Genomic DNA, 114,182 nt, shown 5'->3' with positions numbered 1-114,182 from the left:
GCTGCGGCCCCATGCCTTGCTGCCGAGCAAAGCGGACAGACCGAGCATGAAGGCGCAGAGGCCAACGACACCCAAAAGGAAAATGGCAAAGCCCCAGTTGTGGGCGATGAGTCCTGTCGAATCGGGCATGCTGAAAATCCTTATACAGAGACCTGTCTCTGCGGCTTGGAAAGTAGTAAAGCAGTGACGATATGTCGCAGCGGAATCTATCGTGCTGATTTTATGGGTAAACCCGGTGCAAGTAAAATTTCTGCAGCAAATTTATTCGTAAGATTAAGAACAAAAAACTTGCGTAACTCGCTGCAGGCCGCATGGGACGGGCATTGTCTCGGGTTTTGTTAATTATGTTTCTTGCATCGCGTAATGAACTCTCAACTTCGTAATGATAATTAATATCATTTGCAGAAATGCAATTCGTCCTACTGTTAAGGTCAACTACAAAGTTGTGCGGCATTGGCATCACCTGCAAGTTTTTACCCCCGGTGTTTTAACCGAATTTATCCTGGCGTGCCGGGGTCTGGATCAAGGTTTTTGTCCCCCGATTAGTGTAGACCGAAGCTGCGATCGCCCATTGTCCAAGCCAGTAGGCGAGGATGATCAGATAGGGGGCAGCTTCGAAATGCCCGACAAAGCGATCGATGCCTATCAAGCTATCGGAAAATACGAAGGCTATCGCTCCCAATGCCGCGATACCGCCGCAAGCCAGGGCGCGCCAGAGCATGGCGCTGATAGCCAGTGCGTAGACCGTTACCGGAGTCAGCAATTCTCCGAGCCCGTGGCTGATCAGAAGCGTCAGCAGCGCCGCACCGACAATCAGTGAAATGGCCAGTGCCCAGGTCGCCATTTGACGCGCTTCATTAAGGTAGGCGCGCAGGTAGGCCAGGTGGGCGAACAGAAAGGCTGCCAGGCCGAACACGAACAGATCGCCCGGTACGGCCAGGAGCACGTCGCCCAGCAGTGAGAATGCCAGGCCCACGGTTATCCAGCGACGGTAGCGGCCAGGTTCGGCAGCATACAGCCAGGCGATCAGGGCGAGGACGGGAATCGGTTTGACTGCCAGGCCGAGTAGCGCGTTGTCGCTGGCCAGTGCATATAGATAGAAGGCGGCGCCGAGCAGGGCCAGGCAGAGAAGCGTGAGAGGGCGGGGCATGACCGATCCTTGGTGTTGTCGTGCCCCTAGGATAGCCAATGCGGATTATTAAGGAAGTGCCGAATCGGCCGAATCAGCGGGCTTCGTGGAGCCTGTGTGACGTTGCTGAATAAGCAAAAACCCGGAGCCCCATCACAGGCTCCGGGTTTCATCTGCTACCCGAATTTCAGCAATTGCCCACTAATCAGTGGAACTGCTCTTCTTCGGTGGAGCCGGTCAGCGCGGTAACCGAAGACTTGCCACCTTGAATCACAGTGGTCATGTCGTCGAAGTAGCCGGTGCCGACTTCCTGCTGGTGGGCCACGAAGGTGTAGCCTTTGGAAGCGTCAGCGAACTCTTGTTCCTGCAGTTTCACGTAGGCGGTCATGTCGTTGCGGGCGTAGTCGTGCGCCAGGTTGAACATGCCGTGCCACATGTTGTGAATGCCGGCCAAAGTGATGAACTGGTGCTTGTAGCCCATGGCCGACAGTTCGCGTTGGAACTTGGCGATGGTCGCGTCGTCCAGGTTCTTCTTCCAGTTGAAAGAAGGCGAGCAGTTGTAGGACAGGATCTGGTCTGGGTATTCCTTCTTGATCGCTTCGGCGAAACGACGGGCTTCGTCCAGGTCTGGCTTGGCGGTTTCACACCAGATCAAGTCAGCGTAAGGCGCGTAGGCCAGGCCGCGGGCAATGGCTTGGTCGAGACCGGCACGTACCTTGTAGAAACCTTCCTGGGTACGCTCGCCAACTACGAATGGCTGATCGTAAGGGTCGCAGTCGCTGGTCAGCAGGTCAGCGGCGTTGGCGTCGGTACGGGCCAGAATGATGGTCGGTACGCCGGCAACGTCGGCAGCCAGACGCGCAGCGCTCAGCTTTTGTACGGCTTCCTGGGTTGGCACCAGAACCTTGCCGCCCATGTGACCGCATTTTTTAACCGATGCCAGTTGGTCTTCGAAGTGAACGCCGGCGGCGCCTGCTTCGATCATGTTCTTCATCAGCTCGTAGGCGTTCAGGACGCCGCCGAAACCGGCTTCGGCGTCAGCCACGATTGGAGCGAAGTAGTCGATGTAGCCGTCATCGCCTGGGTTCTTGCCTGCTTTCCACTGGATCTGGTCGGCGCGACGGAACGAGTTGTTGATGCGCTTGACTACAGTTGGAACCGAGTCTACTGGGTACAGCGACTGGTCTGGGTACATGGACTCGGCCGAGTTGTTGTCGGCAGCCACTTGCCAGCCGGACAGGTAGATAGCCTGGATGCCGGCCTTCACCTGTTGAACAGCCTGGCCACCGGTCAGGGCGCCCATGCAGTTGACGAAATCTTTTTCTGGACGGAAGGCCGGGTGTGCACCTTGAGTGACCAGCTTCCACAGCTTTTCAGCACCCATGCGGGCCAGGGTGTGCTCAGGTTGGACCGAGCCACGCAGACGTACGACATCAGCGGCGGTGTAGGTACGGGTCACGCCTTTCCAGCGCGGGTTTTCGGCCCAGTCTTTTTCGAGGGCTGCAATTTGCTGTTCGCGTGTCAGTGCCATGGAAATAAACCTCGTCGCATCGGTCTTGGAAAAAATTCTCGCTCACACAGCGCAGATCAGAAGCCTGGCGCAAGTCATGTTCAGCGAAATGTGCGACGGTCGAACGATGGTGCTCGAAGCGGGGAAGCGAGCAGGCTTGGGTCAGGTATTCGTTGCAGGGTGGCTCGTGGTTGCCGAACTGCATTGAACAGTACTGCCGGGTGCCTTTTGATGCGCTTCCGTCCCTCGGGACAACTTCGTTCCAGTCGCAATCTCGTCAAACTGCCTTGTGGGCTGTACAGACACGAGTCGGCTCAGGTGGGTAGGTTAGAGCGCGGCTCGAAGGCCTTTTGCAGGGCCTCTGATTAGCGGGAGCGGGGCCATCATGCCTATACCAAATGAGGTCGTCAAATGTTTTGTAGTGCTTTTTTATCACCACTACATCTTTTGTCTAATACGACCCATCAGTCAGTTCCGAGGCTGTTGGTCGAAGCCTTGATCTGCGCGGCCTCAGTCCAAAGCATCGACTTTTACCCGTAAAGTCATGTTTTCACCGCGCTGTGTGCTGTAGGAAATGGCTGAAGCACTACGTTCGGCCTGACTCTGCTGGTTGACCCCGGCCAGGGTTATCCATTCACCAAGCTTGCCACTGACCGTTGTGTCGGTACTTTGAACCTTCACTACATCGGGACGCTCCAGGCTCATGCGGTCATTGTTGGTGCTAATGCTCAGGCTGACGTTATTACCGTTGACGCTGGCCGTGACATAGAAACCCTGGGTAACGTTGCGATATTCAGTGTCGCTTTGAACCCGGCCGTAGCCGTCGGTGCTAGTGCTGGTAACGGGAATGCTCTGGCCAACCTGAATCAGTGCAGGGCTACCTTCGGTTGCCTGCACCTGCTGCAGGCCGCCTTCGCGGTTCGAGGTGCCGTAGCGGATAACGCGAGCATTGCCGCGATTGTCCTGATAGTTGCTGTCGTTGTTGTCGACGCTGATCATCAGGCGGCGCGGCGCAGTATCCAGTTGCGCAAGTAACGCGCGCAGGTCATCGATTCGTTCGGGGTCGGCGTTGACGATCAACTTGTTTTCGAAGGCGCTGACAGTGCCGTTTTTGCCAAGAAATGATTGTGCGGTGGGTAGCAGCTCGGCGCTGGTGCGGTGGCTCAGTGGCAGGACTTCCGTAGCGGCTAGCGCGCTGAGGCTGAACGACAGGAGAAGAGAGGCGAGAAGGGGGAGTAGCGGCATGTCCATGATCTCCGCGGGTGGAGTGGACATGATGGCAAATTTGTAGGGTTTTTGCTGGCTTCATCGTGGTGCAGGCCCGCCCCCATCATAGGGGGGCGAGCTTGCACCACGATAAGCTGTCAGGCCAGTTCGCGTGACTCGCGAACCATGTCCACGTGCGGAATGCCCGCCTCGAGGAACTCTTCGCTTACCACCTTGAAGCCAAGGCGTTCGTAGAACGGCGTAGCCTGTACTTGGGCGCTGAGCATCTGCTGCTTCAGATCGCGGTGCTGCGCTTCGACGATCACCGCCTGCATCAACGCATCGCCGACCTTCAGGCCGCGCCAGTCTTTGAGTACCGACACTCGGCCAATCTGGCCGTCGCCCAGCAGGCGTGCGGTGCCGATGGCGTAGTCGCCTTCCATTGCCAGGAAGTGTACGGCGCTGTCGTCGTCGGCATCCCATTCCAGTTCGGGCGGCACGCATTGCTCGGCAATGAATACGGCTTCACGGATACGGCGGATGTCAGCGTTGTCTTTGTGCCAATCGGCGAGGCGAACGCGGATTTTATTCATTGGCAAACCCCAAGCTTCCTTGTTTGACCAGCTCGCAGATCAATGTAAGGCCTTGATCGCTTTCAAGCCACTGCTCAAGGTTTTCAATATGCAACGCGTCGGCGGCGCAGATCAGCTTCAGCAGCTCGCGCAGGTCGCCCGGCAGCAGGCGGCTTTGGCCGCTGGCGAACAACAGCAGGTTGTCGTCGACTTCCGACCAGGCCAGGCGAGCACTCGGGTTGCGGATAAGGATTGCACCCTGGGCCAGGCTTTCGATCAGTTGTGCTTCGTCCAATGGCTCGCCGCTGACCAGTTCAGGGTAGCGCGGCTCGGTCATGAACTGGCCGAACCAGGTGAGCAGCAGACGCTCGTCGCTCATGTGCTCGGTCAGCAGGTTCTTCAAGCGGTCCAGGGCGTCGTGCTGGATCTGGTGCGGATCGCTGACGGGCTGCGCATCGGCGTCGCTGTAGCGTTCTTCGTCCGGCAGGAACTGGCTGAGGAAGTCGGTGAAGTGGGTCAGCACTTCGGCGGCGCTAGGGGCGCGGAAGCCTACCGAGTAAGTCAGGCAGTTGTCTTCGGCGATGCCGTAGTGAGCCAGGCGGGGTGGCAGGTAGAGCATGTCGCCCGGTTCCAGGGTCCATTCTTCGCTTTGCTCGAATTCAGCCAGAATGCGCAGGTCGGCGTGCTCCAGCAGCGGACTGTCGCTGTCGCACATCTGGCCTACTTTCCAGTTGCGCTTGCCTTCGCCTTGCAGCAGGAACACGTCGTAGTTATCGAAGTGTGGGCCGACGCTGCCACCGGGGGCGGCGAAACTGATCATCACATCGTCGATGCGCCAGCTTGGCAGGAAGCGGAAGTGCTCGAGCATCTCGTGCACTTCCGGCACGAACTGATCCACCGACTGCACCAGCAGGGTCCAGTCGCGCTCAGGCAAGGTGCTGAAGGTGTCTTCCTCGAATGGGCCGCGACGCAGTTCCCAGGGGCGCTCGCCGTGCTCGATAATCAGGCGCGATTCGACTTCTTCTTCGAGGGCCAGGCCGGCCAGTTCGTCGGCGTCGATCGGGCTTTCGAAGTCGGTAAAGGCCTGGCGCACCAGCAGGGGTTTCTTCTGCCAGTAGTCGCGCATGAATTCGCGGGCAGTGAGGCCGCCTAACAACTGCAGTGGAGTATCAGGATTCATGTGTAACCTATTGAAAAAAAGTAATTTTCTTTCGGTAATAAAAACGCCCGGCTGAGCCGGGCGTTTACGCGTTAGGCGTAGATCAGACGCGTTTGGCTTGAGCGACGGCGTTACCGATGTAGGACGCGGGTGTCAGCTTCTTCAGCTCGGCACGCGCTTCGGCTGGCATGTCCAGGCCATCGATGAAGGTCAATAGCGCTTCAGGGCTGATGCCTTTGCCACGAGTCAGCTCCTTGAGCTTCTCGTATGGGTTCTCGATGTCGTAGCGACGCATGACGGTCTGGATTGGCTCGGCCAGTACTTCCCAGCAGGCGTCCAGGTCTTCGGCGATACGCTGGGTGTTGATTTCCAGCTTGCTGATGCCCTTGAGGCTGGCTTCGTAGGCGATGACACTGTGGGCGAAACCAACACCCAGGTTGCGCAGCACGGTGGAGTCGGTCAGGTCACGCTGCCAGCGCGAAATCGGCAGCTTGCTGGCCAAATGCTGGAACAGGGCGTTGGCGATACCCAGGTTGCCTTCGGAGTTTTCGAAGTCGATCGGGTTGACCTTGTGCGGCATGGTCGAGGAACCGATTTCACCTGCAATAGTGCGCTGCTTGAAGTAACCCAGGGAAATGTAGCCCCAGATATCGCGGTCGAAGTCGATCAGGATGGTGTTGAAGCGAGCGATCGCATCGAACATCTCGGCGATGTAGTCGTGCGGCTCGATCTGGGTGGTGTACGGGTTGAACACCAGGCCCAGCTCGTCTTCGATGAAGGCGCGGGCGTTGGCTTCCCAATCGATCTGCGGATAGGCCGAGAGGTGGGCGTTGTAGTTGCCTACGGCGCCGTTGATCTTGCCCATCAGCGGTACGGCAGCGACTTGTGCGATCTGGCGCTCGAGGCGGTAGACAACGTTCGCCAGCTCTTTACCCAGGGTGGTCGGCGAGGCCGGTTGGCCGTGGGTGCGCGACAGCATCGGCACGTCGGCGAAGCGGTGGGCCAGTTCACGGATGGCCTGGGCGATCTGGCGCATCAACGGCAACAGCACGTCATCACGGCCGGCGCGCAGCATCAGGGCGTGGGACAGGTTGTTGATGTCTTCGCTGGTGCAGGCGAAGTGAATGAACTCGCTGACCTTGGCCAGTTCTGGCAGCTTGGCTGCCTGCTCTTTGAGCAGGTACTCAATGGCCTTGACGTCGTGGTTGGTGGTGCGCTCGATTTCTTTCACGCGCTCGGCGTGTTCGAGGGCGAACTCATCGGCCAGGCCATTGAGCAGGGCGTTGGCTTCGGCAGAAAACGCTGGAACTTCGGCGATTTGCGGATGAGCGGCGAGGCGTTGCAACCAGCGCACCTCAACCAGGGCGCGGAAACGGATCAGACCGTATTCGCTGAAAATAGGGCGCAGGGCCTGGGTTTTGCCGGCATAACGGCCGTCAACAGGGGAAACCGCAGTGAGCGAGGAAAGCTGCATGGGGTGTTCTCGGACAGTCAGGCTTTGAAGAGGGCGCATATCATACATGAAAAACGCGCCCGAGTCGGGTGGCTGACCAATGGTCTGCCAGTAAATCTTTCGTCGTATCGCAAGGCGGTGCGCTTCCACGGGTGAGGCTCGGTGAGAGCGGTCTTGCCCCGCGCAAGCGGTGTCAGCCACGTAGCATCGGGTAAAGCTCTTTAAGCAACTTGCGTCGGCTGATCACTAGCTGCCAGCGATGGCCGCCCAGTTGGCGCCATAGGCGTGCAGCACGAATGCCGGCCAGCAGTAGCGCGCGGATCTTCGAGGCATTGCTCGGTTGTTGCAGGTGGCGCATGTCGCCGTGCACCTGGATGCGTTGGCGCAGGGTGCTCAAGGTGTCTTGATACAGGGCGCCACTGGAAGCGATGACATTTTCATGCACCAGGCCGAAATGCTCGGCCTGGGACTGGATCTGTGGCAGTCGATTGCCGATTGCATCGAGCATATCGCCACGCTTGGCCAATTGCCGTTCCAGGCCCAGCATTGACAGGGCGTAGCGCAGGGGCTCGCGTTGCAGGCTGCCCGGGTCGCGTTCCAGCGCACTGGCGAGGGCGCGGTAGCCGTCGCGCAGGTTGAGATCGTCGCCGCCGAACACTTCCAGGGTGTTCTGTGGATCACGAACCAGTAGGCTGCCAAGCATGCAACCCAGGTGGGCCTCGCTGGCCTGGCCGGTGCGGGCAATGCGGTCAACCAGAACCGCGGCCTGGAATACGCCGCCCAAGGCGATCAACTGCTCCTGAATCGAGCTCATCAGTGGCTGCTCCACGGCTCGGCCGATTCGATCACGCCACCGCCCAGGCATATTTCGCCATCGTAGAACACCACGGACTGGCCGGGGGTGACGGCGCGTTGCGGTTCATCGAACACGGCGCGATAACCGCTCTCGCTGAGTTCCAGGGTGCAGTCCTGATCGCTCTGGCGGTAACGTACCTTGGCGGTGAGTCTGCGCGGGCTGGTCAGGTCTATCGGGTTTACCCAGAAAATTTCCGAAGCCATCAGGGCGCGGGAAAACAGCCACGGGTGTTCATTACCCTGACCCACCACCAGCACGTTGCGCTCGAGGTCTTTTTCCAGCACGTACCACGGCTCGTCACCGGCGTCCTTGAGGCCGCCAATGCCCAGGCCCTGGCGCTGGCCGATGGTGTGATACATCAGGCCGTGATGGCGACCGATCACTTCGCCCTCAGTGGTCTGGATCTCACCGGGCTGCGCAGGCAGGTACTGCTTGAGGAAGTCACTGAAGCGACGTTCGCCAATAAAGCAGATGCCGGTAGAGTCTTTCTTCTTTGCTGTGGCCAGGCCGTGTTTTTCGGCAATGGCGCGCACTTCGGGTTTTTCCAGCTCGCCAACCGGGAACAGTGTCCGGGCAATTTCCTTGCCGCCGACAGCGTGCAGGAAATAGCTCTGGTCCTTGTTCGGGTCCAGGCCCTTGAGCAGCTCGGTGCGGCCGTCAGTGTCGCGACGACGCACATAGTGACCCGTCGCAATCAGGTCGGCGCCCAACATCAGGGCATAATCGAGGAAGGCTTTGAACTTGATTTCACGGTTGCACAGGATGTCCGGATTCGGCGTGCGACCGGCCTTGTATTCGGCCAGAAAGTGCTCGAACACGTTGTCCCAGTACTCGGCGGCGAAGTTGGCGGTGTGCAGCTTGATACCAATGCGATCGCACACAGCCTGGGCGTCGGCCAGGTCTTCGCGGGCGGTACAGTATTCGGTGCCGTCGTCTTCCTCCCAGTTCTTCATGAACAGGCCTTCCACCTGGTAGCCCTGCTCCATCAGCAGGAGGGCGGAGACGGAAGAGTCCACGCCGCCGGACATGCCGACAATAACGCGTGACTTTTCGGGTTCGTAAAGTGCTGGACTGGTCATAGGTACCGGCTGTGTATCTGGAAAAAGACGGCGATTCTATCAGGCCGTGGCCTTCAAGGCATCGTCACTGTCAGTCGCGGATCAAGGTCAGGCTGTGCAGCGGTCCGGCCAGGTAGTCGTCGATGCAGCGTGGCACCAACTCGCTGCGCCAGCGCTCGGGCATTGCCAGCAGCTCGTCGCGGCTCAGCCAGACAGCACGAACAATGTCGCTGTCCAAAGGGCGCTGCGGATGGTGCTTGAGCGGCCGCGCGGCAAAACAGACGCGTTGGTAGGTTACGCCGTTGCTTGGGGCTGTATAGAGGTAGATGCCGACGATGCCGGTGAGTTCGACTTCCCATGCGCTCTCTTCGAGGGTTTCGCGGCGGGCGGCGTCGAGCAGGCTTTCGTTGGCTTCAAGATGGCCTGCGGGCTGGTTGAACACGTGCTTGCCAGCCTTGAACTCCTCGACCATGAGGAAGCGGCCCTGGTCTTCAACGATAGTGGCGACAGTGATATGGGGTCGCACGGTTGAATCTCTCCCTTGGTTGTAAGCTGCAAGCTGTAAGCCACACGTAGAGGTGGGGCAGGAGTGCTCGTTCTTGTGGCTTACAGCTTGCAGCTAAAGAAAACCCCGGTGCGTGGCCGGGGTTCTTTGTTACTGCATCAAGCTGCTTCGCTTACAGTGCGGCAATCGCGCTGTTGAGCGTCTGGCTTGGGCGCATCACTTTGCTGGTCAGCTCGGCGTCTGGGTAGTAGTAACCACCGATTTCGGCCGGCTTGCCCTGAACGGCGTTGAGTTCGGCGACGATGGTCGCTTCGTTCTCGGCCAGGGCTTTTGCCAGTGGGGCGAAGCGCGCTTGCAGTGCGGCGTCGTCGCTCTGTGCAGCCAGCGCCTGGGCCCAGTAAAGGGTCAGGTAGAAGTGGCTGCCACGGTTGTCGATGCCGCCGACCTTGCGAGCCGGGGACTTGTTGGTGTCCAGGAACTGGCCAGTGGCCTGATCCAGGGTCGCCGCCAGTACCTTGGCTTTCGGGTTCGCGTAGGCAGTGCCCAGGTGCTCCAGGGAGGCGGCCAGGGCCAGGAACTCACCCAGCGAATCCCAGCGCAGGAAGTTTTCTTCAACCAGTTGCTGTACGTGCTTCGGTGCCGAACCGCCGGCGCCGGTTTCGAACAGGCCGCCGTTGTTCATCAGCGGTACGATCGACAGCATCTTGGCGCTGGTGCCCAGTTCCATGATCGGGAACAGGTCGGTCAGATAGTCGCGCAACACGTTACCGGTTACCGAGATGGTGTCCTGGCCGGCGCGGATGCGCTCCAGGGAAACCTTCATGGCGTCGACAGGTGACAGGACGCGAATGTCCAGGCCGGCAGTGTCGTGGTCTTTCAGGTACTGCTGGACTTTCTCGATCAGAACGCCGTCGTGGGCGCGCTGCGGATCGAGCCAGAACAGTGCCGGAGTATTGCTGGCGCGGGCACGGTTTACAGCCAGTTTGACCCAGTCTTGAATCGGGGCGTCTTTGGTCTGGCACATGCGGAAGATGTCGCCAGCTTCGACGTCCTGGGACAGCAGCAGGTTGCCCTTACCGTCAACTACGCGGATTACGCCGTCGACCTTGGCCTGGAAAGTCTTGTCGTGCGAACCGTATTCTTCGGCTTTCTGCGCCATCAGGCCAACGTTCGGTACGCTGCCCATGGTGGTCGGATCGAAGGCGCCATGCTGCTTGCAGTCTTCGATAACGGCCTGGTAGATGGTCGCGTAGCAGCGATCCGGAATCACCGCCTTGGTGTCTTGCAACTGACCTTCGGTGTTCCACATCTTGCCCGAGTCACGGATCATCGCTGGCATCGATGCATCGACGATAACGTCGCTTGGCACGTGCAGGTTGGTGATGCCCTTGTCGGAGTTGACCATGGCCAGGGCAGGGCGTACGTCGTAGACGGCTTTGATGTCCGCTTCGATCTGCGCCTGCTGCTCAGCGGGCAGGTCTTTGATACGGGCGTACAGGTCGCCGATACCGTTGTTCAGGTTGAAACCGATCTGTTCCAGTACGGCGGCGTGCTTGCTCAGCGCGTCCTTGTAGTACTCGGCAACGATCTGGCCAAACATGATTGGGTCGGAGACCTTCATCATGGTGGCTTTCAGGTGTACCGACAGCAGTACGCCCTTGGCCTTGGCATCTTCGATTTCGGTGGCGATGAATGCGCGCAGTGCCTTGGTGCTCATGGTCGCGCAGTCGATGATTTCGCCGGCCTTGACCGCGGTTTTTTCTTTCAGAACGGTCGTGTTGCCGTTCTTGTCCAGTAGCTCGATGCGCAGGTTGTCATCGGCTTCGATCAGCGCGGCTTTCTCGCTGCCGTAGAAATCACCCTGGCTCATATGGGCCACGTGGGATTTGGAGTCTGCAGCCCAGGCGCCCATCTTGTGTGGGTGCTTGCGAGCGTAGTTCTTGACCGACAGTGGGGCGCGGCGATCGGAGTTGCCTTCACGCAGAACCGGGTTCACGGCGCTGCCCTTGATGCGGTCGTAGCGAGCCTTGGCTTCTTTTTCGGCGTCGCTGGTAGCAGCTTCAGGGTAGTCGGGAACGTTGAAGCCCTTGGCTTGTAGTTCCTTGATTGCGGCTTTGAGCTGCGGTACCGAGGCGCTGATGTTAGGCAGCTTGATGATGTTGGCTTCTGGCGTAGTAGCCAGTTGGCCCAGTTCTGCCAAATGGTCGGCCACTTGCTTGTCGGCGCCGAGCTGTTCGGGGAAGGCAGAAAGGATGCGGCCGGCCAGAGAGATGTCCCGGGTTTCTACGGCGATGTCGGCGCAAGCGGTAAAGGCTTCGACGATGGGGAGCAGTGAATAGGTGGCGAGGGCAGGGGCTTCGTCGGTGAAGGTGTAGATGATCTTGGATCGGGTGGGCATATTCGGGTTAACTCTCTGTTTTGCTGAGCGTGCGCAGAATCTCGAAGTGCGCAGGGTAGGCGCTTCGCTCAGACACATCTATGAGCAGAAGGTCGAGGGTTCTGTGCAGTGATGGTGGATTGCATCAGTCGAGTGTCAAACGGCTGGACTGCGGTAACAGTTCAGTCAGGTCGAACCAATCAAGTCGGGGTCGCGTTTCAGACGGTTTGCCCCAGTGACCCTTTGGTCACCGGCGGAGTATACCAAATCCTTGGTCGTAATCATCAAGATCAACGTGTAACAACGGCTTTTTTAGACCAAAGATGTAGGCGCATCAGCCCCAAAATGGTGCATTTGCCACCATGGTTCCCGTTGCCGTGCAACTGGGGTACGCTCTGGGGATCCAGATGACGTACCACACCAAAAAAAACGGAGTGCAGCATGGGATACCAGAAAATCAAGGTTCCGGCAGTCGGCGACAAAATCACCGTCAATGCGGACCATTCTCTCAATGTTCCTGATAATCCGATCATCCCGTTCATCGAAGGCGACGGCATTGGCGTAGACGTCAGTCCCGTCATGATCAAAGTGGTCGATGCTGCTGTAGAAAAAGCCTATGGGGGCAAGCGCAAGATTTCCTGGATGGAAGTCTATGCCGGTGAAAAGGCCACCCAGGTGTATGACCAGGATACCTGGCTGCCACAGGAAACCCTGGATGCGGTCAAGGATTACGTCGTCTCCATCAAGGGGCCGCTGACCACGCCGGTTGGCGGGGGTATTCGATCTCTCAACGTGGCCCTGCGCCAGCAACTGGACCTGTATGTCTGCCTGCGTCCTGTGGTCTGGTTCCAGGGTGTGCCAAGCCCGGTGAAAAAGCCGGGTGACGTCGACATGGTGATCTTTCGCGAAAACTCCGAAGACATTTATGCCGGCATCGAATGGAAAGCCGGTTCGCCCGAGGCGAATAAGGTCATCAAGTTCCTCAAGGAAGAAATGGGCGTCACCAAGATCCGTTTCGACCAGGACTGCGGTATCGGCATCAAGCCGGTGTCGAAGGAAGGTACCCAGCGCCTGGTGCGCAAGGCCCTGCAATACGTAGTGGACAACGACCGCGAGTCGCTGACCATCGTGCACAAGGGCAATATCATGAAGTTCACCGAAGGAGCCTTCAAAGACTGGGGCTATGAGGTTGCCAAGAACGAATTTGGCGCCGAGCTGCTGGATGGCGGCCCGTGGATGAAGTTCAAGAACCCGAAAACCGGTCGTGAGGTCATCGTCAAGGATGCGATTGCCGATGCCATGCTCCAGCAGATTCTGTTGCGTCCGGCTGAATACGATGTCATCGCCACCCTGAACCTCAACGGCGACTACCTCTCCGACGCCCTGGCTGCAGAAGTAGGCGGTATCGGCATTGCGCCGGGCGCCAACCTGTCCGACACCGTGGCAATGTTCGAAGCCACCCACGGTACCGCGCCCAAGTATGCCGGCAAGGACCAGGTCAACCCGGGTTCGGTGATTCTCTCGGCCGAGATGATGTTGCGTCACTTGGGTTGGACCGAAGCCGCCGATCTGATCATCAAGGGCACCAGCGGCGCCATTGCCGCCAAGACTGTGACGTATGACTTCGAGCGCCTGATGGATGGCGCCACGCTGGTCAGCAGCTCCGGTTTCGGTGAGGCAATGATCAAGCACATGTAAGCAAGGCAATAAAAAGCCGGCCCCTTCGCACGAACGGACCGGCTTTTTCTATGTGCTGTGACGGTCAGGCAGTTACGGTAGTGGTCGAGGCTGGCGCAGGGTCGGCGATGGCTGCCTTGATTCCGGTGATTTTCACCGCGTGCAACCCCTTTGGCCCCTGGATGATGTCAAAGCTGACAGCCTGTCCGGCTTTCAGGGTTTTGTAACCATCCATCTCGATAGCTGAGTAGTGAGCGAACAGATCGTCGCTTTTCCCCTCTTCGTTGATGAATCCATAGCCTTTGGCGTTGTTGAACCACTTGACTTTACCGCTTGCCATCCTCATATCCCTCTGCAAAGGACTCCATCACTGGAGTATCATCCACTCCATCCGCATATGAACCTGCGAAAATTCTGGTTGACTGCGCGGATCTTTATCGACCACGGTGGGTTCTTATTGGTTGTAACACCGTTTTGCCGATAGTCAAGGTGAGGTGACGGCAATCCCGCGTCATCTGTGCGGTCAATCCACAATCCAACTTGTCGAAATGATGAAATTCTTTCCATGCATGCACATAGCCAGATTCGACTAACATTCAATCAGGATCGCCCGCAATCGCATGAGGACGATGGTTCTGGCCTGGCGGTACAGGAAGCCAAGCCGGCCCTGCAGGCGCCACCAATGTACAAGGTGATTTTGTTCAACGATGACTACACGCCGATGGATTTCGTCGTCGAAGTGCTCGAGGTGTTTTTTAACCTGAATCGTGAGCTGGCGACCAAGGTCATGCTGGCCGTCCATACAGAAGGACGGGCAGTTTGCGGATTGTTTACCCGTGACATTGCCGAGACCAAGGCTATGCAGGTCAATCAATACGCTAGGGAAAGCCAGCATCCGCTACTCTGTGAAATCGAGAAGGACGGTTAATCGCCGACCACTTGGGTATGAGGTGAAGCTATGTTAAACCGCGAGCTCGAAGTCACCCTCAATCTGGCCTTCAAGGAGGCTCGCTCGAAACGTCATGAGTTCATGACTGTCGAGCACCTGTTGTTGGCGCTATTGGATAATGAGGCCGCCGCGACCGTTCTACGCGCCTGCGGCGCGAACCTCGACAAACTCAAACATGACCTGCAGGAGTTCATCGACTCCACCACGCCATTGATCCCCGTGCATGACGAGGACCGCGAAACCCAGCCAACCTTGGGCTTCCAGCGTGTGCTGCAGCGCGCAGTCTTCCATGTCCAGAGCTCGGGCAAACGTGAAGTCACCGGTGCCAACGTGCTGGTAGCGATCTTCAGTGAACAGGAAAGTCAGGCGGTGTTTCTGCTCAAGCAGCAGAGCGTCGCGCGTATCGATGTGGTCAACTTCATCGCCCATGGCATCTCCAAGGTGCCGGGGCATGGCGATCACTCCGAAGGCGAGCAGGACATGCAGGACGAAGATGGTGGTGAAACCTCGTCGTCAGGCAACCCTCTGGACGCCTATGCCAGCAACCTCAACGAGCAGGCTCGCCAAGGTCGTATCGACCCGCTGGTGGGACGCGAACTTGAAGTCGAGCGGGTAGCGCAGATCCTTGCACGTCGACGCAAGAACAACCCTCTGCTGGTCGGTGAGGCCGGCGTCGGCAAAACCGCCATTGCCGAAGGTCTGGCCAAGCGAATTGTCGATGGTCAAGTGCCTGATCTGCTGGCACAAAGCGTGGTCTATTCCCTTGATCTGGGCGCCTTGCTGGCCGGTACAAAATACCGGGGTGATTTCGAGAAGCGCTTCAAGGCGCTGTTGAATGAACTGCGCAAGCGGCCGCAGGCCATTCTCTTCATCGATGAGATCCACACCATCATTGGTGCCGGTGCGGCCTCCGGTGGTGTGATGGATGCTTCCAACCTGCTGAAGCCGTTGTTGTCTTCCGGTGATATCCGTTGCATTGGCTCGACCACCTTCCAGGAATTTCGTGGCATTTTCGAGAAGGACCGGGCGTTGGCGCGGCGCTTCCAGAAAGTCGATGTCAGCGAGCCGTCGGTGGAAGACACCGTAGGCATTCTGCGGGGTCTGAAGGGGCGCTTCGAGGCGCATCACAATATCGAATACAGTGATGAGGCATTGCGTGCCGCTGCCGAGCTTGCAGCACGTTACATCAACGATCGGCACATGCCCGACAAGGCAATCGACGTCATCGACGAGGCGGGTGCGTACCAGCGTCTGCAGCCGGTGGAGATGCGCGTCAAACGTATCGATGTGCCGCAAGTCGAGGACATCGTTGCGAAGATCGCGCGTATTCCACCAAAGCATGTCACCAGTTCCGACAAAGAGCTTCTGCGTAACCTTGAGCGGGACCTGAAGTTGACTGTGTTTGGTCAAGATGCAGCGATCGATTCGCTGGCGACCGCTATCAAGCTGTCGCGTGCCGGGTTGAAAGCACCTGACAAGCCAGTGGGCTCGTTCCTGTTCGCAGGGCCTACCGGTGTAGGTAAAACCGAGGCAGCGCGCCAGTTGGCCAAGGCGCTGGGTGTCGAGTTGGTGCGTTTCGACATGTCCGAGTACATGGAGCGTCACACCGTGTCGCGTTTGATCGGTGCGCCTCCAGGCTATGTCGGTTTCGACCAGGGTGGCCTGCTTACCGAAGCCATTACCAAGCAGCCTCATTGCGTACTGTTGCTCGATGAAATCGAGAAAGCCCATCCGGAAGTCTTCAACCTGCTGTTGCAGGTAATGGACCACGGTACTCTGACCGACAACAACGGGCGCAAGGCGGACTTTCGCAATGTCATCGTGATCATGACCACTAACGCCGGTGCTGAAACGGCTGCACGAGCCTCGATTGGCTTTACGCAGCAGGATCACTCTTCTGACGCGATGGAAGTAATCAAGAAGAGTTTCACGCCTGAGTTCCGTAACCGCCTGGATACCATTATCCAGTTTGGTCGCCTGAGCCACGAAGTGATCAAGAGTGTGGTGGACAAGTTCCTTACCGAACTGCAGGCGCAGCTTGAAGACAAGCGTGTTCTGTTGGAGGTAAGTGATGCGGCGCGCAGTTGGCTGGCTGCGGGTGGCTACGATGCGCAGATGGGCGCGCGGCCAATGGCGCGGCTGATTCAGGACAAGATCAAACGGCCATTGGCCGAAGAGATCCTGTTCGGAGAACTGGCCGAGCATGGCGGTGTGGTGCACATCGACATTCGCGAGGGTGAGCTGGTATTCGACTTCGAAACCACGGCGGAGATGGCATAACGGCTTAGGTGAGGCGGGCCTGGTCTGCGATTGCGGTGTGTAAGCACATGGCTATCGCGGAACAGGCTCGATCCCATCGTAAGCCCGTTCCCAGTGGTTTTCTGGGGCGAACAAAAACGCCCGGCATATAGCCGGGCGTTTTTGTTGGTGTCGCTTAGCGGGCGCGGTAGGTGATGCGCCCTTTGCTCAGGTCATAAGGCGTCAGTTCAACGCGGACCTTGTCACCGGTCAGGATTCGAATGTAGTTCTTGCGCATTTTTCCGGAGATATGCGCGGTAACGACGTGCCCGTTTTCCAACTCCACACGGAACATGGTGTTGGGCAGGGTGTCGACGACAGTGCCTTCCATTTCGAAGCTGTCTTCTTTCGACATGCAGTAAAGCCCTCGGTATCCAGTTATTGGCCCGGTGCACAACTGCGCCAGGCTAAAAAAGTGGCGTGCATTGTGCCCGAAAAATGGATTTCAAGCCAATGATTTCAGTTTAGGCTCACCCAGCGCTGATTGATCAGTAGCTCGATAGGGCGATACTGGGTCTTGTAGTTCATCTTTTTGCAGTTTTTGATCCAATATCCGAGGTAAACCGCTTCCAGGTCGAGGCGCAGCGCTTCGGTGATTTGCCAGAGGATGGCGAAGCGACCCAGGCTGCGGCGCTCTTCATCGGGTTCGTAGAAGGTGTAGACCGCCGAGAGGCCGTTGGGCAGCAAATCAGTGACTGCCACGGCGACCAGGCGACCATTCAGGCGGAATTCGTAAAAGCGTGAAAACGGCAGGTCGCGGACCAGGAAGGTCGCGAACTGATCGCGGCTGGGTGGGTACATGTCGCCATCGGCGTGACGTTGCTCGATGTAGCGCCGGTACAGCTCGAAGTACTCTTCCTTGAACGCTGGGCGAGCGGCGGTGACGATGATGTCGGCGTTGCGTTTGAGAATGCGCTTCTGTTGGCGGTTGGGTAAAAATCGCGCAGCCGGGATTCGCGCCGGCACGCAGGCGTTGCAGTTTTGGCAATGCGGGCGATACAGGTGATCGCCGCTACGCCGGAAACCCATTTCCGACAGGTCTGCGTAGACATTCACATCCATCGGCTGGCTCGGGTCGAGAAACAGCGTGGTGGCTTGTTCGTCAGGCAGGTAGCTGCAGGAATGGGGTTGAGTGGCATAAAACTTCAACCGCGCCAGCTCTGTCATGATCAACCCCTCGGGAGGTGCTTTAGATTTAAGTGTATGCCAGCTGGGAAAACTCGCCTAACAAACCCAGGTGGCGCTATTGGGTTGATCCAGGTAGCGCTCCAGATAATCGGCGAAAGTGGCTCGGGCAATGGCTCGGGCGCCCAGGCTCTGCAGGTGTGCGGTGGGCATCTGGCAATCGATCAGGATAAACCCTGCTTGCTGAAGGTGTTCCACCAGCGTCACGAAGCCAACTTTGGATGCATTGTCGGCGCGGCTGAACATCGATTCGCCGAAAAACAGGCGGCCCATGGCCAGTCCATACAGGCCGCCGACCAGTTCGCCGTTCTGGCGCACCTCCACCGAGTGGGCAAAACCCTGGTCGTGCAGTTTAAGGTAGGCCGCCTGCATGCTGTCGGTGATCCAGGTGCCGTCTGCGTAGTCGCGTGGCGCGGCGCAGGCGGCAATCACCGCCGCGAAGTCCTGATCGAAACTTACCTGGTAGTGGCCCTGGCGGATAAATTTGCGCAACGAGCGCGATACATGCAGTTCGTCGGGGAACAGCACTGTGCGCGGGTCCGGTGACCACCAGAGGATTGGCTGGCCGTCCTGATACCAGGGGAAGCAACCGTGACGATAGGCTTGCACCAGGCGCTCGGCGCTTAGATCCCCGCCAGCGGCGAGTAGGCCGTTAGGGTCGCGCATGGCTTTGTCCAGCGCGGGGAATGTCAGGGAGTCGCGGCTCAACCAGGTCAGCATCGTGGTCCAAAGATGGAGGAGGGGAGGGCATCCAGCATTGCCTGAAAGCACCTTGCGGGGCAAGTCGCGTCGTCACCAGCGGCTTTATGGCAACTTGCTTTGGTGTTTGTTGTCACACCTGTGCAAAAACAACGCATAAGCCTTTGTCACAAAAGAAAATGCGTGCTCAAATTGGGATATAGGAAATTGGCCACCGTTTACGCTTGTTTCTAGCGTGCCGCCATAGCGGTAGACGGGCAGTAATGTTAAAAGTAGTGGTTTATTGACTGTTCAAATAGGTCAATCACTGTTGGACGCGCGTTGAGCGCAGGAATAGAAGCGTTTTGAAGAAATCCACCGCAACATCGAAGCCCTTGCCTGTGCCGCTTTGGCGTCAGCAGCTGCATTACCGCCTCAAGGAAGGTGCGCTGATCGCCTTTGGGGCGCTGTGCCTGTACTTGTTGATGGCGCTGCTGACCTACGATCAGGCCGATCCAGGTTTCAGTCATACCAGCAATGTCGATCAGGTGCAGAATGCCGCCGGGCGCGCGGGTGCCTATTTCGCCGACGTTCTGTTCATGGTGCTCGGCTATTTCGCCTATATCTTTCCGTTGCTGCTGGCCATCAAAACCTGGCAAATTTTCCGTGAGCGCCATCAGCCTTGGCAGTGGAGCGGCTGGCTGTTCTCCTGGCGCTTGATCGGCCTGGTGTTTCTGGTGCTTTCCGGCGCCGCCCTTGCGCACATTCACTTCCATTCTGCCGCCAGTTTGCCTGCCTCGGCCGGCGGTGCCTTGGGCGAAAGCCTGGGAGATCTGGCCAAGAACGCCTTGAACGTACAGGGCAGCACCCTGATGTTCATTGCCCTGTTCCTGTTTGGCCTGACCGTGTTTACCGACCTGTCCTGGTTCAAGGTCATGGACGTTACCGGCAAGATCACCCTCGATCTGTTCGAACTGTTCCAGGGCGCCGCCAATCGCTGGTGGGCGGCGCGTAACGAGCGCAAGCGTCTGGTTGCACAACTGCGTGAAGTCGACGATCAGGTTCATGATGTGGTCGCTCCAATGGTCCCGGACCGCCGCGAACAAGCCAAGGCCAAGGAACGTATCATCGAACGTGACCAGGCCCTGACCAAACATGTGGCCGAGCGTGCGCAGCAGCCAGCGCCGGTGATAATGCCCGCGCCAGCCAAGGTGCCTGAGCCGAGCAAGCGCGTGCAGAAGGAAAAGCAGGCGCCGCTGTTCGTCGACAGTGCCATTGAGGGCACATTGCCGCCGATTTCGATTCTTGATCCTGCCGAGAAAAAACAGGTCAATTATTCGCCTGAATCCCTGGCCGGCGTGGGGCACTTGCTGGAAATCAAGCTCAAGGAGTTCGGCGTGGAAGTCTCGGTGGACTCCATTCACCCAGGCCCCGTGATTACCCGCTACGAAATCCAGCCGGCCGCAGGCGTGAAAGTCAGCCGGATCGCCAACCTGGCAAAAGACCTGGCGCGGTCGCTGGCAGTGACCAGCGTGCGTGTGGTTGAAGTAATTCCCGGCAAGACCACCGTCGGTATCGAGATTCCCAACGAAGACCGACAGATCGTGCGTTTCTCCGAAGTGCTGTCGTCGCCGCAGTACGACGAAGCCAAGTCGCCGGTGACCATGGCCCTGGGCCACGACATTGGCGGTAAGCCGGTCATTACCGATCTTGCCAAGATGCCGCACCTGCTGGTAGCCGGTACGACAGGTTCTGGTAAGTCGGTGGGGGTTAACGCCATGATCCTGTCGATCCTGTTCAAGTCGGGGCCCGAAGACGCCAAGCTGATCATGATCGACCCGAAAATGCTCGAATTGTCGATCTACGAGGGCATTCCGCACCTGTTGTGCCCAGTGGTTACCGACATGAAGGACGCCGCCAATGCACTGCGCTGGAGCGTCGCCGAGATGGAACGACGCTACAAGCTGATGGCGGCGATGGGGGTGCGTAACCTGGCGGGCTTCAACCGCAAGATCAAAGACGCCGAGGAAGCGGGCGAGCCTATCTATGACCCGATGTTCAAGCGCGAGAGCATGGATGACGTGCCGCCGCTGCTGAAAACCCTGCCGACCATCGTTGTGGTGGTCGACGAGTTTGCCGACATGATGATGATCGTCGGCAAGAAGGTCGAAGAGCTGATCGCACGTATCGCCCAGAAGGCCCGAGCTGCCGGTATCCACCTGATCCTTGCGACGCAGCGGCCTTCGGTGGACGTGATCACCGGCCTGATCAAGGCCAACATCCCGACCCGTATGGCTTTCCAGGTATCGAGCAAGATCGACTCACGGACCATCATTGACCAGGGCGGTGCCGAGCAGTTGCTCGGTCATGGCGACATGCTTTATATGCCGCCAGGCACCAGCCTGCCGATTCGCGTGCATGGCGCCTTCGTTTCCGACGAAGAGGTTCACCGTGTGGTCGAGGCCTGGAAGTTGCGTGGCGCCCCAGACTACAACGACGACATTCTCAACGGTGTCGAAGAAGCCGGTAGCGGCTTTGACGGTGGCAGTAGCGGTGATGGCGATGATGCCGAGACCGATGCCCTGTACGATGAGGCCGTACAATTCGTTCTGGAAAGTCGCCGCGCTTCCATTTCCGCCGTGCAGCGCAAGCTGAAAATTGGCTACAACCGCGCCGCGCGCATGATCGAGTCGATGGAAATGGCTGGTGTCGTAACCGCCATGAACACCAACGGCTCGCGTGAAGTGATTGCCCCCGGGCCGTCTCGCGACTGATGACCTTTCAGTCTGTGGCCAGCGACGGCCACAGGCCCACTCATACTGCAACGAGGATTGCCATGCGCCTGATTCGCATGATGTTGGTTTCCGCTTTGGCCGTGTCCAGCGCTTCGGTATTTGCCGGCGAGCAGGATGTGGCGCGCTTGACCCAATTGCTGGAAAAATCCCGGACTATCGAGGCTCGATTCTCGCAGTTGACCCTGGATGCCAGCGGCACCAGCCTGCAGGAAACGGCGGGGCAAATGTCGGTTCAGCGCCCAGGACTGTTTTACTGGCACACTGACGCGCCACAGGAGCAAGTCGTAGTCTCCGACGGCAAGACGGTAACCTTGTGGGATCCGGACCTGGAGCAGGCGACGATCAAGAAGCTCGATCAGCGCCTGACCGAAACGCCTGCACTGCTGTTGTCCGGTGATGTATCGAAGATCAGCCAGAGCTTCGATATCACCTCCAAGGAGCAGGGTGATGTCATGGATTTCACCCTCAAGCCGAAAACCAAGGACACCCTGTTTGACTCCCTGCGCCTTTCGTTCCGCAAGGGGCTGGTCAATGATATGCAACTGATCGACAGCGTCGGCCAGCGCACCAACATCCTGTTCACCGGCGTCAAAGCCAACGAGGCGATTGCGGCAGGCAAGTTCAAGTTCGACATCCCGAAAGGCGCTGACGTCATTTCGGAATAAGAGGTAGTAGCGCCATCCATGGACCTGTTTCGTAGCGAACCCGTAGCCCAGCCTCTGGCAGCGCGCCTGCGCCCGGCCAACCTGGACGAGTACGTTGGCCAGGAGCACTTGCTGGCCCGCGGCAAGCCGCTGCGCGAAGCGCTGGAGCAGGGAGCGTTGCACTCAATGATTTTCTGGGGCCCGCCCGGGGTCGGCAAGACCACCCTGGCGCGGCTGCTGGCGCAGTTCTGCGATGCCCACTTCGAAACCGTTTCGGCGGTGCTGGCGGGGGTCAAGGAGATCCGCCATGCGGTGGAAATCGCCAAGCAGCAGGCAGGGCAATACGGGCGGCGCACCATACTGTTCGTTGACGAAGTGCACCGTTTCAACAAGTCCCAGCAAGATGCCTTCTTGCCGTATGTAGAAGACGGCACGCTGATTTTTATCGGTGCCACCACTGAGAACCCTTCGTTCGAGCTCAACAATGCGTTGTTGTCGCGGGCGCGGGTGTATGTGCTCAAGAGCCTCGACGAAGCGGCCCTGCGCAAATTGGTCAATCGCGCCCTGAGCGAGGAGCGTGGCCTCGGCAAACGCCAGTTGCGCGTCGGCGATGAAGCGTTTCAGATGCTCATGGCTGCTGCCGATGGTGATGGTCGGCGCATGCTCAACTTCCTCGAAAACGCCTCCGATCTGGCGGAGGATGGCGGCGAAATCGGTGTGGAGTTGCTGCAAAGCCTGCTGGGTGACAGTCGCCGTCGCTTCGACAAGGGCGGCGAAGCCTTCTACGACCAGATCTCGGCGCTGCACAAGTCGGTCCGCGGCTCCAACCCCGACGGCGCACTGTATTGGTTTGCCCGAATGCTCGACGGTGGCTGTGATCCGCTCTATATCGCGCGTCGTGTCGTGCGCATGGCCAGCGAAGATATTGGTAACGCCGACCCCCGAGCCCTGAGCCTGTGCCTGGCGGCCTGGGATGTACAAGAGCGTCTCGGTAGCCCTGAAGGTGAGCTGGCCGTGGCCCAGGCCATCACCTACCTTGCCTGTGCACCGAAGAGCAATGCCGTTTACATGGGCTTCAAAACTGCCCTGCGGGAAGCGGGCGAGCATGGTTCGCTGGAAGTACCGCTACACTTGCGCAATGCGCCGACCAAGTTGATGAAACAACTGGGCTATGGCGACGAGTACCGTTACGCCCATGACGAACCGGATGCCTATGCAGCCGGGGAAGATTACTTCCCGGATAACCTCGAGCCGCGCCATTACTATCAGCCTGTGCCGCGCGGCCTGGAGTTGAAGATCGGTGAGAAGCTCAAGCACCTCGCCGAGCTTGATCGCAAGAGCCCACGGCAACGGAGAAAGCCATGATTGCTGTGATCGCCGCCGTCAGCGCGGGGGGTATCGCCGGGACCTTGCTGCGGTTTGCCACGTCCAATTGGGTCAATGCCCACTGGCCACGCCACTTCTATCTCGGTACGCTGGCGGTCAATCTGATTGGCTGTCTGCTGATCGGCCTGCTATACGGGTTGTTTCTGCATCGCCCGATGGTGCCGGTCGAACTGCGTGCTGGCCTGATCGTCGGCTTTCTTGGCGGTTTGACTACATTTTCATCCTTTTCCCTGGATACCGTGCGTCTGCTCGAAAGCGGGCAGGCGCCGCTGGCCTTCGGTTATGCCGGGCTTAGCGTATTTGGCGGGCTGCTCGCGACCTGGGCCGGCCTGTCTTTAACCAAATTCTGAACCAACGAGAGAACGATATGCTCGATTCCAAACTGTTACGCGGCCAACTTCAGGAAGTGGCGGACCGCCTGGCCTCCCGTGGCTTCAGCCTGGATGTCGCGCGCATCGAAGCACTGGAAGAACGCCGCAAGGTGGTGCAGACCCGCACCGAACAACTGCAGGCCGAGCGTAACACCCGTTCCAAATCCATTGGCCAGGCCAAGGCTCGTGGCGAAGATATCGCGCCGCTGATGGCCGATGTGGAACGCATGGCCCAAGAGCTGGCCAGTGGCAAAACCGAACTGGACGGCATTCAGGCCGAGCTGGACGCGATTGTATTGGGCATTCCCAACCTGCCGGACGAAAGCGTGCCGGTCGGCGCCGATGAAGATCACAACGTTGAGGTGCGTCGCTGGGGCACCCCGCGCCAGTTCGATTTCGAAATCAAGGACCACGTCGCCCTGGGTGAACTGAGCGGTGGCCTGGACTTTGAAACCGCAGCCAAGCTCTCGGGTGCTCGATTCGCCTTGCTGCGCGGGCCAATTGCGCGCCTACACCGCGCCCTGGCGCAGTTCATGATCAACCTGCACACCAGCGAGCACGGCTACGAAGAAGCCTACACCCCGTACCTGGTACAGGCGCCGGCGCTGCAAGGCACCGGTCAACTGCCGAAGTTCGAAGAAGACCTGTTCAAGATCAGCCGTGAAGGCGAAGCCGACTTCTACCTGATTCCGACCGCTGAAGTATCGCTGACCAACATCGTCGCAGGCGAGATCCTCGACGCCAAGCAGTTGCCGGTCAAGTTTGTCGCCCACACGCCATGCTTTCGCAGTGAAGCCGGCGCTTCGGGTCGTGACACCCGCGGGATGATCCGCCAGCACCAGTTCGACAAGGTCGAGATGGTCCAGATCGTTGAGCCAGGTAAATCCATGGAAGCGCTGGAAGGCCTGACTGCCAACGCCGAGCGCGTGCTGCAGGCGCTGGAGCTGCCGTACCGCGTTCTGGCGCTGTGCACCGGCGACATGGGTTTCAGTGCGGTCAAGACTTACGACCTGGAAGTCTGGGTGCCGAGCCAGGACAAATACCGCGAGATCTCTTCGTGCTCCAACTGTGGTGACTTCCAGGCGCGCCGCATGCAGGCCCGCTGGCGCAACCCGGAAACCGGCAAGCCTGAGTTGGTCCATACCCTGAACGGTTCGGGTCTGGCGGTTGGGCGTACCCTGGTTGCGGTGCTGGAGAACTACCAGCAGGCCGATGGTTCGATCCGCGTGCCTGAAGTGCTCAAGCCGTACATGGGCGGCCTGGAGATCATTGCTTAAATGGAATTTCTGCCGCTGTTCCACAAACTGCGCGGCAGCCGTGTGCTGGTTGTCGGTGGAGGCGAGATTGCCCTGCGCAAGTCGCGTCTACTGGCCGATGCCGGGGCGGTACTGCGCGTGGTTGCGCCCCAGATCGAAGCGCAACTGAGCGAGCTTGTCCGGCACAGCGGTGGCGAAATCCTCAGCCGTGGCTATCAGTCGAGCGATCTTGACGGTTGTCAGTTGATCATTGCTGCAACAGATGACCAGGCGCTCAACGCTCAGGTTTCAGCCGATGCTCACCAGCGCTGTGTGCCGGTCAACGTGGTCGATGCACCTGCCTTGTGCTCGGTGATCTTTCCGGCGATTGTCGACCGTTCGCCCCTTGTGGTGGCGGTGTCCAGTGGCGGTGATGCACCGGTGTTGGCGCGGTTGATCCGCGCCAAGCTGGAAACCTGGATTCCAGCCGCTTATGGCGAGCTTGCTGGGTTGGGCGCGCGTTTTCGGCACAAGGTCAAGGCCCTGTATCCGGACGTCAATCAGCGTCGTGGTTTTTGGGAAGATGTTTTCCAGGGACCTATCGCCGAGCGGCAACTGGCCGGGCAGGGTGCTGAAGCCGAGCGGTTGCTGCAAGCCAAGATCGACGGCGCCAGCTATCAGGCGCCGGGTGAGGTGTATCTGGTCGGTGCAGGGCCGGGTGATCCCGATTTGCTTACCTTTCGTGCCTTGCGTTTGATGCAGCAGGCTGACGTGGTGCTCTACGATCGTTTGGTTGCTCCGGCGATCATCGAGCTGTGCCGCCGTGATGCCGAGCGCATCTACGTCGGTAAACGTCGCGCCGATCATGCTGTGCCTCAGGATCAGATCAACCAATTGCTGGTGACCCTGGCTCGTCAGGGCAAGCGGGTATTGCGTTTGAAGGGCGGTGATCCGTTCATCTTCGGTCGTGGTGGTGAAGAGATCGAAGAACTGGCAGAGCAGGGCATTCCTTTCCAGGTAGTGCCGGGTATCACTGCCGCCAGTGGTTGCTCAGCGTATGCTGGCATACCGCTCACTCATCGCGATTACGCCCAGTCGGTGCGGTTCGTTACCGGCCACCTCAAGGACGGTACCAGTAACCTGCCTTGGAATGATCTGGTGGCACCGGCTCAGACCCTGGTGTTTTACATGGGGCTGGTTGGTTTGCCGACCATCTGTGCCGAGTTGATTCGCCATGGTCGCGCTGCCGACACGCCCGCAGCGCTGGTACAGCAGGGCACTACGCCGAATCAGCGGGTGTTCACCGGCACACTGGCTGATTTGCCGGCGCTGGTCGCCGAGCATGAGGTTCATGCGCCGACCCTGGTGATCGTTGGTGAAGTGGTCCAGTTGCGTGAAAAGCTGGCCTGGTTCGAAGGCTCCCAGGGCTGAAATACATCGCGAGGCAAGCCCGCTTCTACAGACTCACCTCTGTAGACGCGGGATTACCCCGTGATCACCAATCACAGCATTAATCGTTGGTCCAGATACCTCGCCCCGCCAACCGTTGCCGATCATGCTGCTGGGTAAAGTCCTGCAATGGGCCTTTAGGCACAATTCCATTCGGGTTGATGGTCTTGTGACTCATGTAGTAATGCTTCTGGATATGCTCGAAGTTCACCGTCTGCGCCACCCCTGGCCACTGATACAACTCTCGTAGCCAATTCGACAAGTTTGGGTAGTCGGCAAGGCGCCGCAGGTTGCACTTGAAGTGCCCGTGGTACACCGCATCAAAGCGAATCAACGTGGTGAACAGTCGCCAATCGGCTTCAGTCAGGTACTCGCCGGTTAAATAACGGCGTTCGCCAAGGCGTTGATCCAGGCAGTCCAGTTCGGCGAACAATTGATCGAAAGCCTGTTCGTACGCCTCTTGCGAGGTGGCAAAGCCTGCTCGATACACACCATTGTTGACCGCCGGATAGATGCGCTCGTTGAGGGCATCTATCTCTGCTTGCAGCGGCTCGGGGTAGAGGTCCAGGCGATTGCCGGTCAGGCCATCGAAGGCATGGTTGAAAATGCGGATGATCTCTGCCGACTCATTGTTGACGATGCGCTGTTTCTGCTTGTCCCACAGCACCGGCACGGTAACCCGGCCGCTGTAATGTGGATCGTCGCGGGTATAACGCTGATGGAGATACTGCAGGTGCTCGAGTTTGTCGCCGGTAGAGCCCTTGCTCTGATCGAACGTCCAGCCGTTCTCGCCCATCAGCCAGCTGACTACTGACACATCAATGAGACTTTCCAGGCCTTTAAGCTTGCGAAAGATCAGGGTGCGGTGCGCCCAAGGGCAGGCCAGCGACACGTACAGATGATAGCGCCCGGCTTCGGCGGCCGGTAGTTGATTGCGGCGCTGCGCGCTTTCACGCTGGAAGGCGCCATCTTTGCTGCTTTCATACCACTGGTCATGCCAGCGTCCATCGATCAAAAGGCCCATGCTTGACTCCTTGGCGATTCATTCTGATATAGAGCCCAGTTTACGGAGCTGAGTTCGAACGAATAGCGCAAAGACCGGGCCGGTTTAATCGGTTTGTTCGATCAGTTGCGCTTGTCCCAGTAGCGTTGGGCTTGAGCGAAGGCGTCTTCACGCGACTGGCCAAGGCCACGCAAAGCCAGGGCCATGGTCGCTACTACAGCCAGTTCACCATAGCTGTCCTGCGTGTCGCCACGCCATACCGAGAGTAATTGCTCAGGCTCCAGGTTCGCTGGTTTTACATGCCGTTGGGCAGCCAGGGCAGGCCATTCCTCATCCCAATCCACGCCCGCTGCAGTGCCGTACAGATGGCTGGTGGTGTCGGGGTTGATCTCGATCTCGCCACCGTCACCCTTGACCACAATAGCGGTATCGCCAAGCAGACGACTGGCTTCGCGGTGTACCGCCTGATAGCCCGGATGGAAGATGCTCTGCAGGCCGCAGCGTGCGCCCAGAGGGTTGAGCACCCGGGCCAGGGAATGGATAGGCGAGCGCAGGCCCAGGGTGTTGCGCAGGTCGATCATGCGTTGCAGGCGTGGCGCCCAGTCCTGCAGCGGAATAAACGCCAATTGTTGGCTGTCGAGCGCCTTGGCCACCGCCTGCCAGTCGCGACACAGGGGGATCTGCAACACCTCCAGCACTTGTTCGGTGTAAAGACGTCCGGCGGTGTGTGCGCCACCTCCATGCAGGAGAATGCGCACACCATTGGCGGCCAGGCATTTGGCCGCCAGCAGGTACCAGGGCAGGTGGCGCTTTTTCCCGGCATAACTGGGCCAGTCCAGGTCTACCTGGATCGCTGGTGCATGCAGGCGCTGACGCAGCGCTTCAGTGAAGCCGGCCAACTCCTCAGGGCTTTCTTCCTTGTGCCGCAGCAGCATCAGAAAGGCGCCCAGTTGCGCTTCCTCGACCTTGCCGTCGAGCAGCATGCCCATGGCCTCACGGGCTTCCTCACGGGTCAGGCCGCGGGCGCCGCGCTTGCCCTTGCCAAGGATGCGTACAAACTGGGCAAAGGGATGTTCGGACGGGGTTTCGGTGATCAGCGGGCGAGGGTCGGTCATATGCAATTGGTCGGCTTTGGCAGGCCCGCAAGTTTTGCGGCGAGTTTGGCGGGAGTGCCTTTGAATAGGCGGTTCAGGTGCATGCTGTTGCCTTTCTCCGGCCCCAGCTTGAGTGCCGTGTACTTGATCAGCGGGCGCGTGGCCGGCGACAACTCGAACTCCTGGTAAAAGGCCCGCAGTACCGTCAGCACTTCCCAGTGCTCCTCGGTGAGCTCCAATTGCTCGCGGGCGGCGAGGGCGTTGGCAACCTCCTCAGACCAGTCGCTGAGCTCAAGCAGATAGCCGTCCTTGTCCAGGGCAATGTTGCGCGCGCCTACAGTGAGGGTGCTCATAGCCAGGTGTTGACCTTGTCGTAGTCCAGCGAAAGCGCAACGAACGCCGGGTAGTCGATGGCCTGAACGCCGTCGTCGGTGTTGATGGCGCGGGCTTGCAGGTCTTCCTCGAGGGCGAACAGGCGGCCTTGCAGATTGCTCGCGTGCAGGCTGGCCAGCGGCGCGCTTGCGGCTTGCAGGGCATACACGGCATCGCCGCACAGCAACAGGCCATCCTTGCTACCGAGCAGGCGCAAGCAACTGCTCAGGCGATTGTCGCCGAAGGGCGAATGGGAAATTACGTGCAAGGTGCTCATCAGAGGGTTACCACCTGGTCGAAACGGTCAATCAATGCAGCCAGTTCGGCGTCATCCAGCGCCTGTACCGGCAGGCTGAGGTTCTGCGTCGTCAAACCGCGCTCCTGCAGGCTGCTGCGGGCGACAAAAAGCTCGTCGACACCGAACATCGGCAAGGCCTGCAAGTTGGCAGCGAGGTTCTTCTGTTGCAGTTGAGCAGGCTGCTGGCCCGGCGCGAGTTGAAACACCCCGTCATCGAGAAACAGCATGCCCAGGGGCAGATCGAAGGCCCCACCAGCCAGGGCGATATCTAGTGTTTCGCGGGCGGACAGACCGGCCCAAGGTGCCTTGCGGCTTATCAGCAGTAACGACTTGGCCATCTCAGTCGCCTCCAAAACAGAGCAAGCGGTCAGCCAGTTGCGCACCTTCATGCAGTTGGCCAAGGCCAGACAGCTCCCAGGGTGCCGGCAGGTTCACCGCGGTGCGCTGGTAGCGTTGGGCTTCCTCGTCATTGAGTACGCCACGGCGCAACGCCGCGGCAATGCATACCACGGCATCAAGCTGGTGCTCGCTGATGAAGGATCGCCATTGGGCGGCGATATCCAGCTCATCCTGAGGGGCGACGATATTGCCCGAGGCGCAGTGCACGCCGTCTTGATAAAAAAACAGCCGGACAATTTCGTGGCCGCTGGCGAGTGCCGCCTGAGCAAAGCGCAGGGCGCGGCGTGAGGAGGGCGCATGGGCCGGGGAAAAAACCGCAATGGCGAACTTCATGGAAGGCTCATTCAGCAAAACTGCGCCAATCATAAAGCAAATCGAGGGAGCGGGCTTGCCCTGCGACGGCCCGCCCCCGTTCGCTCAAGCCTTCTCTTTATGCTCTGGCAGGAACCAGTTCAGTACCAGTGCACAAATCCCCCCGGTAGCGACCCCCGACTCCAGCACATTGCGCAGCGCCGACGGCATGTGCGCAAGAAACTCCGGCACCTGCGCCACGCCCAGGCCCAACGCCAGCGACACCGCAATAATCAGCAGTGCACGGCGGTCCAGGCTGATGCTTGCGAGAATGTTGATCCCTGATGCAGCCACTGCACCGAACATCACCATCGCAGCGCCACCCAGTACTGGCTCCGGCACTGCCTGAATCACCCCGGCAACACTTGGGAACAGGCCGAGGATGACCAGCATGGCCGCGATCCATACACCGATATGACGACTGGCAATGCCGGTCAGTTGGATAACGCCGTTGTTCTGGGCAAACACCGAACTTGGGAAGGTGTTGAACACCCCGGCCAGCAACGAGTTGGCACCATTGACCAGTACCCCGCCTTTGATCCGTTGCATCCACAGCGGCCCCTCGACCGGTTGGCGCGAAACCTTACTGGTCGCAGTCACGTCTCCAATGGCTTCCAGGGAGGTCACCAGGTAAATCACCAGCATCGGAATGAACAGCGCCCAAGAGAAACCCAGGCCAAAGTGCAGTGGCATGGGTACCTGGAACAGCTCGGCTTCATGCATGCCAGTGAAATCCAGGCGGCCGAGATAACCGGCCAGCGCATAGCCAACGGCCAGGGCAATGACAATGGCGCAACTGCGCATCCACACCACTGGAATACGGTTGAGCACCACGATAATCGCCAACACCACGCCCGACAGCAGCAGGTTTTCGCCGTTGGCGAAGGTGCCGTTGCCCATTGCCGCAAAGCCACCGCCCATGCTGATCAGGCCGACCTTGATCAAGGTCAGGCCGATCATCAGCACCACAATGCCGGTCACCAGCGGCGTGATCAGGCGTTTAACGAAAGGCAGGATGCGCGAAATGCCCATTTCAACGAACGAACCGGCAATCACCACACCGAAAATCGCCGCCATTACCGCTTCCACCGGCGTACCTTGCTTGACCATCAGAGCGCCACCGGCGATCAAGGGGCCGACAAAGTTGAAACTGGTGCCTTGCACAATCAGCAGACCCGCGCCGAATGGCCCGAAACGACGGCATTGCACAAAGGTGGCGATACCCGAGATCACCAGTGACATCGACACAATCAAATTGGTGTCGCGTGCCGAAACGCCCAGCGCCTGGCAAATCAGCAAGCCGGGGGTCACGATCGGCACGATGATCGCCAGCAAGTGCTGCAGTGCTGCCAGCATGGCAATCAGCGGCCGCGGCTTGTCCTCAAGGCCGAGGACCAGTTCATTGGCCTGCGCGGGTGCGCCGGGTCCTTGCTCGATTGAACTCATGGGAGTGCTGCCCCGGAAGAAAAAAGGAGCGCATTCTACGGGGCTATGGGCATTTGGGGTAGTAATAGCTGGCACAAAAAAGCCCGCCGAAGCGGGCTTTCCTACAAACTGCCTAGCTTATGATCAGTCGTCGCGACCCATCAGACCGAACAGTTGCAGCAGGCTGACGAACAGGTTGTAGATAGAAACATACAAGCTGATCGTGGCCATGATGTAGTTACGCTCGCCACCGTGAATGATCGCGCTGGTCTGGAACAGGATGCAGACCGACGAGAACAACACGAAGCCAGCGCTGATTGCCAGTTGCAGGCCACTGATCTGGAAGAACAGGCTAGCCAGCACAGCACCCATCAGCACGAAGAAACCTGCGGTGATGAAACCACCGAGGAAGCTCATGTCCTTACGGGTGATCAGTACATAGGCCGACAGACCACCGAACACCAACGCGGTCATGGCGAAGGCCGAACTGACAACCTCAGCGCCACCGGCCATGCCCAGGTAACGGTTGAGGATAGGGCCGAGGATAAAGCCCATGAAACCGGTAAGGGCGAAGGTCGACACCAGGCCCCACGCCGAGTCACGCAGCTTGTTGGTGAGGAAGAACAGGCCATAGAAGCCGATCAGCACCACGAAAATGTTCGGGTAGCCAACGCGCATCTGCTGCGCAATAAAGGCCATGAGACCACTGAAGGCGAGGGTGATAGCCAACAGCCCGTACGTATTGCGCAGGACTCGGCTGACCTCCTGCTGCTCGACCTGCTGGCCGTGATTGACGGCGTAATCCTGTTCGCGCATGGCGACACTCCTGTGGGTTTGAAACGTTAGATGCAAAGATCATAACAGAGCGATGGCAACCAGCTACACAGAGAGTTTGACAGCTTGTTTCATTTCGGTATTATGTCGCCCGCAATACGAGGAAGCGTGGCCGAGTGGTTTAAGGCAACGGTCTTGAAAACCGTCGATGGGCAACTATCCTAGAGTTCTTATCTTAGGTAATCCTCAGATGCATACTTCAAGGCGCCCTAGGTGATGCATCGGGGAATTGGCAGAGTGGTTGAATGCACCGGTCTTGAAAACCGGCGAACGTTAATAGCGTTCCCAGGGTTCGAATCCCTGGTTCCCCGCCAGAATCAGTAAAAACAAGGGCTTAGAGAAAATCTAAGCCCTTTTTTTGTGCGTGTGAAATTTGAATTTGCAAGGATGGTGGGGGCAATTTGCGCGCTATGCGAAAGCATGCATTTCACTAGATGCCTTCTGCTGCAAACTACTGCACGCTTCTCGGAGAAAGAAAGCCAACTGCATACTTGATGGGCGTCACTTAGCAGTGCGCCTTCGGCCTCCAGAAGACCTCCCAAGAACGGAAACTTGGGAGGCCTAGGAGGCATCCATTTGCCCTAGAGTTTCTGGTTAATCCCTAGGTGCTCCAGTCGTGCCGGATCCACGACACCCACAAGCGTGTCACCTTCGAGGCCTGAAGGCGGGCAGGCGTAAAGGTCATTTTTTGAAATCTCACGCCTCTTGCCAGTAACGCTGAACCGTAGATTTAGGCAGCCCTAGAGCACGTGCGGTTTCTGCTTGTGTCATGCCTTGGCGCTTTAGGTCAATCACGGCACTGACCCTCTGAGCATTCGCTCGTATGCCTCTTTCGCGTTTCTTCAATACTCCATCTTGAGTCTGGGCCTCCATGATTTGCAGGCCGCCTGATTCTATGAAGCTCTGAAGTTCAGCTTGTGCATCTTGCAGTTCACGCTCCGGAGTCTTTTGGTCGCGGATCGACAAGCACAATGCCATGATGGTCAGGAGGCTGACATCGAGCGTGTCAGCGATCTTTAGAAGGGTTGGCAGCGTCGCCTGGATTTTCCCTTGTTCAAGCAAGCTTAAGTTGCTCTGGCTAAGAGTCTCGGCGAGGGATTCGTAACCCTTTCCTTTCATTTGCCGAATGGCGCGCAGAGTGATAGCTAGCTCTTCCTTCACGGTCAGCTTTCCAAAAGGAAGGATAGAGCCACAGTCCTTGCAGCCCAATAAATATCATGTATTGTTATTAGTGAGTCGTTTTGCTTATGATGTCTCCTCAGAGATCGGCGTGCTGACTCATCAATTTTGCATGTGCCTAGGCTGTGTGACCTCCTGACTGCCAGAGACATGTGCAGCGTTGATCGTTTGCGCTTGGCCGATATAGAGCCGATCTAGGGCTGGGCTAGAGATGGAGTAGGGTTTACCACAGTGTTTGTGACCTATAGCAGCAATTTGCAGGGCCAGTTTAGGGCTCCAGAGAGTGTCCGTATGCTCTGGAATTCAGCTGACATCAGTCAGTGTGAATATTCTTTTCTGGTCGAGGGAGTGGGGTTAGAGGATGGGGCCATAGGCCCGGTTGCGCATGTTGTAAGTGACGTTGCCACTCTTCAGATGATGCGCGCTGGAGAGCAAGGTAATTTCCTGATCGTGAGCAATGTTCACATCATCCTATCTCCAGCCAAAAGCAAAAAAGGCTCTTACGCAATGGAGCTCCTCTCTGAGATTCGCATTCAGGGTGGAACCGAGAGCAGCCCGGTCTACGAGTTCATCACTAAAGCTGGTGAGGTCTACACGAGCACACCAAGTTAACACCGCAAGGTTGAGGGCAAATGGCCGCTGCTTTAGGAACGATCATGCCTCTCTACAATTTGGGCGTTCTGAGAGGGGATCATCTCCGTTCGACTCATGGTCGGTTGCGCGATCAATTTCATACAGAAGGGCAATGAACTCGAGAGCGGGGAGGCGATTGATGCAGCCACGTTTTCTCAGTGCTCCAGCAAAGTCTCCAAGTAATGTTCGATAGCCAGGCTTCCGCTCCTGTGGCGGCTTTGGCCAACGGAGGTTGAGGTATACATGGAAATTAACGAGATCGAGCGCGAACGCCGTCGTGAAGCTGTGGCAGCAGAAATCGCTTGTCTAGCGCTCGACGGAGGGCGGCTTGCAGCTGAGCGCCTGGCACAGTTGCAGCGCTACGTGGATGGTGAAGTTAGCCTCGAAGAGCTTCGAGCAGAGCTAATTGAACGTCTGCGATTAGATAATGAGGGAATCGTAGATGAAGATGAAATGTGTCGAGCCTGGGGTGACGTTGAGTGATTCGAATCTCTCGACCGTAGCCGGCTAAAGCCGAATGAGCGAAGTCTCGGTCTCTTTTTGATTTGCTGCCCCATTTGGACGCATCGGAGACACGATCAGCGTTCAACAGGAACCAACTGATCCGATGAAAATTTTGATCTACTCAGATCTGCACCTGGAGTTCGCGGACTTCCAGCCTCCTGCGACGGAATGCGATTTGGTCGTGCTGGCCGGCGACATCTCGGTAAAGAGTCGCGGGGTGGGGTGGGCCAATGAGACCTTCAGCTGTCCGGTGATCTATGCCTGCGGCAACCATGAGTTCTACAAAGGCCACATCGACCGCACGCTGACCAAGATGCGCGATGCGGCTGCAGAACATGTACACATCCTGGACAACCAGTCCCTGATCATTGGCGACACCAGGTTTTTGGTAGCAACGGCGTGGACAGATTTCACTGCGAGCGGGGACTACAGGGTAGCGATGAGGGTGTGCGCGGAATGGATGAACGACTTCAAGCGCATCCGCATCGGCGAGGGGTATAGCAAGCTTCGTCCTGTCGATCTAATCGCACGAAACATCACTACTCGTGAATTCTTAGCGACTGAGCTAGCTAAGCAATTCGACGGCAAGACGGTGGTGGTTACTCATCACTGCCCAATTCAAGAGGTCGCCGGTGATGGTCACGAAGGTCACCTGGGTGCTGCCTACTTCAATGATTGGCATGATTTGGTTGCCCAGACTGATGTTTGGATTTTCGGCCACACCCATCATGCCGTCGACACAGTCGTCTCGGGCTGCCGAGTCCTTTCGAATCCGAGAGGATATCCAGGTGAGCGTACTGGGTTCGTGCCGAATCTAGTGGTTGAAGTCTGATGAGATGAGTCCAAGCGTCCAGACTTCTGCGCACGCAACTTTCGGTCGATGGCGTCGACGTACTCGACTGCGAAAATGAATACGAGCTAGGCGAATACAAGAGGTTTCAAATGGTCAAACGCAGCGTACCGCTCTCCACACACAAACCCGTCGTTACACCTCCGTCTGCTATTCCCACGAGCGTTACCAAAGCGATGCAGGCCGAGGTAGGTCTCGAGATTACTGGTTACTTATCTTCCGTCGAGTATGGGCCAGGAGAGCGCTTTTTGAGAGGTGTAGTTTTTGGTGATCGAGAGAAACGCTTCGATGATGGTGAGCCGATTCGAACCTCCGTCATCATGACCTCCCAAAAGATTCAAGGATATCTGGTGGTGCAGACACTGAATAGCCTTTACGTGGTTTGTGACTGGGCAGGTGATGGCGCTCGTGGGTGCTCAAAGGCACTGCACTGATACAAAAAATAGTTTTCTAATCGTTGTGGAGTCTCGGCCAGATGCCAGAAGTAATTACTGTTGAGTTTCACGGTAAGGAGGTGAGCGACTTTCAACTGAGTCGTTTAGTGCAAGCAAGCTTTCTCAAATACACGGTGCCCGTCACGGCGTTCATCAGTGATGCACTGATCGCCGAAGACACATGTTTGGGGATTTCTTTCGACCACTCTGAGCGTGACGATGGGTACCACAAAGCGGATGGTTCGATCCTCCGCACAGGTAAAATCCAGGTAGCGAGGAAGGAAGGCCGGTTCTGGCTGCTCGAAACCCAAGACGGCAATTACGTCATAGCTAGCTTCAAGCGAGAACTCGGCAGAGCTAGCTTTCTCAAGCTTCTCAAGTCCGCTGATCGTTTGCAATTGACGGTATGAAAGCTCCACCAGCCTTCAAAAAACAATTGCGATAGCGTTCTTAGGGCCTCATTCGACGTTTTAAAGCGGTGAGGAGCATTACCGCTGCCTATCTCCTTTGATCTGCAGCTAATGGATGTGTTCAAAAGCCACAATTCGTGCAGTAGCCGTAATCGTTCAGCAATTTCTGCAGAAACTCACGCCGCCTTTGAACAATACTTAAAATGAGAAAATCCCGGTCGGTGTCTCTCGTCGATAGGTGTCCAGCATCTACTAAGCCATGGATGTAGCCTTCAGCTTTGCCCCTTGCTTCGACCAATGCTTCGATGGATGTGCTTTTATAGATGTCCTTAGCGAGCTGCCACCGCTTCAATTGACGACGACCTGTCGGCTCCTCCGAAAATTTTGGTGCGTTGATCAATGCGTGTAAATCTTTGGGTAAGCTGTTTGTGCTCAAGATGGATTCTCAGAACAGTGATGTCTGTGCCGAGGCTAGCATGAGCGTACTTAATGGCTTGTTGCTGGTTGGCTTGCTGTTTACCCACTGCTCTGACAGAACGGATACACGATGACAGGCTAGCCGCTTACCTCTAAGGTCACACACTTCGGTTTGCTGATAGCCTGGTGAGTTTGCTGCCGCCACGGAAGCCGCAGCGCTCAGCCGAATCGGTACCCGCTGCTTAGCAAAATAATCGCTAGGACATAATTATTGCTGAGCCATAATTTCAAATAATTCCCCACGTCCATGATCAGTCCCCTGCTATTTGAGTGGTGACCTGATTCTAAAAGGGTTCGCAGGCAATCAACGGAGGAGTGCGGTAGGCGGCGTCCCGCCGAACTTTCGAAGGGATGTTTGTAGACCTCGGGGCCACCTGTCTGTGCCAAAAAGGGAATTGATCTTCGGATTCAAACAGCATTGAGTCGAGCTTCCAGTCGCTTGTGGTCAGTGCTGTTCAAAAGCTCCGCAGGTGCGGCTACCTCATCAGGTGAAAGCCCTGGTATTACCTGGTAGGGCTCACGAGTTATTAGCGTAATCGCTTCTGAGCTGTCGCTCGTTTGGCCGAGGAAAGCACCGATTGCTACAAGCGGCTCTGTACAGTCGGCTAAAACCTAAAACTTGAGATCAGCAGAGGGCGGCTACCCTCCGCTGACTATTTTGCGTGTCACTTGCGAGGTTTGCCCGCATCGCTCCGCTTTTCACGAATTTGACCATCCTGATTGCGAGAGCGAGGCTGTTCACCACCGCCAGGCTTTGGCACGTTGACGTCTTTATTGATTGGGCGTCGATCTGTCATACGGAGTCTCCTTCGTGTAGTTGGGTATGTAACGAAAGGTGCATCAGTAGTCCGCTCCGCATCAGAATACTAAACCACATTATGTGGTGTGTTCCGAGTCGGTAAAGCACAACATAGTGTCATTTGCTTGCATTCGCAAGACTGTTGGATCCATTTTTTCACTGTTACATGATCAGGCGCGTCGTAATCCGTCGCGACAAACTCATAAGTAGTTGGGGGCGGTATTACACGCCTCCATCGCAAGCTGTGGACACCTGACTCGTTTAAGCAGCTAGTGACGACCAAAGGCTCATTACGACTGGCGCAGGAAACGCTATCATCCCGCCATCAGCTCAAGAGGGGCCCTCTGGCCGGCTAATTCCGGCACTCCCTTGGGCATCACGACAAGGAAGGTTGCGCATGGACGACATCGTTCAGCCCCTCACGCCACAAGAAGAAGCCCTGCCCAAAGAAGTGAAGATCCTGGCCACCCTGGTGGCGAAGCTCAACCTTGCGGACTTCCAGAACGCCATTCCTGTGATTCGAGAGCTTCGTATCTCAAACGAGACCGATGACCGCTTCGTCAACGCGACGCTGACGTTGAGCTCTGAGCCTGAGGTGTTCAAGTCCAAGGTCTGGCGGATCGATGAGATCGCGGCAGACAGCTTCCGGGTCATTCCAGGACTTGACCTGGTTTTGGACGGCCCATTGCTGAGTCGCTTAACCGAGGCTGAGCTGTCGACTTTCACTTTTGTCCTCGAGGTTGATGACAGGGAGGCGGAAAGCGGTCGGAAAACGGTTGCTCTTCTGGAACAGGTTGTAGATCTTCTACCGCGAAATCAGTGGGGCGGGTTGCGACATATCCCAGATATGACAGCTGCATTCGTTCAGCCCAATGATCCGGCAGTCGAACGTTTGTTGAAGCAGGCTGCTGAGCTGCTTCGTCTTAGTGATAAGTCCTCATCGCTTGACGGGTACGAGGGTGGTTCTAAGCGGGCCTGGCAGCTTGCTTCGGCAGTCTGGGGGGCCGTGGCGCGAATGAAGCTTGATTACGCGTTGCCGCCGGCAAGCTTCGAACAGTCAGGGCAAAAGGTGCGCAGCCCGAGCCAGATTGCCGATACTGGCTTGGCTACATGTATGGATCTCACCCTGCTGTTCTGTGCTGCCCTGGAGCAGATCGGACTCAACCCGGTGATTGTGTTCACTAGGGGTCATGCCTTCGCGGGGCTCTGGCTGAAGCCGGAAGAGTTCACTACTGCGCTGGTGGATGATGTGACCGCAGTGCGGAAGCGGGTAAAGCTGCAGGAGCTGGTACTTTTCGAAACCACGCTTATTACTCATAACCCGATTCCATCCTTCTCTTACGCTGTCGAGAGAGGGGCGAAGCAGGTTGCCGAAGACGCTGAGAGCGACTTTGAAATGCTGCTGGACATTCGCCGTGCCCGACTACAGCGGATCAAACCCCTCGCAAGTTCTGAGGCTCAGATCGCACGGGTTGCCGCAGAGGTAACAGACGACGCTCCACCGCTCCTAGTTGAGGAAGGTGCAGGCATCCCCGACGAGACGCATGAAGTGGCGGTCGAAGACCTTTCGAAGCTCGACCCTGCTGACCGACTGGGCCGTTGGCAGCGCAAGCTTCTCGACCTTTCGCTTCGCAACAATCTACTCAACTTCAAAATGGGCAAGCGCGCGCTGAAGCTCGAATCGCCAGATCCAGGTGCGCTCGAGGATATTCTGGCCAGTGGTCAGTCGTTGAAGCTGCTGACCCGGCCTGACCTCATGGATGGAGCTGATCCCCGGGAGCGCGCTCTGTATGAGCAGCGTGAACGTGAGGATGTACGTCGTCGCCATGCTGAAGATGCTCTCAAGCGCAGAGAGATCTTCGTTGCATTGACGTCTAACGAGATGGATGTCCGGCTCACCGAACTGTATCGGGGCGCTCGTACAGCTTTACAGGAAGGTGGCTCTAACACGCTGTTCCTGGCTATCGGTTTCCTTAGCTGGACGCGTGAGGACAGGGCAGGACAGAAATACAAAGCACCACTGGTATTGGTTCCGGTCACGCTGGAGCGTAAAAGTGCTCGCTCCGGATTCACCATGGTGTTGCACGATGATGAGCCGCGCTTTAACCCGACGCTGATCGAGATGCTGCGGCAAGACTTCGAACTCAGCCTCGGATCGCTGGAGCAAGAGCTGCCTCGAGACGACTCCGGCCTAGATATTGCGGGCATTTGGAACAAGGTCGGTCACGCCATTAAGGACATCCCTGGCTGGGAGTTGAACGAAGACGTCGTGCTGTCGATGTTTTCGTTTGCCAAGTACCTCATGTGGAAAGATCTGGCCGAAAACGCCGAGCATCTACGGCAGAGTCCAGTAGTTCAGCACCTTCTGGACACTCCACGTGACTCGTTCGTATCGGATACGCCGTTCCCAGAGGCGGGGTCGCTGGATCGTGACTACGGCCCGACAGAGGTCTTCTGCCCATTGCCCTCTGACTCCTCTCAGCTAGCAGCAGTGATGGCGGCAGCCAAAGGCAAAGACTTTGTGCTCATCGGCCCGCCCGGTACCGGTAAGAGCCAGACGATCTCCAACATGATCGCCCAGTCGATTGCCCAAGGGCGTCGAGTGCTGTTCGTGTCGGAGAAGATCGCTGCGCTGGATGTAGTGTATCGACGTCTACGTGAGATTGGCCTAGGCGAATTCTGTCTTGAACTTCACTCGAGCAAGGCCCGAAAAACTGATGTTCTCGCTCAGCTTCAGTCTGCCTGGGAGGCGAAAGGGCAGGTGGATACTGCAGCATGGGAGGTTGAGGCACAGCGCCTTGCCACGCTGCGCGACAGTCTTAACATCTACGTTGAGCGTCTTCACCGCCGGCACCGAAATGGTTACACCATTTACGATGCTATCGGCACAGTCACCTCTGGGGGAGATGAAGCTGTTGCTCCTGTTGCATGGGGATCTCCTGACACGCACGACCAGAAAGCCATGCTTGAGCTTCGTGAGTTGGGCGATCGCCTTGAAGTGAATGCTCAGGCCGTTGGATACATCCAGCTTGCCGGCAATGCGCTGTCCTCTGTTGGTCAGGCCGAATGGTCGCCCCATTGGCAACAACAGTTCGTACAGGCAGCTCGTGATGTGCTGCCGGCAGTGATGGATGTGCAACGTGCGGCTGATCGTTTCGTTGAGCTGTCGGGGCTTCCGGTAACAGAGTACACCCCAACGGCCCTTGAGGGCCTATCAATCCTTTCCCTGGCGCTTCCTGCGGCTGCCGGACAAGATTGGCGATTCGCGCTGCGCCCTGATGCTCGTTCGATTGCCCAGCGGCTGAATGATGGCTGTACATGGGTTGAACAGCACCGCGATCTCAACGCCAAGCTATCTGCCGTATGGTCTTCTCGAGTAGTGACTGATGCCAAGCAAGGTATCGAGCTACTGCAGAAACGTCGCGCCACGTGGGCTGAGCTTGGCCCAGCCTGGCCGGAAAGTGTCACGGTTGTCCTTGCTCAAGCAGTGGAGCTGCTGGGGCAAATTGCTGATCTCAAGCAGCGGCTCAGTACGACCTACAGTGATGCGATCGAGTCGCTCGACATTGATCTCTTGCTGAGTGAGTGGAAGGAGGCAGAAGAGTCGTTCTGGCCTAAGTCCTGGTTCGGTAAGCGCCGTATCTCAGCTCTGTTGGCCTCTGCTCAGATCACAGTGGGCGAAGTCGATCACGGTAAAGATCTGGCCACCTGGGCTGAGATTCGCTCTTTACGTCGCGCTATTGATGAGCTGGAGCCAGGGCACGAGTGCGTTGCGGTTTGGCAAGGCTCGAAATCTGAAGCCGAGCAGCTCTCGACGGCTATCAAGCTTCAAGAGGCTATTCGGCTTCAAAAAGCTGACTCGAACTGGGTCGATGAAGGATTGCATTTGGTCGAGCAGGGCCAGCTCGGAGAAGCGTTAAAGGAAGAGCTGCAGCGGCTTCGCACGTTGACCCGTCTTGATGCCGACATGGCCCTACTGTCCGACCTCAGCTCGAACACTGACCAGCTCTGGAGTGGCCTGCGCACTGACATCGAGCACCTGACTGCGGCGCTGCGTTTCCAGGCTGAGCGTCGGGACATCGAAGAGCGCGGTCGACTTGTGGACGAGCACTCTGAGGTGGAAGAAGGCCGTTGCGGAGCGTCCCTGAAGAGTGATTTTGAGCTGCTCAAGCAACGGACAGTGGTTGAGCGTGATCTGGCCGACCTGGCTGATTTGCGAGAGCTGGTACCTGTTTGGAGCGACCTGAAAACCAAGCTTGAGGTGGCTCGCCAGGCAGTTGCATTCCAAGGTCAGGTAGCGACGGCTGTGGCGAAACTAGCACTGAGCCCGGAGCAGATCGCCGCTTATAAAGCGCCCCTCCAAACGCTTTTGGGGGATGGCAACGCACTACTTGAGTCGGAAGGCGCAATAGCGCTTGCAGGCGTTGCTCTACGTGAAAAGCTTGGGCTGCTTCATGAGCGTTCGTCGCAACTGACTTCGATTGGCCATTTTACCGAAATGGGTATTGATGAAACTGCTCATTTGTCGCTGAATAACCTCAAGAAGAACTGTGAGACAGTGGTTTCTTTTGAATCGCGCCTCAAAGCTTGGTGTGCGTGGCGCAAGGTTCGTGATGAAGCGTTCGCAGTGGGCCTCGCCCCGATTGTCCAGGCTATGGAGACCGGAGCGATCACCTCTGGAAAAGTACGTCGCGTCCTTGAGGTGAATTACGCTCGCTGGTGGCTGAACACCACTGTCGACAACGAGGAAGTGATCCGGACATTCGTCAGTGTGGAGCACGAACAGCGTATTCGCGACTTCCGTGCGTTGGATGACAAATTCACCGAGCTGACGAAGGACTGGCTCCGTGCTCGGCTGTGCGCCGACTTGCCGAGTCAGGACAGCGTTAGTCGTTCATCTGAGTGGGGCCTACTGCGCCATGAAATGGGCAAGAAGACTAAGCACATTCCGTTGCGGGAACTGATGACGCGAGCACCGGAGGCACTCACAAAGCTGACGCCTTGCTTGCTGATGAGTCCGCTTTCCATCGCTCAATATCTGCCGCCAGCCTCGACCCCGTTCGACCTGGTGATCTTCGATGAGGCCTCTCAAATTCCCGTATGGGATGCAATTGGTGCAATGGCGCGAGGAAAGCAGGTGGTAATGGTGGGAGATCCGAAACAGCTTCCGCCAACCTCGTTCTTCGACCGTGCTGAATCCACTGCCGATGATGAGGATGTTGAAGCTGACCTCGAAAGCATTCTGGATGAGTGCATCAGCGCGAACTTGCCGATGCGTAATCTGAACTGGCACTACCGTAGCCGTCACGAGAGCCTGATCGCATTCTCGAATCAGCGTTACTACCAATCAAAGCTGGTGACCTTCCCATCCCCGTTCACTGCCGACAAGGCTGTGCGTTTGTGCCCGGTAGCGGGCGTCTACGATAAAGGCGGTTCTCGCACCAACCTGATCGAAGCGAGGGCTTTGGTCGCTGATCTCGTAACCCGTCTCCAGTCGCCGGCTTTCCGCGAGAGCAGACGCACTGTCGGTGTTGTCACCTTCAACGGTGAGCAGCAGAAGCTCATCATGGACATGCTGGATGAGGCATGTCGGAAAGATCCGTCGCTCGACTCCTATTTCGCGGAGTCTGAGCTTGAACCTGTGTTCGTAAAGAACTTGGAAAGTGTGCAAGGCGATGAACGAGACATCATCTATTTCTCGACTACCTATGGGAAAGATGCTGCTGGAGTGATGTCCATGAACTTCGGCCCGATGAACCGCCTTGGTGGTGAACGCCGTCTCAACGTGGCGATTACACGAGCGCGTCAGGAGCTGATTCTGTTCTCGACCTTGCGTCCAGAGCACATTGATCTGGCCAGAACGCAAGCCGTCGGGGTGCGTGATCTGAAGCATTTCCTGGAGTTTGCGGAGCGTGGGCCGAGGGCCTTGGCAGAAGCTAATTTTGGTAGCGTAGGTGGATTCGATAGCCCGTTCGAAGAAGCAGTAGCTGCTGCGTTGGCCAAGAAGGGCTGGCAGATCCATACGCAGATTGGCGTGTCTTCCTTCCGGGTTGACCTGGGGGTTGTTCACCCTGACGCTCCTGGGCGATTCCTTGCCGGCGTGGAATGTGATGGTGCTACCTATCACCGTAGTGCGACTGCGCGAGATCGTGACAAGCTTCGGGAGTTTGTACTGCGTGGGCTTGGCTGGGAGATTGTTAGAATCTGGTCAACTGATTGGTGGGTGGATGCGGTGGGAACTGCAGAGAAGGTACATCAGCGCCTGAATGAGATTCTCGTTGAATCTCGGGCCAAGCAGGCCATTCTCGATGCATCCCAAGAAGCAGAGCGACTTAAAATCGATGCCGCTATGGCCGAGTTCGTAGAGGTGGTGGATCAGGTAGCTGTGGTTTCCGCTGCGTCTGATTCCACCGAGGCTAATGACCCTGAAAGTGCGTTGCCAGAGATGAAGTACGCCAGGGCGGCATCTGCTGCTCAAGTCGACGATGTCGTGGCCTTCGTTACCCAGGTGGATCATCTGGTTTACAAGGAGGCTGATCCTAGCCAGGCGGTAGAGACTGTCAACCCAGATCAGTTCTTTGAGCCGAGCTACACCGCAACCTTGGAACAGATGATTGCGCATGTGGTGGCAGAGGAGGGGCCGGTACTAGACACCGCGCTCGCAAGGCGTATTGCCAGGGCGCATGGCTGGGTGCGAACTGGCTCAAGGATACGTGATCGTGTTGATCAAATTGCCCGTGCGCGATTTCGGTCGCATGAGGAAGAGCAGACTGGGGCCTTCTTCTGGCCATCTCACATCGAGACGGACAGCACGGTCGTTTTCCGTCGACCTGGTGATGACTCTGTCAGGGGACTTGCTGAGATCTGCCTGCCTGAGCTTCGTGCTCTCGTTGGAGAGATGATTCAGCGTGGTCACGAGGGGGAGAGTCTGATCTACGCAGTTGCTAAGGAAGCTGGTGTTAACAAGCTTGCACATGCAGGACGCCAGCGAATCGAACAAGCGATACGTCGAACAGCTGAGTAGTTTACGAGGGGGTACCATTTTGGGTACCCCTCTTTATTGCCCGCGACGAGTTTATTTTCGGGTTTCCTATCGCTTGAGCTCACAAGGAGGGATCAATAAATCTGGCGATCTGTCATCTACGGTGTCACCGCAGGGAATGCTCGAACCAGTTCCGTATGCCTTGGAGTCGCTTCGCAGTGATGCCCTCCTGAGTGACTACATCCCGAGCGGCCGTACCTTTCACCTACTGTATTGGCTTAAAAGCAATGCAAATCAACCATGTTTGCTTTGTAGAGAACGGTTTCCCTGCACTGCGCGGCTTGGAGTACAAGTGTTCTCTTTTCGTGCTTCCTAGCAATTGGATTCCAGATGCAGAGGTAATTCAGGCCGAGCTCACGGTTATGCTAATGTGCCACCACGTGAACGGTAGGGAGAATCGTGATGGGTTGGAAAGGGACTGTACGTTCGTTGCAAGCATCGGCGCGCCGAGCTGAGCGCAATGCTAATCGCCGGCAGCGTGAGCTCGAAAAGCGACAGAAAGAGTACTCAAAGATGGAAGCGCTGGAGCAAGCAGCGTACGAAGTCGAGGTTTACGAAAACCACATCGAAGTCCTTCTTTCGATGCACAAGGAGTGTGCCGAGCCTGTGAAATGGAAGCGCCTCCTTTCAAATCCGGAACCAAGGCAGCCTCAGAAAAGCGGAGCGCTTGAGCAGGCTGCGGTGCATACATCTGAAATGTATCGCCCGAGTTTCTGGGCTCGGCTGTTCAAGCTAGAAGCTCGTCAACGCGAAGCCCTAATTGTGAACATCTCCGCTGCTCAGGCAGAGGACGAAAGGGACTACCAGGCTCGACTTGATGATTGGAGGACTGCCCATTCTGAGTGGTCAGATGAGCGCGAAATTGCGATCCGCATCCTAGATGGCGATCGCCAGGCCAAGCTCGACGCAATCGAAGCTTTTGAGTCGTTCGCGGAAATCTCGCACCTTGGCTCAGCCATCCAGATGATCGTTCATGAAGGTGGCATCCTGGAAGCCAAGCTCGTTATTCATGGCTCCGATGTAATTCCCACCGAAATCAAATCGCTACTCAAAAGCGGCAAGCTGTCGACCAAGGCCATGCCTACTGGGCGGTTTAATGAGCTTCATCAAGACTATGTGTGCAGTTGCGCTTTGCGAGTAGGCCGAGAACTGTTGGCTATCCTGCCTGATGACCTGGTCATCGTCACCGCTCTGGACAATGTGCTCAACAGTTCGACAGGACATGTTGAAGAGCAGCCTATCCTCAGTGTCGCGCTCTCCAGATCAACTGTCGATGGACTTAACCTCGAGGCGATCGACCCATCTGACGCGATGAAGAATTTCGTCCATAACATGAACTTCAAGAAAGGAGTTGGATTTTCGGCTGTCGCAGCCCTGGATCCTCAGCGCTTCGCCGTAGTCGTTTAAGGCAGCAGTCATGATGAGGACTATGACTTTCACTCTAGTGTCCTGCTTGACCATGGTGGTGGTCGCTGGCGCTCACGCTGAGTGCTATGGGGAAGGTGAGTACATGGTCTGCTCAGACGTCGATACCGACTCTGATGGAGACTTCACGCGAAATCCTGGGACACTCAGGGGAACAGCTATCAATTGGATACTGAGACCCGCCCATACCGCAACGGTCAACTCTTCGAGTCCACGGACAGTGAAGGTAACAGCTACTCGATCAAATCCTGGACGGACAGCAATGGTTTTCATACCGAGGATAGTGAGGGCAACGTTTGCACCATCACTCCAACCGGCCAGATGATTGGCTGCGGGCAGTAGCGCGACTTGGACTACTTACACACACATCAGTGAATTTCGACCAAGTCTGAGTGCTAAGTCGGTGGACAGTAGCCTTTATTAGGCCGTCGCAGGCAACCCTTGTAGGCCTTCCGTACGGTAGGTGCATTCATTTCCTGGCGCTCATCTTTAAAGCCGGGGGAGGGCATTCTCCCCGGGCTATTCAAACCACTCACCTTCGGTAGCGTGCTGTGTTGCTCTGAAGTCGAAAGGATAGATGGCACCTTCGATTGCGGCGTTAGCTTTGGCGCTATTTGCAGTTTCCAGCCTTTCGATAACCTGCTGCCTGACCCTCCGATTCCGAGGCGAAGGAGACCTGATTTTTTGCAGAAACCTGTGCATAGCCAGGACAGCCGCTCGGAAGATGATAGACGTGGCTTTTCTGGTTCCCGATGATCACACCGACGGCAGTGGATGCGCTTGCCAGGGTGGGCTTTGGAGCTGGTTGTGGGGCTTGCGCAGCGACAGCGCTCACGACGCCATCCCCCACTGGCTTATACCCGCTCTTCCAGCTGCGTTGGCCGGTAACGAATGGGTTGGAGTGGCCCATGATTGCGGAGATGCGGCGATCGCGTTCTTTCTCCCAGGCGGTCACTGGATGCTGCTTGTCCCATGCCATGAGCAGCTGTTGCTGCTGTCGGGACATGTTGAGTTTGTACCGATCAAACATGTAAAACGTAGTCCGGGCAACGAGACCTTTGACCTCATCGCGTGGCTCAGCAGCGCGTTGGTTGAAGTCGACTTTGGTTTTGCACTGTCCGTACTGCGGGGCGACGCCGGATGCCATTCCGTAGTTGAAGTTACTTCGGTCGCCGTTCACTTCACCTACTGCAGGGTAGAGGTTAAAAAGGTTTGCTTCCATGGCCTTGAAGACAGGGTCGTCGTCAGCGCAATGCTCGCGTCCACCGCTCTGCCAGCACTGTCGCTGGTGACCTAATGTCCACGCGGGCACAATGTGCTCCCACTCGGTGCGTTCCGCTCGACTCTGCTGTTTGCGGGTTTCATAGCCACATGATTCTGGGTCAATGCGGCCTCCTGATTTACCTACCCATGTCCACTTACAGCCACAGTAGAGCTCACCCATGGAGCTGTTGGCTTGGTCGAGGTAGATCTTCTGTTTGGCAATGACCTTCGCTTCAGTAAAGGTCATGGGAGGGCTCGAGAAGGCAGGAGAGACAATAGCTAGGGATAGCGCTACGACGTACAGCAGCTTCTTCATGTGAAAGCATCATCGGTATTTTCAGGGAGTAGGATTATACGCCGCTGAAAAAAGTGGGCTTGGCCGCGGATGCCCAAGTTAGGCCAAAGCGTTCTTAAAAGGCTCTCTTTCACCCTTTCCGAACTCCAAGCGATCCCCCGTTGCTGGACGCCCGTATCCCAGAATTCAAGCGTGAGGCTGCCAGCTTGGTGCTCGATCAAGGCTACAGCCACATCAACGTAGCACATTCGCTAGGACTGGTTTTTATGCAGCGCGGCAACTGGCAACGACCGCCCGCTGTGGCCAAGGAAAATCTTAACGCAGTGCCCGGGATTAGTTGATCACTACAATCAGCGTTGATGCTCATGAAGGGGCGAGAGCCAGAACCTGTATCACATGCGGATGACAGGGGGGCTAGGAAGCTCGCAAAGAGCTAAAGTTCTGAGACGTCGCCCTATTTGCCGAATCCTCCGATCAGCTTGGATTTTGGGATGGTGTTTCGCCAGACTCCCGATCGTCCAAGCCTTTGATGCCATCATTCAGGTCAGGCACGCAGAATATGCATTCGTTTGGATCAATCTGCGTTCCTTCAACGTAGCGCATCCTCCTGTTAGCCGACGATCGGTTGATACCGAATCGAAAAGTTGCTCGATTGGGTAGGTTATCGTTTTTGTCCACGTGAATACTCCTCTCGAGCGCTAGAAAATGGATTTTTTGGGAGGGGATTTAAAAGGCTACTCAGTGGTAGGTTGTTTGTCAATTGGGGTTGTGATGCAGGTGAATTAACGTGACCGGGGCGAGTGCTAAGCTTTTGCGGTGGTGGGGTAAAGGCACTTATGGATTAAGAGTTAAGTTAAAAGCGCAACCTTGCGTTCAGGTTGCGCTTAAGATGTTTTGTGGACTTTACGACCTAAGCGAATTAAATTTGGCAAAACCTGACTCTAAGTCTTCAATGAGATCAGATGGGTTTTCAAGACCAATATGAAGTCGAACAAGGTGTCCTTCAATTTCCCAGGCGGTTGCGCTTCTTACAGGACTGGGGTTCGCTATCATCGCCAAGCTTTCATAGCCACCCCAAGAGTAGCCGATGCAAAACAACGAAAGATTATCTAAAAGCGCATCTGCCGCCGCTTGAGTAGAAGGTTTAAGTATGAATGAAAGCAAGCCTGAGGCGCCTTTGAAGTCCCTTTTCCACAGATGGTGTTGAGGGTGGGACTCTAAGGCTGGGTAATAGACTGCTTCGACGTCGGGGTGACTATCGAGCCACTTAGCCACGACAGTTGCGTTTTTGAAGTGACGTTCAAGCCGGACATCTAATGTTCGCAGTCCTCTGAGCGCAAGGGCCACGTCATCGGGGCTGGCAAATAGTCCCATGTTGAAGTGATAGCGCTTCAGTCTATCCCAAGCTCGCTTGGAAGCCGATACCGTTCCGATGACAGCGTCGGAATGGCCCACAATATACTTCGTCGCCGCCATGATGGACAAGTCAACGCCGAGATCTATTGACGGGAAGTAAAGTGGTGTCCCCCAAGTGTTGTCAGCAATTACGAGTATGTCATGTGCATGAGCGACCTTGGCAATCGCGGGAATGTCTTGGATTTCCAAGGTTAAAGAACCGGGAGACTCTGTATAGATGGCTTTAGTATTTGGTCTCAAGAAATCAATGATGCCTGACCCTACTGTGGGGTCATAAAATGAGACTTCGATTCCCAGGCGCCGACCTTCGGTTTCGCAGAATGTCCTTATAGGGGCATATACATTGTCGGCTACGAGCAAATGATCGCCAGCATCGACCACCGAAAGAATGGCCGTGGTACAGGCCGAGAGACCCGACGGGCATATTACTGTTCCTTCCGCTCCTTCAAGCTGCTGCAGTGCCTGGCTTAAGGCCTCCGTAGTGGGGTTGTTCCAGCGACCGTAGATGTATTTCTGACGTCCCTCGCGCATCGACTCGCAGGTTGGGAATGCCACCGTAGAGCCCCGATAAACCGGCGTGTTGACAAACCCATGGTGTTGCTCAGGTTGGACGGAGGCCTGAGCAAGTAACGTTTGTACGTTTTTGTATTTGTTCATATTACCTTCCAGAAGGTTGGTTTGGGGGGGGAGAGATTCGCAGGGAAGGTTGAAGGTAATTCATCTAAAGCATAAATGTCTACCATGTGGTTGGTATGGAATATTTTTTCTATGAAAAACAATAACTTAAAGTTAGGAATAATTTTTTGTTGAAAGCCAACCATTCGGATGGTAGGTTTTTGTTGTCTCGGCATGGTCGCTGCGGGCGTGGGGCGGAGGTTCATCCATCGCTCCGGTGTCGTGACATTAGAAAAATAATAACGCTCTATTACTGTGTTGGATGCTGCCGCAAGTTTAGGTTTGCAAGAAATAATACAAAAACTGCAAATTCATCGCTTAGGTGACACATGAGAAACCAATTAGAAACATCGCAGTCCGCGCATCAATCCAAAAGTGGCGATCTAAAAAGTCAATCTGAATGGCTAGAATCCCACGAAAGCGGATATTCAAAGCATTTAAAGAAACGGCACGTTCAGATGATGGCCCTGGGAGGGGCAATTGGTACTGGCTTGTTTTTGGGGGCGGGTGCCAGGTTGCAGATCGCAGGGCCCGCACTCGCTGTCGTGTACTTGGTGTGTGGGGTGTTCGCTTTCTTCATACTTAGGGCGCTTGGTGAGTTGGTAATGCACAGGCCGAGTAGTGGGAGCTTTGTTTCTTACACCCGTGAGTTTATGGGCGAGCGTGCTTCGTTCGTCGCAGGTTGGATGTATTTTCTGGTCTGGGCGCTGACAGGTGTTGTAGATATAACTGCGATTGCGATTTACATGAAGTACTGGGGTGTGTTTGCAGATGTTCCTCAGTGGGTATCTGCATTAAGCGCATTGGGTGTCGTCACATTAATGAATATGGTTGGTGTGAAGTGGTTCGGGGAAATGGAATTTTGGTTCGCCGTGATAAAGGTTGCCGCAATTAGCATCTTCTTGATTGTGGGGTCGTACTTTTTTGCTACGGGGAATGAGGTGGCTGGAACTATCCCAGGATTGCACCTGATTACGGACAACGGTGGTATATTCCCGCATGGTTTACTGCCTGCAGTCATAATTGTGCAGGGTGTGATATTTGCATATGCTAGTATAGAACTGGTTGGAACTGCGGCTGGGGAGACGGCTGATCCAAGGAGCGTTATTCCCAAAGCGATCAACGGTGTAATTTGGCGGATAAGCTTATTCTACGTGGGTTCTGTATTTTTGTTGGTTACTGTTCTTCCGTGGACTGCTTATAGTGCGAATGTTAGCCCTTTCGTCACTTTTTTTGAAGCGCTCGGAGTTCCAGGTATCGGCTCCATCATGAATATTGTTGTGATGACAGCTGCCCTGTCCAGCTTAAACTCAGGACTGTATGCAACGGGGCGGGTGTTGAGATCGCTCGCAATGGGTGGGTCTGCCCCGAAACTTTTCAAGCGTATGAACTCACAGGGAGTACCTTACATGGGAATCCTAGTGACCATGGGGATTAACGTTTTTGGTGTGTTTTTGAATTATTTGATTCCTTCGCAACTGTTTGAGTTGCTGTTGAATATGGTTTCTTTGGGTATTCTTTCCACATGGGCCTTCATTGTGTTATCGCAGTTACGATATCGTCGCGCGGTAAAAAGAGGAGAGGTTGCAATGGTGAATTTCAAAATGCCAGGCGCGCCATTTACCTCCTGGTTGACCCTTGGTTTCCTGCTTGCTGTGCTAGTACTCTTAGGCTTTGATTACCCTAACGGTACGTACACTGTCCTTTCAATACCTGTGATAGCAGTTGTCCTACTCATTGGTTGGTCAAGGGTCGTTCGAGCAAAAACAGGGTCTGTTGAAGAGGTAAAAGCCGTACAGGCCACATAAAAACATGGTTTCGGGCGATCAGGGGCGTGTTGTGGTATCCTCTCATCGCCCTATGAGTTGAATCACTGCCCTGATACAGTTAATATGGCTTTATCAGAAAATCAAGGTAAAGTCATGAGTACGCGTTCCGATCTCCTCATTACTGCTGAACTACTATTGCGTACCAAGGGTTACGCAGCATTTAGCTATGCAGATTTAGCGGATGAAATTGGTATTAAGAAAGCAAGTATTCATCACCACTTTCCGACGAAAGAAGGGCTCGGGGTCGCGGTGATAGAGAGCTATCTTTTTAGGTTTGAGAAAAATTTAGCATTAATTAATGAGCAAAGTCCTGATGCACTTGTTCGTTTGAATGCTTTTGCCTCATTGTTCGTTGATAGCTCGGAAAATGGAATGTTGCCTCTCTGTGGAGCGCTTGCAGCAGAGTTGTCCGCTTTGCCAGAAAGTCTCAAAGAACTGACTCGCAAGTTTTTCCAAATTCACCTCTTGTGGTTAGAAAGTAATTTAGCCAAGGGACAAGCTGAAAATCTGATACGCGGCGATCTAAATCCAAAAGAAATCTCAAGAGCGATATTAAATATTCTAGAGGGTGACAGTTTTGTCTCCTGGGCGCTGAGCGATAAAGTAGGCTCGCAATCCGGATTTAGCTTGATTTTGAAAAGCATCGTTGTGTCATAAACGCGATCTACATCCTTCAATGCATCGTAATCACACCTGACTGCCCACCTGCCAGGGTGGGCGTCACCTATGTAGGTCTTCCTAGGTAAACGCTTCTCCTTCCGCCTTCTTCTCCCTCCCAGCCTGACGGCCGCTTGTTCCGACTGTTCCTTATCACCTGCTGTCCTTTCGGACGAGCGGTGCATAGCCGCGCGCGTCTGTAATCAATGCTCAGAGCCGGGAAGCCATCGTTGAACGGGGTGGATCAGGTGATTTAACGATACCTATTGCATGGCTACCTACTAGTTGGTAGAGTTGTGTTGTCTCACACCCATCCATGCGTAGAAGAGGACTTACCAAATGACTAACAATCTGAACGGCATTGACGTAGGCGCCCTGCAGCAGTTTGCTCAAGGTGTTGCTGAGGATGCGGGCAAGCGCCACGCCAGCTTTAACGTCAAGACCGAGTGGAAAGGCCAGACGCGCTCTGTGGCGAAAGTCAGTCGCTACAGCCTCGCTGGTGAGACCTATTCGCGTGATTTCGAAATCGTCGCCGATGAGCCAAATGAGTTGCTGGGCCAAAACTCGGCACCGAACCCTCAAGAACTGCTAATGGCCGCTCTCAACGCTTGCATGTCGGTGGGCTATGCGGCCAACGCCGCCATGATGGGTATCAAGATCCACAGTCTGGAAATTGAGACGGACGGTACCCTCGACCTGCGTGGTTTCTTGGGCCTCGACGAAAGCGTCAACCCAGGCTACGACGAAGTGAGCTTCGTCGTTCGCCTGCATACCGATGCGCCTCGCGAACGTGTCGAGGAGCTGCATAAAAATGTTCTGAAAACGTCGGTCAACTACGCCAACTTCTCGAAAGCTATTCGCATGGTGCCGACCCTTGAGGTTCGTGAGGGCTGATTTCGCAAGGTTCGAATCTACCCCTGGAGCGCCAGAACGACCTTTGGCGCTTCACCTTCGGAAATTCAGTTACTGGAGTATGAAATGAGCGATTTTTTCAAAGGTAAGAAGCTGCTTGTAGTCGGTGGTACCAGTGGCATGGGGCTGGAAACTGCCCGCATGGTGCTGAAAGCTGGTGGCAGCGTGGTGTTGACCGGCAGTAAGCAAGACAAAGCCGACGCCGTTCGAAGTGAGCTGAGCGCACTGGGCCCTGTTTCGGTGATTGTTGCGAATCTGATGACTGAAGAGGGCATGAATTCAGTTCGGAATGAAATCAATGCCAATCACCGCGATATTAGCTTGATGGTGAACTCTGCAGGTATCTTCATTCCGAAGGCTTTTACCGAGCATGATGAAGCTGAGTACGACATGTATCTATCGCTCAATCGCGCGACTTTTTTCATCACCCAGGCAGTGGTCAAGAATATGCTCGCCGCCAAGCGTGAAGGGGCGATTGTGAATGTGGGCTCCATTGGGGCCCAGGCGGCACTGGCGGGATCTCCTGCTTCGGCTTACTCGATGGCCAAGGCAGGTTTGCATGCATTAACGCGCAACCTGGCAATTGAACTGGCTCACTCTGGGATTCGCGTCAACGCTGTTTCGCCTGGGATCGTCCATACCTCAATCTATGAAGGGTTTATGGATAAAGAGGCAATCCCCGAAGCAATGAAAGCGCTGAACGCCTTTCACCCATTGGGACGAGTAGGCGTTCCGGAGGATGTTGCCAATACAATCCTTTTCCTCTTGTCTGATAAGGCATCGTGGGTGACTGGGGCGATTTGGGACGTTGATGCCGGCATTATGGCTGTGCGCGCCTGATCAGTACGCGATCTGATGAAAGTCGCTGCAGGGCGGCTTTCATACCGTTATCAGGAGATCGGGCGTGTGTTGGTTCAAGTTTCATTCAAAAGCCAGTCGTATGGCGATCGGCGACAGCCTGCCAGTTTCTGGTACAGGGAGGCCGAGAGCTAGTCGCAGGAGTCGTAAATGTCGATCTCGACAAGAGCAGCACTGTTAAAAATCGCAGAAAACCAGATGAGATCAAAAGGATACTCTGCGTTTAGTTACGCTGATCTGGCAGCAAAAATTGGTATTCGAAAGGCCAGCATTCATCACCATTTTCCGACTAAGGAGTGCTTGGGTGAAGAGCTGATCAAGGACTATATTAATCGCTTCGATGAAACCTTGTACTCTATTGAAGAGCTTGACCAAGATCCGATTTTGCGCCTACGAGCGTTCTCGCGTCTATTTTCCTCAAGCGCCAATGAAGGGCTTCTTCCATTGTGTGGCGCCTTAGCGGCAGAAATGGCAGCACTGCCACCATCACTCCAGGGGCTAACAAAACAGTTTTTTGAGGCACAGCTTGAGTGGCTAAAAAAAGCTGTCAGTGAGGCCGCTGTGAAAAATAACTGGTTGCTCGTAAAGCCAGCCGAGTCCTATGCTTTCATGCTGCTGAGTGCACTGGAAGGGGCTAGTCTTATTGACTGGACGATAGGTAGGTCTGCCGACCCCCTTGAGGGATTCAACTATTTACTTGAAGCGTTAGAACAATCAGCTGTAGAGGTTCGAGATTACTGATTAGCCTCAGATTTTAGCTTCGAAAAGCGCTGCTTTATAAGTGCTCTTCGTATAACTTAGGGTTGGGGGAATCTATCGCAGTGCTGACCATTCGAAACGGTGTAATAGTTAGAGAGATCTCCATGTCTGGATTTTTATTTCAAAATCAAGCGAATTGACTCCGTAGAATTAGAGCACGTCCTACAGTAGCTGTTTCGCTGTCCCTGGCTTGAAATGGTGTAGAGAAACTTAGATGAGCCATGTAATTGAGTTACAAGCTGGCCAGTTTGCTAGATTCGTGGCGAAAGGCAACAGTGTTGTTCTGTTCGCCGCCTCTTGGTGTAAGCCCTGTCAAGAGATGAAGCCAGTATTTAACGCCCTGGCGGATAAACTTCATGCTCGTGTTAAATTTGGAAAGATTGATATAGCGGCTTCTCCGAAAATCTCCCAAAGATACGGTATTCGATCGGTGCCATCTTTGGCTGTTTTTCACGAAGGCCACTTGTGTTCGATATTGACCGGCTCTCGCTCGGTCGGTGCATTAAAAAAAGCAATCCTTTCTCAGCTTAAGCACAGTTTTTAGAAAATCACTAATTCAATGACGAGGCAAAGCCCGCAGACACGCTTTCGGTTTTTGTCGAAGAACTCTCCGGCACCATTCAATTTACCACTCTTCTGAGTAACAGCCTCCGCGCCTCGGAACAGCCCCTTCAACGGCAATGTCGTAAAGGCTTTCCTGCAACCTCAAGACTTCGTCCTCAGAATCCTACTCAAGCTGGAAGCTCTAGCAGACTTCAGCCGAGGTCGCAAATTACACATTCATACATTCGAATGTGTTAATGTGTCTTGGCATTCATCATCTTAGAGGCACCATGACTGATCTCAGCCTGTTTCAACCCCTTTCCCTTGGAGGCCTTGAGCTTAAGAATCGTATCTCGCTTCCTCCTCTGACTCGTTCCAGAAGCTCCCAACCAGGTGATATTCCCAACGAGCTGATGGTTACCTATTACCGGCAACGGGCCACGGCAGGCTTCATGGTTACTGAAGGGGCCCAGATCGAACCGCGTGGTCAGGGCTACGCCTGGACTCCTGGAATATACAGCGATGATCAGGTAGAAGGCTGGCGAAAAGTAACCGATGCAGTCCATGCGGAAGGATCTGTCATTTTTTGCCAGCTTTGGCATGTAGGACGCGTGTCACACACCAGTCTTCAACCTGGTGGAAATCCGCCGATCGCGCCATCTGCTGTTCGTGCCACGGCCGTCAAAGTCTTTATCGAAACCGGCCCACAAACAGGTGCACTTGCTGAACCCAGCGAGCCTGTCGAGTTGACGACTGATCAGGTTAAGGAACTTGTCCAGCTATATCGTAAGGCAGCATTGAACGCCAAAAAAGCTGGCTTCGACGGAGTTGAGCTTCACTGCGCCAATGGCTACCTAGTGAACCAGTTCATCTCCGAGCATACCAACCGCCGGACTGATGAGTACGGTGGATCGTTGGTTAATCGGCTGAGATTCCTTCGTGAAATCTGCGAAGCGGTGATCAGTGTTTTCGGTGGTGGGCGGGTGGGTGTGCGGTTTGCGCCATTGTTCGAGACCACGCAGGAAGAGCGTGTCTACTTAGGCCTTGTGGAGCCCGATCCTCATCATACCTATATCGAAGCCGTTAAAATCCTTGAGGAGTTGGGAGTAGGATATCTTTCGATTGCAGAGGCTGACTGGGAATCTGCTCCAGATCTGCCGGATTCTTTTCGTAGAGCGTTACGCGAGGCGTTTTCAGCGCCAATCATGTATTCCGGACGATACACAGAGGAGAAAGCGAAGGAAATTCTAGCAAAAGGGTATGGAGACCTGTTTGGCTTTGGCCGTACCTTCATTGCTAACCCAGATCTTCCGCTACGCATCAGGAACGGGCTGAGATTAAATCCAGTCAACGCTGCGACGCTGTATGGCGGAGGAGGGGAGGGTTACATCGACTATCCTTTCTACAGCGCTTAAGATGATCGGTTTGCGATAGGAGCTCTCCGCTTGCGGAGGAAGCAACCCAGATGATGGATTTGAATGAGACGCTCAAAGTACTCTCCAGCCCTGTGCGCAGGAAGGTGTTGATGTGGCTGAAAGACCCTTTCACGTCATTCCATGACCAGACGCAGATTTATTCCTTTGACGTGTATGGCGTCTGCGCCAGTCTCATTCAGGAAAAGGCCGGGCTTTCGCAGCCGGCTACCTCCCTGTGCTTGAAAGCTCTCGCTGATCAAGGCCTGGTTGTTGCGACCAAGGTAGGTAAGTGGACTTACTACAAGCGTCACGAGCAGCAACTGGTCGTAACGTTGAATGAGCTCTTTGCAGATTTAGGGGTGTAGTACCGACGCTATGGTCGCTCAGGACATGCGATGCAGCGAGGGTGGCGGCGTCGACCCTGCAGGGCTAATGAAAGCACGGAACTGTTGGTGTCTGCCACTGTACGCTTCGGCCAAGTCAGTAGCTTCCTGATTCTCGGCCTTGAACTGTACGCAAGTGCTCTTCAATCCTATCAAGATAAAGCGACCTAAGTTCAGCAACCATCGGAGCCAAAACAGGATTGTCCCCGAAGTCTGCAAGGATAGTGTCGATTAATTGACGAACTCGCTTCCTTGCCTCCTGGACACTCTCAGGGATAAGAGGGTCGTATTCGATCTTTTCCATTTCGATATCGAGTTTTTTCAAGGACTCCTCAGCGGCAATCATTTGGGCTCGAAGGTCGTCGAGTGGTGGCATCGCTAACGTCCTAGTATTTCGATGAATGGATTTATTCGGCCCCGACCGACCATCTAGCACGAAAGACTACGTGCCATGTGGCGCTTTAGGCATCGCCCGCACGGCTGCCAGTGCCTGTACAGCGGCTTTAGGCAAGCCAAGTGTTCGGGTCTTATCCAAGTGCTTAATCCTCAGCTCGATCTTGTTCTGGCCAGTTATTGATTGGGTGAGCTCGATCTTCATTGAAGATCTCCGTCAGCAAAGCGTTAGCTCGCTTATACGCATCATGCCTGAAACTTGCATCATCCATTGGTTGTGTAGACATTTCTTCAAGCATCTGCAGATTCAGGCGTCTGAATCGATCCGCTCTTTCACGTGCCTCATAGCGCCCCACGCCTATGAACTCAAGGGCGGTTCTGCCCAAGGAAAGGGCACTCTCGAAGGTTTCTCGTTCAACCGCTTCGACCCCCAGTTGTCGAAGGGCAATAATGTGCTCCATGTCCCGGGCGCGTACGACGAGCTTCACGTGTGGAAAGTGCTCTTGGGCCAGTCTTGTCAGCTTCAGGTTATCTGCTCGGTCGTCTATCGCGTTGATCAGTACAACCGCCTTCGCTGCACCCGCAACTTCTAGCAGGTCTAGCCGCGTGGCGTCGCCGTAAAACACCTTCACTCCAAATTTTCGCAGCGTTTCAATATGGTCGGGATCATGATCGAGCACCACGACCTCTACTCCACAGGAAATGAGCAGGCGACCTGCTATTTGGCCGAAGCGTCCGAATCCAGCGATGATCACCAGTGGGTTTTGTTGGTCAATGGTGTCCGGTTCCAGGCCGGATTTTTTAGAGGCAGACTCCAAGCGGTTGAGAAGCAAAATAAGCACGGGTGTTACGCACATCGACAGAGCTACTGCCAGAGTCAAACTTTTTCCCCACTGGTCTGTAAGCAAACCTGCAATCGTCGCAGCGCCGAACACTACAAAAGCGAATTCGCTACCTTGGCCTAGCAGCACCGCCTGCCACCAGCGTTGACCGGAAGGCACATTCAAGAGTCGGCCTGAGGCTTTGATCACCACCAGTTTGATGGCGATGAACCCGATTGTCAGAGCGATGACTTTGAATGGCGTATTGAACAGCGTACCAAAGTCAATCGACATCCCGACGCCGATAAAGAACAAACCCAGCAGCAGTCCTTTGAAGGGCTCAATATCGCTTTCCAGGGCATGGCGGTATTCTGAGCTTGCCAGCAAAACGCCTGCCAGGAATGCCCCCATCGCCATCGACAAGCCAGCTTCTTCAAGAAGGAGGCCGAATCCGAAAACCAGAAAGAGTGCTACAGCACTGAAAATTTCGCGCAGCCCGGAGCGAGCTACGAAGCGCAGTAAGGGGCGGGAGACATATTGGCCCAGTAACACTACAGTAGCGATTGCACCAACAATTTTAGCGATCGATAGTGCCAGGTCTGCGCCGGAAGGTGTGCCGCCCGTTGCTGCCAAGAGCGGAATCATAGCAACTAGTGGGATAGCGGCTATGTCCTGAAACAGCAACACTGCGAAGGTGCTTCGGCCAACCGAAGTGGGGGTTAGGTTGCGCTCGTTCATGGCTTGCATGGCTATTGCCGTAGAAGAGAGGCTGAGTGTGAGCCCCACGAGCAGTGCCGCAGCCCAATTCAAGCCAAGCACAGCGCAGAATAATGCGATGGCCACACCACACGCGACCATCTGAAGCGTACCTCCACCGAACACCATCCTGCGCATTGCCCAAAGCCGTTTGGGATCAAGCTCAAGGCCGATGATGAATAACATCAGCACTACGCCAATTTCGGCAAATCCTAGAATCGCCTGGACATCCGTGACCAGCTTCAGCCCCCAAGGCCCGATAAGGCACCCGGCGAGCAGATAGCCCAGCACCGGGCCAAGGCCCATTCTCACGGCAATAGGTACGATCAAGGCCGCTGAACCCAAATAAATGAGCATTTCAATCAGGCTGTGAGCTTCCACATCAATCTTCCTTCCAGGAGGCCAAGCGCGCGTAATAGTGCTCGATTTGTGAGTGTAGGGAGTCGGGTGCAGCTGCATACGCGCCGTGTACCACGACCGGATTCAGCCAGCGCATGTTGCAATAGATTGCCGTTGCGTGGAGGGGTTGAGCCAGCACCGAGAAACCTGGGTGGTCACCTATTTGGAAATGATCGTGCTCGCCACCCGTCGTGACGGCCCACAGCAGACTCTTATCTTTGAGGGCGACAGAGCCTTTGCCGTATGCCCAACCGTGAGTGAATACTTTATCGATCCATAATTTCAAAAGGGGCGGGGAGCTGTACCAATACATCGGATGTTGCAATACGAGCAGCTGTGCTTGATCGACCGCTCTCTGTTCAGCCTCAACGTCGATATTGAAGTCCGGATAAAGGTCGTACAGGGAGCGTATGACTATGTCCGGATTGCTGGATACGCGTTCGAGCATTGCTTGATTAACAAGTGATTTTTCGGGGTAGGGATGAGCGTAAATGATAAGAATCAAGATGACCTCCAGAATGTCCGTTAGGTCGATGAGCGATAGAGCCCACCCCACGTAAAGGATGGTTTTCATTCAAGCACTTTGATGCCAATCTATGTCTTTTGAATGAAAAAGCCCCTCCTAGAAAAGATGCCAAGTCCCAAGGAACGAGATGCACCAAATCCAGAAAAGGCTTGATTATCAGGGCAGCGCTTTATTCGCCAGCTTGTAGCTTAAGCACCTTTTCTGCGGTGATTGCCTCTCCTGCAATACCCCAACTGCCGCTTTTGACTTCCTCGAAAAGAACCCAAGTGAGAGCGCGCATGTTTTCACCCTCGACTGAGACCATGGCCTCGGTAACTTTGTGAATCGCCTCGGCTTTTTGTTCTTCCGTGAAAACGCCTTCGATACCTTTAATAATGACTAACGGCATAGTGTGCTCCATTTCAGTAAGGGCTATAGGTCAGTACCGAAGACGCCCATATCTTCGTGACTTTGGGGCGCGGGTTCTATCCGGTCTTTACAGCAGACATGACTGGTAGCTCCGCATTACGACAGGACTGCCCACGCATAACTCAACGTAGGCTGTGCCTTAAAGCAATTACGCTTCAGCCGAAACCCGTTGAGCAGCGTTAGCGTAAGTCGGATAGTCGGTGTAACCCTTGTCAATCGAATCGCTGACGCCGTAGTAGGTTGCGCGATCGCCTTCCGCCAATGGCCAGCCGTTCTGCATTCGCTCTACCAGATCAGGGTTGGCAATGTAGGCGGTGCCGAAAGCGATCAGGTCGAGTTCACCTTTGGCCAGTTCAGACTCTGCGATCTCTTTGGTGAAGCCGCCAGCAGCCATCAAGGTGCCTTTGTAGGCTTCGCGGAAGGCGGCGCCGAAACCCGGAGGTGTTTGCGCGGCGAGGATGGTTGGTTGGTAATTCAGGTGAACGAACGCTAGTTCCCGTTCATTGAGGGCTGCCGCCATGCTCATCCAGGTTTCTTCTTCACCGTCGTACACGCCGAAGTCGTACAGGCGACCAAACGGCGAGAAACGGACACCAATCTGGGAACCACCGATTTCAGCAGCAATTGCGTCAATGGTCTCCAGCAGGAAGCGCTGACGGTTGGCAATGGAGCCACCGTACTGGTCGGTTCGAGTGTTCAGGGCGCTGCTCAGGAACTGATCGAACAGAAAGCCGTTCGCCGCCATGATTTCGATACCATCAAAGCCTGCGTCCATTGCAATTCGCGCAGATTTCACAAAGTCCGCGATAACGCGCTTTACTTCCTCAGTTTCCAGAGCACGTGGTGCGCTGGGTTGAACCGGGCCTGATTTACCAGGCTCGATCCACGCATACACCGTGGTATCAACCGCAGGCACCGTACCCGAGGAGACCGGTACCATGCCATGCACCGAGACATGAGACATACGGCCAACGTGCCAGAGTTGCGCAAAAATCTTCCCACCCTTGGCATGCACGGCTTCAGTGACTTTGCGCCAGCCTGGCAAGTGCTCATCTTCGTAAATGCCAGGGGTGTACAGATAGCCGCGAGCCTCGTCGGAGATAGGCAGGCCTTCGGTGATCAGCAAGCCGGCAGAAGCACGTTGCGCGTAATACAGTGCGTTGGATTCATTTGGAATGTTGTTCAGGGTACGGGTGCGGGTCATCGGCGCCATGACAACACGGTTTTTCAGCGCATTGCCTGACAAATCGTAAGGGGTGAATAGCTTATTCATGATTAATCTCGACGTCGTTAAAGAGTTGAAGGGCGGAGAAAGATTTATGACTTGTCGAAGGCGTCGAGCACGTGAGTGCTGTAGACCAGCGCAGCCCCTGCGTTCATGTTGATTGCTACACCCAAAGCCTCTGCCACCTCTTCAGTAGTTACGCCGAGCTTTTTGGCCTCTGCGGCGTGAAAAGCGATGCAGCCATCACAGCGGGTAGTCACCGCTACGGCTAACGAAATCAGTTCGCGTGTTTTGGCGTCCAGCTGGTTTGTTTTCGCGCCAGCACCTCCTAGCGAAGCCATACCTTTCATGGTTTCTGGGGACAGGCCGTTCAGCTCTACCAGGCGGGCGTTGATGTCTTTACGAGTTTGCTTCCAATCTTGCATGGGATACTCACCTGGGCGTGGCGCCCTGTAGGGTTGCTGTAGATTAATTTGAATCTGAGACGAATCTACCATCTAGTTGGTAGGTTGGCAATAGTGAGTGATAGGCGGCTCGATCATATGACTTGATGAGAAATGGAATTCGGAGATACCTCTGCGGCATTTGCCTGCACACCCTTTGCTCTGGAGTTAGCAGTCATGCTCAGGGGCCGATTGGCATTCAGAGCGAGGGCCTAACCTTCAGAGCTGAAAGCAACCTGCGGTATTAGCGTCATGCCCATGCGGGGGGGATAGGTGCAACGGCTGCTGACACCTAAGCGCTCAACATGTTGATTGATTTTTCGTGAGCATCGTTGGCCTGGAAACCAGCGGGCTAGTGGTCATGATGAAAGTGCGTGCCTAGCTCCTGTCGTTGCAACAGAGCCAGACGCAACCGCAGCACCTGAAGGGTTAGTCCGCGACCGGTGTACGCATGGTGACGAACTCTTCAGCGGACGTCGGATGCACGGCGATGGTTTCGTCGAAATCGCGCTTGGTTGCACCCGACTTCAGCGCAATCGCCAAACCCTGCACGATCTCGCCGGCCTCCGGGCCGACCATATGGCAGCCCAAGACCTTGTCGGTCTTGGCGTCCACCACCAGCTTCATCAAAGTGCGCTCCTGGCATTCGGTCAGCGAAAATTTCATCGGCCGGAAGCGGCTTTCAAAGATCACTACTTCGTGCCCGGCCTCTCGCGCCTCTTCTTCGGTCAACCCGACAGTGCCGATGTTAGGCTGACTGAACACTGCCGTCGGGATCATCTTGTAATCCACCGGACGATACTGCTCAGGCTTGAACAGTCGCCGCGCCACGGCCATGCCTTCGGCCAGTGCGACCGGCGTCAGTTGCACCCGACCAATCACATCGCCCAGGGCCAGGATCGACGGTTCAGCGGTTTGATACAGTTCATCGACCTCGACAAAACCTTTCTTGTCGAGTTTGACTGCAGTGTTTTCCAAGCCCAGGTTGTCGAGCATCGGTCGTCGACCAGTGGCGTAAAACACACAATCTGCCTCCAGTACTCGACCATCCGTGAGGGTTGCTCTCAGGCTGCCATCGGCTTGTTTGTCGATACGCTCGATGTCGGCATTGAATTGCAGATCCATGCCACGCCTGGTCAACTCTTCCTGCAAATGTTTGCGTACCGCACCGTCGAAGCCGCGCAGGAACAGACCACCGCGATACAGCAGCGTGGTCTTGGCACCTAGGCCGTGGAAGATCCCGGCAAACTCCACGGCAATGTAACCACCACCGACCACGAGAACGCGCTTGGGCAGCTCCTTAAGGAAGAATGCCTGATTGGAACTGATCGCGTGCTCATGCCCAGGAATCTGCGGGGGCTGCGGCCAACCACCGGTAGTGATCAGGATGTTGTTAGCGGTGTAGCGCTCGCCATTGACCTCGACGGTATGCGGATCGACGATTTTTGCGTGGCCCTCATGCAGTGTTGCACCGCTGTTGACCAGCAGATTGCGATAGATGCCGTTCAGGCGATGGATCTCGCGATCCTTGTTGGCAATCAGCGTCGCCCAGTCGAACTTTGCCTCGCCCGGAGTCCAGCCAAAACCTTGCGACTGCTCGAAGTCTTCGGCGAAGTGTGCTCCGTAGACCAGCAGTTTTTTCGGAACGCAGCCAACGTTCACGCACGTGCCACCCAAGTAGCGACTTTCGGCCACAGCCACTTTCGCGCCAAAACCGGCGGAAAAACGCGCTGCCCGCACGCCTCCGGAACCAGCGCCAATCACATAAAGGTCAAAATCGTAGGCCATTTTCAATCTCCTTGACAGGCAACCAGCATGACGGCGGGGTTGGTTAATAGTGGGCCGGACAGTCGTTGGGAGTCAGCGGATCATCGGGCGCATACCCGTGGGGCTGCCTGGGGATTTCTGGTAGTTGACTTAACGCTACCATTCAGTTGGTAGGTGTGCAATTGCGCGCGCCGAGTGGCTTCATCGTATGAGGAGTAGAGGGGGAAGTGGTGGGCTGCGAATCTTTTGCGTTTAACTACGGTGTTATTGACTCGTGCGGGAGTGTAAAGGACTAAGCTGAAACTGAATCATGACCCATGATAAGTACCACTTCCCTGCGCTTTCCTTTCTATTTATCAGGTGCCACTGAGCAATGGAGAACACGAAAAAGCCCGGCTTGTCGGGCCGGGCTTATGTGGAAATGCGGAAATCTATTCATTTATGCATTGCGGCTTTCGATTAAGCGATCCGAGCCGCCTTCGGCAACGCGACGCTCAAGCAGGCGATCCGAGCCACCTTCGGCAACGCGACGCTCAAGCAGTCGATCCGAGCCGCCTTCGGCAACGCGCCGCTCAAGCAGGCGATCCGAGCCACCTTCGGCAACGCGACGCTCAAGCAGTCGATCCGAGCCGCCTTCGGCAACACGACGCTCAAGCAGGCGATCCGAGCCACCTTCGGCAACGCGACGCTCAAGCAGGCGATCCGAGCCACCTTCGGCCACGCGACGCTCAAGCAGGCGATCCGAGCCACCTTCGGCGACAAGTGGTTGGGTAGAGGTCGCGGCGAAAGCGTTAACTGTAAGGGCAGAGAATACGATGCTGAGGATGGTTTGGCGTTTCATGATTCTGTGCTCCAGGGGAGTTGTATGACATGGAGCTGATGTTACGCCGTCGATTTTTTTTGAGAACTTCATTGAGTTGATGGTGACTATCGATGTCAACAATGGATGCGAAAGAGCTTGAAGAGAGCATGGAGGCTTCGCCGACGTCTCTGACGCAGGTGACTTGACCATTCCAGGTTGCTGCGTGGTACCCAGCTTGAGTGATTGGTTGCTGTGCTTGTCTACGGAGCAGGCCACCTGCGTGTTAGCAAATTTAGACAGATCCAGTAAACACGGCTGAGTGGGCGTGATCCGGCTGACGATCTGAGGACGTCCTCACGCGTCTGTCGACGCAGTGGGGGCGTGAAATCTACCAGTTGCTATGCCGCATAAGCTGTAACTGGTTTAGTCGCACAATGGGGGCGGAGGATATCTATCTTCTCCGTTACCGCTTACCATTAAGGGCAGATAACTTTTGCAGTAAAGTCGCAACGCCGCTTCAGGATTTTTGTTAGTCGCTCTAAGCCACCTGTGGATACAGCCCGTGACTCATACAAATCACCTCGTCAACTACGTCAATGCCATCTTGGGGTTTTCCTCGCCTCGCACCGCGCACCTTGAAAGTTCGAATCAAGAAACTTGGTTCGACCAGGGATACACCGTCACCGCGGAGGAAAAAACCTATGCCTTCGATGACGGCGCACTCATTAAACGGACAGCGGAACAGGATGACTATCCCAGTGATGCGGCCTGCGCCGAATGTTGGATTTTCTACGAAGTCGTTCGCCAGCCGCTCGACAAAGCGGTCAGCCCTTGCCACGTCAGCTTCAACAGTGCATGTCGGGAAGCCTATTGGCAACGGTACTTCTCCGCTTAACAGCAGAATCTCACCAGAGTTTCATTTCGACCTAGCCCGCTCTGCGAAGCCAAGGCATGGGACACATCGTCTTTGGCGTAAGAGTCAGGAAGGTGTGCTGGCCGGACGCAAACCCAAGGTCATCCGCTGGTTTACATGCCCTATCTCGGAATTATTCCATGGTCTATTGCATACTTTACCAATGCAGCAGGTTTGTCTATGTTGAGTTTGCGTCGAATGCTTAGGCGGTGGGTCTCTACAGTCCTAACGCTGATGCTAAGTTCACGTGCCATTTCCTTGTTGTTCAGTCCTTGGGCCATTTTATATAAAACTTGGCTTTCACGGGGTGTTAGTTCGTTGCTAGTGCCATCATCAAGAAGGAGTTTTTGCGCGATTTCAGCACTATAGAAGGTACCTCCGTTTGCGATGGCTTCAATCGCAGCGACAATCTCTCGGGAGGGGGCATTTTTTAACACGTAGCCACTTGCACCCGAGCGTAGGGATTCGCTTACGTATTCTTTACTGTCATGCATGCTGAGCACTAGAACCTTCAGCGAGGGATATCTGTCGCGTAATTTTCGTGTGAGCTCAAGACCGTTTATGTCAGGAAGGTTGATGTCAACCAACAAAAGATCCGGTTTGCTGTGCTCAACCATCTCTATAGCAGTCGCGCCATTTTCAGCCTCACCAACCACGGTCACAGTTGGAATGACGGATAGCAGGGCCCTGATCCCATCACGGACTAGGGAGTGATCATCGACTAAGGCTAAACGGATTTGTGTTGATAAGCTCATTGAGGCTGCCTGCTGCTATCGATGTAGAGTGAGTCAGAGTTTTGTACAAGGAATACTCATTGGTATCACGATATCCAGTTCACTCCTGCCAGGTGCTGATGCCATATGAAATCGGCCACCGAAGTGCTCGACGCGTTCGCGTATGTTCCTGAGCCCGATCCCAGCATGGCGACGCTCAACTTTATTGACGTTAAAGCCGATCCCATCGTCGATGATCCTCAACCGAACAGATTGCTCAGATCCAAACAGAGTGATGGATACGTTTTGGGCTTGAGCGTGTCGCTCGATGTTGGATAACCCTTCCTGAACGATTCGAAAAAGCGAGACGGGTACCCCTTCGTCCAAGAGGCATTCAAACTCATTGGTCTCGAACGTCACCCTAAGTCCGCTGCGCTGCTCGAATTCCTCAGCGAGTTGCCCGATCGCGGCAGGAAGCCCCAGGGTGTCCAGCAGCGAAGAGCGTAGGTCGTGTGAAATGCTCCGAACCTCCCCAATAGCCTCTCCTAGGCGCTCTGTAGCCTCTTTCAAGATAACTGTACCTCGGGTTTCTCCGCTTTCAAGCAGAAAGCCTGCTAGCTCAAGTTTGTACTTTATGGATACGAGAACCTGGCTGATGCCATCGTGAAGCTCGCGAGAAACGCGCGAACGTTCCTCTTCCTGGAGGCTGACAATTCGCTGGTTTAAGCGCTGAAGCTTGGTGTCCGCTAGCCGATGCTCACTTAGGTTCAATGTCATGCCGCTTGCAAACACAAATAAGACTGCTACTAGGGCAACGACAGCAATCGAAACCATCGTCTTGCGGATGCCATGAGCCACTTCATCACGTGCTTGCTGAGTGGCTCGCTCAACGTCCTCAAGGTAGATCCCGGTTCCGATCATCCAACCCCATCGTTCTAACATTACGACGTAGGCGAGCTTATCGGTCACTTGCCCGGACGAAGGCTTGTTCCATGCGTAGCGTTGAAAGCCCTCGCCAGACTTGGCACTTTTTAGTAACGCTTGAATCACTAGCAGGCCGTGTGGATCCCTCATATCCATGAGGTCTTTGCCTACCAGCTCTGACTGCCGGGCATGCATCAGACTGTGGCCTTGGCGGTCGTAGACGAAAAAGTAACCATTTATACCGAAGCTCAGCTTCCTGAGTTCGTCCAGGACTTTTTGCTTGGCATGCTCGTCACCCTGGCCCTCGTTGTATAGGGGGGCAATCAAGCTCTGCGCCATTGCGACATAGTTTTTTAGCTCTGCACGCTTGCTGACCAGAATGCTGTCTTCGATCAGCTGCGCTTGTTGGTCGCCCAGCTGGTTGTTTAGGGAAATCACAAGCGCGCAAATCGCGGCAATAGCTAACAGGAGGGGTAAGACCCCCAGTGCGACAATTTTGTGTTTGAGCAGCATTTCCACTCCTGTCCAGACCTTACGATCGATCTGCGGTCTTGGAGTCATGAGACCTGAGGTCAGTGAAGGTTTGGCATCTTATGCCAACGCCTGGCGCAACGAGTAGCTGAAACGGTCTTAAACGACTGAAGGATCCTATGGAAGGTGTGCGTCTCAGTAAAACTACGTAGCCGTGGGGACGTAGTTCTGCGGATTTATTTGTAGCGGGCATACGCGGATATTGGCCGCTGCCGCGCAGCGGACACAAATATAAAAATCACGGTCGACAGCCTGTAGGGTGTCGACAGGAGACACGTAATGACCCATCTGGCTAAACACATTGCCTGGTTTGCCGTGGCTATTCTGGGAGCATTCGCGCTGAGCGTCGTGGCCTTGCGCCGTGGCGAAGCTATCAATGCTCTCTGGATCGTAGTCGCAGCAGTCGCCATCTATCTTGTCGCATACCGATACTACAGTCTGTTCATCGCCGAAAAAGTGATGCAGCTAGACCCTCGTCGAGCCACTCCCGCCGTAGTCAACAACGACGGCCTGGATTATGTGCCGACCAACAAGCACGTGCTCTTCGGGCATCACTTCGCTGCCATTGCTGGTGCGGGGCCTTTGGTTGGGCCGGTACTGGCTGCCCAGATGGGCTACCTGCCTGGAACGCTTTGGCTGATAGCCGGCGTGGTACTTGCCGGCGCGGTACAAGACTTCATGGTGCTATTCCTGTCTACCCGCCGCAACGGTCGCTCTTTGGGGGACATGGTGCGAGAGGAGATGGGAAGAGTTCCAGGAACGATCGCGCTGTTCGGCTGCTTCCTTATCATGATCATCATCCTTGCTGTATTAGCGCTGATTGTGGTCAAGGCACTGGCCGAGAGTCCCTGGGGCATCTTCACCGTAATGGCCACTATTCCGATCGCGATGTTTATGGGCGTTTACATGCGCTATATCCGTCCCGGGCGTATCGGAGAGATCTCGGTAATTGGGGTATTGCTGCTGTTGGGCTCGATCTGGTTAGGGGGGCAGATTGCCGCTGATCCAGTTTGGGCCAAGGCTTTTACCTTTACCGGTATTCAAATCACTTGGATGCTCATCGGCTACGGCTTCGTCGCTGCGGTACTGCCTGTATGGCTGATCTTGGCACCGCGTGACTACCTGTCGACGTTCCTCAAAATCGGCACTATTGTTGCGCTTGCTGTCGGAATTCTGGTCACTATGCCCGAGCTCAAAATGCCGGCGTTGACGCAGTTCACCGATGGCACGGGGCCGGTGTGGAAAGGGGGCTTGTTCCCGTTCCTGTTTATTACCATTGCCTGTGGTGCCGTCTCAGGATTCCACGCGCTGATAGCCTCTGGCACAACACCTAAATTGCTTGCGAGCGAAGGTCATGCCCGGTACATCGGCTACGGCGGTATGTTGATGGAGTCCTTCGTAGCGATCATGGCCATGGTGGCTGCGTCGGTAATTGAGCCTGGTGTTTACTTCGCCATGAACAGTCCTGCCGCTATCGTTGGTGCTGATGCAGTATCAGTAGCGCAGACGGTTAGCAGTTGGGGGTTCACCATCTCCCCGGATCAGCTTGAGTCGGTAGCTAAAGATATCGGTGAAACCACCATCCTCGCTCGCGCAGGGGGGGCGCCAACACTAGCAGTAGGTATTGCCCAAATTTTGCACCATGTCCTGCCGGGTGAGAACACCATGGCGTTCTGGTACCACTTTGCAATCTTGTTCGAGGCGCTATTCATCTTGACCGCTGTCGATGCTGGCACCAGGGCAGGGCGCTTCATGTTGCAGGATTTGTTGGGTTCCTTTGTTCCTGCCTTGCGCCGTACAGAGTCTTGGACTGCGAACCTTATTGCCACCGCTGGCTGTGTGGCATTGTGGGGCTACCTGCTCTATCAAGGCGTGATCGATCCGTTGGGTGGTATCAATACGCTTTGGCCGCTGTTCGGCATCTCCAACCAGATGTTGGCAGGTATCGCTTTAATGCTGGGTACCGTCGTGCTTATCAAAATGAAGCGTCAACGCTACGTTTGGGTGACCCTACTTCCAGCGATCTGGCTGCTGATTTGCACCACGACTGCAGGATTCATCAAGTTGTTCGATGCTAATCCTGCTATGGGTTTCCTGGCGTTGGCCCGTAAGTACAGTGATGCGCAGGCCAATGGTCAGATTTTGGCACCGGCGAAGGACATTTCGCAGATGCAGCATGTGATCTTCAATGCCTATACGAACGCCACACTCACAGCCCTGTTCTTGCTTGTTATGTTTAGCATCTTGTTCTACGCGCTCAAGGTGGGGATTGCAGCGTGGGGTAGCAAGGAACGGACTGATAAAGAGGCACCTTACCAAGCACTACCTGATGCATAACTGAGGGAAGTAACGTGTTCAATGACCTGAGTCGCCTCGGTAAATACCTGGGTCAGGCAGCGCGTCTGATGGTTGGCATGCCTGACTACGACACCTATGTCGAGCACATGCAGACCAAGCACCCGGACAAACCCATGATGTCATATGAGGATTTCTTTCGAGAGCGACAGGAAGCTCGATATGGTGGTGGCAACGGCCAGCCGCGTTGCTGTTAGGTGCCTTGAAGAATTTATCTGCGTAGTCGATTGCGCCCAATACTATGTATTGGGCGCTTTGCGTCTAGGTCTAGGAAACGCGCAAAAATGAGAGAGGCAAATGGTGGCATTTGCTGACACCAGCACCTTCTAGAGTCCTTGGCTCAGCCCAGCGCAGCGCCATGCTTTGGCAATGGCAGTTATCCAGCGCCCGGCCGCCTCAGCCAAGCCAGTTGTCCAGACTGTCGCGTAAATCTTCCAGAGTTCTCCTTTACGGCTTGTTAAATTTTTCGAGATGGTAATTCAACCAAATATGGTGCGTTCCATCGATGTCAATTGTGATCCCTCCTGACCCTGAAATCCCTTTCAAACCATCCGTACCACTGCCTCCGACTATGCAGAAAAACTCATCTGCACGATCAACTCCGGTAGTGGAGGCGGAATGAATGAAGTTAAAGGATCCTTCCACCCCATTCACCGTGCCCTTGAAACTCTCCATCGCGATGTAGCTGCCCCTTCTTGACGCTTGGTCGAACGCTGCAGTAAAGGCTGTTGAAGAAATACCATCGATAGCTCCTGTATAGGACTTTTCCATGGAGCTGATCGACACTGGTAAGCCTGTTGTGATTTCGGGCGTGGGAGTCAAGTCTGTTGGTTTGAAATTCTTGGAGGAAAAAGTGGCTCGCGCTTCCATTCGGATCAGTCCTGTTCCATGTGAGGTGAGTGGCCATTCTAATGCAAGAGCACCCTCAGGTTGAGAGCGGCAGGCCCAGACCCGACGCTGTGGCAGCAGTTGGTCAACCTCACTCGCTCGCTGCGTCGGCAGGCGCGCCATCATATCTTTGAGATACGCATAAGGATCATGCCCATGCATATGGGCTGACTGGATCAAGCCCATGATCGCAGCTGCCCGTTTAATGCCGTGGCTGATGGCAGAACTGGACAGTGTTGCGTCCGGTTGTAGCCATTCCTGATCAACCTCGGCTTAGCTATTTCGGATACTAGCTTCGTTGGCGCATGGAAATCCTGGCGATAAGGGCGATCGCGTCCGCTTAAAATACGCGGACACCATCGGCCTTAATGCTTGAGTTCGGAAGGTGACTTGCCCGGACGCTTACGGTGAGTTGATTGGACGCATACGAGCGTGCGAGCAAATTTCTTAGCGAGTGGAACGGCACGCTGGTGTGCGATTGGTGCGTTGGAGGACGAAAGCCAGCGCTCTCCACGATGCACGTGTCGATGCTTTTCAGTCTCTCAGCTTTTGTGAAGGTGGTTGCTTAGCTGACAGTACTAGGGCTATGCCACCTAGTACTGTGAGGGAGCTCAGGCCAAGGCGAGCGGTAAAGGTTTCCCCCAGCAGTAAAACTCCGGCGATGGAGGCTATCACTGGGACGCTCAGCTGTACTGTAGCTGCGCGGAACGAGGAGAGCTGTCGAATCGCCGCGTACCAGATAGCGTATCCCGCGCCTGATGCGATTGTGCCTGATACGACGGCAGAGGTAACACCGACAACGTCTGCATGGAAAGAGGATATGAAGGGCAGGGCGGTAAGCACGATTAGTGGCACAGACATCATGAAGTTGCCAGTTGTAGCCGCCAACGTATCAGTCGAGGCTTTACCGAGGATTGAGTAGACCCCCCATGCCACCCCTGATGCTAGCATTATCACTACGCTTGTCAGCGGCGGAGCGCTGGATCCAGGAAGAAGAAGCACGACAAGGCCAGCAACCGCCAACACTAAGCCTAGCAATGCCAAGACGCCCATGCGCTCTCCCTGAATAAATCCGTACCCAAGCATGGTTAGCTGCACTGCGCCGAACAGAACAAGCGCGCCGGTACCGGTGTCCAGTTTCAGGTACGCGTAGGAAAAAGCGAAGGCATAGACGTAGAGTGATACAGCTCCCCCCCAAGAGCCTGTGCCCTTTTTTGCTGGTCGCTGAAATTTTAGAATCATCCATAAGATCAGTGCGCCACTCACCAAACGTATGACGCTGAAGCTGATGGGATCGATAGCGCTGTGGCGCAGTGCGATTCGACACAGCACGGAGTTCGCTGCAAACGCGATCATCGCGATGGCCGTCAGGAAGACAACGCGGTGTGCTCGTTTGGTGGTGAGAGGTGTAGATAAACGTGTATTCAAGAGAAGTCTTCCACTGGGTAGAGTCAGATTTCCTAAATGAGCATCCGTTGACCTTTCGCGTCAGAGGTGGGAAATCGGTCAACCTAGGTACTTGAGCTCACTCTCCAGCATTCTCTGCAACTCACTGTATGAGTTTGAGCCCATGATTAGCTTTGAGAGCTTTCCCTCTCTAAATACTGCGATTGAAGGAACTCCGTGAATATTCAGTGTTTTCGCAACCATTGGGGACTGAGCGACATCAACATGTACAAATGAAGCGAGCTGAGAGTAGGCGTCAGCGAGCTTTTGAAAGATAGGCTTCATGCCAATACATGGGCCGCACCAAGGGGCAGAGAAATAGACCACAAGTATTCTATTGGGTACGCTGAGCTCTCTATAGAGCTTGTCAGTATCCAAGTCATAAACTTCACTCATAGAAAATATCTCCCAGCTTGTGCTTAGAGTGCTGCTCAAGGCCGCCAGGTACAGTTTTGGTGGCCTTTCAGCTATGATGCTGCCAGATCTTATATGATCTTCAAATGGGGAGATATTTTGATTTCTCTCGCCATATTATGGAAGTTCGGTGAGGTTTTCATTACGTCTGCATGAAGTTCCTCGATTTTTTCCTGAGGTGCGTCTGCGCAAATCCTCACAGTGTAGTGAATTTCATTGACACCAGGGTTGAGGGTGTCATCAAGCCCCAAGAAGCCACGCAGGTCGAGGTTAGTGTCCGTTTCAATCTCAAGGCTTTTAATTTTGATGCCCTTTGCTGCAGCGCTTGTCACGTAGCCGACCGACATGCATGCATTTAAGGCAGCAAGCAGCAGCTCCATTGGGCCGGGCGCTGTATTTTCACCAAGCAGCTCAACAGGCTCGTCCGAGACGATCTTGAAGTCTCGCTCCAGCCGCTTACCGGCAAGGCTACACTGGGTTACATGCGTAACGCTCTTCGTTTGACCCATCCATTGAGTATGGACATTGAAGCGGGCTTCAGCTTTTTGATCATCTGAAGCTACTTCGTGAGCAAAGCTCTCTAGATTAGTAACGTTGATACCATTCACGATGTTGCTCATACACTGACTGCCTACAGCAAGTTTTAGGGTTGATCGTTGACTTGCGACCGTATTTTCTCAGTTGTCGCAGCCGTTTAGGCCGCAGGTCTGTCCTTGGAAAGATTCGGCTTCGATAGCGTCTAAGTGCATGCGCTGCAGTGCTTGTTTGAAAGCGTCAACGGTTTGGGCTCCCGAGATGTAGAAACCGTTGTTGAAGACAAACAGAGGAACGCCGTTCGCGATCTCATGAGCCTCTTTCTCATCTTTGGCGATCAAGCTAGGCAGCGCTTCATCATTCCAGGCGCGCTGGACGAAGCTTGCCGAAATACCTACGTCTGCCGCAATTTCCGCTAATGAGCTCTCTTCGAAGATAGAGCGACCGTCGGTGGTGCTGGCCTCATATAGGCGTTCGCTGAGAACCATTTTGGTGTAGCTATCGTCGACTGCTTTTACGAGAGCGTGTGCCTTCGTAGTGTCTCCAAATAGCATCGTGTCAAAGTTGTAAACGAGGCCTACTTCTCTGGCGTTCGCAACGACAGCTTGGATCATCCCGTTGGCAGACTGCTCGTTGCCAAACTTCTGTACAAGAACCTGTTTGATTGGTGCAGCTTTTTGACCCGCCGCGAGACGAAACGCCTTGTAGTTCACTTGAACCAAGTCTTTATGTTCGAAATCGGCGAGGGCCATCTCGAAGCGGCGTTTTGCAATCCAGCACCAAGGGCAGACGAAGTCCGACCAAACGTTGATCGTAATTGATTTGGATTCTGCGTTCATTTTATATCACCTTGAGAGGTTTAGCAGTTCGGGTGTTAGTGGGGGAGCTGACTGGGAAAGGATGGCGACTCGCCAGGGCAAAAGCCCTTTTAGGTCATTCTTTGTCGAAGGCGTCTAGCACGTGGGTGCTATAAACCAGAGCTGCGCCGGCGTTCATGTTGATTGCTACGCCGAGGGCTTCCGAGACCTCCTCAACCGTGACACCAAGCTTCTTAGCTTCAGCGACGTGGAAAGCAATGCAGCCGTCGCAGCGGGTGGTTACTGCCACTGCAAGAGAAATCAGCTCGCGGGTCTTCGCATCAAGGTGGTTGGTTTTCGCGCCGGCCCCGCCCAGTGCCATTACGCCCTTGATGGTTTCTGGTGAAAGCGAGCCCAGCTGCATAACGCGGGCATTAATGTCTTGTCGGGCTTTTTTCCAATCTTGCATGTGATCCTCGCGGCTACGCCGAGGCGTAGAAATGAAAAATTTGAGTGTGGTTCCTTGAATGCAGATTAAGCCTACCATCTAGTAGGTAGATCGCGCAATGCTGTTTTTTGTGACGTGCAGATTCGTCCGGTCAACGGGCGAGAACACATCCGGCGAGGTTGTGCCTGAGGCCTGCACGCGGCTCCACATTTTGATTTCAAGGCACTTCAGTCGCTTAGCTGCACCCCTGGACGTTGAGCTATCTGTGCTCTCAGCGATGTCGGTAGCTCAGGCAACTCCTGCAACGGATGTGAGTTGAGCCGACGTTGCAGGTAAGCGCTTTGACCGGTGCGATTGGTCTGAAGGGGAGTTAGGGGCCAAGCGTTAGACCAGTAGGATGGCTTCACGATTAGGCTTCGAGGTTGGGCTCATCGTTGATGGGCGCAATATTAGAAACCGGCGAACGCTGAAGAGGAGGGCGCCAGTGTTACCCCGAATACTCGTACCCAAGCTGGCGTAGGAATTAGGAAGCATTGATTAAAGCTAACGCGAAAAATGTCACCAGAACTATTAAGAACATCATCGACCAAGAACTGCTTGTGGCAGTCTCTTTCTCTTGTCGCTGTGCCGATTCACTATCGCAGCAAAGGGGTGTTTCTTTCCCTTGCTCTCTCGCCTTATTTAGAGCCAAAATTGAGCAGTATCGCATACAGGTATACCTTTCAATGGTGATATATATACAGTTATAGATATCTTGAGCTCCAGGCGGTAATGCATGAAGCAACATACTCTGCGTCTCGGCTGTTGGTGAGTAGGTGGTCAGCAGAGTCCAGCGAAATGAAACTCTTGGGGTGTTTAGCTGTCTGGTAAATTTTTTGAGCTTGTTCTATCGATACAACATCGTCGGTAGGGGAGTGAAAAATAAGCAGTGCGCGCCGGAGGTTCGCGATACTTTTATCCTGCTGGTGGCTTTCAATATCATCAAGAAACTGTTTTTTTATAGTGAACTCTCTTCCTGCAAGCGTCACTCTATATTCACCAATGTCTCTGATGGCTTCTACTTGACCTTTGAACTGCTTCATAACATGGGTCGCATCAGCAGGAGCACCGATTGTCACAACACCTTTTGCTTCTGGAATGTGCTTAGCCGCTGCGATGACTGCGGCGCCACCCAAACTGTGGCCAATCAAAAGGGATGGAGCCTGGTATGTATTACGTAAATACTCCGCCGCAGCTACCAAGTCGGCAACGTTGGAAGAAAAATTACTATTGGAGAAGTCACCGTCACTGCCGCCCAGACCTGTGAAATCGAATCGAAGCACAGCGATGTTATTGTCGACCAGCGCCTTGGCAATTCGCGCAGCTGCTTTAATATCTTTTCCACAGGTGAAACAGTGTGCGAACAATGCGTAAGCACTGGGCGACTCAGGTACCTCAAACAGACCTGAAAGGCTTATACCTTTGGGGTTTGGAAACGTGATCTTCTGTTTGCTCATGGTGAATTCCGTGGGAAGCGTTGACTGGCGTGAGGTTCTCGGCTTAGGCGTCATGGCAATGCGAGCTCCGAACCGTGAAGGCAACGAAAGCCTACCATCTAGTAGGTTTGCTGGCAATGAAGGTAGCTCTGCTTGCTTTTTCGTGCTGAGTTCATGCGAGGCGGCTAGATCCTCAGCGCGCGCGAGCAAGCCAAAGTCGACACCACCCGCCGACGGAGTAGATTCGAACTACACGTGCGCCTCCAACAAGCTCTTCTGGCCTGGTACTCGGCTAGCTGGGGCAAGTGAAAAGCTAATGGGCGTGCTCGGCGGCGTAGATACCAGGTGGGGTAGGGGCACCTGATACCTTGGTACGCTCAAGCCCACCGCCGTCCAGCCACCAAAGGGTGCTTATAGGCGCGCTGCAATAAGAGCTCGGCCTGCGCGAAGTTAAACACCGATACGTCCACGGGGCACAAGGGTGGAACGATGTGATGGCTGGTGAGCGCACGGAAATGCTCGATGTCGCTTACCAGCTGGCGCATGTTCATCACGCTGACGGTATGCAGGGCCAACGCGTCCAAACCGCCGTCCACCAAATACCGATCAGAGATTTGTACACAGGGAAAACTAGCGGAATGGCCGCGCTGGCCAATAGCGCTTGCTCGAATTCGCCACTGGATAGAACGGTCTCGGCATCGCTGAGCAAATCGGTGGAGCGGGAGCGCCGCGCCCTCAATGCGATGGATGGGCAGTGCCTGTCCTAGCAATCGGTAAAACGCCGCTGGTTGCAACAGAAAACCACGTCGGTTGATTAACCCTTTGCAGGTACCGATCCAGGAGAGGGGGAAGATGTAACTCTTACTCAGCCCGCGCCAGAAGCCTGCCAGCGCTTCGACACCTGCAATATTGGGCCTTGCAGCAAAGTAGACACCGTTGATGCGCCTACAGAAGCGCCTACCACAAAGTCGAATTGAACATTAGCCTCGACCAGGGCTTGCAACATACCCATCTGCACCGCGCCCAGACTGCCTCCGCCAGCGAATACGATTGCATTTTTGCTTGCCATTCTCGAGGTCTCCGAGCAGCAACCTATCGAAGCAGTGTAGCTGACTGACCCACGTTACTTCCGATATTCACTCATGGGAGTGCTTCTGCCAGTCATGACTGCCGGAGCAAAAGTTTCTGAGGCCGTAAGCAATACTCAGCTAGTTCGCCGCTAACACAGACAGTCTGATTTTTATAGCTAAAAATCAGACTGGGCTGGACTATTCTAGGTAGTTTAGATGCACCCATTGGAAGTGAGGGCTGCGATGGATTTTCTGCATGGGCTGGGGTGCGTCGACGGATTACTGCTCGAAAAATGGGGAATTGTGAAAGCGTTCCAAATAATCGGGTATGTACTATTCGTTATTGGGCTTCTGGACTATTTTAATAAATTACACATGCTGGAGTCAGCATTGCAGTTCATAATGCAAAACCTATCCAGGCTTGTGGAGTATATAGGGGTGGTTAGGCTGGTCACGTTAAGTATCGACTGGATTCTTCCGGGTCACATGAGAACCCCCAGATGGCGGGTGCGAGCGCTTATTAGCATTGGCCTTCGATCTCCACCTGTAACAATCGGCTCGTTGATTCTTATCTTTGTAATATTTTCCTTGCAGTCTAGAGGAGTGATTTCTGATAAGGGTGCCCCGGACAAAGTATTTTTCGGCGCACTATCTGCAATTAAGCAAAGTATACTGGCAGCACTGGGTGGGCGAGAAGGAGGAGTTCTAGATTACGCAATTATTATTTTAGGCACGTGGATTGTTGTATTAGGGATTTCCGCAACTGCTTACCTTGCTGTGGCAGCGATCTTGATTTCAATTGCACTTATATTGAACTTGATCAGCCTAACCCTTGTGATCCTTGCAAAGCCGAAAAAGGGCATAGTCCTGACTTTCGGCGTGATTTTTTCGATCATTTACTTGGCTTATGAGTCACTGCCTTTATGCAGCACCACTCTACCGTAGTCGCCCGACAGATGAAGACTAGTTAAAGGTGTGTAACAATCATACCAGTCGATCTTGGGCGACGGGGTCGCAAAATCCGATAGGAGGTTTATCGGCAGACGGGCATTCCGGTCGGCGTATGCATTGCCTCGACCAAGCCCTTGGCAAAGCTCGCCAATCACCGTAAAGAAATGGCAGGGCCAGCCCGGTACGCTTCGCTATCTGATGCAGCGAGAGCTTGTCGCGGAAGTACATCCGCCGAATTTTTCCCATCATTTCCATGCTGATCACCTGGTGTTCTCTTGCTCGGAAAGTGAGCAGAAGCAGTTGAACACCTGGGGCAGTTTTCAGTCGGCAGAACAGCCTTTAATGGGTCAGTTTTCGGTCAGCGGCAACAGGCCGGCCATTACCCGGACGAGGATGAACGTCTGCAGGTCAGCATCCTGGATTACCTGAGATTCCAGAGCGAGTTCGTCACGAAGGACTACATCCCTACAGCCGACATTCTGGCCCATCTGGGTGACAGAGGCTTTGGCGACCTGTCGGAGCAGCGGGTACGGTCAAGTGGTATTGCGAAGCTTCGGGATGCTGATGTCATCATCACAAGTACATCCAAAGGCTACAAAATCCCCCAGACAAGAGCTGACATCAATGACTTTCTGGAGATGGCCTCTGGCGTGGTCGTGCCATTGCTTGAGCGTGTTAAAAAGGCCCGTGAGGTATACAAGCTTAGTAGTCGTGGTGAGTACGACATCATCAAGGTGTCCAGGATTATGGATCTAGAGAAGCTCCTATCTTCACTTGATGCTTTCGCTCCAGACCGATGATTGATAAGGGCAGGAGTTATGTCTTGGCTTTGAGAATTTTCAAAGCTAGTTAAACCGAACGAAGATCCACCACCAACGTCATATTCAAGGACATCATTAGCGGGATGCTTTAGAATGTTCCGCCTGTTTCCCTTAATTTTGAGGATCGAATATGTCCCGTCTGGCAGAATTCCGTCAGCTCGAGCAGCAACTGGCCGCCCAGCTCGCAGAGCTTGAAGCACTCAAAGGCAGCTCCGAGCTGCAAGCTGAAATTCAATTTGAGACCAAACTGCGTGACTTGCTGGCCGAGTACGGCTACAGCCTGCGCGACATCATCAACATCCTGGATCATCAAGCCAGCCGTCGTGCGGCTGCCCCTGTAGCAGCTGAGAAGGCACCGCGTCGTGCGCGCCAGGTTAAGCAGTATAAGAACCCGCACAACGGCGAGATCATTGAGACTAAAGGCGGCAATCACAAGCTGCTGAAGGAATGGAAAGCCAAGTACGGTGCTGCCGTTGTCGAGTCGTGGATTGTCTAAGATTCAATCCGTCTCAATGAAAAAACGGCCCGACAGGCCGTTTTTGCGTTTGGCCTAGATTCAGACCTAATACTTGGGTGACGCAGCCCTCACATCTCGGCTACTGCCCAGCGCATCACGCTTTTTTCAAATCCGGTAAGCTGGAGATGTTCAATGCGCGGGGCTAACGCGCGGAGTTTTGCTAACAGGTTGTTCAGGTTTTCCGACGGCAGGAGCCGGTGTTTGATTTGCGTCGAAATCTGTGTAGGGATCCCGTACTCGTCCAAAGCTGTGAGCAGCGGGTCGAGGAATAGGTTTTCAAGCTGCTCCGCAAAGAAGCTGAAGTCACCAGGTTCGTAGCCTCTCTTGGTCAGGACGTCGGCCTGGATTTTGTTGATGGCCATGATGTCCCGGGGCAGTTTGAAGCACACCATGTTTCTTATGAACTTCAGGCGTAAATTGATGGCCTCGCTCGCCGATTCGTCCCCTTGGCGTTTATCAACGGCCTGCTTGAGATAGGTAGGCAGGTTCTTCTGCGTGCGCAGCTCGTTGATGTGCCAGGCTAACTGCGAGCTGGACGATATGCCGTAGTCCATCAAGTTACCGCCTACAAGGCTGTAAACCAGTTCGCACAGGTAGTTGAACTGAGAGGCCTGTTCCGGAATCCCTTTCCATCCAAGCAGGCTACGGCTTTGAGGCAAGTCTCGGATGATGGTCTCGGCGACTTCAACCTGCCGATCAATGGGGATGTGTCTGTTTTCGATTAGGGTGGTGGGGGACAGCACGGGGTTGGCGTAGGCTTCTTGAAGGCGCCTGCGTGACATGTCTGTGAGGTACTCGTTCTCCAGTTGCATGAGAAGGCCCATGGGGGATTTCTCGTCCTGAAGACCTACGGGGTACTTGACAGTGAGGCCTTCCTCCAGCGGCGGCGCTTCGAGCATGAAAACCTTGCCGATGAAGTACTTGTTCATGCGCCCAGCACGGCCCGAGATATTCTTGTAGGTAAAATAATCAAACGTCGGCTTGTTCAGCCGGCGATCATAGATGATCACATTCTCAGCTGACGTGTTGACTCCTTCGATCATCGTGGACGTGCAGATAATCCGATTGATGACGCCCTCATTGAACAGCTTCACGATGTATTGCTGCAACGCTCGCGGCACCCCGCCATGGTGAATGCCGATGCCAAGCGAGATTGCTTTGGCAACGTTCCATTCAGGATGGTAGTGCTTGGAGATCCAAGCGGCGATCTCCTGGGTTTCCGGTACTGGGGTCAGCCCAGCTTCTTCAATGAGATATTCTGCCACCCGGTTCGCGCTTGGTGGAGACTGGCAATAAATCAGGGTAGGGGACTCTAGGCTCTTGACTAGCTCCAGGAGTTTTTCCTTCCGCTCCTCCGAACGCATGCCGAGGCCGAAATTTTGGATGTCGACCGCGACCGTGCTGTAGTCCGAGGGGATAAAGTGGTACTCGTAACCATCGAGGCCTGAAATCTTCTGGATGTGTGGGCCGAGCATATAGAACTGGGCACCCGTCTTAGCGAGTTTGTGAAACGCCAAGCTGAGGTCGACGGCGCGCGAGCTTTCCTCGTTGTCGTTTGCCAAGTCAATTTTGTAGAACTCGTCCAGCACGAAGAACTCAACATCCGCCAAATCCGGGCGCTGAAGCACCCGCTCTTGGGTGAGAAGGTAGACGTTAATTTGGTCAACCTCAGCCGCTTGAGTGGGATGCGTAATGAGGTTGAAGTCCTTAAATCGTCTGACCAGTCGGCGACGGGTTTCGTCGATCAGCGCGATGGTCGGAACGATTACCACCACCTTCTTGAATCGTCGCTGCGCCAGTACCGCGTCGATGACAAGGCTCTTGCCTACGCTGGTAGAGGCGCTAAGCACGACGTTGCGGCCTTGCATGATCAAGCTGAACACATGAGCTTGGAGGTGATGAAACACCATGCCTTGCTCGACACCCTCAACCCTGTGAGCCTCGTAGGCCAGGCGATCCGACAGCGCCATAGTGCTGAGGTGAGGGGTGATATAGGGGAAGAGGCCGACCGCTCGTACCATGTTGAGCAGCAGCGACTGTTCGACTGGATCGAACGCGCTGAATTTGTCGAGCGCTCGAATTACGAGATCGCGTCCTTCCCACGCTGAGTTACTTCTGTTGACCAGAGCGTTTATGGCGACAAGGACATCGACGGTCGATGCGCCCTCGTCACTGAGTTGAGCCAGCTTGGTTTTGATCGTTTCGTAATTCATGACTGCGTCGTTCCTTGAACTCCCCGACATGTTGGACATGCCGGGCATGCTTTGAACCCACTGAGCCTAACATTGCATCGATGCGAAGACCGATCAGCTCATACCGGCAAGTCTTCGAGCGGTTTGCAGCACGCGTTGAACGCCTTCGTGAGCTGCGCGATGCTTTCCATCGGTACCAAGAAGACCATCACCTTCACCTGCTCAACGTTCGCAGGCAACTGAGTGATAAGGGCGTCATAGTGATTCTGGATCTCTGACTTGAGCTTGTTCACATAGTCAGCTAGCCAGCCGGAAGCCAGCGCTTCGCTGTCGTAGGTCAACAGGATAGGGAAGCAAAGGACGTTCAGCATGTCGTCAACCGATGCGTTGCGGTGGAGCGCCTGGTTGAAGGCCTCTGCTTTCGGTTGATGGTGCAGAGGTTCGCGTAGGGCAATGATGATTTCGCGCTCCGCCGACAGCACCGTCTCCGAAATCGTGTCGTCCAGGACGCCGCAGATCTGCTCCAGCGTCGTATCCATTGCGCCTGCCTCAATTAGGCGAGCAAGGCCCAGCCATAGCTGGTCATCCTGCCCAGGCTGCTGGACGATATGGGCATTGCCAAACTCAGACAGTTTGCCGGCGGACTTGTAGAAGACTTTGCAGGCAACAGGCTCGCTGTTCTGACGGCTACGCAGGATGGCATGGAGAATCAGCTCAGCGATGAGCCGGTCGCGTGGCAGTTCGCTTTCGCTAAACGCGCTGATTGATCGGGTCAGGATCGTCTGTGCGTTATGGGCGAGTATGTTCACGATCTCGCTGGCCTTCAGCGAAAACTCAGGCAGCCATTCGATAAGGTGTTGGGCAAAGCCGTCACACCGCCACTTTCTCAGCGCATAGTTTACGTTGAGGCCAGAGAAGGTGCGAAGCAGTCCTTCTGGAGTGCTGGAGTGAAACTCAACCAGGAAAGGGTCAGGGCGCTTCTTGTACGGCTTGGATGTGGTCGTGGACTTGTCGTCAGCTTCGTCGAGTAGTTGCTTGAGCCGCTCAAGTGCGGGCTCCCTGAGGATAATTTTGTCCAGCGGCGCTGTCTTCACGTTCGCCGTGGCGGCCTTGTCGGCCAGCTCCAAAAACTCGTCGTAAATGGCCTGCAGCTGGGTGAAATTGGGGCGGTTTCCGAGCTTCTCGGCGAGCTGAAACAGTGTTTTGATGTTCACGGCTTCTAGCGCTTCAACATCGCCGTACACTTGCCAGACGAAATTCTTTGCCCACTCAGAGAAATCCCGCTTCTGTGGGGAAGCAAATTTTTTGAATTTGTTGAACAACGCTGAGCCGCGCTCGGTGGTGGTGTCCGGTAAGACCCGCGTATCCAGTTCTTTCTTGAAGCCTTCAAGGATGTTTGCGACGTCTCGCTTGGTGACGATTCTGAAACGAGCGGGGCCAGGGCGGACATCGCACTTAAGCGACTTATGCAGGAGTGACGAGTCGGCCTTGCCGCTGTCCAGCTTGATGACTTCTTGCCAGTTCCACTTCTTCTCGCCGTCGGTGGTCTTGACTTGTATGTACTCGGTCACAGTTTGGCCGGCAGCCAGGAATACGGCCACGATGTCGTCTGCCGTCTCGCACTCAACCTGGAGGTAGCTGCTGTCGCTGAGCATCTTGAAGATGAAGCTGACGGCCACGTGATCCTGATACTTGAAACCTTGCCTTGCCGCAGGCCCACCTTTGTTCGATGGGCTAGAAGTACGCACCATGACATCCCTGCATCGCGAAAATTTACTAGAAATCAGGCATCCACTGGAGCTCTGCAGCTCAGACAAGATCGCGCGGTGCCTCTCACTCAGTGCAACGCTACCACTAATGGCAATTGGCCGACATCTGCAATTTTGGCAGATTGCCTGATGCCAACGACAAGTGCTGGGTACGGCCGTCAAGTCGCGCGTTGCTTCATTACGAGAGGCTGACCACGGCACTCAACCGACTGCAAATGCTGCAATGCAGCTGTGCCCTTAGCGCGAACTACTTAGCCTGCCGAGAAGAGACATACGGTGTGACGTCGTTGTCGTCTATTGCTTGAAGCTGGAAGTACTGGCCATTGGCCTTCAGCGCATGGATGACGCGACATTCGGCGTAAGCGGTGCCATATGAAGTGCTCGGGCCTTGGATGTTGAGTACAAATTCTCCTGCGTAGCTTCGCTCGTACCTCAAGTCTTTCAAGGCTCCAGCCGCTTCACCATGTGCCTCGGCGATCTCGATCACCAACTCCCGTAAGGCCGATTGATCGGTGTCGGCAATCTCGGCGGAAAACCTGACCTGGCGCTGGCGTTGAAAGCCACCGCCACCACTGGCTGAGCCTATTCGGTTAAATGTGATGTGGGCGAGCAGGACTACTTCCATGGTCTGAGCCTTCTATGTGGGTCTAACTTCTTGGTAGCAGGGGGCAGCGTAAACGAAACCAGATGCCCCCTGTGTTCTGGCTAATTCGCATCAAGCAATGACTCACCGATTGCGTTGTAGCGGTGCGATGAGAAGGCTCCATAGTGTCTCGGCACCGCCTTCTTGGGAGAGTTTTGGGTCTTGCCGAGTGTGAATCGATATGCCGAAGGTCTTCAGGTATAGGGATTGGTCGTCCGTATCTACAGTGAGTGCCTCGTTATACGAGCCACCGCCAAACGAATCTCCATGACTGTAATAGATCCCAGCACCTAGCTGGCCGCCGGTGAACACGGACGCCTTCGCAACGTCGTGGCCGTCCTTGTAGATACTCGCAGAAAAGCGATTTGCATCTACACGACGAAACACCCCTTCGTACCCAGGATTGCGCGCCTGGAGCTCCAGCAACGAGTTCTCGAAATAGCGGGCGATGTACTCGAAGCTGTCGAGCAGGAAGCGGTCTTTGTCCAGTTGGGTGAAGCTCTTGGCCATCCGAAGGTTACTCGACCTAGGGCCAGCGGGAGCCATAGGCGAGGGCGCTGAGCCGCCATTGAAATCGTTGCGCTCAGCTGTTGGAGCAGAGCTCGGTCGGCCACGGCTGCATCGTTCTGCAGCCTTCCGCACTTCCTTCGCGACTTGCAAGAATGCTTCGTCCCTATCAGGCCAAAGTGTCACTGGCTTCCCATCTTGGGGCGTGCCAAGCAGCTTGCCGAACGGTGCGTAGTGCCAGTCGCATGGGCGGAGAATCACAGGAATAACGATCGCTTCCCCCGCTGTATGACGCGCCATCGCGTGGGCCATCTCGATGTTGTAGCAGTAGTCGGAAGCGATGAAGTCGGGGCTCACCAGTAACAGAATGATTTCGTCGTTGTTGATGTGATCGTCAATAGCTGCATCGATCTCTTGGCCTGCGCCGATTCTTCGGTCGTGCCAAGTCTCAATGACCCCTTGGCGTTTGAGCATGGAAAGCTGTTTTTCCAGTTGGTCGCGCAGGGCTTCGTCTGCATGGCAGTAAGAGAAAAACACGTTCGGCAAAATGGTTACTCCCATTAAGGTAGGTGCTGTTCCGATCATATGATCTGCTCACTGCAGAAGTACAGGCCTGGGCTTGGCTCAAACGCTACGACCCACCTCATCCCACCTCGTCAGCCAAAGAACATTGGGACAGGAGGAGGGCACGTTTAGTGATTCGGTCGAAGATCATTTGGGCTTAGTCGTAACGAATGATTTACTTCTCGTGTGGCGTTGGCCGCACGAACCGGCGGATCTCGACCGACGTAAAGGTGAAGTAGGAAGGAAGACCTAGGTGTAGCTTACCCGTATGAAAACGGAGCGCCGTTGGGCGGAGAGGGGTGTGTCTTACAGGTCAGATTTAGCCTGAAGTAAAGCTGTATTAATTCAGCCGCTGGCTACCTTCAATGGACATTTTGGCATAGAAAAAAGGCCCTATAGGGGCCTTTTCAGAAGCAGGGTATCGCTAGTCAGTAGAAGATACCGAAAAGGTCGCCGTCGTCTACGAATTGACGCGAGTCGCGTAGAACTTGCTCCAGAAGGAGGGGTCGCGCGCAGCTTTCTTGGCGTACCAAGGATCGGAGCAGTATGCATCTTTTAAACGTAGTGATCCCAGCGCTCGCCGTTCTGCTTCCTGCAAGCTGATCACTCCAGCTTCCAAAAACTGTTTCCAATAGCTGTCCGCCTTCAGAGTTGCAGAAGGTTTTTGCTTGGAAGTCGTAGTAGGCATGAGCTACCTCCGGCACAACGTTTTCTAGGGATACGATGACAGTTTCAATCATGTACTGGATGTTGTCCAGCGTCTGTCCTTTGACCCAAGTCAGAGGAGGAACCCCAAGCCTCTCACAGCCGTTGAGCTGGTCTGGATGGGGCGCTATGTGATCTGTACTGCGGTACTTGATAGCAGAGCATAGCATATTGTCAAGGCGCCTACGAAGCGCGAGATCGGACAGCCCGTCGGGATCTCCAACGAAGGTGCGACTGGTGTTATAGGCGAAGGTGGCTACGGCGGCATAGATCGCAGACCCACCGAGACCAGGGTTGCTCTCGGAGACATCAAGCCAGGTCTCAATGGCGTTGACGTACACGTTGAAAAAAATGTCCCTTTGAGCGGTCTTGTACGCAAAATCCCAGCGAAGGGTATCAGGCCAGTCATCCAATTCGTTCATACTTTCGAGGGTTGACCCCGGCATGAATCGTTCCATGATCTCCTTGAGATTGTCCTCACCGGATCTGGGGTTGAAGAACAGGTCTTCTTCATTCGACAGCGCCAGAAGCCACTTGACCGCAAACGTACCGTTTCCGCTATCAACCATTTCCAACACGCTTATTCGATCAGGGTGGATGCTTAGTGGATCCACAAGGCGCCCCAACCGCCGGAGCCTCGCTTCAACCTCCCATGGATACTGTGCTGGCATCCAAAGTGAAAATTTTCCGAGATGATAATGGCAAGCAGCCCATAAGTGGGAAGTGTTTGAGAGCTCGCTTTCTGGCTGACCTGTATCGGGTTCGAGAGGGGGGGGGGGCTGGAACGTTGCTGGCTAGAAGGCGTGATTCGGCCGTCGGTACTGAAGAGAACAGCGCCAAAAGCATGAAGGTGTGCCTTGTTGCCCGAGGAGAGCCGGGCCGGTGATGGATAGGTTGCATACATGGCGGGTGGCCAAGCGCGAAATGGACTAGGTGAGCCTCAGCACTATTTTCGCAGGTAGTAGCACTCTCAATTTTGGATCAGCTCAGCCGAAACAGCGGTGAGCTGTCCGAGCCACTAAGGGAACCCATGAAGCGAGTCGAACGGGATTTCATCACATTGTTTAATTGTCTGTGGTACCGGGATTTCCCGGTGTCTGAGGCGCATGCCGTAGCAAGACGTGCCGACTGGACAATCCATCTTGGACTGGTTGTAAGGCAGTGCGCCACGCTGCTTGGAGCGAGGGCCCTGTTTGAGCAAGGGGGGCGTACAGATGCGGTGATTCGCTACAGCGACACTGACACGCTTTCGTTTGTGGAGTGGGAGTGGAAGCGAGCCCACACCGATATCAATGAGTTCTCCAAGCTGCTTCAAAAGACCGAAGGGGCCGTTTTCCAGACCTTCATTGGCTACAGCAGGGTTGCCGATCTAAAGATGACGACGGATCAGATCTGCGAGCACTGGCAGACTGCAAGCAAGCCGCTGATAGCATTCTTGATCACCTATGAGATGGTCGGCAAGAACCGGCGTTTCATGGAACTGCAGACCTATATGTTTGCCAAGGGCAGATACAAAAAAATCCGCTCTCAGCCTGCTTTGCCTTGGGAAGTAAATCGAGTGAAGGCAAATAACGAAACTGAGGAAGCCGCATGATCGGGCGGCGCGAATGATAAGGCGGTAGGGGGCATTGAAATCAAGTGACCCCTAGACTCCTGCCGATCCCTAAGATTCCCCTACCACAGCTCGTGGGCGTTGGTAGGGTTGAAAGGGCCTGCGTCCTCGTTTTTCCGGTTTGAGTAGAACCAAGCAGTTAAGTAGCTCGCTGTCGAGGGTGCAGTTGCCGATGCCATGAGAATGTCGCTGCTACGGACACGAAGTGGCCGCCTATGCCTCTACTCCAACAGGCTACCTACCAAAATCTTTTTAGACGGGCTATCAGCAGGTCGGTGCTCAGGCAGAAGGAAAAGCCGGTATCGAGTCGCGGGTTTCCCAGAGCCATGGAGCCCTTGCTGTGCAAGGATTTCAGCTGGATACAGACCAAAAGTCTGCAGATTTACTTGCGAATTTGGTACGCCCTCGGAGTGTCGGAAATCTGTCACTTCCAGGTGTGGCGAAGCCGCCAATGGATGAGTTCATCTGCCAGACGACGCATCTCTCGAGCGGCATGAGAGCGCGGTGCGAAATCCACGAATGCGCTGAAGTAGCCGTACTCCTGTCCCGGAGGGGGAGCGTCTTCCAGCATCTCGATGGCGATCCGGTACGCGCCGGTCAACTCAGTATGCAGTGGAGGAAACTTCAGTGAGTCGACCAGCTCAAGCACCCGCTCACGGCGCCGACAGGTCGAGAATTTTGATTCGGTGATCTCCTGGTACTGCTCATCGCTCAGCTTCACGAAATCACCAACAAACTCTTCCAGCTCTGTACTGACGCCTCCCACATCACAGTTGGTCAGTAAGCCGAAATAGCTGGGAGTCGTCTCGCGACATTTGATGTTCTGCAGCGCTGTGACGAATTTTCCAGCGCTGCGTACAGCCATCGAACAGTTGGTGTCCACAACCACTGCAACTAGGTTTGCGAAACGCCGTACCAGTTCCAGCTCAGCATTCACGTCAAACAGCACGTAATCGTGGCGTGCGATCAGTTTGCTTAGCTTTTCGGTAGCTCGCTGCTTCCGCTCCAAAGCCGCGAGTTCGTCAGCATATACAAGCTGGTAGCTGGCTTGTTCTTTCGGCGGCAGGGCTGCCAGGTGATCACGGATTCGCTTGCGTCGCTGTTTTACTGCCGATGGGAAGGTGATGAGATCGCGCTCATCGTAGAACCCGACTCGACTTACACAGCTTCCAGGCGCCGGTAGCTCGCCGTCCTCGCATGCATAACGGTGGTTATAGTCGTTCGTCACGACTGCTACCCGGAAGCCCAGTTCAGCTATGGCCGCTGCGAGATTCACAGTGATGGATGACTTTCCAACGCCCCCCTTATAGCAGGCCACAGTGAGAGCAAGCCCACGTGGTTTCCCATCAATCTCGAGACCCAGTCTACGCATGTTGATCCCCGATCGAGCTAGGAAACTCCACAGCGCAGCGGGAGAGGGTATGCGTGAGGTGACGTTGCCGCTCTCGGTTTCCCAAGATCTCCAGGTTCGCTCAGCAACGTTGGCCCACATCGCGGCCAGATTGACGCTGACATTGGCAGCCTGGCGGAGCTCTTTTGCGTGTTTTCGTAGCTGGTTGTCCATGGTCTTCCACCAAAATTGTCGGTGTCTGAAGACTAACCAATTCCTAGATGGCAAAAAATTATGAGCAATGTGCCGGGTACTTCCACTATGAGCATTGAGCTGCGATCAGCCCATGCGTGAGGTCAGATGTACTCAAGTCAATTGCATGCCTTCGCCACTCGGGGCGGCAGCGGCTGGGAGCTGGCAACGCGATTACCTGGTCGACTGGGAGTCGCTGAGATAGTCGGTGAGGTCGGCAGAAGGAGAAAAGGGGGCACATTCTTAGAATTAAGTGTGGTTTTTTATTCACGGACTCGAAGATGGCTGAAGAATCGCCTGCGCTTCCACGCTGAATTTGCATGGTAGCGGCTGAGCACACCAAAAGCGTCAGCCGTTTTTCACAGATCGAAGAGATCACCATCCGGCATAATGGCTTACAAGCTTTGCCCATGTTTTCAATGAATGCTTATCTTGGCGAAGAATTTCAAAAGCCTCTACTGCAGAAATCTTAGTTGGACACCCGTCGATGAGAAATAATTTGTCCCGCTCCTGAAGGTAAAGATGTAGCAAGGTAAGTACCATAATCCTCTGTACTGGCTCCATGGATCTGTAGGACTTGCGCATAGCCTTCAATAATTCAGGAATAGACTTCGAGTGTTCATAGTCAAACCCCTGCGGTCGCATTGTGTAGTGTCGGCCTTCGGAACCATAGGGCCTGACTTGGATGAAGCAACTCTCTAAGCCATAATCGTTCACAATCTGCCAAGAGGTTTCGCCAAAAATTTCTCCACGCTGGGCTGCTGATGGGAAGATCGGTGGCTCTGCACCGCAAATAATAGCGAGCGCAGTACTTTCAATGGCGTCCATGCAGGAAATCTGAATAACCAAATCTACAAGTGAGTAATTGGGAATGCGACCTGCGGCGAACAAGAAGTCAATAGCAGCATAGGCAGCCACAGCCACGGGGGTGCGAGAATGATGGATGTAACCCGAGCTTGCCGTTTCCATATCGGTGAATGCCCAGATGCCTGTAGAGGTTTTGTAAACGCCTAGTTCATTAATAAGTGCAATTGCGTCATCCACGTATTGACTGTCGCTGCTCATAGATATATCCCGTGTTACAAGACTTTTGAAAATGCCTTTGGGCGCACAGTTATTTGGAGCAATAGGAGTTCGCCTGGTACTTTTCCATTTTGACGAAATAGACGTTCGTGGTGACCAAATTTTGAATTTAATTCGAGAAGATTCGCACTATCGCGCTTAGGGTGACCAAGTGAATTTGGCAATGAGCTTTCAGTTCCTGAATGCAGAAGGTGAGCAACCAATCCGACTGCATCTGGACTGCTAGTGCGCTAGGCAATGCTCAGTGCAACGCTATAAACCCATGGGGTTCAAAAAATGCATAAATGATATCCTCTGCGGGATCCCAGTACTGCCAAGCAGTCTCCAACGCGTAGCCTGCCCTCAACAAGTTATCAATTGACGCGCACTTTGCTGATAAAACGAACTCTCTTGTCTCTTTCGCATTAAGATGCAAATCACGCAACCTGACGCCTGGACGTTCGCTGAGCAAGCCAGTCATGAAGTCACAAATTACCGTGGCCTCTATTTCTCCCTGGGAGTGGTTCTTGTCATTCAAATAGTTTGCTAATAGTGCTTTGAAGTGCGGTGTGTCTGCCGTATTCATTAAAGAGTTTACCTCTCTGAGATTTACAAGTACTGCCTTATCAGGCTCGCCGCACCGAAATAGAGAACTAAATATACATATTTCATGCGCTGACGGATTGCATAAGAGGTACTGGTTGTCACAGTTTGGTTGCGGCTCATCTAACACGCAGGTAACTTCATCAGAAGTCAACATGCCCCAGGCGGAAAAGAGATTGCACACTGAGCGTAGAGTTCTAGTCGCATCTTCGGTGCTGAACTCCATTTCTAAATTCAGAAAACCTTTGAACGCAATGAGTGCTGAAGGTTTACAAATCGCTAAAGGGTCAGTTGCGTTGGGGTTTAAAGCCACAGTTATAAAAGCGCCGTACACTGCAAAGTCGTTGAGCATGTCAGTTTCTTGGTCGGCCCCGAGGTTGTCAAACATCTTCAAAATTTCCCGACGTTTAGCTTCGGTCATTTTGTCTGAGCCGCGTAGCTTTATCTGCTCGAGCGTAATCATTTCTTTAGATCCTGGAGAAAATTGCATAGGGTCAAGAAAGCAATGAGGAGAATGCGTACATGGTTAAACTATTCCAAGGGGCCGCTTGGGGAGTATAGTGCTTCTCAGACTTTAGGACTCGCTGTATTAAAAGCAAGCGATCCGGCCAATGAACTATTCGTTTTCTTGTCGCGAGTAGCTATGACTTTTGTCAATATATATGTATTATTTAGTTGGTTTTCCAACTGTGCCGGTCTCTTTTCAACAGGTTGCGAGCGCAGTGGGCGAACTGTAACGGTTAGCGCTCATATGGGCGCCTTCGAGAATCAGCCAAATTTTTCCGATGAGTGGTGTCACTCACACGGAGATGATAAAAAACCCTACTTGCGTCAACCGATCCCGTGCCTGTGATTTTTTTGCTCTGAATGATTCGATGGGGCGCTAGTAAGAGCATGCCAGCGAGTCTTCGAGAACTGATGATCAGACCATCCGCTTACGATCCATGCATGAGCATGCGATGAAAGTAGTAGGCATTTACAGTCGCAATGGATGCTCCTTCGCTGCTCTGCTTATTTCGTCGATTTCATCTTGTGTGGCAATTAAGCCGGTATAAGAATAAAGCCCGATGGTCGGATGGTTTGGCGAGGGTTCGTTTATAATTTTAAATATCCCACGAGAAGCTTCGCGTGTTTTTTCATATACTCGTAAAAGTAGTCCTATGCGTGTATTGGCTTTGTCAAGGACTGCATAAACTGCATCTGTATCGAGAGAGTCTATGTTTCTTCCTGAGTCCATCGAGATTATTTTGTATTTTAACAGGTTGGTTTGCGCAATCAGACTTGCAATTTGTAGCTTCATGTCATCAGTATCTTCGTCAGGAGCCAGTGCCTTGATTTCTTGTGCCGATTCGAATCTGGCTAGGACGATCTTTCGATAATTGGTATTTCTCATTAAAGTCACATAGCTAAATGCCCTAACTTCTTTGTTGAAGAATGGTGTGGCGGGGTCGCTTGCGCTTACCGCTCGTAACTCGGAGATGATGGCGCTTAAGGTTTTACAGTATTCCGTAAAATGCCTATAGCGTGAGGCGTCTATAGTGCCAAGCGCCTTAAGGATTAGTTTTTCCGTATATGCTGATCGTTGGGTAAAATAGCGATCAAAGGTAGATGGTTTCTTGGGTTGTTTGCTGTCTTCTATACGCTTCATATTCGAGTACTCAAAAATTGGCGTCAGATTATGTATTGAGAAATTACCCTGATAGGCTGTTCGAGGAGCTGGTTTTGTTTTTCTTCGGTCGCGCAAATTTTGTATATGTCAAACATTTCTATGGCCCCTGTCCTAACCATACTATTGATCTGGGCCGCGACTTGTATTCCTAATGTGCCTGGTCGCTTGGGTGCGATTCCTAAATGATCTCGAATGCTTCCATCGTGCATCATTAAAACGGCGCGTAAGTGGGCCAAGCGACAGTCAAGGTCTGGACTGCTCAAGTCGGGAAAACTCTGCACATCTATCAGTCTTTTGAGCATTTTTGCTTCGTCATTTATAGCTAGCTTGGTATAATGCCCCATGAGTTCATCCCGGTTTCGAAGAAATAGTTTAGTTTCATTGCCGGTGTTGGCCATCTCTACCAACTGCATTTCAATAGCTTCTAGCGCTACAGCTTGCCTAGCAAAATGATCATGCTGTTGCTCCAGCTGTTCCAAATCAACGTGGTTCCGTTTTTCAGGTTTTCTTTCTAAGAGGGTAGATATCATCTGCAGAGCGCCCACCATAAGCTCCTTGTATTTATCTTTTTCAGCACTTATCGCAGGCAAGTGACCCACCCCTCTGATAGCATACGGACACAGCGAGCAAACGTTCGGCATGCTGAACATAGCTAAGACTTCTTTAGGGCATAGGTTATTAAACGGGCAGATATGGGTGGAGTTGTATGCGAAAGATGTCGACTCTTTAGCTCTTATTATGTCGATACCATTCTTTCCGTCTTTCACTGCCATTAGGCTCATCAAGCGATGATTAGCAATAGCTTCCTCTGGGTCTTTCTGGATGGCATGACTAAGTCGTTGATTAAGCAGTAATATCGCATCGGCAAGAGCAGGAGCGTCCCCGCCTTCAATTTTTGAGGCACTGTTGAGCAGCGCATTACAGAGCAGTTGTTCATGGCTGATTGCAGGGTCGTCGTCCAAGAGGGAGTAATAATATACAAGCTCTTCGGATTGACCGGTTAAATGCAGGCCAACCAAAGATGGCGGGAGGAATTTGATAGCCTCTGAGACAAACCCAGCTCTTAATCCGTGCGGGGTAATATTACTCTTTAGCGTTTTGCTTCCGATTTGAGCGAGATTGTCAAGCCGGTAGCTTGAAATGAATTCCTTCTTGGTTCGCTTCGACTGAGTCCAAACTAAGTCGGGAAGATGCTGGTCTCCTAGGTCGTTGCGAATAAAATACTGCAGTGTTAGAAGAAGTAATGGGAAGCTTGTGTAATTGGCCCAAAGGTTTTGATGGATGGGTAGTCGAAATAAAGGTTTGAAACGATCAAATTTAGATTCGACCTTCATTCCATACCATAAGTCCTCGCGATAGTCTGGGCTACTACATTTATCGTACCACTCACGCTGTCGATCCAGCAGATCGATTACGTGCCTAGAGACGATCGCGCTCCACTCGCCATGCGCTTTGTCACTACTGACCAGTAATGGGGCGAGCATTCTTCGACTGCTAAAATCGAGATAGTGGTCGTACTTCTCTTTGTTCAACCAAATCAAATGTTGTTGGCGTATACCAGTTTCGCACATTAGCATTGTCAGTCGTATGTCGTTCGTGATAATCCTTCGTTCGATTTTTCCTCCAATTTCCATGTCGCTGAGACGGTAAAATCGAGGAATGTATTCAAATTTTTTGATTTTTTTGTCATGGTAGAAAATTGGGCAATAGTTTAGCGCAGCCAAATTTACACTGTCACATCCAAGTGACCGATTGCCCCATAGGCCAGCCCAATTTGGATGGTGATTCAGCTCATTAATTGTAGGATGGACTAAACAATCAGATATTACTCCCGGTATGCTGCCGCTCGCCATGTCATTTAAATGCATTATCAGGTATTCAAGTGAATAAAGCATGTTTAAGAATGTTGCGAAATATGCTCGGGGCACTGGTTTTTTTACTGTTCCGTAGCTTCTCTGTAGCCTGGGATAGCAAGCTGGAGAAAAAGAGTTTCTGACTTGGTCGGCGTCAGGCAGTACGTGAGAATTGTCAACTATGAACTGAATAAATCTGTCAATGCAAAGAATACGATTATAAAGTGTGTTGTTTCCCCATAAGCATTTCTCTGAGATTGCTCTTACAAACCTAAGCAGCGTTTGAGGTTGTTTAGCGTTGAAGGTTGCAATTCCTTCGAGTAAAAGTTCGTCGGCGGTAATGTGAACTGCACAAGAGAAATCATTGAGCGTTGCGGGGTAATTTTCAAGGTGCCCGTCTCTGTCAATGTGGAATCTATATAGATAAAGTGCGCAATAACAGAGAATAAAGTTTAAGGATACCATCGCGTCCTTTTCTCTCTGTAGGCGCTTGGAGCGGATAAATGCTCTGTAAGTTGTATCCAGTAGCATGCAGAAGGCGATCACTTTTTCGGGTGCTTGTGTATACCCGCCAGGAAGGTTTTTGAAGTCCCTGATTGAAAATCCCTTACGCAGCAAGATCGCATTACTGTAGATGTCAGAAAGAACATCTGTTGTTGGCGTTTTGGCGGTCAGGTAACGCAGAGACAATTCTGCACATGTGTCACTGACTTTAGATTTTGCGGCTGCCTTCCATCCCGGTTTAGCTGAAGCTTCCTTGTCGCGTTTTTTTGTCGCCTCTAATTCAAGGTAAGCATTTAGTTTTTGTCGACTCGAAGACTTCTCTGAAAGGGTTGCTAAGAAGTCGTTGGCATAATACCGTAGCAGCTTTGACTTTTTACCGACGCTGTTGGCAAGAATAACGCTTATATCTTGTTCTGTAAGGTCGTTTGGAGTGTAAATGGTTGAGGCCAAAATCATTCTATACCAACAAACTGCGCGAAGCCCTCGTTCTTTGATATTCATAGAGCCATCGTACTTTATTGAGGATATTGGATTGATGCTGCGTACTAGTATAAGACTGTCGCATCCGCCTTCTAAGGTTATTGTGTCTGTGATGTCGTCTATGGATATTGGAAGTGTGAATTTTTGGGGGAGTATGATCTTTCTTTGATTCCAAAGTTCAATAAATGCCAGTTTTATGAATGTCGGTGTGGCCGCCATGCTAGAGGTTGTGAATCCAGCAAATGCTGGTATTTTTTTGGTGTTTTGGCTTCCGTAGAAGCAACAAGCTAACAGGTCTTCGATTTCCGTTTTGTTCCAAGACTTGAATGGGGATGGCCCAAGACCCTCGATTCCCTTTATCAACCTACCTAGTTGGTTGCCTCGGGCAGGGGTGTGATATTTACCTCTATAAGCTTTTCTAACTTTCGCAGCAGCACTATCGAAAACCCGGCCTATTTGTTCGTCAGGGATTAGCCAGATAGCTTCTGTAGGGGATAGGTTTATCATGCGGCCCTCTGCACTTGGCTTTCTAGGTTAGCTATTTCGTTTTTAAGGTAGGCGATACGCGCCTCCATGACCGATCTTGGGCCACCACCCAATCTTGAGAGGTTTACAGCTGCCACTGTGGCGTACAGCATCTGCGCATCCTGCCTGGCATATCTTTTGGTAGTCTCAATGCTTTGATGTCCCATGTATTTCTGAACAAGGTGCAAGTCTAATCCGTAACGGCGGTTGCTCCGTGGATTTGGATTTACACAATGGTTTGCGAGGTAAAAACCATACATGTGGCGTAGGCTGTGAAATCCGTACGTAGTTCCAGTGACGTCGAATGAAGCTTTTTTGAATTTTTCATAAACTGTTTGGTAGGAGAGTGGAATTGGGTCGCCGTTCTTGATGTTCCTGAAAAGAAATTCGTGTCTAGCAGGGAATGCTCGCTTCTTGTCTTTATCTTTTTCGGCTCTTTTGTATTCGGCCAAGGTGATCCAGAACATCGAGGCGAACGGCTCGATCATGAAGGTGTCATTATGAGTACGGCCCTTGTGGGGCAGTTGGTGAATGATCTCTTCCGGTATGTATTTAATTAGCTCGTTATGCCTAGTTTGAGGGTTTACGATCAATACTTTGCTTTGTTCATGCGCTGCAGTGTTGATGACAATGTCTTTGGATAAAATCGTCAGTGCTTCGGATATACGACATCCAGTCGCAGCTAGCAGGCACCAGAGCAATTTGTCGCGAAGCGTTGGGGCCTTCTCAATAAGCTCAATGCATCGGTCAATCGGGAATATTAGCTCGTCGCCACCAAATTCATCCGTAAAGGCTATAGATGAAGGTTTGGACTTCGGTGTCAGGCCGGCTCGCTTTATTCTTTTGGCCCCGCCAGCTAAGCACCCGCCTAACCAGCTATTCGTTTTCAGCGCCACACGCACCTTTCCGGGCGTTTTGATCGATACGCTTTTATGCAGCGAAAAACCTGAAAGTGAAAGAGAGGTGATCGCACCATTTGCTTCCAACTCAAGCAGGCCTAAGCGTAGTAACTCGCTTGAATCAATGAATCTGTTAACGGCGGCAAAGTGAGTTATAATCGATGAGCCCGAGAGGTTCCTGTTACCCAATACCTGTGCCGCTTTGCGCGCAGTCGAACTTCCGCTTGCTGTTCCGAAGACCAAAAAACTTTCGTACTTGTCTACGGCGTCGCTTAGCAAGGTTGTGGTCAAACCTCCATCTTGCAGCGATACTTGTGATATGTAGTTTAAGAATGTTTTTATCGCATAGCAGTATGTTCTTACGGTTCTAAATTTTAAAGTCCTGCTGAGTTGAAGAGCCCAATTATCAAAAAATTGATTCTGGAGGAGGTCGTTCGAAAGAAGTCTATAGGTCTTCCGCCCGTCTCGGACTGTTGTAAGGAGATCTACATGGGGAGATTTTATGCGTTTGATGGTGCGATTGGGATGGATCATACGTATCTCCTAAGAGGAAACACAATAATCTATCTTTCCACACTGATTTTGATCTTGCAACCCTCCGGAATGGAATTGAGCTTGCTGAGAAACCTAATGCGCGTCGCGTATAAAGTGTTTGTCGTCTTGCGAGGAACTAGATCCAGAATTCACTCGGCTTCACTGGCTGTTTATATGTGCGGATCAGGACTTATTACGCATGCTGTATTAAGTAGGGGCTTTGCCTTGTGCATGTTATGACCGCTGAGAATGCAGTGCCGCGTCTGAAGAATCCCAACCTGGGGACAATCTTGTAGCTATATGGCTGAAGAGACCTGTGCGTCTTTGACGCAAACTGTATTTGCCAAAATCGACTTTTAAAGGGTAGCCGTCTTCATGAATTGTGACCTCTCATCTGGACGTCGGGCTTGGGGCGTTGCTTTGCATAGCCCGCTTGCGACTTACCTGGCAAACCCAGACCCACGTTAGCTCTTTCGCGCAGGGTAGATGTTCAGGTATGCAGTTGGATGCACACTTGATCTAGAAATGAGTGCTTGCTGGGAAGCCCGTAATTGCTGGCGTTGACGGGTTTGGCGTGCAAGGATTCCTCAGGCATACAATTCGTAGATAGAGGTGGTACCTTGGATAAGGGTTCGAATCTCTACGCTTCCGCCAAATTCAAAGCCCTGATTATTCAGGGCTTTTTGCGTTTTTGGAGCATAGAAAAATCCCTGCCCGGTCGGGGCGAAAACCTAAGGGTTCCGATACTTTTCGGAATGAGTTCCGAAACTTTCCTTATTTAGACGGTTTTGCGATGGCCCCTACTCGGCGATAAACCCGTTCGGTGATGTCGCCTTTGGTGTGCCCCAATAGCAGGCTTGCGTCCTCAATATCCTTGATTTCGGATGCTGCCTTCGGACGAATATCGCGGAACTGGAACTGCGTGATCCGAGACGCCAGGAGGCTGTCTCCTTCCTCCAAGGCTTTCGATCTGGCCAGTGCCCGAGCTTCGTCCCAGCGATTCCGTAGCATCGGCGCAGACATGCGCTTACCTCGCTCACTGACAATCAAGTAGCTGGAGCTGTGCTCCTGGTTCCGTGCGGCCATCTGCTTGATCAGCTTGCCAAGGCTGTTATCTACACCGTCCACCGAGAGCATGATGCGCAGCTTCTTGTGTGTCTTGTTCTGCTGCACAACCAGATAGCCACCCTCGATGTCGTCCCTTTGAATCGCCCCTGGTTTCCTAGACACTCTCCAAGCTCAGAAAATAGCGTTTCTCATACTCTACTGGCGACAGCTGCATAGCACTGCTGTGTCGACGCTTGGGGTTATAGAACATCTCGATGTAATCGAAAATATCACTTCGGGCTTCGTCACGCGTTGCGTAGATCTTTCGTCGGATTCGCTCCCGCTTCAAAAGCTGGAAAAAGCTCTCGGCTACGGCATTGTCGTGGCAGTTTCCCCTTCGGCTCATGCTACTGATCACATTGTTGGCTTTCAGGAAGCTTTGCCAATCTGAGCTACTGAACTGACTGCCTTGGTCTGAGTGAATCATCACTTGCTGCTGTGGCTTGCGTCGCCACACGGCCATCAGCATGGCGTCGATGGCTAGGTCGCTGCTCATCCTGGGCTTCATTGACCAACCAATGACTTGGCGAGAGAACAGATCCAGCACTACCGCCAGATACAGCCACCCTTCATAGGTGCGGATGTAGGTGATATCGGTCACCCAGACCTTATTCGGCTCACTGACCTTGAACTGCCTGGCCAGATGGTTGGGTGATGCCGCTGTTGGTTTTCCGCCATAAAACCCAGTACGACGGCGATAGCCCGTTTGCGAACGCAGCCCCTCTGCCTGCATCAAGCGACCGACTCGATTTCGCCTACAGATCTCTCCTAGCTCTCGCAGGTCATCGTGAATCTTGCGATAGCCATACACGCCGCCGCTTTCTAACCAGGCCTGCTTGATCAAGCCAAGCAGGCGCTGATCTTCTTTGGCTCGGGCAGATTGAGGCTCGGCCAGCCAAGCGTAGTAGCCGCTGGGATGCACCTTGAGGGTTTGGCAAAGGCGACGCACTGGGTAATCCGTCGAGTGCTTGTTGATGAAGGCGTACTTCAGCCGCACTCCTTGGCAAAGTACGCGGCGGCCTTCTTTAATATGTCTCGCTCTTCTGTCACCCGCTTGAGTTCAGCGCGCAGCTTGCGCAGTTCAGCCTGCTGATCATTGTCTTGCTGACGCTGCTCTTGGGGCTTGCTGTAGACCTTGATCCAGGCGTAAAGGCTGTGCACGGACATGTCCAGGCGCTGGGCGACCTCGGCGACAGGTTTGCCTTTTTCGGTAACTTGCTTGACCGCTTCGATCTTGAATTCTTCGGGGTAACGCTGACGACTCATGGCACCTCCTATCTGGGCCTCATTATGAGGCTTGGAGGTGTCTACGAAACCAGGGGCGATTCAGTTTACTGGTGGCAGCTGGTCGCCACCTTGATTGTTTAAATTTCCGTAGAGCCGCGGGCAGCCTTGCCTCTGCTCTCGGACCGAGACACACTCTCGATAGGATTTTGGGAGTAAAAACCTGATGCATACATCGGAAGTGATATCGATTTTTCGCAGAGAGATTGACTCAGCAAAAGGCAAGGGTTTATCAGACGTATCGCTAGATAGTCTTTCCAAGTTGGTAGACATAGTCGAAGAGGAGTCACGCAAGACTCCCGAAGATGTTAAACACGTTGAGGCGCGTTTTGAGCAATTCAAATCTCATTTGGCAGATTGGCAGAATGAGAATCAGCGCAACCATGAAAGTCAGCTGGAAATGCTGAGGGCCACTATCGAAACCTCCCACTTGGCAATTAAGAGTGCGCTGCTTATTAACGGAGGCGCAGCAGTCGCGTTCTTGGCCTTCCTAGGGGCGGCGTGGTCACGCTTCACAGGCGCATCGATAAGGGCGCTTTTGGCCTCGTCACTTGAACACTTTGTATGGGGAGTAATGCTTACCGGTCTTGGTGCTGCGGTGGCATATGTTTGCCAAGCAGCTTTCGGCGATGAGTTTGGTCCTCACAGCCAAAAGATAGGGGAGTGGCTGCGATGGCTCGCGGTCTTGCTGGTGCTTGCTTCTTTTTGGCAGTTCTATGAAGGATGTAGCTCGGCGCTCGAGGCTTTCACGGGTGCCTGATAGGCGACCGTCCATCTACCGATTCAGCTTTTCCTGCTCACACGGGCTGATGAGCGAGCAGGAGAGCTGGCGAAAGCGTATGACCGAGCCCGAATAGCTGGTCAGCAATGGGAGGGCGAGCATGATGCGATCATGTTAGTAAATTAGACTTTGGCAGAATGGAGCGCGCGAGTCATTCTTCGTGATCCTATGCTGGCACGGCAATGGCAAATAGGGAGGATGAGTGGTAGCTGGAGGCAAGTGTGTCGTCACGCTCAGGCTGCACAAGTCCCTCCCTGTGACCGGCCTGAGCTCAATAGATCTCCAGCACATGAGGACCTGAAAATGGGTAGACCCTTCGATTTCCCTACGCCGCAAAGTGTGACCATCGGTAATCCTACGATGTTCGTTCCTGCCGAACGAGTTTTAAATCTGTATAACCAAGATTCCGACAATCCGAAGGCTGTTAATTTCAGCCAGAGAGTGAGGGATTGGTTCATTCACGAGGCTTACGCCGTTGGCTGGAGCAACGCCGGGGTGGATGGTGGCAACACGGGCATTCTGCTGGTTGCTAATATTCAAGTCATTCCGCATCCAAGCTACCCCCAGCTGACCTAAGGTTTGACCTACAGCTGCGGTCGCTTGGCGGGCCTGCACGCACGCTGCACTGAGCATAACCCTTCGACGGCATTGCGCCCCAGGTGGCAGGGCAGCCCCCAATATGTCGATTCTTCAGCTCGGTGTTTTCCACCAGGGCATCGGACAGTTCCCAGGTCATGCGCTCGATCCTGACGTTCAGCTTGGTGATCTCGGCTGCCTGCGCCTGGTGGATGGCCACCAGCTTCTCGATGTTGTCCCGGGCCCGGTCGAGCTCATGCCGCAACTGCTCGCACTCGGCTTCGACCAGGCGCGCATGCTGGCGCAACATTTGAACAGGCGTGGGCATGCCCAGCGCGAAGCTGTCGTCTTCGATGATCACGGTGTCACCCATCTATGCTGTTTGGATATACAGTAATCGAGGCGAGCCAATTCTGGCCAGCTTGGGGTGACGAGCTGTAGAGGTGGGATTGTGCAAGGTCGGCAGGACGCCGAAGAGGTAGCGTGTACAGAACGTGAATCACGCTGGTTACCAGCGTGTACTTCTGTGCATCTTTTGAGACAAACGTGAACAGCGCGGGCGGCTCAACGTATTGATTTTACTGGCTTTGCCAGTGGCTCTTATGATTTAGGTTCCAGTGTACGTTGCGGCGTTCGGTTCGGCCGATAGGGCACCGGATGAGGGGGTTTTGTTGTCTAAAACTACCGTGGCAAGAGGCCTATTTGCTGGCCGAAAACCGTCGAAAGCGGTGAATGCATATTAGACACTTGTGATGCATACACCGCTTATTCAAAGGCTTAGAGACGATCTTTACCCATACTGCTGCATTACTGGAATGCTTGGATTAAAAGTAAACGAGCCTAGGCACTGGCGGGTGTTTGTGACGGCGCCTGGGGCTGTTCAAATTTTTCTTCAATCTCAGCCAATACCGGGCCGCCCTTGAAGACGAACTTTCTTTTACTCACCCGCCTGCCGGATCCTCCAGCACCAACGCTGATGCTCTCAGCATCAGCCCGCAATCCCACGTGGCCTTTACCGGAGTAATCGAAGTATTCGGTCATTTCGACTTCATGCGCAGTCTCGATACGCCTAGCGATTGCAAGCTCTTGGGCGACTCTCGCTTCCGCCTCTGCCATCCGCATTTCGAGTTCACGACGCTCAGCTTCAACTCTAAGCTCCACGAGGCCACTCGGCTCCTGCTTGTCCTTTAGGGACTGTGCGAACGCATCGATCAGGTAGGAGGTTGGGCTAGTGGCAATTCTTACGCCTTCCACAAGGCTCCTGGTTAATACATCAAATTCCATGGCCATTCGATATCTCCATAAGGGAGAGGTAACGCTATAGCGCCCTGTATTCTTTGTCTAGAGGGTACCTAGTCGTCCCTTGAATCGATTCCAAAACTGAACCGGTATATGAGGTCTGTAGTCGTGCCATTTCGTCTTTGTTACAGAATCGATTCTGCCAAGTGCACCGCATGGATTGGGCACTTAAGCGAATAGGGTTGCCGAGTCGTTATGCTTCCTGTGTTAGGCCGGTGTAGATGAATGAAAAGCTATTAATTAGGTCTGTTACTAAGCCGTCCAGAGTCGATAGCACATTTTCAAATTCCTTGAGCGAATCAGTTATCACTAGCCCCTTGATGTCTTCATAAGACATTATGTTGGTTATCGACATTGATTCAGTAGTTGCGCCTTCAATTGCTTGTAGGATGCATAAATTGCTATTGGAAAACCCGGCTTGATGGGCAACTTGGTTTCTGTGTGAGCGAAGGTGGTCTATCGCTTTTTTCATTTCGTTTAAAATGTCAAAAGATTTGGGGGAGAACGACTCAAGTTTTTCATGAATTTTTCTATTGCCGCCTAGTTTTTCAATTTTGCTGTTTTCCATAAGCATTGTTGATCCTGCCAATAAGTGAGAGCGGTCTACAACGCTAGTTAGTCTAAGCAGGAAGTTCTCAGCGTGGAATGCATGATGCTCCGAAAAGTTATAGTCGGAGGGTGCATAGTCATTTTTGCCTAAGTATTCCATTGCGATTCGTAGGTTTTTGAAGGCGTTGTCAATCTCCGAAACGCGTGCGAATATTTCTTGCGAATAAAATTCTAGGGCAGATGCCTTATACGTTTTCTCTCCGCTAGAATACGCAGTCAAACCCTTGGCAAGCGATGCGGCTACCATTGGGAATAGTTTTTTGATGCTTTCGTTTTGAGAGTGAATGGCAATTTCCTTTTGCATTAGAGTGGTATAGGTTACGTGTTTTCTTAACCAACGGATAGCAGCCTATATATTGGGCCCCGTGGAGAAATGCTGGGAGCAGATTATGTACATTACTGGCAGGTTAGCAGTATGTCCAGAGCACGATTTAGCCCTTTTGCGTTCGCTGTGACCCACCGATAAGGGCGAGAACGGACAGCACTGAGCGGAAGCGCTCCTAGGTAAGTGACAGGGCAGGTCCTAGTATCGTTTTCAAAGAGTCCAAAAACTACAACGGCGACCTTCATAGAATGCTGGTTAGAGGCGTGCAAATCCCACTTTGTTTCGGAACTGATTTTATCGGCCGGCATACATGAGTCGGAAATTTTTCGATCGGATTGCAATCCATTTACCGGAGCGCTGAGCGGGTATTGCTGCGTATTGTTGGGATGCAGCGTGCGATACCAATTCTGATACCACTGATGGGGAATTGAGGGGGATGGAGAGGCGTTTGGCCCAGTGAAATCAACCTGCTTCCACCGCTAATCAACACTAAAAAATTGTATGGTGATGTTGGCGGTAGAACGACTCCTTCGGGCGCTACTGGCAGCTTCGCACATCGGAAGCAACGGTAGCAGAAGCAACTGGAGTGCCTGTATGTCCATGGTGAGCTTCCTGCAGGGTAAAGTTGAGCCGGATTCTAACGGCTATATGAGCGGTTGTTCATCAAAAAACGATTCCAAAACCGAGGGGGCGACCCTTGCGGTATGCGGCCTGTAGCCGTGCCGTTTCGTCTTTGTTTTGGAACTGATTTCGCCGCTGACACCGCACGGGCTACGGGTTTATGGTACGGTCTTGAAAGCCGTCGATGGGCAATTATCCTAGAGTGCGAATCTCTACGCTTCCGCCAAATTCAAAGCCCTGATTATTCAGGGCTTTTTGCGTTTCTGGGGGAGTGGTTTTGCCCTACCTGCCGCCTGATCGTTTCCGCATTTTTTTCTATCGTTTCCGCATCTCTTCGCTTGTATCCGCTAATGCAGCTGAGAAGGCAGCAAGACCTCATTTTCTGGAGGTGGCTCCAGCTCGTCGGGCCTTATGAGATGGCGGTGGCCCTGATTCCTCTATCCCTCTAGGTCAGTGTCACCGACCGGTCACGGGTTACCGCTGGGCGGTCTCCCTTGAAGTTATCAATGTGCCAGCATAAGCTAAGGCAGATTAAATCAACTTTTTCGTTTCAGCTGATGACATGGATGTACCGATTTTATGCATGCGATCGCTCCCTACTCTATAAGATTTTTTGACCCTAACAATACTGCTAAAAATATTGAAGATAGATATGCAGTGTTAAATAAATTGGGCGCTCATGATGCATATACAGTGCTTTGTGATTTTGTTCGCGGGTTGGATGATCAGTTTTCAATAGATGAAGTTGGGCAGCAGGTCTATCGCTTCTTTGAAATGAAAACTTTCGATGCTACTCGTGAGGTGGCGGGCTGGTTTGAGTCTGGAAGTTATGGGTACAAAAATGATATTATTGATATCGAGACCGGGAAGGTTGATTATGAAAAAACGCAAAAGCATGCTGAGATAATCAGGCACTATATTAGATTTTTTGTGCCAAAAGGATTTAACGAAGGTGTTGCGCTTCTCCAGACGTTTAAAGGGAATGGTATTAAGACGCTTCTACATGATGTCTTGAGAGCACATTTTCAGAAGAAGACAACTCTGAATTTGCAGATGAACCCGCTTGCGTACAAAAAGGCTTTTCTTGATTGGGAAAATGCCTACACTAAAGAGATCAAGCTGACAAAATTTCAGGCCATGGATGATTTGGCTGATCAAATCAAAAAGCTTGGTCATAAAGAATCGCAGTTAATTATCAAGGCGCCGACGAAGGCTGCAATGGGCCGTCTGAAAGACCTGCTCGATCCCAATAGCGAGGAGTATTCAGTGGTTGAATATCTTTCGCCAATGTGTGCGCAAGTCAAGGCTGTTGTCGAATTGAACGGTAAGAAGCGGACTTTTACTATTGGTCGACCCGCTGATGAGCAGGTTTGTGAAATTCCAATAGATGAAGAGGATGTTGATTTCTTCGCTGGAAACCCTGTGCCGAAGTCATTGCATAAGTGGTGTGGTGTAATTCAGCAAGAATTGGTAGATAACATTTACCCAGGGATGGGGGTCGTTGCGGGAGGGAATATATGAGCAGCAAGGTAAACATCCTCGAGATAGTGGCAGGTCACATCGGCACATTAGTTGATCCGAAAGACCGTCGATCGATTGCTGACTATGTAACCTTTTTTCTAGTACCTTTGCTTGTGGCGGGCTTGGGGTTGATGGCAGGCTACAATCTGAACAAGGATGTGGTCTCCATGTTAGTAAACTTTGGCGCTATATTCACTGCCTTGCTTCTGTCTGTGCTGGTTTTAGTATACGAGCAAGAGAATAAGCTTGATGCAATTGGTGGTGCAGATCCATTAATCGCTGCCAAAAAGAAGCTTCTGAAACACCTCTACTACAATATTTGTTTCTCCATCGTGGGTTCTGTTTTTTTGGTTGCTCTTTGCTTTTTGCATACTGTAATTTTTAAGTTGAAAACAAAATTTTGCGTGGGTGATAAAGAGTTAGTTTTGGTGTATTCACAGGTGATTGTTACTCCGTTGATTGTTTTTGTTATGTCCAATTTGCTTTTAACCATCGTTATGATCGTTAAGAGGATGCATGCAATGCTAACGATAAGGGCTTCCTAACGGTAACGTAGGTTTTTGTGTGTGTCGGTTCAGGTTTACCGGGTGGGCTCAATGATCTCGCCTACACGCCGGTACACATACTCCGTGATTTGCGTATCGGTATGCCCAAGCAAGCGGCTCGCATGCGCAAGGTCAACGATTTCGCTGGCAGCTTTAGGACGGATATCTCTGAACTGGAAGAGCTGGATTTGTTCTGCTAGCACGTTGTCTTGGCTTTCGAGCGCCTGTTCAGTGGCAGATTTCCTTGCTCCATCGAATCGGAGGCGTAACATCGATGCGGTCACATTCCTTCCGTCCTCTGTGGTGATGAGGTAGGGGTTGCGCACACCGCGCTCTTTGCGTTGTTGTAACAGACGCTCTAGAAGTAGTCCTAATTCGTTTAGCTGGTTGTTTGTCTGCAATTGTATCCGCAGTTTTTTAGAAGTCTGGACTGCCCCCGGAAAGGTAGACATCCCCGGCCTATGCTTTGAGCATTGGAGGAAGTCTATGAGCACCCAGCGATACACCCCGGAATTCAAGGCGGAAGCCGTCAGGCAGTTGAACGCGGCTATTCAGTCGCGGAGATTGCCGCACGCGTCGGCGTCTCGACTCACAGCCTCTATAAATGGGTGAGCGCCGTCACCCCTGATAAATCAGAAAGCAGGCCAGCGAATTGCTCGAAGCCAAGAGTGAAATCCTGCGACTACGGGCCCAAATGCGTCGCCTTGAAGAAGAGCGGGATATCTTAAAAAAAGCCGCGCGGTACTTTGCCAGAGAGCCCGAGTGAAGTACCGCTTCATGAACGAGCATCGTCATCAGTATGCAATTACCACGATGTGCAGGGTATTGCAGATCGCTCGTGCCGGGTTCTACCAATGGCTGCACAAGCCCGTTTCTGAGCGCGACCAGGACAACGACCGCTTGCTGAAACTGATCCGCGATTCCTATGCGGCTAGCCGAGGGGTTTACGGTGCTCTACGCGTCTATGGCGACCTGCGGGAAGCCGGCGAGAGTTGCGGCAAACACCGCGTTGCGCGGTTGATGCGTGCCAACCGGATCAAGGCGTTGAGGGGATATAAGACGCCACGCCCAATTGCCGGGCGGCCGTCGATCATTGCACCCAATCATCTCAACCGAGCATTCAAAGTTGATGCCCCCAACAAGGCTTGGGTGACCGACATCACCTACATCCGCACATGGCAGGGTTGGCTGTATTTGGCCGTGGTGGTGGATCTCTATGCACGCAAGGTCGTGGGCTGGTCGATGAAGCCGACATTGGCCCGTGAACTCGCGCTGGACGCGTTATTGATGGCGCTCTGGCGCCGTCGGCCCAAGGAGCGCGTACTGGTGCATTCCGATCAGGGCAGCCAGTACGGCAGTGATGACTGGAAGCGCTTTTGCTTGGCCAATAACCTTGAGCAGAGCATGAGTCGGCGTGGCAACTGCTGGGATAATGCCGTGGCCGAATCGTTTTTCAGCAGTTTGAAGAAAGAACGGATCCGCAAGCGCATCTACAAAACCCGTGACTTGGCCAGGGCCGATGTGTTCGATTACATCGAAATGTTTTACAACCGAACCCGCCGCCACAGTCACCTGGGCGGCGTTGGTCCTGAGGCCTTTGAAAGCGCCTCGTTATGAGGCCGGGAAATGTCTACCGGCGTGGGGGTAGTCCACTTCCTCAAGGGCAGTATTTTGATAACGCGCCACCTTCAGTCTGTCAGCCTAGATCTCAAAGTCTCAATCCGAGGAGGCAATTTGACATCCTAGGTTTTTTAGCTTTAGTAAAAGGTAGGCCGAAGAGCTTGCAATGGTTTGAGTCACGTTGCTTAGCTTCTGCTTTGTATTTTAGGGCTGCAGTAGCAACTAAACTTGGAACTCTTTTTTCTGAATATGACTCGCCTGATATGAGGTGTGTTATGAATTCTAAATTGATTTTTGTTATACCTGTTCTTCAGGTTTTCATGGTTGGATGTACAGGGCACATGGGTGTGGCTAGCACAAATTGCCAGCAAGCAAGTGTCAGCGGGGGATGCTCTAGCGTTACTGACATTAATGGCAATACTGGGCCCGTTACTCCTAATGTGCAAATAGCCCTTGATCCTGCGGCAGTCACATCTCTTTTTGGGGCGGGAAAGGTCCCGCAGAAGCTGAATACTGATCAGCTTGGTGCAGTCAAAGATTACTTGCAGCAGCAAGAGGCTACATCCGAAACACAGAGGAAAATCTCTCAAGTTGATGAATGTGCTGCTAAAGGGCTGAGCTGTACGGTGGTTCCGGAATGAAGCGGGTCTTCGGTGCCATGTGTGCTGTTATGGTCCTATGGGGGTGTTCTTCTGTAAGGCAGGATGCAGAGGACCGTCGACGCGAAGTTATTCAAAATGTTTGCAATGATGAGCAAGTAACAAAATCTGGCCCAATGATAGCTATTGCCTACGTTAATGCTCAAGGAGCTGTAGTTCGTGACGGTGATGTGATGGCAGTGGTGCAACAGGCGCAAGAAAATCGAAAGGCGTGGAAAACTGTATTGGCTACTACACGCAATTCCTCTACATCAAGACGCTTCCGGTCAGTCTGCACGGTGCAACAATGGATAAATCCGTACCAATGGGTGTGGGTCAATGTACCATGCGAGCAACGGGAAGATTTAAGTTTAGCGGACGTGTATGGCATCGGTCGTGCTGACTCATATGAAGAGGCAGAAGATTTGGCCATTCAAAATTGCGAAGCACTGGCAGAGAGCTTTGCCGAGTCCACCGGAGTTTCTTCATATAACTCGGCGCTGGAGTGCAAGGTTTTACTACAGCGAATTTGCAACATGTAACTTTTGGTGTAACTTTTGGATTGGTTTCTGATGTTAGTGATTTCTCAAGTTGTAGCGATTGGGGTAATCGGAAGTAAAAGAGCAAAAGCTGCAGTCCTGAGATAGTAATGACAGGTTTTCGTACTCATGTGATGGTATGGTATGGCGAAAGGGATGCAAGCAATCGAGGTTCAGCAGGGGTAGGGGCGATTTTCGAGGGTCTACACGCAATCCTACAGCGAGCCATCAGAGCGGCTTCAGCTCGTCACTCAGCTTCTGTCGAAGCTGCAGGAGCAGAATTCAGTTCCGCAACTAAAAATAGGCCCTTGCAGGGAAAGGGTCGTAGCCCAGTCAGCGAGGGTGACTTGCGGAATCTTAATTTCAATATCTGATTGTTTTTTATAGATAATTTTGTGGACTTGAAAACCGTCGATGGGCAACTATCCTAGCCTTCGAATCTCTACGCTTCCGCCATCTTTAAAGCCCTGATTATTCAGGGCTTTTTGCGTTTTTGGGCGGCGGAAACTATGGTTTTGGGAACACGGTTAGGAACGTCAGAAGCCCATCGCTTCCAATTCGCTTTGTAATCGCTTCCAGAACTTTCGCTATTTCTAAGGCTTGGCGATGGCCCCTACCCTCGATGGACACGCCCTGCAATGTCGCCTTTGGTGTGACCCAAGAGCAGGCTGGCGCCCCTGATGCCCTTGATTTCGGAAGCTGCCTTTGGGCGGATACCACGGAATTGGAACTGCGCGATCCGGGTTGCGAGCAGACGATCTGCCATCCTCTAAAGCAGCTGATTTGGCAAGGACTCTTGCATCGTCTCATCGGTTGAGCAGCGTTGAGGCCTTCGAAAATGCCTCACTTTGGATGATTTTTGGAGCCGTGGAGGAGCTGGTATCATTTACAAATCACTACCCTCTGAAGGATCAGACCGTTGAAGCTTCTTGTTATTGAATGTCATAGACCTGAACTCCCAGAGCCGATTTCCTTTAGGAAGGGAGCATTTCTGGTTGTCGGTGACGAGTACAGTGGGCCAGAGGGTTGGCCGGGCTGGTATTCTTGCTCCACCGAAGCTCAGCAGAGTGGATGGGTTCCAGCGCAGGTGTTCGAACGCATCGATGAACGCAGCGCAATAGCGATTGCAGACTATTCCTCTGTCGAGCTCAGCGTTGATCCGGGAGATATCTTGTTCGGCCAGAGCCACCTGAACGAGTGGACATGGTGCCGTAAGCAGGGAAGTTCTGAGGCTGGTTGGGTGCCAACAAGTAAACTGGAAAGAATGCCAGGCTAGGCCGCCTGCAGGGTCGTGTGGTGCTGGCAATCAACCCGGCCAATCTTTCGGCATTTCAGTTTTAAATTGATCAGGCATAAAGAAAAGAAAGCGCTGCGAGCAGGCCTGGGGTGGCCTGCTGCAATAACGATCGATTGTGGCGAGAGCAATACTAAGTTTTTTTGGCTGTTTTTATAGGGTTTTAGACTATTGCTCTAGCCAGGTCGTTTTATTGTTGGACAGCTTCATTGCGGCAGCTCTCGCAGCGCCACTCTTTATAATTTTCTGCTTTCTCAAGCGCTGTAACCAAATCACGACCGCCTATAGTATTTTGGCAGTTGTTATGTTTTTCATTTGGATTTTTCACGCCCTCGCATTTTTTTTGCAGGAACGGGCTTACCACTGCCTGTTGCTTTGACGAAAGCGCTCTAAACCCCTTGTCGACGGCGAGCTGGGCGTAGCTTTGCACGCTCGGTTTTTCACCTTGAAATGCGTTTTGCGCGATAAGGGCCGAGAAAATCTCTCGCTCGATAGTCATTTGTTAATCCTTTATTCAACCAACAAGTTTGCTCATGTTTTTTCTAGTACTGAGCATTGCGAAAGCATACGTTACCACTGGGTACGGTTTTAATGAACTGGGTTTCCATCCAGCTATAAAAAGTTGGATTTCTCGTTTTGGCTCGGTAAATATTGGTTTCTTGGTGTTTAGAATATTTCAAGGAGTCTTTGTTACAATTTATTTCTTATGTGGTGGTGTGGGAAAGTTTCACTTTTTATTTTAATGGCTGGCACGCTGAACGAAATTTTCTATATTTCTCGATAAATATAAGGAGGCAGTAGTCTTTATCCGCTTCTGTTTTTTATAAGAGATGCGCTGATACGCGCCTTACGGCTCATCCGTTGTTTCAGCTATCGCCGGCGCGTACTGCGGTGGATACTGGCTGCAAGATTGTGGCAACCATGGCTATGCACCTGCGGGGTGGTGCAGGGGCGAATGGAAGAACGTCTTGATCACCGACGCGTTCGCATCCATTCGTCTGCGACGTCGCCCATGTTGGACGGGGCGCCGCTTTTGATCCACGCCATGAGGGCTCGATCAAACTTGAAGGCTTTGCCACACTCGTTCACCAGAAACTGCCGGACCTTCTGAGTGTTGCGGTAGTTCTTGTCGAGGAGAGTGGACCGGGTGATTGGTCCTGCGTGCCAGTCAAAGCTCATTTCCATTTCCCTGGATGGTGAATTCGACCGGAGCCTAGCACCGCCGGCGGCACAAAACACTTATGCGACTTTTTGTGGGGTGAGAATGGGATTTGCCGATGGGCAGAGTGCATGATGTAACCGAAGAATTCATCATGCTTGGGCTGGTTTTTGGATCGCCCCCTGATTCTATAGGCTCCTCTTTACGTCAAACTGGACAGCGTCCGAAAAGTCAGGCATCCCCGGCCTATGCAGTTCCTGTATAAAACAACCAGAGGTGATTTGGTATACGACATTTCCACCGTGTTTGTAGCAACGGCTACCTACCGGAAAATCCACTAAACAGGCGAGATGTTCGATAGCAATCATCTTCGCGACCCCTGACGCACCACAGAACAAGGATGTATATGTTGCAACGAGCCCTGCTGACGTTCAAAGCACTCGCGATCGTTGGCTTATCCCTGATCCCACTGCAGCCAGCCCTTGCCTTTGTAGACGATAAAAGAGTCTTGTCTGACCATCGATGGTACACAGAGGCTTATGTGAAAGACTATCTGGTAAAAAACTATCCAACGCTAGTTACAGGTGCTTTTCACAAAACCGTCAGATACGCCTACGCCGCTGATGCCCCTGTGTCCGGCTCAGGTTTTTCTGTGCATCAAGCGCTCCCTATGTCGGCTCGCCGGCACGAGGCTTTTTTGTGGAGTGAGAAGGATGCAGGAAAGAGCCTCGGCGCTGAAATCGATAAGCAGTGTGTGCTCTTGATTTCGGAATCGCTCCATTCTTTGAAGTATCAGGTCCGCCGCGCTCGGATCAAGGCAAGAGACACTAACACGGTCGCTGTAGCTGTAATTACTGATGTCAGGTCGGGAGAACTCACGGCTGCGCCACGCGATCTGAGTACTTATAAAACACGGCCGATTTCGTTGATTCCACCGGAGGGTGATCGCAGGCTGCTGTGTAATGTCTATAGGTCAACAACGAGAAGCGCTGGTATCACCTACGAGTTCTCGGTGGTGCTAACGGCATCCGGGTTTTATCTTCGATACAAATAGATCAACCCCCGAATTCGTCCTGACTGGCCGCAGCTATCAGGACGAAACAACGACATTGTAGTGCGGGCAAGGTGAGGTCAGACCGGGGCGCCTAGAATGATATGGGACGCCTTGATGATCGCCGTTGCGCTCACCCCAGGAGCCAGCCCCAGTTCATTCACTGCTTCGCGGGTGACGATAGAGTAGACCTTGGTGCCACCCGGCAGCTCCAGCACGACCTCGGCGTTGACCGCGCCATCGGCCACGCTCACCACTTTTCCCGCCAGGCAGTTACGTGCAGACAAGCGGATGTCGCTGCTTTGCGTCATCAACATGACCCAGGGCGCTTTGACCAGGGCAAATGCATCGCTGCCCGGTGCCAGGTTCAGGCTTTTTGCGCTTTCCATTGTAACCACCGCTACCAGGGACTCCCCGCCGGCCAATTCAAGGACGACTTCCGCGTTCACCGCGCCCGGGTTCAGTTTCGTAACTTTGCCTTTGAACACGTTGCGTGCACTGACCTTCATCGCTGCTCTCCTTACGTTGAATTGGGGTAATTCACCTCGAACGGAACAATACGCCGGCCTACGTACTTACGCTACCGCTGTATAGTTTTGTATATTGCGTGTTTCAGGCCGCCTCAACATCGGGCGTTAGCCCGGCAATTCAGGAAATATCCGATGTACATCATGCCGTTCGACAACCGTCTCGATGCCCCTTTGACTGCCAGGAGAAGCAGGGGCAGCGCTGATGTCTCGGAGGAAGTCCGCCGCACTATCCTCGACGCGGCGAGCGAAGCGTTCGCTGACAAGGGCTACGCAGCTACCAAAGTATCGACCATTGCCAAGGCGGCCGGTCTGCCCAAATCCAATGTGCATTACTACTTCAAGTCCAAGGAAAACATTTACGCCAAGCTACTCGAGGACATCGCACCTTCCTATCTGGCTGCGTGCATGCCGGTGCTGGATGAATCACAGGCGCCGCTCGACGCGCTTACGCAAACGTTGGTGCGTATGGTCCGCCTGTTTGAACACCGACCCGGTGCCTCGAAAGTATTCATTGCCGAACTTCGCGATGGCGCCAGAAACCTGCCCGGTGAATTCTTCGTCTCCTGGACTGTTCAGGCCCAAAGGAGTGTGGCAAGCATTCGCGAGTGGATCGATCGTGGTTTGCTGGCGCCTGTTGATCCGGAACATGTGTTGCTTACCATTTGGGCCTTGGCGCAGTCCTGCCTCAGCCGAGGCTGGCAAAACCCGGGTTGGCAACACGACGCGATGGACTACGACGCGGCTGCCAGCAATGCCGCGCGGTTATTGCGTTGTGGACTTGGTCCTGGCCACTGATTGTTCCCGGAAGTCTCAAGGGCGCCGATATCAGCATCTAGACGCTATCGCAGGACCTGCCGAGCGACGCAATGTCGCGCCCCCGACTATCCCCCCCATCCATCTACCCCCCGCGGTGTATGTACACCCCGTTGACCGCATTGATAGCGTTGCTCCCACTTCCTGTTTACGTCACACCGCTTTTCATTAAAACAACAATAGTGGAGAGGTGCGTTATGAGTAGTTTGAAGTTGAGCCGAAGCCTGGGGTTCTGGGCGGCCTACTCCACATCGGTGGGGTTGGTGGTTTCGGGTACCGCGATGGTGGCGCTGGGTAATGGTTACGGCGTTTCCGGGCCGGCCTTCAGCGTCGTTGCGCTGTTGGCGCTGCTGGTGATTCTGTGTATCGCGATGTCCTATTCCGAGCTGGCGGCAATGCTGCCGGGGGCGGGGATGGTGGGGGAGTACACGCTGCCCGCCCTGGGAAAACTCCCTGCGCTGTTCGCCGTACTGGCAGGCTACATCGTGCTGGTGGGCACCGATGGTGGTACCAACATGATCATCGGCGGCCAGTCGCTTGAGCGCTTGACCGGTTTCCCCTGGTATCTGTTTTCCCTCGGGATCCTGGCTGTGCTGGTGGGTATCAACCTTAAAGGCGTCGATCTGTTCGGGCGGGTGCAAACCACCCTGGCGATTGCCATGATGCTGATGCTTGGGTTGGTGGGTGTCTGGGGCTTGTCCGGTTTCGAAACCGCGCCGCAATTGGCTGAGCAGCCGCCGTTTTCGGTGATTTCCTGGCAGGATCAATTCAGCCATTTGAGTTTGGCGATCTGGCTGTTCATCG

General features: G+C 53.8%; 107 protein-coding genes, 1 tRNA gene and 6 pseudogenes (2 of these 114 only partly in view). 44 read left to right on the top strand and 70 right to left on the bottom strand.

Annotated elements, in window-relative coordinates:
• The 3 genes from D3Z90_RS17250 to aceA form a co-directional block, all read right to left on the bottom strand.
• Window positions 1-129: the 5' portion of an NADH-quinone oxidoreductase subunit A gene (locus D3Z90_RS17250; RefSeq protein WP_028944238.1), read on the bottom strand. 285 nt of this gene lie to the left of the window's left edge; only the first 129 of its 414 coding nucleotides appear in the window; its start codon is at window positions 127-129; its stop codon lies off the left edge, out of view.
• A gap of 358 nt (window positions 130-487) precedes the next feature.
• Window positions 488-1,150: a lysoplasmalogenase gene (locus D3Z90_RS17245; RefSeq protein WP_136477173.1), complete on the bottom strand. Its 663-nt coding sequence runs from the start codon at window positions 1,148-1,150 to the stop codon at window positions 488-490.
• Between the two features lie 184 nt (window positions 1,151-1,334).
• A complete protein-coding gene (aceA, locus tag D3Z90_RS17240; RefSeq protein ID WP_107025575.1) occupies window positions 1,335-2,660 on the bottom strand; it encodes an isocitrate lyase in 1,326 nt (441 codons plus the stop codon).
• Here aceA and D3Z90_RS26965 point away from each other — a divergent pair.
• Window positions 2,659-2,847: a hypothetical protein gene (locus D3Z90_RS26965; protein WP_218571407.1), complete on the top strand. Its 189-nt coding sequence runs from the start codon at window positions 2,659-2,661 to the stop codon at window positions 2,845-2,847. The two genes, aceA and D3Z90_RS26965, sit on opposite strands and share 2 nt — an antisense overlap.
• Window positions 2,848-3,149: 302 nt before the next feature.
• On the opposite strand, the gene D3Z90_RS17235 is transcribed toward D3Z90_RS26965, so the two are convergent.
• The 8 genes from D3Z90_RS17235 to D3Z90_RS17200 form a co-directional block, all read right to left on the bottom strand.
• On the bottom strand, window positions 3,150-3,914 hold the full coding sequence (locus D3Z90_RS17235; RefSeq protein ID WP_136477172.1) for a secretin N-terminal domain-containing protein: 765 nt from the start codon (window positions 3,912-3,914) through the stop codon (window positions 3,150-3,152).
• Between the two features lie 89 nt (window positions 3,915-4,003).
• Window positions 4,004-4,438 (bottom strand): GNAT family N-acetyltransferase, encoded by a 435-nt coding sequence (locus D3Z90_RS17230; RefSeq protein WP_136477171.1) that lies wholly within the window; start codon window positions 4,436-4,438, stop codon window positions 4,004-4,006.
• Entirely contained in the window at window positions 4,431-5,597 is a 1,167-nt protein-coding gene (locus D3Z90_RS17225; RefSeq protein WP_136477170.1) for a cupin domain-containing protein, read from the bottom strand. The genes D3Z90_RS17230 and D3Z90_RS17225 overlap by 8 nt, the downstream gene beginning before the upstream one ends.
• A gap of 82 nt (window positions 5,598-5,679) precedes the next feature.
• Window positions 5,680-7,050, bottom strand: coding sequence for an adenylosuccinate lyase (gene purB / locus D3Z90_RS17220; protein WP_136477169.1), 1,371 nt, complete (start codon window positions 7,048-7,050; stop codon window positions 5,680-5,682).
• Between the two features lie 172 nt (window positions 7,051-7,222).
• Window positions 7,223-7,843, bottom strand: a complete 621-nt coding sequence (gene hflD / locus D3Z90_RS17215) for a high frequency lysogenization protein HflD (protein ID WP_136477168.1) — start codon at window positions 7,841-7,843, stop codon at window positions 7,223-7,225.
• The gene (mnmA, locus tag D3Z90_RS17210) at window positions 7,843-8,964 is read right to left on the bottom strand and encodes a tRNA 2-thiouridine(34) synthase MnmA (protein ID WP_136477167.1); all 1,122 of its coding nucleotides are present in this window, start codon (window positions 8,962-8,964) and stop codon (window positions 7,843-7,845) included. Before mnmA ends, hflD begins: the two co-directional genes overlap by 1 nt.
• Before the next feature lie 70 nt (window positions 8,965-9,034).
• Window positions 9,035-9,469, bottom strand: a complete 435-nt coding sequence (locus tag D3Z90_RS17205) for an NUDIX hydrolase (protein ID WP_136477166.1) — start codon at window positions 9,467-9,469, stop codon at window positions 9,035-9,037.
• 151 nt (window positions 9,470-9,620) lie between these two features.
• Entirely contained in the window at window positions 9,621-11,846 is a 2,226-nt protein-coding gene (locus D3Z90_RS17200) for an NADP-dependent isocitrate dehydrogenase (RefSeq protein WP_136477165.1), read from the bottom strand.
• Window positions 11,847-12,266: 420 nt separating this feature from the next.
• Between D3Z90_RS17200 and icd the strand changes: the two genes are divergently transcribed.
• Window positions 12,267-13,523, top strand: a complete 1,257-nt coding sequence (gene icd, locus D3Z90_RS17195) for an NADP-dependent isocitrate dehydrogenase (protein ID WP_136477164.1) — start codon at window positions 12,267-12,269, stop codon at window positions 13,521-13,523.
• Window positions 13,524-13,587: 64 nt separating this feature from the next.
• Here the strand turns inward: icd and cspD are convergent, their stop codons facing one another.
• A complete protein-coding gene (gene cspD, locus D3Z90_RS17190; RefSeq protein WP_136477163.1) occupies window positions 13,588-13,842 on the bottom strand; it encodes a cold shock domain-containing protein CspD in 255 nt (84 codons plus the stop codon).
• A gap of 225 nt (window positions 13,843-14,067) precedes the next feature.
• Between cspD and clpS the strand changes: the two genes are divergently transcribed.
• A complete protein-coding gene (clpS, locus tag D3Z90_RS17185; protein WP_136477162.1) occupies window positions 14,068-14,430 on the top strand; it encodes an ATP-dependent Clp protease adapter ClpS in 363 nt (120 codons plus the stop codon).
• A gap of 30 nt (window positions 14,431-14,460) precedes the next feature.
• A complete protein-coding gene (gene clpA, locus D3Z90_RS17180) occupies window positions 14,461-16,731 on the top strand; it encodes an ATP-dependent Clp protease ATP-binding subunit ClpA (RefSeq protein WP_136477161.1) in 2,271 nt (756 codons plus the stop codon).
• A 154-nt stretch (window positions 16,732-16,885) separates the two neighbouring features.
• On the opposite strand, the gene infA is transcribed toward clpA, so the two are convergent.
• The 3 genes from infA to aat all read right to left on the bottom strand — a co-directional run bounded on the left by infA (window position 16,886) and on the right by aat (window position 18,654).
• Entirely contained in the window at window positions 16,886-17,104 is a 219-nt protein-coding gene (gene infA, locus D3Z90_RS17175; RefSeq protein WP_002553999.1) for a translation initiation factor IF-1, read from the bottom strand.
• A 104-nt stretch (window positions 17,105-17,208) separates the two neighbouring features.
• Window positions 17,209-17,916 carry an arginyltransferase gene (locus D3Z90_RS17170; protein WP_136477160.1) on the bottom strand — a complete coding sequence of 236 codons (708 nt, stop codon included), beginning with the start codon at window positions 17,914-17,916 and terminating at the stop codon, window positions 17,209-17,211.
• Window positions 17,917-17,973: 57 nt separating this feature from the next.
• The gene (aat, locus tag D3Z90_RS17165; protein WP_136477159.1) at window positions 17,974-18,654 is read right to left on the bottom strand and encodes a leucyl/phenylalanyl-tRNA--protein transferase; all 681 of its coding nucleotides are present in this window, start codon (window positions 18,652-18,654) and stop codon (window positions 17,974-17,976) included.
• A 323-nt stretch (window positions 18,655-18,977) separates the two neighbouring features.
• Here aat and ftsK point away from each other — a divergent pair, with 323 nt between their 5' ends.
• The 6 genes from ftsK to cysG all read left to right on the top strand — a co-directional run bounded on the left by ftsK (window position 18,978) and on the right by cysG (window position 26,474).
• Window positions 18,978-21,386 carry a DNA translocase FtsK gene (ftsK, locus tag D3Z90_RS17160; RefSeq protein WP_136477158.1) on the top strand — a complete coding sequence of 803 codons (2,409 nt, stop codon included), beginning with the start codon at window positions 18,978-18,980 and terminating at the stop codon, window positions 21,384-21,386.
• Between the two features lie 62 nt (window positions 21,387-21,448).
• Window positions 21,449-22,072, top strand: a complete 624-nt coding sequence (lolA, locus tag D3Z90_RS17155; RefSeq protein WP_136477157.1) for an outer membrane lipoprotein chaperone LolA — start codon at window positions 21,449-21,451, stop codon at window positions 22,070-22,072.
• A gap of 18 nt (window positions 22,073-22,090) precedes the next feature.
• The gene (locus tag D3Z90_RS17150; protein WP_136477156.1) at window positions 22,091-23,416 is read left to right on the top strand and encodes a replication-associated recombination protein A; all 1,326 of its coding nucleotides are present in this window, start codon (window positions 22,091-22,093) and stop codon (window positions 23,414-23,416) included.
• Complete coding sequence (crcB, locus tag D3Z90_RS17145) at window positions 23,413-23,787, top strand: fluoride efflux transporter CrcB (RefSeq protein WP_136477155.1); 375 nt, start codon at window positions 23,413-23,415, stop codon at window positions 23,785-23,787. The genes D3Z90_RS17150 and crcB overlap by 4 nt, the downstream gene beginning before the upstream one ends.
• A 17-nt stretch (window positions 23,788-23,804) precedes the next feature.
• Entirely contained in the window at window positions 23,805-25,085 is a 1,281-nt protein-coding gene (gene serS, locus D3Z90_RS17140) for a serine--tRNA ligase (protein WP_136477154.1), read from the top strand.
• Window positions 25,086-26,474, top strand: coding sequence for a siroheme synthase CysG (gene cysG, locus D3Z90_RS17135; protein ID WP_136477153.1), 1,389 nt, complete (start codon window positions 25,086-25,088; stop codon window positions 26,472-26,474).
• Window positions 26,475-26,553: 79 nt separating this feature from the next.
• Here cysG and D3Z90_RS17130 read toward each other — a convergent pair whose 3' ends face one another.
• From D3Z90_RS17130 to D3Z90_RS17095, 8 genes are all read right to left on the bottom strand, one after another.
• A complete protein-coding gene (locus tag D3Z90_RS17130; protein ID WP_136477152.1) occupies window positions 26,554-27,516 on the bottom strand; it encodes a glutathione S-transferase family protein in 963 nt (320 codons plus the stop codon).
• Window positions 27,517-27,617: 101 nt separating this feature from the next.
• Window positions 27,618-28,610 (bottom strand): glycosyl transferase family protein, encoded by a 993-nt coding sequence (locus D3Z90_RS17125; protein ID WP_136477151.1) that lies wholly within the window; start codon window positions 28,608-28,610, stop codon window positions 27,618-27,620.
• Entirely contained in the window at window positions 28,607-28,942 is a 336-nt protein-coding gene (locus D3Z90_RS17120) for a TusE/DsrC/DsvC family sulfur relay protein (protein ID WP_136477150.1), read from the bottom strand. The genes D3Z90_RS17125 and D3Z90_RS17120 overlap by 4 nt, the downstream gene beginning before the upstream one ends.
• On the bottom strand, window positions 28,939-29,238 hold the full coding sequence (gene tusB, locus D3Z90_RS17115; protein WP_136477149.1) for a sulfurtransferase complex subunit TusB: 300 nt from the start codon (window positions 29,236-29,238) through the stop codon (window positions 28,939-28,941). Before tusB ends, D3Z90_RS17120 begins: the two co-directional genes overlap by 4 nt.
• On the bottom strand, window positions 29,238-29,597 hold the full coding sequence (gene tusC / locus D3Z90_RS17110; RefSeq protein WP_136477148.1) for a sulfurtransferase complex subunit TusC: 360 nt from the start codon (window positions 29,595-29,597) through the stop codon (window positions 29,238-29,240). Before tusC ends, tusB begins: the two co-directional genes overlap by 1 nt.
• A gap of 1 nt (window position 29,598) precedes the next feature.
• Window positions 29,599-29,991 (bottom strand): sulfurtransferase complex subunit TusD, encoded by a 393-nt coding sequence (gene tusD / locus D3Z90_RS17105; protein ID WP_136477147.1) that lies wholly within the window; start codon window positions 29,989-29,991, stop codon window positions 29,599-29,601.
• A gap of 84 nt (window positions 29,992-30,075) precedes the next feature.
• Complete coding sequence (locus tag D3Z90_RS17100) at window positions 30,076-31,455, bottom strand: nucleobase:cation symporter-2 family protein (RefSeq protein WP_136477146.1); 1,380 nt, start codon at window positions 31,453-31,455, stop codon at window positions 30,076-30,078.
• A gap of 123 nt (window positions 31,456-31,578) precedes the next feature.
• Window positions 31,579-32,250 (bottom strand): Bax inhibitor-1/YccA family protein, encoded by a 672-nt coding sequence (locus D3Z90_RS17095; RefSeq protein WP_136477145.1) that lies wholly within the window; start codon window positions 32,248-32,250, stop codon window positions 31,579-31,581.
• Between the two features lie 241 nt (window positions 32,251-32,491).
• Here D3Z90_RS17095 and D3Z90_RS17090 point away from each other — a divergent pair.
• A tRNA-Ser gene (locus D3Z90_RS17090) sits at window positions 32,492-32,582 on the top strand.
• Between the two features lie 382 nt (window positions 32,583-32,964).
• On the opposite strand, the gene D3Z90_RS17085 is transcribed toward D3Z90_RS17090, so the two are convergent.
• A complete protein-coding gene (locus tag D3Z90_RS17085) occupies window positions 32,965-33,429 on the bottom strand; it encodes a helix-turn-helix transcriptional regulator (protein WP_223253842.1) in 465 nt (154 codons plus the stop codon).
• Between the two features lie 309 nt (window positions 33,430-33,738).
• Between D3Z90_RS17085 and D3Z90_RS26960 the strand changes: the two genes are divergently transcribed.
• From D3Z90_RS26960 to D3Z90_RS17060, 5 genes are all read left to right on the top strand, one after another.
• Complete coding sequence (locus tag D3Z90_RS26960; RefSeq protein WP_100782366.1) at window positions 33,739-34,059, top strand: hypothetical protein; 321 nt, start codon at window positions 33,739-33,741, stop codon at window positions 34,057-34,059.
• Window positions 34,060-34,323: 264 nt separating this feature from the next.
• On the top strand, window positions 34,324-34,563 hold the full coding sequence (locus tag D3Z90_RS17075) for a hypothetical protein (RefSeq protein ID WP_100782350.1): 240 nt from the start codon (window positions 34,324-34,326) through the stop codon (window positions 34,561-34,563).
• 124 nt (window positions 34,564-34,687) lie between these two features.
• Window positions 34,688-35,416: a metallophosphoesterase gene (locus D3Z90_RS17070; protein WP_100782349.1), complete on the top strand. Its 729-nt coding sequence runs from the start codon at window positions 34,688-34,690 to the stop codon at window positions 35,414-35,416.
• A 110-nt stretch (window positions 35,417-35,526) separates the two neighbouring features.
• The gene (locus D3Z90_RS17065) at window positions 35,527-35,868 is read left to right on the top strand and encodes a hypothetical protein (RefSeq protein ID WP_223253841.1); all 342 of its coding nucleotides are present in this window, start codon (window positions 35,527-35,529) and stop codon (window positions 35,866-35,868) included.
• 41 nt (window positions 35,869-35,909) lie between these two features.
• The gene (locus tag D3Z90_RS17060) at window positions 35,910-36,278 is read left to right on the top strand and encodes a hypothetical protein (RefSeq protein ID WP_100782348.1); all 369 of its coding nucleotides are present in this window, start codon (window positions 35,910-35,912) and stop codon (window positions 36,276-36,278) included.
• A gap of 121 nt (window positions 36,279-36,399) precedes the next feature.
• On the opposite strand, the gene D3Z90_RS17055 is transcribed toward D3Z90_RS17060, so the two are convergent.
• A complete protein-coding gene (locus D3Z90_RS17055) occupies window positions 36,400-36,714 on the bottom strand; it encodes a hypothetical protein (RefSeq protein WP_100782347.1) in 315 nt (104 codons plus the stop codon).
• 1,237 nt (window positions 36,715-37,951) lie between these two features.
• Between D3Z90_RS17055 and D3Z90_RS17050 the strand changes: the two genes are divergently transcribed.
• Together D3Z90_RS17050 and D3Z90_RS17045 are read left to right on the top strand one after the other, a co-directional pair.
• The gene (locus D3Z90_RS17050) at window positions 37,952-44,578 is read left to right on the top strand and encodes a DUF3320 domain-containing protein (protein ID WP_100782346.1); all 6,627 of its coding nucleotides are present in this window, start codon (window positions 37,952-37,954) and stop codon (window positions 44,576-44,578) included.
• A 420-nt stretch (window positions 44,579-44,998) separates the two neighbouring features.
• A complete protein-coding gene (locus D3Z90_RS17045; RefSeq protein WP_100782345.1) occupies window positions 44,999-46,003 on the top strand; it encodes a hypothetical protein in 1,005 nt (334 codons plus the stop codon).
• A gap of 628 nt (window positions 46,004-46,631) precedes the next feature.
• Here the strand turns inward: D3Z90_RS17045 and D3Z90_RS17040 are convergent.
• From D3Z90_RS17040 to D3Z90_RS17030, 3 genes are all read right to left on the bottom strand, one after another.
• Window positions 46,632-47,600 (bottom strand): endonuclease, encoded by a 969-nt coding sequence (locus D3Z90_RS17040; RefSeq protein ID WP_100782344.1) that lies wholly within the window; start codon window positions 47,598-47,600, stop codon window positions 46,632-46,634.
• Window positions 47,601-48,482: 882 nt separating this feature from the next.
• The gene (gene metC, locus D3Z90_RS17035; RefSeq protein WP_136477144.1) at window positions 48,483-49,652 is read right to left on the bottom strand and encodes a cystathionine beta-lyase; all 1,170 of its coding nucleotides are present in this window, start codon (window positions 49,650-49,652) and stop codon (window positions 48,483-48,485) included.
• Window positions 49,649-49,876: a hypothetical protein gene (locus D3Z90_RS17030; RefSeq protein ID WP_136477143.1), complete on the bottom strand. Its 228-nt coding sequence runs from the start codon at window positions 49,874-49,876 to the stop codon at window positions 49,649-49,651. The genes metC and D3Z90_RS17030 overlap by 4 nt, the downstream gene beginning before the upstream one ends.
• Before the next feature lie 123 nt (window positions 49,877-49,999).
• Here D3Z90_RS17030 and D3Z90_RS17025 point away from each other — a divergent pair, with 123 nt between their 5' ends.
• The 8 genes from D3Z90_RS17025 to D3Z90_RS16990 all read left to right on the top strand — a co-directional run bounded on the left by D3Z90_RS17025 (window position 50,000) and on the right by D3Z90_RS16990 (window position 57,008).
• Window positions 50,000-51,478, top strand: a complete 1,479-nt coding sequence (locus D3Z90_RS17025; protein ID WP_100782341.1) for an amino acid permease — start codon at window positions 50,000-50,002, stop codon at window positions 51,476-51,478.
• Window positions 51,479-51,592: 114 nt separating this feature from the next.
• A complete protein-coding gene (locus D3Z90_RS17020) occupies window positions 51,593-52,156 on the top strand; it encodes a TetR/AcrR family transcriptional regulator (RefSeq protein ID WP_136477142.1) in 564 nt (187 codons plus the stop codon).
• Window positions 52,157-52,495: 339 nt separating this feature from the next.
• A complete protein-coding gene (locus D3Z90_RS17015) occupies window positions 52,496-53,050 on the top strand; it encodes an OsmC family protein (RefSeq protein ID WP_100782339.1) in 555 nt (184 codons plus the stop codon).
• A gap of 84 nt (window positions 53,051-53,134) precedes the next feature.
• Window positions 53,135-53,908: an SDR family NAD(P)-dependent oxidoreductase gene (locus D3Z90_RS17010; RefSeq protein WP_100782338.1), complete on the top strand. Its 774-nt coding sequence runs from the start codon at window positions 53,135-53,137 to the stop codon at window positions 53,906-53,908.
• A 168-nt stretch (window positions 53,909-54,076) separates the two neighbouring features.
• Window positions 54,077-54,667 (top strand): TetR/AcrR family transcriptional regulator, encoded by a 591-nt coding sequence (locus D3Z90_RS17005; protein ID WP_100782337.1) that lies wholly within the window; start codon window positions 54,077-54,079, stop codon window positions 54,665-54,667.
• 232 nt (window positions 54,668-54,899) lie between these two features.
• Window positions 54,900-55,229, top strand: coding sequence for a co-chaperone YbbN (locus D3Z90_RS17000; RefSeq protein WP_100782336.1), 330 nt, complete (start codon window positions 54,900-54,902; stop codon window positions 55,227-55,229).
• Window positions 55,230-55,518: 289 nt separating this feature from the next.
• Complete coding sequence (locus D3Z90_RS16995; protein WP_100782335.1) at window positions 55,519-56,643, top strand: alkene reductase; 1,125 nt, start codon at window positions 55,519-55,521, stop codon at window positions 56,641-56,643.
• Window positions 56,644-56,693: 50 nt separating this feature from the next.
• Window positions 56,694-57,008 (top strand): helix-turn-helix transcriptional regulator, encoded by a 315-nt coding sequence (locus tag D3Z90_RS16990; RefSeq protein WP_100782334.1) that lies wholly within the window; start codon window positions 56,694-56,696, stop codon window positions 57,006-57,008.
• A gap of 115 nt (window positions 57,009-57,123) precedes the next feature.
• On the opposite strand, the gene D3Z90_RS16985 is transcribed toward D3Z90_RS16990, so the two are convergent.
• From D3Z90_RS16985 to D3Z90_RS16950, 8 genes are all read right to left on the bottom strand, one after another.
• Window positions 57,124-57,402 carry a hypothetical protein gene (locus D3Z90_RS16985; RefSeq protein ID WP_100782333.1) on the bottom strand — a complete coding sequence of 93 codons (279 nt, stop codon included), beginning with the start codon at window positions 57,400-57,402 and terminating at the stop codon, window positions 57,124-57,126.
• 163 nt (window positions 57,403-57,565) lie between these two features.
• The gene (gene kefC / locus D3Z90_RS16980) at window positions 57,566-59,377 is read right to left on the bottom strand and encodes a glutathione-regulated potassium-efflux system protein KefC (RefSeq protein WP_100782332.1); all 1,812 of its coding nucleotides are present in this window, start codon (window positions 59,375-59,377) and stop codon (window positions 57,566-57,568) included.
• A 1-nt stretch (window position 59,378) separates the two neighbouring features.
• Complete coding sequence (gene kefF, locus D3Z90_RS16975; protein ID WP_100782364.1) at window positions 59,379-59,900, bottom strand: glutathione-regulated potassium-efflux system oxidoreductase KefF; 522 nt, start codon at window positions 59,898-59,900, stop codon at window positions 59,379-59,381.
• A gap of 190 nt (window positions 59,901-60,090) precedes the next feature.
• Window positions 60,091-60,309 carry a 4-oxalocrotonate tautomerase family protein gene (locus tag D3Z90_RS16970; protein ID WP_100782331.1) on the bottom strand — a complete coding sequence of 73 codons (219 nt, stop codon included), beginning with the start codon at window positions 60,307-60,309 and terminating at the stop codon, window positions 60,091-60,093.
• A gap of 168 nt (window positions 60,310-60,477) precedes the next feature.
• Window positions 60,478-61,602: an alkene reductase gene (locus tag D3Z90_RS16965; protein ID WP_100782330.1), complete on the bottom strand. Its 1,125-nt coding sequence runs from the start codon at window positions 61,600-61,602 to the stop codon at window positions 60,478-60,480.
• A 44-nt stretch (window positions 61,603-61,646) separates the two neighbouring features.
• Window positions 61,647-61,979, bottom strand: a complete 333-nt coding sequence (locus D3Z90_RS16960; protein ID WP_073656864.1) for a carboxymuconolactone decarboxylase family protein — start codon at window positions 61,977-61,979, stop codon at window positions 61,647-61,649.
• 447 nt (window positions 61,980-62,426) lie between these two features.
• Window positions 62,427-63,785 carry a glutathione-disulfide reductase gene (gene gorA, locus D3Z90_RS16955; protein WP_073656863.1) on the bottom strand — a complete coding sequence of 453 codons (1,359 nt, stop codon included), beginning with the start codon at window positions 63,783-63,785 and terminating at the stop codon, window positions 62,427-62,429.
• A 418-nt stretch (window positions 63,786-64,203) separates the two neighbouring features.
• Window positions 64,204-64,605 carry a hypothetical protein gene (locus D3Z90_RS16950; RefSeq protein WP_073661744.1) on the bottom strand — a complete coding sequence of 134 codons (402 nt, stop codon included), beginning with the start codon at window positions 64,603-64,605 and terminating at the stop codon, window positions 64,204-64,206.
• Between the two features lie 523 nt (window positions 64,606-65,128).
• Here D3Z90_RS16950 and D3Z90_RS16945 point away from each other — a divergent pair.
• Window positions 65,129-65,461: a hypothetical protein gene (locus D3Z90_RS16945; protein WP_136477141.1), complete on the top strand. Its 333-nt coding sequence runs from the start codon at window positions 65,129-65,131 to the stop codon at window positions 65,459-65,461.
• Window positions 65,462-65,601: 140 nt separating this feature from the next.
• On the opposite strand, the gene D3Z90_RS16940 is transcribed toward D3Z90_RS16945, so the two are convergent.
• Both D3Z90_RS16940 and D3Z90_RS16935 read right to left on the bottom strand, forming a co-directional pair.
• Window positions 65,602-66,234 (bottom strand): response regulator transcription factor, encoded by a 633-nt coding sequence (locus D3Z90_RS16940; RefSeq protein WP_100782328.1) that lies wholly within the window; start codon window positions 66,232-66,234, stop codon window positions 65,602-65,604.
• 33 nt (window positions 66,235-66,267) lie between these two features.
• Window positions 66,268-67,629 carry a cache domain-containing protein gene (locus D3Z90_RS16935; RefSeq protein ID WP_100782327.1) on the bottom strand — a complete coding sequence of 454 codons (1,362 nt, stop codon included), beginning with the start codon at window positions 67,627-67,629 and terminating at the stop codon, window positions 66,268-66,270.
• Window positions 67,630-67,926: 297 nt separating this feature from the next.
• On the opposite strand from D3Z90_RS16935, the gene D3Z90_RS16930 reads away from it, so the two are divergent.
• Both D3Z90_RS16930 and D3Z90_RS16925 read left to right on the top strand, forming a co-directional pair.
• Complete coding sequence (locus D3Z90_RS16930; protein WP_100782326.1) at window positions 67,927-69,984, top strand: carbon starvation CstA family protein; 2,058 nt, start codon at window positions 67,927-67,929, stop codon at window positions 69,982-69,984.
• Window positions 69,985-69,998: 14 nt separating this feature from the next.
• On the top strand, window positions 69,999-70,199 hold the full coding sequence (locus D3Z90_RS16925) for a YbdD/YjiX family protein (protein ID WP_100782325.1): 201 nt from the start codon (window positions 69,999-70,001) through the stop codon (window positions 70,197-70,199).
• A 250-nt stretch (window positions 70,200-70,449) separates the two neighbouring features.
• Here the strand turns inward: D3Z90_RS16925 and D3Z90_RS16920 are convergent, their stop codons facing one another.
• The 10 genes and pseudogenes from D3Z90_RS16920 to D3Z90_RS27390 form a co-directional block, all read right to left on the bottom strand.
• Window positions 70,450-70,872, bottom strand: coding sequence for a DUF3224 domain-containing protein (locus D3Z90_RS16920; protein ID WP_100782363.1), 423 nt, complete (start codon window positions 70,870-70,872; stop codon window positions 70,450-70,452).
• Window positions 70,873-70,956: 84 nt separating this feature from the next.
• A pseudogene (locus tag D3Z90_RS16915) lies at window positions 70,957-71,094 on the bottom strand (transposase domain-containing protein); the annotation flags it as partial.
• Between the two features lie 330 nt (window positions 71,095-71,424).
• Window positions 71,425-72,318: a DMT family transporter gene (locus D3Z90_RS16910; RefSeq protein ID WP_223253840.1), complete on the bottom strand. Its 894-nt coding sequence runs from the start codon at window positions 72,316-72,318 to the stop codon at window positions 71,425-71,427.
• A gap of 78 nt (window positions 72,319-72,396) precedes the next feature.
• Window positions 72,397-72,732, bottom strand: a complete 336-nt coding sequence (locus D3Z90_RS16905) for a co-chaperone YbbN (protein WP_100782323.1) — start codon at window positions 72,730-72,732, stop codon at window positions 72,397-72,399.
• An 89-nt stretch (window positions 72,733-72,821) separates the two neighbouring features.
• A complete protein-coding gene (locus tag D3Z90_RS16900; protein ID WP_100782322.1) occupies window positions 72,822-73,370 on the bottom strand; it encodes an OsmC family protein in 549 nt (182 codons plus the stop codon).
• A 57-nt stretch (window positions 73,371-73,427) separates the two neighbouring features.
• Window positions 73,428-74,123, bottom strand: coding sequence for a DsbA family oxidoreductase (locus D3Z90_RS16895; protein WP_100782321.1), 696 nt, complete (start codon window positions 74,121-74,123; stop codon window positions 73,428-73,430).
• Between the two features lie 94 nt (window positions 74,124-74,217).
• A complete protein-coding gene (locus D3Z90_RS16890; protein WP_014860742.1) occupies window positions 74,218-74,550 on the bottom strand; it encodes a carboxymuconolactone decarboxylase family protein in 333 nt (110 codons plus the stop codon).
• A gap of 722 nt (window positions 74,551-75,272) precedes the next feature.
• Window positions 75,273-76,025: a S9 family peptidase gene (locus D3Z90_RS16885; protein WP_100782320.1), complete on the bottom strand. Its 753-nt coding sequence runs from the start codon at window positions 76,023-76,025 to the stop codon at window positions 75,273-75,275.
• A gap of 356 nt (window positions 76,026-76,381) precedes the next feature.
• On the bottom strand, window positions 76,382-76,588 hold the full coding sequence (locus D3Z90_RS27395) for a hypothetical protein (protein WP_371922212.1): 207 nt from the start codon (window positions 76,586-76,588) through the stop codon (window positions 76,382-76,384).
• A 281-nt stretch (window positions 76,589-76,869) separates the two neighbouring features.
• Window positions 76,870-77,073 carry a patatin-like phospholipase family protein gene (locus tag D3Z90_RS27390; protein ID WP_371922211.1) on the bottom strand — a complete coding sequence of 68 codons (204 nt, stop codon included), beginning with the start codon at window positions 77,071-77,073 and terminating at the stop codon, window positions 76,870-76,872.
• Between the two features lie 217 nt (window positions 77,074-77,290).
• On the opposite strand from D3Z90_RS27390, the gene D3Z90_RS16875 reads away from it, so the two are divergent.
• The gene (locus D3Z90_RS16875; RefSeq protein ID WP_136477140.1) at window positions 77,291-78,019 is read left to right on the top strand and encodes a hypothetical protein; all 729 of its coding nucleotides are present in this window, start codon (window positions 77,291-77,293) and stop codon (window positions 78,017-78,019) included.
• Between the two features lie 353 nt (window positions 78,020-78,372).
• Here the strand turns inward: D3Z90_RS16875 and D3Z90_RS26955 are convergent, their stop codons facing one another.
• The gene (locus D3Z90_RS26955; protein WP_218571406.1) at window positions 78,373-78,513 is read right to left on the bottom strand and encodes a hypothetical protein; all 141 of its coding nucleotides are present in this window, start codon (window positions 78,511-78,513) and stop codon (window positions 78,373-78,375) included.
• A gap of 463 nt (window positions 78,514-78,976) precedes the next feature.
• Here D3Z90_RS26955 and D3Z90_RS16860 point away from each other — a divergent pair, with 463 nt between their 5' ends.
• Complete coding sequence (locus D3Z90_RS16860; RefSeq protein ID WP_100782318.1) at window positions 78,977-79,342, top strand: histone-like nucleoid-structuring protein, MvaT/MvaU family; 366 nt, start codon at window positions 78,977-78,979, stop codon at window positions 79,340-79,342.
• Between the two features lie 89 nt (window positions 79,343-79,431).
• Here the strand turns inward: D3Z90_RS16860 and D3Z90_RS16855 are convergent, their stop codons facing one another.
• The 5 genes from D3Z90_RS16855 to D3Z90_RS26850 form a co-directional block, all read right to left on the bottom strand.
• Window positions 79,432-81,576 (bottom strand): DEAD/DEAH box helicase, encoded by a 2,145-nt coding sequence (locus tag D3Z90_RS16855; protein ID WP_100782317.1) that lies wholly within the window; start codon window positions 81,574-81,576, stop codon window positions 79,432-79,434.
• Window positions 81,577-81,674: 98 nt separating this feature from the next.
• On the bottom strand, window positions 81,675-83,306 hold the full coding sequence (locus tag D3Z90_RS16850; RefSeq protein WP_168198481.1) for a dsDNA nuclease domain-containing protein: 1,632 nt from the start codon (window positions 83,304-83,306) through the stop codon (window positions 81,675-81,677).
• Window positions 83,307-83,571: 265 nt separating this feature from the next.
• Window positions 83,572-83,949: a hypothetical protein gene (locus tag D3Z90_RS16845; protein WP_100782316.1), complete on the bottom strand. Its 378-nt coding sequence runs from the start codon at window positions 83,947-83,949 to the stop codon at window positions 83,572-83,574.
• 102 nt (window positions 83,950-84,051) lie between these two features.
• Window positions 84,052-85,020, bottom strand: a complete 969-nt coding sequence (locus tag D3Z90_RS16840; RefSeq protein WP_100782361.1) for a toll/interleukin-1 receptor domain-containing protein — start codon at window positions 85,018-85,020, stop codon at window positions 84,052-84,054.
• A gap of 446 nt (window positions 85,021-85,466) precedes the next feature.
• Window positions 85,467-86,312, bottom strand: a complete 846-nt coding sequence (locus D3Z90_RS26850; RefSeq protein WP_223253845.1) for a hypothetical protein — start codon at window positions 86,310-86,312, stop codon at window positions 85,467-85,469.
• A gap of 461 nt (window positions 86,313-86,773) precedes the next feature.
• On the opposite strand from D3Z90_RS26850, the gene D3Z90_RS16830 reads away from it, so the two are divergent.
• Window positions 86,774-87,337 carry a hypothetical protein gene (locus tag D3Z90_RS16830; protein WP_178084191.1) on the top strand — a complete coding sequence of 188 codons (564 nt, stop codon included), beginning with the start codon at window positions 86,774-86,776 and terminating at the stop codon, window positions 87,335-87,337.
• Between the two features lie 442 nt (window positions 87,338-87,779).
• Here D3Z90_RS16830 and D3Z90_RS16825 read toward each other — a convergent pair whose 3' ends face one another.
• The 8 genes and pseudogenes from D3Z90_RS16825 to D3Z90_RS16790 all read right to left on the bottom strand — a co-directional run bounded on the left by D3Z90_RS16825 (window position 87,780) and on the right by D3Z90_RS16790 (window position 99,439).
• Window positions 87,780-88,919: an AAA family ATPase gene (locus D3Z90_RS16825; protein WP_136477139.1), complete on the bottom strand. Its 1,140-nt coding sequence runs from the start codon at window positions 88,917-88,919 to the stop codon at window positions 87,780-87,782.
• 393 nt (window positions 88,920-89,312) lie between these two features.
• Complete coding sequence (locus D3Z90_RS16820) at window positions 89,313-90,002, bottom strand: hypothetical protein (protein ID WP_136477138.1); 690 nt, start codon at window positions 90,000-90,002, stop codon at window positions 89,313-89,315.
• A gap of 259 nt (window positions 90,003-90,261) precedes the next feature.
• The gene (locus D3Z90_RS16815) at window positions 90,262-91,065 is read right to left on the bottom strand and encodes a hypothetical protein (RefSeq protein ID WP_136477137.1); all 804 of its coding nucleotides are present in this window, start codon (window positions 91,063-91,065) and stop codon (window positions 90,262-90,264) included.
• Between the two features lie 513 nt (window positions 91,066-91,578).
• The gene (locus D3Z90_RS16810; RefSeq protein ID WP_136477136.1) at window positions 91,579-92,250 is read right to left on the bottom strand and encodes a hypothetical protein; all 672 of its coding nucleotides are present in this window, start codon (window positions 92,248-92,250) and stop codon (window positions 91,579-91,581) included.
• Window positions 92,251-92,273: 23 nt separating this feature from the next.
• On the bottom strand, window positions 92,274-95,615 hold the full coding sequence (locus tag D3Z90_RS16805) for a hypothetical protein (RefSeq protein ID WP_136477135.1): 3,342 nt from the start codon (window positions 95,613-95,615) through the stop codon (window positions 92,274-92,276).
• Complete coding sequence (locus tag D3Z90_RS16800) at window positions 95,612-97,066, bottom strand: site-specific integrase (protein ID WP_136477134.1); 1,455 nt, start codon at window positions 97,064-97,066, stop codon at window positions 95,612-95,614. The genes D3Z90_RS16805 and D3Z90_RS16800 overlap by 4 nt, the downstream gene beginning before the upstream one ends.
• 774 nt (window positions 97,067-97,840) lie before the next feature.
• Window positions 97,841-98,278: pseudogene (locus D3Z90_RS16795) on the bottom strand (tyrosine-type recombinase/integrase); the annotation flags it as partial.
• 10 nt (window positions 98,279-98,288) lie between these two features.
• A protein-coding gene (locus D3Z90_RS16790) for an IS3 family transposase (RefSeq protein WP_136477132.1) occupies window positions 98,289-99,439 on the bottom strand; the annotation gives its coding sequence in 2 pieces (ribosomal slippage) (window positions 98,289-99,202 and window positions 99,202-99,439; 1,152 coding nt in all).
• A 184-nt stretch (window positions 99,440-99,623) separates the two neighbouring features.
• Here D3Z90_RS16790 and D3Z90_RS16785 point away from each other — a divergent pair.
• The 3 genes and pseudogenes from D3Z90_RS16785 to D3Z90_RS16775 all read left to right on the top strand — a co-directional run bounded on the left by D3Z90_RS16785 (window position 99,624) and on the right by D3Z90_RS16775 (window position 100,814).
• A complete protein-coding gene (locus D3Z90_RS16785; RefSeq protein ID WP_136477131.1) occupies window positions 99,624-100,217 on the top strand; it encodes a hypothetical protein in 594 nt (197 codons plus the stop codon).
• 33 nt (window positions 100,218-100,250) lie between these two features.
• Window positions 100,251-100,364: pseudogene (locus tag D3Z90_RS16780) on the top strand (DUF2514 family protein); the annotation flags it as partial.
• A gap of 177 nt (window positions 100,365-100,541) precedes the next feature.
• On the top strand, window positions 100,542-100,814 hold the full coding sequence (locus D3Z90_RS16775; RefSeq protein WP_136477130.1) for a hypothetical protein: 273 nt from the start codon (window positions 100,542-100,544) through the stop codon (window positions 100,812-100,814).
• Here D3Z90_RS16775 and D3Z90_RS16770 read toward each other — a convergent pair.
• From D3Z90_RS16770 to D3Z90_RS16760, 3 genes are all read right to left on the bottom strand, one after another.
• Complete coding sequence (locus D3Z90_RS16770) at window positions 100,780-101,175, bottom strand: hypothetical protein (RefSeq protein WP_136477129.1); 396 nt, start codon at window positions 101,173-101,175, stop codon at window positions 100,780-100,782. The genes D3Z90_RS16775 and D3Z90_RS16770 overlap by 35 nt on opposite strands.
• A 479-nt stretch (window positions 101,176-101,654) precedes the next feature.
• Window positions 101,655-102,104 (bottom strand): hypothetical protein, encoded by a 450-nt coding sequence (locus tag D3Z90_RS16765; RefSeq protein WP_136477128.1) that lies wholly within the window; start codon window positions 102,102-102,104, stop codon window positions 101,655-101,657.
• A gap of 202 nt (window positions 102,105-102,306) precedes the next feature.
• Entirely contained in the window at window positions 102,307-103,026 is a 720-nt protein-coding gene (locus tag D3Z90_RS16760; RefSeq protein WP_136477127.1) for a Cthe_2314 family HEPN domain-containing protein, read from the bottom strand.
• Between the two features lie 1,221 nt (window positions 103,027-104,247).
• Between D3Z90_RS16760 and D3Z90_RS16755 the strand changes: the two genes are divergently transcribed.
• Window positions 104,248-105,189, top strand: coding sequence for a hypothetical protein (locus D3Z90_RS16755; RefSeq protein ID WP_136477126.1), 942 nt, complete (start codon window positions 104,248-104,250; stop codon window positions 105,187-105,189).
• Window positions 105,186-105,734 (top strand): hypothetical protein, encoded by a 549-nt coding sequence (locus tag D3Z90_RS16750; protein ID WP_136477125.1) that lies wholly within the window; start codon window positions 105,186-105,188, stop codon window positions 105,732-105,734. Before D3Z90_RS16755 ends, D3Z90_RS16750 begins: the two co-directional genes overlap by 4 nt.
• A 35-nt stretch (window positions 105,735-105,769) precedes the next feature.
• Here the strand turns inward: D3Z90_RS16750 and D3Z90_RS16745 are convergent.
• Window positions 105,770-106,162: pseudogene (locus D3Z90_RS16745) on the bottom strand (integrase); the annotation flags it as partial.
• A 45-nt stretch (window positions 106,163-106,207) separates the two neighbouring features.
• Here D3Z90_RS16745 and D3Z90_RS27130 point away from each other — a divergent pair.
• From D3Z90_RS27130 to D3Z90_RS16725, 4 genes and pseudogenes are all read left to right on the top strand, one after another.
• Window positions 106,208-106,462, top strand: coding sequence for a transposase (locus D3Z90_RS27130; protein WP_136477124.1), 255 nt, complete (start codon window positions 106,208-106,210; stop codon window positions 106,460-106,462).
• Between the two features lie 4 nt (window positions 106,463-106,466).
• Window positions 106,467-107,351: pseudogene (locus D3Z90_RS16735) on the top strand (IS3 family transposase); the annotation flags it as partial.
• 278 nt (window positions 107,352-107,629) lie between these two features.
• On the top strand, window positions 107,630-107,995 hold the full coding sequence (locus D3Z90_RS16730) for an ABC transporter substrate-binding protein (protein WP_136477122.1): 366 nt from the start codon (window positions 107,630-107,632) through the stop codon (window positions 107,993-107,995).
• Window positions 107,992-108,534, top strand: a complete 543-nt coding sequence (locus D3Z90_RS16725; RefSeq protein WP_136477121.1) for a hypothetical protein — start codon at window positions 107,992-107,994, stop codon at window positions 108,532-108,534. The genes D3Z90_RS16730 and D3Z90_RS16725 overlap by 4 nt, the downstream gene beginning before the upstream one ends.
• A 590-nt stretch (window positions 108,535-109,124) precedes the next feature.
• Here D3Z90_RS16725 and D3Z90_RS27385 read toward each other — a convergent pair.
• The 3 genes and pseudogenes from D3Z90_RS27385 to D3Z90_RS16700 form a co-directional block, all read right to left on the bottom strand.
• Window positions 109,125-109,282: pseudogene (locus tag D3Z90_RS27385) on the bottom strand (integrase); the annotation flags it as partial.
• A 733-nt stretch (window positions 109,283-110,015) separates the two neighbouring features.
• Window positions 110,016-110,324, bottom strand: a complete 309-nt coding sequence (locus tag D3Z90_RS16710) for a hypothetical protein (RefSeq protein WP_136477119.1) — start codon at window positions 110,322-110,324, stop codon at window positions 110,016-110,018.
• A gap of 473 nt (window positions 110,325-110,797) precedes the next feature.
• On the bottom strand, window positions 110,798-111,004 hold the full coding sequence (locus D3Z90_RS16700; protein WP_136477117.1) for a DUF6434 domain-containing protein: 207 nt from the start codon (window positions 111,002-111,004) through the stop codon (window positions 110,798-110,800).
• A 380-nt stretch (window positions 111,005-111,384) separates the two neighbouring features.
• On the opposite strand from D3Z90_RS16700, the gene D3Z90_RS16695 reads away from it, so the two are divergent.
• On the top strand, window positions 111,385-112,038 hold the full coding sequence (locus D3Z90_RS16695; protein ID WP_218571405.1) for a hypothetical protein: 654 nt from the start codon (window positions 111,385-111,387) through the stop codon (window positions 112,036-112,038).
• A 77-nt stretch (window positions 112,039-112,115) separates the two neighbouring features.
• Here D3Z90_RS16695 and D3Z90_RS16690 read toward each other — a convergent pair whose 3' ends face one another.
• Window positions 112,116-112,544, bottom strand: a complete 429-nt coding sequence (locus D3Z90_RS16690) for a molybdopterin-binding protein (RefSeq protein WP_136477115.1) — start codon at window positions 112,542-112,544, stop codon at window positions 112,116-112,118.
• A gap of 153 nt (window positions 112,545-112,697) precedes the next feature.
• Here D3Z90_RS16690 and D3Z90_RS16685 point away from each other — a divergent pair, with 153 nt between their 5' ends.
• Together D3Z90_RS16685 and D3Z90_RS16680 are read left to right on the top strand one after the other, a co-directional pair.
• Window positions 112,698-113,360, top strand: coding sequence for a TetR/AcrR family transcriptional regulator (locus tag D3Z90_RS16685; RefSeq protein ID WP_256658242.1), 663 nt, complete (start codon window positions 112,698-112,700; stop codon window positions 113,358-113,360).
• A gap of 215 nt (window positions 113,361-113,575) precedes the next feature.
• Window positions 113,576-114,182 carry the 5' portion of an APC family permease gene (locus D3Z90_RS16680; RefSeq protein WP_136477114.1) on the top strand. Its footprint extends 830 nt past the window's final position, so only the first 607 of its 1,437 coding nucleotides appear in the window; it begins with the start codon at window positions 113,576-113,578; its stop codon lies beyond the right edge, outside the window.

Origin of the sequence: Pseudomonas sp. DG56-2 (assembly GCF_004803755.1) — a bacterium.
Lineage (GTDB): Bacteria > Pseudomonadota > Gammaproteobacteria > Pseudomonadales > Pseudomonadaceae > Aquipseudomonas > Aquipseudomonas auratipiscis.
This window is presented reverse-complemented; position numbering and strand designations above follow the sequence as displayed.

Coding starts and splice junctions, on each gene's coding strand:
- D3Z90_RS17245 (WP_136477173.1), bottom strand. CDS start 1,150: ATGCCCCGCCCTCTCACGCTTCTCTGCCTGGCCCTGCTCGGCGCCGCC.
- D3Z90_RS26965 (WP_218571407.1), top strand. CDS start 2,659: ATGGAAATAAACCTCGTCGCATCGGTCTTGGAAAAAATTCTCGCTCAC.
- aceA (WP_107025575.1), bottom strand. CDS start 2,660: ATGGCACTGACACGCGAACAGCAAATTGCAGCCCTCGAAAAAGACTGG.
- D3Z90_RS17235 (WP_136477172.1), bottom strand. CDS start 3,914: ATGTCCACTCCACCCGCGGAGATCATGGACATGCCGCTACTCCCCCTT.
- D3Z90_RS17230 (WP_136477171.1), bottom strand. CDS start 4,438: ATGAATAAAATCCGCGTTCGCCTCGCCGATTGGCACAAAGACAACGCT.
- D3Z90_RS17225 (WP_136477170.1), bottom strand. CDS start 5,597: ATGAATCCTGATACTCCACTGCAGTTGTTAGGCGGCCTCACTGCCCGC.
- purB (WP_136477169.1), bottom strand. CDS start 7,050: ATGCAGCTTTCCTCGCTCACTGCGGTTTCCCCTGTTGACGGCCGTTAT.
- hflD (WP_136477168.1), bottom strand. CDS start 7,843: ATGAGCTCGATTCAGGAGCAGTTGATCGCCTTGGGCGGCGTATTCCAG.
- mnmA (WP_136477167.1), bottom strand. CDS start 8,964: ATGACCAGTCCAGCACTTTACGAACCCGAAAAGTCACGCGTTATTGTC.
- D3Z90_RS17200 (WP_136477165.1), bottom strand. CDS start 11,846: ATGCCCACCCGATCCAAGATCATCTACACCTTCACCGACGAAGCCCCT.
- icd (WP_136477164.1), top strand. CDS start 12,267: ATGGGATACCAGAAAATCAAGGTTCCGGCAGTCGGCGACAAAATCACC.
- cspD (WP_136477163.1), bottom strand. CDS start 13,842: ATGGCAAGCGGTAAAGTCAAGTGGTTCAACAACGCCAAAGGCTATGGA.
- clpS (WP_136477162.1), top strand. CDS start 14,068: ATGCATGCACATAGCCAGATTCGACTAACATTCAATCAGGATCGCCCG.
- clpA (WP_136477161.1), top strand. CDS start 14,461: ATGTTAAACCGCGAGCTCGAAGTCACCCTCAATCTGGCCTTCAAGGAG.
- infA (WP_002553999.1), bottom strand. CDS start 17,104: ATGTCGAAAGAAGACAGCTTCGAAATGGAAGGCACTGTCGTCGACACC.
- D3Z90_RS17170 (WP_136477160.1), bottom strand. CDS start 17,916: ATGACAGAGCTGGCGCGGTTGAAGTTTTATGCCACTCAACCCCATTCC.
- aat (WP_136477159.1), bottom strand. CDS start 18,654: ATGCTGACCTGGTTGAGCCGCGACTCCCTGACATTCCCCGCGCTGGAC.
- lolA (WP_136477157.1), top strand. CDS start 21,449: ATGCGCCTGATTCGCATGATGTTGGTTTCCGCTTTGGCCGTGTCCAGC.
- D3Z90_RS17150 (WP_136477156.1), top strand. CDS start 22,091: ATGGACCTGTTTCGTAGCGAACCCGTAGCCCAGCCTCTGGCAGCGCGC.
- crcB (WP_136477155.1), top strand. CDS start 23,413: ATGATTGCTGTGATCGCCGCCGTCAGCGCGGGGGGTATCGCCGGGACC.
- serS (WP_136477154.1), top strand. CDS start 23,805: ATGCTCGATTCCAAACTGTTACGCGGCCAACTTCAGGAAGTGGCGGAC.
- cysG (WP_136477153.1), top strand. CDS start 25,086: ATGGAATTTCTGCCGCTGTTCCACAAACTGCGCGGCAGCCGTGTGCTG.
- D3Z90_RS17130 (WP_136477152.1), bottom strand. CDS start 27,516: ATGGGCCTTTTGATCGATGGACGCTGGCATGACCAGTGGTATGAAAGC.
- D3Z90_RS17125 (WP_136477151.1), bottom strand. CDS start 28,610: ATGACCGACCCTCGCCCGCTGATCACCGAAACCCCGTCCGAACATCCC.
- D3Z90_RS17120 (WP_136477150.1), bottom strand. CDS start 28,942: ATGAGCACCCTCACTGTAGGCGCGCGCAACATTGCCCTGGACAAGGAC.
- tusB (WP_136477149.1), bottom strand. CDS start 29,238: ATGAGCACCTTGCACGTAATTTCCCATTCGCCCTTCGGCGACAATCGC.
- tusC (WP_136477148.1), bottom strand. CDS start 29,597: ATGGCCAAGTCGTTACTGCTGATAAGCCGCAAGGCACCTTGGGCCGGT.
- tusD (WP_136477147.1), bottom strand. CDS start 29,991: ATGAAGTTCGCCATTGCGGTTTTTTCCCCGGCCCATGCGCCCTCCTCA.
- D3Z90_RS17100 (WP_136477146.1), bottom strand. CDS start 31,455: ATGAGTTCAATCGAGCAAGGACCCGGCGCACCCGCGCAGGCCAATGAA.
- D3Z90_RS17095 (WP_136477145.1), bottom strand. CDS start 32,250: ATGCGCGAACAGGATTACGCCGTCAATCACGGCCAGCAGGTCGAGCAG.
- D3Z90_RS26960 (WP_100782366.1), top strand. CDS start 33,739: ATGCTCTGGAATTCAGCTGACATCAGTCAGTGTGAATATTCTTTTCTG.
- D3Z90_RS17075 (WP_100782350.1), top strand. CDS start 34,324: ATGGAAATTAACGAGATCGAGCGCGAACGCCGTCGTGAAGCTGTGGCA.
- D3Z90_RS17070 (WP_100782349.1), top strand. CDS start 34,688: ATGAAAATTTTGATCTACTCAGATCTGCACCTGGAGTTCGCGGACTTC.
- D3Z90_RS17065 (WP_223253841.1), top strand. CDS start 35,527: ATGGTCAAACGCAGCGTACCGCTCTCCACACACAAACCCGTCGTTACA.
- D3Z90_RS17060 (WP_100782348.1), top strand. CDS start 35,910: ATGCCAGAAGTAATTACTGTTGAGTTTCACGGTAAGGAGGTGAGCGAC.
- D3Z90_RS17050 (WP_100782346.1), top strand. CDS start 37,952: ATGGACGACATCGTTCAGCCCCTCACGCCACAAGAAGAAGCCCTGCCC.
- D3Z90_RS17045 (WP_100782345.1), top strand. CDS start 44,999: ATGGGTTGGAAAGGGACTGTACGTTCGTTGCAAGCATCGGCGCGCCGA.
- D3Z90_RS17040 (WP_100782344.1), bottom strand. CDS start 47,600: ATGAAGAAGCTGCTGTACGTCGTAGCGCTATCCCTAGCTATTGTCTCT.
- metC (WP_136477144.1), bottom strand. CDS start 49,652: ATGAACAAATACAAAAACGTACAAACGTTACTTGCTCAGGCCTCCGTC.
- D3Z90_RS17030 (WP_136477143.1), bottom strand. CDS start 49,876: ATGAACCTCCGCCCCACGCCCGCAGCGACCATGCCGAGACAACAAAAA.
- D3Z90_RS17025 (WP_100782341.1), top strand. CDS start 50,000: ATGAGAAACCAATTAGAAACATCGCAGTCCGCGCATCAATCCAAAAGT.
- D3Z90_RS17020 (WP_136477142.1), top strand. CDS start 51,593: ATGAGTACGCGTTCCGATCTCCTCATTACTGCTGAACTACTATTGCGT.
- D3Z90_RS17015 (WP_100782339.1), top strand. CDS start 52,496: ATGACTAACAATCTGAACGGCATTGACGTAGGCGCCCTGCAGCAGTTT.
- D3Z90_RS17010 (WP_100782338.1), top strand. CDS start 53,135: ATGAGCGATTTTTTCAAAGGTAAGAAGCTGCTTGTAGTCGGTGGTACC.
- D3Z90_RS17005 (WP_100782337.1), top strand. CDS start 54,077: ATGTCGATCTCGACAAGAGCAGCACTGTTAAAAATCGCAGAAAACCAG.
- D3Z90_RS17000 (WP_100782336.1), top strand. CDS start 54,900: ATGAGCCATGTAATTGAGTTACAAGCTGGCCAGTTTGCTAGATTCGTG.
- D3Z90_RS16995 (WP_100782335.1), top strand. CDS start 55,519: ATGACTGATCTCAGCCTGTTTCAACCCCTTTCCCTTGGAGGCCTTGAG.
- D3Z90_RS16990 (WP_100782334.1), top strand. CDS start 56,694: ATGATGGATTTGAATGAGACGCTCAAAGTACTCTCCAGCCCTGTGCGC.
- D3Z90_RS16985 (WP_100782333.1), bottom strand. CDS start 57,402: ATGCCACCACTCGACGACCTTCGAGCCCAAATGATTGCCGCTGAGGAG.
- D3Z90_RS16970 (WP_100782331.1), bottom strand. CDS start 60,309: ATGCCGTTAGTCATTATTAAAGGTATCGAAGGCGTTTTCACGGAAGAA.
- D3Z90_RS16965 (WP_100782330.1), bottom strand. CDS start 61,602: ATGAATAAGCTATTCACCCCTTACGATTTGTCAGGCAATGCGCTGAAA.
- D3Z90_RS16960 (WP_073656864.1), bottom strand. CDS start 61,979: ATGCAAGATTGGAAGCAAACTCGTAAAGACATCAACGCCCGCCTGGTA.
- gorA (WP_073656863.1), bottom strand. CDS start 63,785: ATGGCCTACGATTTTGACCTTTATGTGATTGGCGCTGGTTCCGGAGGC.
- D3Z90_RS16950 (WP_073661744.1), bottom strand. CDS start 64,605: ATGAAACGCCAAACCATCCTCAGCATCGTATTCTCTGCCCTTACAGTT.
- D3Z90_RS16940 (WP_100782328.1), bottom strand. CDS start 66,234: ATGAGCTTATCAACACAAATCCGTTTAGCCTTAGTCGATGATCACTCC.
- D3Z90_RS16935 (WP_100782327.1), bottom strand. CDS start 67,629: ATGCTGCTCAAACACAAAATTGTCGCACTGGGGGTCTTACCCCTCCTG.
- D3Z90_RS16930 (WP_100782326.1), top strand. CDS start 67,927: ATGACCCATCTGGCTAAACACATTGCCTGGTTTGCCGTGGCTATTCTG.
- D3Z90_RS16920 (WP_100782363.1), bottom strand. CDS start 70,872: ATGGAAGCGCGAGCCACTTTTTCCTCCAAGAATTTCAAACCAACAGAC.
- D3Z90_RS16905 (WP_100782323.1), bottom strand. CDS start 72,732: ATGAGTGAAGTTTATGACTTGGATACTGACAAGCTCTATAGAGAGCTC.
- D3Z90_RS16900 (WP_100782322.1), bottom strand. CDS start 73,370: ATGAGCAACATCGTGAATGGTATCAACGTTACTAATCTAGAGAGCTTT.
- D3Z90_RS16895 (WP_100782321.1), bottom strand. CDS start 74,123: ATGAACGCAGAATCCAAATCAATTACGATCAACGTTTGGTCGGACTTC.
- D3Z90_RS16890 (WP_014860742.1), bottom strand. CDS start 74,550: ATGCAAGATTGGAAAAAAGCCCGACAAGACATTAATGCCCGCGTTATG.
- D3Z90_RS16885 (WP_100782320.1), bottom strand. CDS start 76,025: ATGAGCAAACAGAAGATCACGTTTCCAAACCCCAAAGGTATAAGCCTT.
- D3Z90_RS27390 (WP_371922211.1), bottom strand. CDS start 77,073: ATGGCAAGCAAAAATGCAATCGTATTCGCTGGCGGAGGCAGTCTGGGC.
- D3Z90_RS16875 (WP_136477140.1), top strand. CDS start 77,291: ATGCACCCATTGGAAGTGAGGGCTGCGATGGATTTTCTGCATGGGCTG.
- D3Z90_RS26955 (WP_218571406.1), bottom strand. CDS start 78,513: ATGGGCCAGAATGTCGGCTGTAGGGATGTAGTCCTTCGTGACGAACTC.
- D3Z90_RS16860 (WP_100782318.1), top strand. CDS start 78,977: ATGTCCCGTCTGGCAGAATTCCGTCAGCTCGAGCAGCAACTGGCCGCC.
- D3Z90_RS16855 (WP_100782317.1), bottom strand. CDS start 81,576: ATGAATTACGAAACGATCAAAACCAAGCTGGCTCAACTCAGTGACGAG.
- D3Z90_RS16850 (WP_168198481.1), bottom strand. CDS start 83,306: ATGGTGCGTACTTCTAGCCCATCGAACAAAGGTGGGCCTGCGGCAAGG.
- D3Z90_RS16845 (WP_100782316.1), bottom strand. CDS start 83,949: ATGGAAGTAGTCCTGCTCGCCCACATCACATTTAACCGAATAGGCTCA.
- D3Z90_RS26850 (WP_223253845.1), bottom strand. CDS start 86,312: ATGGTTGATAGCGGAAACGGTACGTTTGCGGTCAAGTGGCTTCTGGCG.
- D3Z90_RS16830 (WP_178084191.1), top strand. CDS start 86,774: ATGAAGCGAGTCGAACGGGATTTCATCACATTGTTTAATTGTCTGTGG.
- D3Z90_RS16825 (WP_136477139.1), bottom strand. CDS start 88,919: ATGGACAACCAGCTACGAAAACACGCAAAAGAGCTCCGCCAGGCTGCC.
- D3Z90_RS16820 (WP_136477138.1), bottom strand. CDS start 90,002: ATGAGCAGCGACAGTCAATACGTGGATGACGCAATTGCACTTATTAAT.
- D3Z90_RS16815 (WP_136477137.1), bottom strand. CDS start 91,065: ATGATTACGCTCGAGCAGATAAAGCTACGCGGCTCAGACAAAATGACC.
- D3Z90_RS16810 (WP_136477136.1), bottom strand. CDS start 92,250: ATGAAGCGTATAGAAGACAGCAAACAACCCAAGAAACCATCTACCTTT.
- D3Z90_RS16805 (WP_136477135.1), bottom strand. CDS start 95,615: ATGATAAACCTATCCCCTACAGAAGCTATCTGGCTAATCCCTGACGAA.
- D3Z90_RS16800 (WP_136477134.1), bottom strand. CDS start 97,066: ATGATCCATCCCAATCGCACCATCAAACGCATAAAATCTCCCCATGTA.
- D3Z90_RS16785 (WP_136477131.1), top strand. CDS start 99,624: ATGCATACATCGGAAGTGATATCGATTTTTCGCAGAGAGATTGACTCA.
- D3Z90_RS16775 (WP_136477130.1), top strand. CDS start 100,542: ATGGGTAGACCCTTCGATTTCCCTACGCCGCAAAGTGTGACCATCGGT.
- D3Z90_RS16765 (WP_136477128.1), bottom strand. CDS start 102,104: ATGGCCATGGAATTTGATGTATTAACCAGGAGCCTTGTGGAAGGCGTA.
- D3Z90_RS16760 (WP_136477127.1), bottom strand. CDS start 103,026: ATGCAAAAGGAAATTGCCATTCACTCTCAAAACGAAAGCATCAAAAAA.
- D3Z90_RS16755 (WP_136477126.1), top strand. CDS start 104,248: ATGCATGCGATCGCTCCCTACTCTATAAGATTTTTTGACCCTAACAAT.
- D3Z90_RS16750 (WP_136477125.1), top strand. CDS start 105,186: ATGAGCAGCAAGGTAAACATCCTCGAGATAGTGGCAGGTCACATCGGC.
- D3Z90_RS16730 (WP_136477122.1), top strand. CDS start 107,630: ATGAATTCTAAATTGATTTTTGTTATACCTGTTCTTCAGGTTTTCATG.
- D3Z90_RS16725 (WP_136477121.1), top strand. CDS start 107,992: ATGAAGCGGGTCTTCGGTGCCATGTGTGCTGTTATGGTCCTATGGGGG.
- D3Z90_RS16710 (WP_136477119.1), bottom strand. CDS start 110,324: ATGACTATCGAGCGAGAGATTTTCTCGGCCCTTATCGCGCAAAACGCA.
- D3Z90_RS16700 (WP_136477117.1), bottom strand. CDS start 111,004: ATGAGCTTTGACTGGCACGCAGGACCAATCACCCGGTCCACTCTCCTC.
- D3Z90_RS16695 (WP_218571405.1), top strand. CDS start 111,385: ATGTATATGTTGCAACGAGCCCTGCTGACGTTCAAAGCACTCGCGATC.
- D3Z90_RS16690 (WP_136477115.1), bottom strand. CDS start 112,544: ATGAAGGTCAGTGCACGCAACGTGTTCAAAGGCAAAGTTACGAAACTG.
- D3Z90_RS16685 (WP_256658242.1), top strand. CDS start 112,698: ATGTACATCATGCCGTTCGACAACCGTCTCGATGCCCCTTTGACTGCC.